This window comes from Streptomyces sp. NPDC033165 (assembly GCF_055577965.1).
In genome coordinates this window covers 204,597-319,939 of the sequence record NZ_JBVIPK010000004.1, presented here as the reverse complement: position 1 = coordinate 319,939, position 115,343 = coordinate 204,597, and the positions used below count along the sequence as shown (strand labels likewise).

Annotated in this window: 86 protein-coding genes and 9 pseudogenes (1 of these 95 only partly in view); 41 read left to right on the top strand and 54 right to left on the bottom strand. The window is 71.1% G+C overall.

Annotated elements, in window-relative coordinates; genetic code table 11:
- On the bottom strand, positions 1-686 hold the beginning of the coding sequence (acnA, locus tag ACZ5WC_RS12570; protein ID WP_468540773.1) for an aconitate hydratase AcnA. 2,029 nt of this gene lie to the left of the window's left edge; 686 of the gene's 2,715 nt are visible here — the first part of the coding sequence; the start codon lies at positions 684-686; its stop codon lies off the left edge, out of view.
- Between the two features lie 380 nt (positions 687-1,066).
- Positions 1,067-1,966, bottom strand: a complete 900-nt coding sequence (locus tag ACZ5WC_RS12565) for a S41 family peptidase (protein ID WP_468540772.1) — start codon at positions 1,964-1,966, stop codon at positions 1,067-1,069.
- 57 nt (positions 1,967-2,023) lie between these two features.
- Here ACZ5WC_RS12565 and ACZ5WC_RS12560 point away from each other — a divergent pair, with 57 nt between their 5' ends.
- Positions 2,024-2,569 carry an ArsR/SmtB family transcription factor gene (locus ACZ5WC_RS12560; protein WP_468540771.1) on the top strand — a complete coding sequence of 182 codons (546 nt, stop codon included), beginning with the start codon at positions 2,024-2,026 and terminating at the stop codon, positions 2,567-2,569.
- Between the two features lie 29 nt (positions 2,570-2,598).
- Here the strand turns inward: ACZ5WC_RS12560 and ACZ5WC_RS12555 are convergent.
- Positions 2,599-3,528: pseudogene (locus tag ACZ5WC_RS12555) on the bottom strand (IS982 family transposase).
- Between the two features lie 86 nt (positions 3,529-3,614).
- A complete protein-coding gene (locus tag ACZ5WC_RS12550) occupies positions 3,615-4,553 on the bottom strand; it encodes a helix-turn-helix domain-containing protein (protein ID WP_468540770.1) in 939 nt (312 codons plus the stop codon).
- Positions 4,554-4,998: 445 nt separating this feature from the next.
- Here ACZ5WC_RS12550 and ACZ5WC_RS12545 point away from each other — a divergent pair, with 445 nt between their 5' ends.
- The 4 genes and pseudogenes from ACZ5WC_RS12545 to ACZ5WC_RS12530 form a co-directional block, all read left to right on the top strand.
- Positions 4,999-5,571, top strand: coding sequence for an LOG family protein (locus tag ACZ5WC_RS12545; protein ID WP_468540769.1), 573 nt, complete (start codon positions 4,999-5,001; stop codon positions 5,569-5,571).
- A gap of 185 nt (positions 5,572-5,756) precedes the next feature.
- A complete protein-coding gene (locus ACZ5WC_RS12540) occupies positions 5,757-6,377 on the top strand; it encodes a dihydrofolate reductase family protein (protein ID WP_468540768.1) in 621 nt (206 codons plus the stop codon).
- 467 nt (positions 6,378-6,844) lie between these two features.
- On the top strand, positions 6,845-8,374 hold the full coding sequence (locus ACZ5WC_RS12535; RefSeq protein ID WP_468540767.1) for a helix-turn-helix domain-containing protein: 1,530 nt from the start codon (positions 6,845-6,847) through the stop codon (positions 8,372-8,374).
- A gap of 159 nt (positions 8,375-8,533) precedes the next feature.
- Positions 8,534-8,677: pseudogene (locus ACZ5WC_RS12530) on the top strand (IS256 family transposase); the annotation flags it as partial.
- A 225-nt stretch (positions 8,678-8,902) separates the two neighbouring features.
- Here the strand turns inward: ACZ5WC_RS12530 and ACZ5WC_RS12525 are convergent.
- The 9 genes from ACZ5WC_RS12525 to ACZ5WC_RS12485 form a co-directional block, all read right to left on the bottom strand.
- Positions 8,903-9,322 carry an NUDIX hydrolase gene (locus tag ACZ5WC_RS12525; protein WP_468540766.1) on the bottom strand — a complete coding sequence of 140 codons (420 nt, stop codon included), beginning with the start codon at positions 9,320-9,322 and terminating at the stop codon, positions 8,903-8,905.
- Between the two features lie 12 nt (positions 9,323-9,334).
- Positions 9,335-10,027: a uracil phosphoribosyltransferase gene (gene upp / locus ACZ5WC_RS12520; protein ID WP_468540765.1), complete on the bottom strand. Its 693-nt coding sequence runs from the start codon at positions 10,025-10,027 to the stop codon at positions 9,335-9,337.
- A gap of 38 nt (positions 10,028-10,065) precedes the next feature.
- Positions 10,066-11,274: a questin oxidase family protein gene (locus tag ACZ5WC_RS12515; protein WP_468540764.1), complete on the bottom strand. Its 1,209-nt coding sequence runs from the start codon at positions 11,272-11,274 to the stop codon at positions 10,066-10,068.
- Positions 11,271-11,810 (bottom strand): DMT family transporter, encoded by a 540-nt coding sequence (locus tag ACZ5WC_RS12510; RefSeq protein ID WP_468540763.1) that lies wholly within the window; start codon positions 11,808-11,810, stop codon positions 11,271-11,273. Before ACZ5WC_RS12510 ends, ACZ5WC_RS12515 begins: the two co-directional genes overlap by 4 nt.
- Positions 11,807-12,295 carry a DMT family transporter gene (locus ACZ5WC_RS12505; protein WP_468540762.1) on the bottom strand — a complete coding sequence of 163 codons (489 nt, stop codon included), beginning with the start codon at positions 12,293-12,295 and terminating at the stop codon, positions 11,807-11,809. Before ACZ5WC_RS12505 ends, ACZ5WC_RS12510 begins: the two co-directional genes overlap by 4 nt.
- 24 nt (positions 12,296-12,319) lie before the next feature.
- On the bottom strand, positions 12,320-13,051 hold the full coding sequence (locus ACZ5WC_RS12500) for an HAD family hydrolase (protein WP_468540761.1): 732 nt from the start codon (positions 13,049-13,051) through the stop codon (positions 12,320-12,322).
- A complete protein-coding gene (locus ACZ5WC_RS12495; protein ID WP_468540760.1) occupies positions 13,048-13,992 on the bottom strand; it encodes a pseudouridine-5'-phosphate glycosidase in 945 nt (314 codons plus the stop codon). The genes ACZ5WC_RS12500 and ACZ5WC_RS12495 overlap by 4 nt, the downstream gene beginning before the upstream one ends.
- Before the next feature lie 25 nt (positions 13,993-14,017).
- Positions 14,018-18,127 carry an amino acid adenylation domain-containing protein gene (locus ACZ5WC_RS12490; RefSeq protein ID WP_468540976.1) on the bottom strand — a complete coding sequence of 1,370 codons (4,110 nt, stop codon included), beginning with the start codon at positions 18,125-18,127 and terminating at the stop codon, positions 14,018-14,020.
- An 896-nt stretch (positions 18,128-19,023) separates the two neighbouring features.
- Positions 19,024-19,989 (bottom strand): transposase, encoded by a 966-nt coding sequence (locus tag ACZ5WC_RS12485; RefSeq protein WP_468540759.1) that lies wholly within the window; start codon positions 19,987-19,989, stop codon positions 19,024-19,026.
- Here ACZ5WC_RS12485 and ACZ5WC_RS12480 point away from each other — a divergent pair.
- A complete protein-coding gene (locus ACZ5WC_RS12480) occupies positions 19,980-21,425 on the top strand; it encodes an alpha/beta hydrolase family protein (protein WP_468540758.1) in 1,446 nt (481 codons plus the stop codon). The genes ACZ5WC_RS12485 and ACZ5WC_RS12480 overlap by 10 nt on opposite strands.
- Before the next feature lie 1,402 nt (positions 21,426-22,827).
- Here the strand turns inward: ACZ5WC_RS12480 and ACZ5WC_RS12475 are convergent.
- Positions 22,828-23,217, bottom strand: a complete 390-nt coding sequence (locus ACZ5WC_RS12475; protein ID WP_468540757.1) for a hypothetical protein — start codon at positions 23,215-23,217, stop codon at positions 22,828-22,830.
- Positions 23,217-26,774 carry an ALF repeat-containing protein gene (locus tag ACZ5WC_RS12470; RefSeq protein WP_468540756.1) on the bottom strand — a complete coding sequence of 1,186 codons (3,558 nt, stop codon included), beginning with the start codon at positions 26,772-26,774 and terminating at the stop codon, positions 23,217-23,219. Before ACZ5WC_RS12470 ends, ACZ5WC_RS12475 begins: the two co-directional genes overlap by 1 nt.
- Positions 26,775-27,364: 590 nt before the next feature.
- Here ACZ5WC_RS12470 and ACZ5WC_RS12465 point away from each other — a divergent pair.
- Both ACZ5WC_RS12465 and ACZ5WC_RS12460 read left to right on the top strand, forming a co-directional pair.
- Positions 27,365-27,730 carry a hypothetical protein gene (locus ACZ5WC_RS12465; RefSeq protein WP_468540755.1) on the top strand — a complete coding sequence of 122 codons (366 nt, stop codon included), beginning with the start codon at positions 27,365-27,367 and terminating at the stop codon, positions 27,728-27,730.
- 719 nt (positions 27,731-28,449) lie between these two features.
- Positions 28,450-28,590: pseudogene (locus tag ACZ5WC_RS12460) on the top strand (IS110 family transposase); the annotation flags it as partial.
- A gap of 28 nt (positions 28,591-28,618) precedes the next feature.
- On the opposite strand, the pseudogene ACZ5WC_RS12455 reads toward ACZ5WC_RS12460, so the two are convergent.
- Positions 28,619-28,813 (bottom strand): annotated as a pseudogene (locus ACZ5WC_RS12455) (dihydrofolate reductase family protein); the annotation flags it as partial.
- 121 nt (positions 28,814-28,934) lie between these two features.
- Between ACZ5WC_RS12455 and ACZ5WC_RS12450 the strand changes: the two are divergent.
- Together ACZ5WC_RS12450 and ACZ5WC_RS12445 are read left to right on the top strand one after the other, a co-directional pair.
- Positions 28,935-29,469 (top strand): annotated as a pseudogene (locus ACZ5WC_RS12450) (hypothetical protein).
- Between the two features lie 1,035 nt (positions 29,470-30,504).
- Positions 30,505-30,873, top strand: a complete 369-nt coding sequence (locus ACZ5WC_RS12445) for a hypothetical protein (protein ID WP_468540754.1) — start codon at positions 30,505-30,507, stop codon at positions 30,871-30,873.
- A gap of 1,425 nt (positions 30,874-32,298) precedes the next feature.
- Here ACZ5WC_RS12445 and ACZ5WC_RS12440 read toward each other — a convergent pair.
- The 5 genes and pseudogenes from ACZ5WC_RS12440 to ACZ5WC_RS12420 form a co-directional block, all read right to left on the bottom strand.
- Entirely contained in the window at positions 32,299-33,576 is a 1,278-nt protein-coding gene (locus ACZ5WC_RS12440) for a VanZ family protein (protein WP_468540753.1), read from the bottom strand.
- Between the two features lie 476 nt (positions 33,577-34,052).
- A pseudogene (locus tag ACZ5WC_RS12435) lies at positions 34,053-34,334 on the bottom strand (DDE-type integrase/transposase/recombinase); the annotation flags it as partial.
- 338 nt (positions 34,335-34,672) lie between these two features.
- On the bottom strand, positions 34,673-35,248 hold the full coding sequence (locus tag ACZ5WC_RS12430) for an AMIN-like domain-containing (lipo)protein (protein ID WP_468540752.1): 576 nt from the start codon (positions 35,246-35,248) through the stop codon (positions 34,673-34,675).
- 307 nt (positions 35,249-35,555) lie between these two features.
- The gene (locus tag ACZ5WC_RS12425) at positions 35,556-36,005 is read right to left on the bottom strand and encodes a spore-associated protein (RefSeq protein WP_468540751.1); all 450 of its coding nucleotides are present in this window, start codon (positions 36,003-36,005) and stop codon (positions 35,556-35,558) included.
- Between the two features lie 542 nt (positions 36,006-36,547).
- The gene (locus ACZ5WC_RS12420) at positions 36,548-37,531 is read right to left on the bottom strand and encodes a helix-turn-helix transcriptional regulator (protein WP_468540750.1); all 984 of its coding nucleotides are present in this window, start codon (positions 37,529-37,531) and stop codon (positions 36,548-36,550) included.
- A gap of 225 nt (positions 37,532-37,756) precedes the next feature.
- Between ACZ5WC_RS12420 and ACZ5WC_RS12415 the strand changes: the two genes are divergently transcribed.
- Positions 37,757-39,169: an aminopeptidase P family protein gene (locus tag ACZ5WC_RS12415; RefSeq protein WP_468540749.1), complete on the top strand. Its 1,413-nt coding sequence runs from the start codon at positions 37,757-37,759 to the stop codon at positions 39,167-39,169.
- A gap of 141 nt (positions 39,170-39,310) precedes the next feature.
- Here the strand turns inward: ACZ5WC_RS12415 and ACZ5WC_RS12410 are convergent.
- Both ACZ5WC_RS12410 and ACZ5WC_RS12405 read right to left on the bottom strand, forming a co-directional pair.
- A pseudogene (locus tag ACZ5WC_RS12410) lies at positions 39,311-40,736 on the bottom strand (IS1182 family transposase).
- A 185-nt stretch (positions 40,737-40,921) separates the two neighbouring features.
- Positions 40,922-41,563, bottom strand: a complete 642-nt coding sequence (locus ACZ5WC_RS12405; protein WP_318199019.1) for a flavin reductase family protein — start codon at positions 41,561-41,563, stop codon at positions 40,922-40,924.
- Between the two features lie 67 nt (positions 41,564-41,630).
- Between ACZ5WC_RS12405 and ACZ5WC_RS12400 the strand changes: the two genes are divergently transcribed.
- The 17 genes and pseudogenes from ACZ5WC_RS12400 (at position 41,631) to ACZ5WC_RS12320 (ending at position 64,711) form a co-directional block, all read left to right on the top strand.
- The gene (locus tag ACZ5WC_RS12400; protein WP_468540748.1) at positions 41,631-42,353 is read left to right on the top strand and encodes an ArsR/SmtB family transcription factor; all 723 of its coding nucleotides are present in this window, start codon (positions 41,631-41,633) and stop codon (positions 42,351-42,353) included.
- Positions 42,354-43,011: 658 nt separating this feature from the next.
- On the top strand, positions 43,012-43,539 hold the full coding sequence (locus ACZ5WC_RS12395; protein ID WP_468540747.1) for a hypothetical protein: 528 nt from the start codon (positions 43,012-43,014) through the stop codon (positions 43,537-43,539).
- 485 nt (positions 43,540-44,024) lie between these two features.
- Positions 44,025-46,172 carry a hypothetical protein gene (locus tag ACZ5WC_RS12390; RefSeq protein ID WP_468540746.1) on the top strand — a complete coding sequence of 716 codons (2,148 nt, stop codon included), beginning with the start codon at positions 44,025-44,027 and terminating at the stop codon, positions 46,170-46,172.
- 101 nt (positions 46,173-46,273) lie between these two features.
- Positions 46,274-47,797 (top strand): GT4 family glycosyltransferase PelF, encoded by a 1,524-nt coding sequence (gene pelF, locus ACZ5WC_RS12385; protein ID WP_468540745.1) that lies wholly within the window; start codon positions 46,274-46,276, stop codon positions 47,795-47,797.
- On the top strand, positions 47,794-49,200 hold the full coding sequence (locus tag ACZ5WC_RS12380) for a hypothetical protein (protein ID WP_468540744.1): 1,407 nt from the start codon (positions 47,794-47,796) through the stop codon (positions 49,198-49,200). The genes pelF and ACZ5WC_RS12380 overlap by 4 nt, the downstream gene beginning before the upstream one ends.
- A gap of 58 nt (positions 49,201-49,258) precedes the next feature.
- Positions 49,259-50,260, top strand: coding sequence for an SDR family NAD(P)-dependent oxidoreductase (locus ACZ5WC_RS12375; protein ID WP_468540743.1), 1,002 nt, complete (start codon positions 49,259-49,261; stop codon positions 50,258-50,260).
- 32 nt (positions 50,261-50,292) lie between these two features.
- Positions 50,293-51,006, top strand: coding sequence for a nucleotidyltransferase family protein (locus ACZ5WC_RS12370; RefSeq protein WP_468540742.1), 714 nt, complete (start codon positions 50,293-50,295; stop codon positions 51,004-51,006).
- A 5-nt stretch (positions 51,007-51,011) separates the two neighbouring features.
- A complete protein-coding gene (locus ACZ5WC_RS12365) occupies positions 51,012-51,938 on the top strand; it encodes an NAD-dependent epimerase/dehydratase family protein (protein WP_468540741.1) in 927 nt (308 codons plus the stop codon).
- A complete protein-coding gene (locus ACZ5WC_RS12360) occupies positions 51,935-52,597 on the top strand; it encodes a spherulation-specific family 4 protein (protein ID WP_468540740.1) in 663 nt (220 codons plus the stop codon). Before ACZ5WC_RS12365 ends, ACZ5WC_RS12360 begins: the two co-directional genes overlap by 4 nt.
- On the top strand, positions 52,594-53,421 hold the full coding sequence (locus ACZ5WC_RS12355; protein WP_468540739.1) for an endo alpha-1,4 polygalactosaminidase: 828 nt from the start codon (positions 52,594-52,596) through the stop codon (positions 53,419-53,421). The genes ACZ5WC_RS12360 and ACZ5WC_RS12355 overlap by 4 nt, the downstream gene beginning before the upstream one ends.
- Positions 53,422-53,709: 288 nt before the next feature.
- Entirely contained in the window at positions 53,710-55,179 is a 1,470-nt protein-coding gene (locus ACZ5WC_RS12350; RefSeq protein ID WP_468540738.1) for an aldehyde dehydrogenase family protein, read from the top strand.
- Positions 55,180-55,251: 72 nt separating this feature from the next.
- Positions 55,252-55,538, top strand: a pseudogene (locus ACZ5WC_RS12345) (amino acid permease); the annotation flags it as partial.
- A 14-nt stretch (positions 55,539-55,552) separates the two neighbouring features.
- A complete protein-coding gene (locus ACZ5WC_RS12340; RefSeq protein WP_468540737.1) occupies positions 55,553-57,127 on the top strand; it encodes a GMC family oxidoreductase in 1,575 nt (524 codons plus the stop codon).
- 124 nt (positions 57,128-57,251) lie between these two features.
- A complete protein-coding gene (locus tag ACZ5WC_RS12335) occupies positions 57,252-59,768 on the top strand; it encodes an ATP-binding SpoIIE family protein phosphatase (RefSeq protein ID WP_468540736.1) in 2,517 nt (838 codons plus the stop codon).
- Between the two features lie 197 nt (positions 59,769-59,965).
- Positions 59,966-60,505: a hypothetical protein gene (locus tag ACZ5WC_RS12330; protein ID WP_468540735.1), complete on the top strand. Its 540-nt coding sequence runs from the start codon at positions 59,966-59,968 to the stop codon at positions 60,503-60,505.
- Positions 60,506-60,578: 73 nt separating this feature from the next.
- On the top strand, positions 60,579-62,825 hold the full coding sequence (locus ACZ5WC_RS12325; protein ID WP_468540734.1) for a hypothetical protein: 2,247 nt from the start codon (positions 60,579-60,581) through the stop codon (positions 62,823-62,825).
- Between the two features lie 335 nt (positions 62,826-63,160).
- Positions 63,161-64,711, top strand: a complete 1,551-nt coding sequence (locus ACZ5WC_RS12320) for a sugar transferase (RefSeq protein ID WP_468540733.1) — start codon at positions 63,161-63,163, stop codon at positions 64,709-64,711.
- 58 nt (positions 64,712-64,769) lie between these two features.
- On the opposite strand, the gene ACZ5WC_RS12315 is transcribed toward ACZ5WC_RS12320, so the two are convergent.
- On the bottom strand, positions 64,770-65,753 hold the full coding sequence (locus ACZ5WC_RS12315) for a GDP-L-fucose synthase family protein (RefSeq protein ID WP_468540732.1): 984 nt from the start codon (positions 65,751-65,753) through the stop codon (positions 64,770-64,772).
- A gap of 115 nt (positions 65,754-65,868) precedes the next feature.
- Here ACZ5WC_RS12315 and gmd point away from each other — a divergent pair, with 115 nt between their 5' ends.
- Genes gmd through ACZ5WC_RS12290 form a run of 5 tightly spaced genes read left to right on the top strand, consistent with a single transcriptional unit; the run spans position 65,869 to position 73,478 of the window.
- Positions 65,869-66,882 carry a GDP-mannose 4,6-dehydratase gene (gene gmd, locus ACZ5WC_RS12310; protein ID WP_468540731.1) on the top strand — a complete coding sequence of 338 codons (1,014 nt, stop codon included), beginning with the start codon at positions 65,869-65,871 and terminating at the stop codon, positions 66,880-66,882.
- On the top strand, positions 66,879-69,659 hold the full coding sequence (locus tag ACZ5WC_RS12305) for a DNRLRE domain-containing protein (RefSeq protein ID WP_468540730.1): 2,781 nt from the start codon (positions 66,879-66,881) through the stop codon (positions 69,657-69,659). The genes gmd and ACZ5WC_RS12305 overlap by 4 nt, the downstream gene beginning before the upstream one ends.
- Positions 69,660-69,700: 41 nt before the next feature.
- Complete coding sequence (locus ACZ5WC_RS12300) at positions 69,701-71,911, top strand: LamG domain-containing protein (protein WP_468540729.1); 2,211 nt, start codon at positions 69,701-69,703, stop codon at positions 71,909-71,911.
- Positions 71,911-72,642: a hypothetical protein gene (locus ACZ5WC_RS12295; protein WP_468540728.1), complete on the top strand. Its 732-nt coding sequence runs from the start codon at positions 71,911-71,913 to the stop codon at positions 72,640-72,642. Before ACZ5WC_RS12300 ends, ACZ5WC_RS12295 begins: the two co-directional genes overlap by 1 nt.
- Complete coding sequence (locus ACZ5WC_RS12290; protein ID WP_468540727.1) at positions 72,639-73,478, top strand: glycosyltransferase family 2 protein; 840 nt, start codon at positions 72,639-72,641, stop codon at positions 73,476-73,478. The genes ACZ5WC_RS12295 and ACZ5WC_RS12290 overlap by 4 nt, the downstream gene beginning before the upstream one ends.
- A gap of 12 nt (positions 73,479-73,490) precedes the next feature.
- Here the strand turns inward: ACZ5WC_RS12290 and ACZ5WC_RS12285 are convergent, their stop codons facing one another.
- Positions 73,491-74,654 (bottom strand): glycosyltransferase, encoded by a 1,164-nt coding sequence (locus ACZ5WC_RS12285; protein ID WP_468540726.1) that lies wholly within the window; start codon positions 74,652-74,654, stop codon positions 73,491-73,493.
- Positions 74,655-74,759: 105 nt separating this feature from the next.
- On the opposite strand from ACZ5WC_RS12285, the gene ACZ5WC_RS12280 reads away from it, so the two are divergent.
- Positions 74,760-76,274 carry a hypothetical protein gene (locus ACZ5WC_RS12280; RefSeq protein ID WP_468540725.1) on the top strand — a complete coding sequence of 505 codons (1,515 nt, stop codon included), beginning with the start codon at positions 74,760-74,762 and terminating at the stop codon, positions 76,272-76,274.
- On the opposite strand, the gene ACZ5WC_RS12275 is transcribed toward ACZ5WC_RS12280, so the two are convergent.
- The 3 genes from ACZ5WC_RS12275 to ACZ5WC_RS12265 are packed head-to-tail and all read right to left on the bottom strand — an operon-like array spanning position 76,243 to position 80,437.
- A complete protein-coding gene (locus ACZ5WC_RS12275; protein WP_468540724.1) occupies positions 76,243-77,487 on the bottom strand; it encodes an MATE family efflux transporter in 1,245 nt (414 codons plus the stop codon). The two genes, ACZ5WC_RS12280 and ACZ5WC_RS12275, sit on opposite strands and share 32 nt — an antisense overlap.
- Positions 77,484-79,178, bottom strand: a complete 1,695-nt coding sequence (locus tag ACZ5WC_RS12270) for a P-loop NTPase family protein (protein ID WP_468540723.1) — start codon at positions 79,176-79,178, stop codon at positions 77,484-77,486. Before ACZ5WC_RS12270 ends, ACZ5WC_RS12275 begins: the two co-directional genes overlap by 4 nt.
- Complete coding sequence (locus ACZ5WC_RS12265; RefSeq protein WP_468540722.1) at positions 79,175-80,437, bottom strand: glycosyltransferase; 1,263 nt, start codon at positions 80,435-80,437, stop codon at positions 79,175-79,177. The genes ACZ5WC_RS12270 and ACZ5WC_RS12265 overlap by 4 nt, the downstream gene beginning before the upstream one ends.
- 151 nt (positions 80,438-80,588) lie before the next feature.
- Between ACZ5WC_RS12265 and ACZ5WC_RS12260 the strand changes: the two genes are divergently transcribed.
- Positions 80,589-81,038: an FAD synthase family protein gene (locus ACZ5WC_RS12260; protein WP_096629485.1), complete on the top strand. Its 450-nt coding sequence runs from the start codon at positions 80,589-80,591 to the stop codon at positions 81,036-81,038.
- Here the strand turns inward: ACZ5WC_RS12260 and ACZ5WC_RS12255 are convergent.
- The 10 genes from ACZ5WC_RS12255 to ACZ5WC_RS12210 all read right to left on the bottom strand — a co-directional run bounded on the left by ACZ5WC_RS12255 (position 81,007) and on the right by ACZ5WC_RS12210 (position 90,450).
- A complete protein-coding gene (locus ACZ5WC_RS12255) occupies positions 81,007-81,744 on the bottom strand; it encodes a CDP-alcohol phosphatidyltransferase family protein (RefSeq protein ID WP_468540721.1) in 738 nt (245 codons plus the stop codon). The two genes, ACZ5WC_RS12260 and ACZ5WC_RS12255, sit on opposite strands and share 32 nt — an antisense overlap.
- A gap of 49 nt (positions 81,745-81,793) precedes the next feature.
- Positions 81,794-82,147: a monovalent cation/H(+) antiporter subunit G gene (gene mnhG / locus ACZ5WC_RS12250; RefSeq protein ID WP_468540720.1), complete on the bottom strand. Its 354-nt coding sequence runs from the start codon at positions 82,145-82,147 to the stop codon at positions 81,794-81,796.
- The gene (locus tag ACZ5WC_RS12245) at positions 82,144-82,479 is read right to left on the bottom strand and encodes an MrpF/PhaF family protein (protein WP_468540719.1); all 336 of its coding nucleotides are present in this window, start codon (positions 82,477-82,479) and stop codon (positions 82,144-82,146) included. Before ACZ5WC_RS12245 ends, mnhG begins: the two co-directional genes overlap by 4 nt.
- Positions 82,476-83,069, bottom strand: coding sequence for a Na+/H+ antiporter subunit E (locus ACZ5WC_RS12240; RefSeq protein WP_468540718.1), 594 nt, complete (start codon positions 83,067-83,069; stop codon positions 82,476-82,478). The genes ACZ5WC_RS12245 and ACZ5WC_RS12240 overlap by 4 nt, the downstream gene beginning before the upstream one ends.
- Complete coding sequence (locus ACZ5WC_RS12235; RefSeq protein ID WP_468540717.1) at positions 83,066-84,718, bottom strand: Na+/H+ antiporter subunit D; 1,653 nt, start codon at positions 84,716-84,718, stop codon at positions 83,066-83,068. Before ACZ5WC_RS12235 ends, ACZ5WC_RS12240 begins: the two co-directional genes overlap by 4 nt.
- Positions 84,715-85,332 carry a Na(+)/H(+) antiporter subunit C gene (locus tag ACZ5WC_RS12230; RefSeq protein WP_468540716.1) on the bottom strand — a complete coding sequence of 206 codons (618 nt, stop codon included), beginning with the start codon at positions 85,330-85,332 and terminating at the stop codon, positions 84,715-84,717. The genes ACZ5WC_RS12235 and ACZ5WC_RS12230 overlap by 4 nt, the downstream gene beginning before the upstream one ends.
- Positions 85,329-88,229, bottom strand: a complete 2,901-nt coding sequence (locus ACZ5WC_RS12225) for a Na+/H+ antiporter subunit A (protein WP_468540715.1) — start codon at positions 88,227-88,229, stop codon at positions 85,329-85,331. Before ACZ5WC_RS12225 ends, ACZ5WC_RS12230 begins: the two co-directional genes overlap by 4 nt.
- Positions 88,230-88,340: 111 nt before the next feature.
- Complete coding sequence (locus ACZ5WC_RS12220) at positions 88,341-88,805, bottom strand: (4Fe-4S)-binding protein (RefSeq protein ID WP_468540714.1); 465 nt, start codon at positions 88,803-88,805, stop codon at positions 88,341-88,343.
- 92 nt (positions 88,806-88,897) lie between these two features.
- Entirely contained in the window at positions 88,898-89,299 is a 402-nt protein-coding gene (locus ACZ5WC_RS12215) for a RidA family protein (RefSeq protein WP_096629472.1), read from the bottom strand.
- Entirely contained in the window at positions 89,296-90,450 is a 1,155-nt protein-coding gene (locus tag ACZ5WC_RS12210; RefSeq protein WP_468540713.1) for an acyl-CoA dehydrogenase family protein, read from the bottom strand. The genes ACZ5WC_RS12215 and ACZ5WC_RS12210 overlap by 4 nt, the downstream gene beginning before the upstream one ends.
- Before the next feature lie 158 nt (positions 90,451-90,608).
- On the opposite strand from ACZ5WC_RS12210, the gene ACZ5WC_RS12205 reads away from it, so the two are divergent.
- From ACZ5WC_RS12205 to ACZ5WC_RS12195, 3 genes and pseudogenes are all read left to right on the top strand, one after another.
- The gene (locus ACZ5WC_RS12205; RefSeq protein WP_468540712.1) at positions 90,609-92,270 is read left to right on the top strand and encodes an AMP-binding protein; all 1,662 of its coding nucleotides are present in this window, start codon (positions 90,609-90,611) and stop codon (positions 92,268-92,270) included.
- Between the two features lie 65 nt (positions 92,271-92,335).
- The gene (locus tag ACZ5WC_RS12200) at positions 92,336-93,157 is read left to right on the top strand and encodes a PaaX family transcriptional regulator (protein ID WP_468540711.1); all 822 of its coding nucleotides are present in this window, start codon (positions 92,336-92,338) and stop codon (positions 93,155-93,157) included.
- 175 nt (positions 93,158-93,332) lie between these two features.
- Positions 93,333-93,773, top strand: a pseudogene (locus tag ACZ5WC_RS12195) (hypothetical protein); the annotation flags it as partial.
- A 1-nt stretch (position 93,774) separates the two neighbouring features.
- Here the strand turns inward: ACZ5WC_RS12195 and ACZ5WC_RS12190 are convergent.
- Complete coding sequence (locus ACZ5WC_RS12190; RefSeq protein ID WP_468540975.1) at positions 93,775-96,045, bottom strand: bifunctional salicylyl-CoA 5-hydroxylase/oxidoreductase; 2,271 nt, start codon at positions 96,043-96,045, stop codon at positions 93,775-93,777.
- A gap of 65 nt (positions 96,046-96,110) precedes the next feature.
- Entirely contained in the window at positions 96,111-96,938 is an 828-nt protein-coding gene (locus tag ACZ5WC_RS12185; RefSeq protein WP_468540710.1) for an enoyl-CoA hydratase family protein, read from the bottom strand.
- A 254-nt stretch (positions 96,939-97,192) separates the two neighbouring features.
- On the opposite strand from ACZ5WC_RS12185, the gene ACZ5WC_RS12180 reads away from it, so the two are divergent.
- The gene (locus ACZ5WC_RS12180) at positions 97,193-97,642 is read left to right on the top strand and encodes an ATP-binding protein (protein ID WP_468540709.1); all 450 of its coding nucleotides are present in this window, start codon (positions 97,193-97,195) and stop codon (positions 97,640-97,642) included.
- Here the strand turns inward: ACZ5WC_RS12180 and ACZ5WC_RS12175 are convergent.
- From ACZ5WC_RS12175 to ACZ5WC_RS12125, 11 genes are all read right to left on the bottom strand, one after another.
- Positions 97,593-99,032 (bottom strand): amino acid permease, encoded by a 1,440-nt coding sequence (locus ACZ5WC_RS12175; protein ID WP_468540708.1) that lies wholly within the window; start codon positions 99,030-99,032, stop codon positions 97,593-97,595. The two genes, ACZ5WC_RS12180 and ACZ5WC_RS12175, sit on opposite strands and share 50 nt — an antisense overlap.
- 228 nt (positions 99,033-99,260) lie before the next feature.
- On the bottom strand, positions 99,261-100,265 hold the full coding sequence (gene argF, locus ACZ5WC_RS12170; protein ID WP_468540707.1) for an ornithine carbamoyltransferase: 1,005 nt from the start codon (positions 100,263-100,265) through the stop codon (positions 99,261-99,263).
- Between the two features lie 130 nt (positions 100,266-100,395).
- Positions 100,396-101,652 (bottom strand): arginine deiminase, encoded by a 1,257-nt coding sequence (locus ACZ5WC_RS12165; protein WP_468540706.1) that lies wholly within the window; start codon positions 101,650-101,652, stop codon positions 100,396-100,398.
- Between the two features lie 76 nt (positions 101,653-101,728).
- Positions 101,729-104,359 (bottom strand): polynucleotide kinase-phosphatase, encoded by a 2,631-nt coding sequence (locus ACZ5WC_RS12160; protein WP_468540705.1) that lies wholly within the window; start codon positions 104,357-104,359, stop codon positions 101,729-101,731.
- On the bottom strand, positions 104,356-105,831 hold the full coding sequence (locus tag ACZ5WC_RS12155) for a 3' terminal RNA ribose 2'-O-methyltransferase Hen1 (RefSeq protein WP_468540974.1): 1,476 nt from the start codon (positions 105,829-105,831) through the stop codon (positions 104,356-104,358). Before ACZ5WC_RS12155 ends, ACZ5WC_RS12160 begins: the two co-directional genes overlap by 4 nt.
- 44 nt (positions 105,832-105,875) lie before the next feature.
- Positions 105,876-106,811 (bottom strand): homocysteine S-methyltransferase, encoded by a 936-nt coding sequence (gene mmuM, locus ACZ5WC_RS12150; protein WP_468540704.1) that lies wholly within the window; start codon positions 106,809-106,811, stop codon positions 105,876-105,878.
- A gap of 78 nt (positions 106,812-106,889) precedes the next feature.
- Positions 106,890-107,813 (bottom strand): LLM class F420-dependent oxidoreductase, encoded by a 924-nt coding sequence (locus ACZ5WC_RS12145; RefSeq protein ID WP_468540703.1) that lies wholly within the window; start codon positions 107,811-107,813, stop codon positions 106,890-106,892.
- Between the two features lie 72 nt (positions 107,814-107,885).
- A complete protein-coding gene (locus ACZ5WC_RS12140; protein WP_468540702.1) occupies positions 107,886-108,386 on the bottom strand; it encodes a DUF6099 family protein in 501 nt (166 codons plus the stop codon).
- A 124-nt stretch (positions 108,387-108,510) separates the two neighbouring features.
- Complete coding sequence (locus ACZ5WC_RS12135) at positions 108,511-108,951, bottom strand: nucleotide pyrophosphohydrolase (protein WP_468540701.1); 441 nt, start codon at positions 108,949-108,951, stop codon at positions 108,511-108,513.
- A gap of 92 nt (positions 108,952-109,043) precedes the next feature.
- A complete protein-coding gene (locus ACZ5WC_RS12130; RefSeq protein ID WP_468540700.1) occupies positions 109,044-109,448 on the bottom strand; it encodes a cell division protein SepF in 405 nt (134 codons plus the stop codon).
- Positions 109,449-109,735: 287 nt separating this feature from the next.
- Positions 109,736-110,533 (bottom strand): DeoR/GlpR family DNA-binding transcription regulator, encoded by a 798-nt coding sequence (locus ACZ5WC_RS12125; RefSeq protein ID WP_468540699.1) that lies wholly within the window; start codon positions 110,531-110,533, stop codon positions 109,736-109,738.
- 280 nt (positions 110,534-110,813) lie between these two features.
- Here ACZ5WC_RS12125 and ACZ5WC_RS12120 point away from each other — a divergent pair, with 280 nt between their 5' ends.
- A complete protein-coding gene (locus ACZ5WC_RS12120; RefSeq protein WP_468540698.1) occupies positions 110,814-111,704 on the top strand; it encodes an SIS domain-containing protein in 891 nt (296 codons plus the stop codon).
- Between the two features lie 67 nt (positions 111,705-111,771).
- Positions 111,772-112,434, top strand: a complete 663-nt coding sequence (locus tag ACZ5WC_RS12115; RefSeq protein ID WP_468540697.1) for a DedA family protein — start codon at positions 111,772-111,774, stop codon at positions 112,432-112,434.
- A 144-nt stretch (positions 112,435-112,578) separates the two neighbouring features.
- Here the strand turns inward: ACZ5WC_RS12115 and ACZ5WC_RS12110 are convergent, their stop codons facing one another.
- The 3 genes from ACZ5WC_RS12110 to ACZ5WC_RS12100 all read right to left on the bottom strand — a co-directional run bounded on the left by ACZ5WC_RS12110 (position 112,579) and on the right by ACZ5WC_RS12100 (position 115,237).
- Complete coding sequence (locus tag ACZ5WC_RS12110; RefSeq protein ID WP_468540696.1) at positions 112,579-113,136, bottom strand: hypothetical protein; 558 nt, start codon at positions 113,134-113,136, stop codon at positions 112,579-112,581.
- Between the two features lie 65 nt (positions 113,137-113,201).
- The gene (locus ACZ5WC_RS12105) at positions 113,202-114,278 is read right to left on the bottom strand and encodes a FecCD family ABC transporter permease (RefSeq protein WP_468540695.1); all 1,077 of its coding nucleotides are present in this window, start codon (positions 114,276-114,278) and stop codon (positions 113,202-113,204) included.
- On the bottom strand, positions 114,275-115,237 hold the full coding sequence (locus tag ACZ5WC_RS12100) for a FecCD family ABC transporter permease (protein ID WP_468540973.1): 963 nt from the start codon (positions 115,235-115,237) through the stop codon (positions 114,275-114,277). Before ACZ5WC_RS12100 ends, ACZ5WC_RS12105 begins: the two co-directional genes overlap by 4 nt.
- Between the last annotated feature and the right edge of the window lie 106 nt (positions 115,238-115,343).

Here is a 115,343-nt window from a genome sequence, read left to right as displayed (position 1 = left end):
AGCATCGCGGCCTCGGCCTCGATGCCGCCGACGCCCCAGCCGAGCACACCGAGGCCGTTGACCATGGTGGTGTGCGAGTCCGTGCCGACGAGGGTGTCGGGGTAGGCCTGGCCGTTACGGACCATGACGGTGCGGGCCAGGTGCTCGATGTTCACCTGGTGGACGATGCCGGTGCCCGGGGGGACGACCTTGAACTCGTCGAAGGCGGTCTGGCCCCAGCGCAGGAACTGGTAGCGCTCCTTGTTCCGGCCGTACTCCAGCTCGACGTTCTGGCCGAAGGCTTCCTTGGTGCCGAACTTGTCGGCGATGACGGAGTGGTCGATGACCAGCTCGGCCGGGGCCAGCGGGTTGATCTTCGCCGGGTCTCCGCCCAGCGCCTTCACGGCCTCACGCATGGTGGCGAGGTCCACGACACACGGCACGCCGGTGAAGTCCTGCATGATCACGCGGGCCGGCGTGAACTGGATCTCCTGGCTGGGCTGAGCCTGGGAGTCCCAGCCGCCGATGGCCCGGATGTGGTCGGCGGTGATGTTCGCGCCGTCCTCGGTGCGGAGCAGGTTCTCCAGCAGAACCTTCAGGCTGTACGGGAGGCGCGCGGAGCCCTCTACCTTGTCCAGCTTGAAGATCTCGTACGACTCGTCGCCCACGCGCAGCGTGCTGCGGGCGTCGAAGCTGTTCGCCGACACGACAGTCTCCTTCTTCAATGTGCGCGTATCTCCGCGCCGCGCCTCATTGGCAGTCGGCGCCGCGTTTTGCCGTCTACGGCCCCGACCATCCGCTAAGGTAAGGCTTAGTTAGGTAACCCTTACCGGGCGGCGGCTGTGGTGCACCTCGGCAGATATCTCGATGTCGAGATAACTCTAGTACATAGCCGCCGCTCGGTCATGCCCAGGTGCCCTTTGTCCCCTGTCATCCAATCCAGGCGATGGACCAGCGAACCTGGTTGCGCAGGGTGAGCGCGCCGGGGGCGGCGGCCGGGGACGGGGGGGGCTCCGCCCGCGGGATCAGCCACCGGCGTGGGCGGGAGGAGGCGCTGCGCGCAGTGCTGCCGATGAGCTGGACCGGGTCAGCCTGCCAGTCGGGCCAGAGCCAGGGCGCGGTCGAGGGAGTCAGCAGCGGCGCAAGGGACGTCCGGCTGCACACCGACGCCCTCCCAGTTCGTACTGGAGACGGGGTTGACGGCACGGCCGACCGGGACGGTGGCTTCCAGGTGCGGGTGCACGGTCCAGCCCTGGCACGGATGCGCGCCGCCGCGGGTGGGCTCGCCGACCACTACGGCGCGGCCGAGCTGCTGGAGGTCGTACGCCAGCTCCTCGGCGGCGGAGAAGGTGGTGCCGCTGCACAGCACGTACAACGGCCTGCTGCCGCCGAAGCGCGCGCCGGGAACGTGGGGCAGGCTCCAGGACTGCTCGCCGCGCTCGCCGCCGCGCCAGTACATGGTGTTGAGGTGGGTGCGCTCGTCGAGCAGGTAGCTGCAGACGAAGGCGACGGTGTCCGGGTCGCCGCCCCGGTTGGCACGCAGGTCCACGATCAGCGCCTGGGCGCGGGAGGCGAGGGTGAGCGCGGCGCTCAGCGGTTCGGCGGCCCACTCCAGCGGAAACAGCATCGGCGCCAGCTCCACCACGGCGACCCCTCCGTCGAGCAACCGCACCTGGGGCGCACCGCCGAGAGAGGAGTCGAAGTCCCGGCGCATGGCGTCCCGGGTGGCAGCCCCCCTCTGCGGGGACACCGGGTCGGCGTGGTGCTTCAGTCTCAGGTGACGGTCGCCGTTGACGGACTGAAGGTCCGCAGTGACCAGGCGGGCGAGCTCCTCGGCGCCGTCGACGTCGTAGGCACCCTCCGAGAGGCGCCGTTGCAGCAGGTCGGCCAGTTGCTCGGCTATCTCGGGGAAAACGTAGTGCTCGGTCAGCAGCCGGGCCGTCTCGTCGATGACAGGGGTCGGCACAAGCTTCGTCGGAGTCGTCATGGCAGGGAGTAGAGCACCACCCTTGCGAAAACGTCAAAAGATTTAGACACTTTCGGTATGCGTGATCAGCCTCCCTATCCGCCGCCTCCTGAGGACGTCCTGGAGATCGGTGCGCCCGAACAGTTCGCGGCGCTCTCCCACCCCTTGCGTCAGCGGTTGCTCTTCGCCCTGGGCCACCGGCCTGCCACCACCAGCCAGCTTGCGGCGCAGCTCGACGCGAAGAAGGGCAACGTGGCCCATCACCTCAAAGTGCTCCGCGAGGCCGGGCTGGTCCACATCGCCGAGACCCGCCAGGTCCGCGGCGGCACCGAGCAGTACTACCAGCGCACGGCCCGGCAGATGATCGTCGCCGAACCCCGAGCGGCGGGCACCGCCGCGATGCTCGCCGCAGTCGCCCAGGAGCTGGACCTCTCTCCCACCGAGACCCACCTGACACTGCGCCACCTGCGTCTCGATCCCGCGAAGGCAAGAGAACTCGGCGAGGCACTCGCCAAACTGGTCGACGAGACCGAGGAAGATGCAGAGGACCAGCCCGTGCACGGTGTGCTGATGGCGCTCTATCAGCAGGCCCTGCCGACCGGCACCACCACCAGTTCCGCCTAGGTGGATGATTCCAGGGGGTGTCGTTGCGGTCAGTGATCGTAGGCCGTGAGTGATCGCTTGATTCTTCGGCGGCGCGGGGCTGTCCAGTTTGGTCGTTGTGCCAGATCGCCGCTGTGAGTGCGCGGATCCGGCACAAGACCCGGGCCGACGCCCTGCCGGGCTCTTGCCGCCGTGCCGTTCCGGGTTGAGCTGCGCCTTCAAGGTCTGATTGATCGGCCCGATCACCTGCCGCCGCGGTTCGAAAAGGTGTGACCCGGCCGGATCGGCTTCCCCCTTGCGGGCCGGCCGGGTCAGCTTCAGGTGACGCTCGGCAAGGCCGTGCTCGAACTCGCGGCCGAAGTAGTTCCTGTCCCCGATGATCGTCTGCCGGGGTGAGCGGCGAGGACGTCTGGCGCGGTATCGAGCATGTCGCGCAGCGCTTCGCGCTCGTCCGCCTTGGCTCCGGTGAGGGCGAAGGGGACCGGCAGTCCGCCGAGCGTGCACACCAGGTGCAGACGCGGTCCCCAGAAGTATCGCGAGTGTGATGCGCAGTAGCCGTACTGGGCCCAGCCTGCCAGGTCCGAGCGTTTGGCCGTCTCTCGGGGGAGCACCCGCAACCGACCGGTGTGGAGTCGACCAGCCACACATCGTCGCTCCGCGGTGAGGTATCGCGGGTCACGATCCGGATCATGCTGGTGAGCAGTGAGAACGCGGCGCGCAGCCGCTGGTTGCAGCCGGACTGCTGGGGCACGTAGGGAAACAGGTGGCCGAAGTCCCGCCCGACGCGGCGAAGCCAGCGCCGCTCAGAGGTGGGTACGAGCAGCGCTGGCATGACCGCGAGCGTGATCAGCTCGGCGTGGGTGAGCTTGGGCGTGATCACGACGGCAGGCCGCCACGGTGCCAGTCCACGGCGAAGCCTTCAACTCGTCGTCAATCCGGGCATAGAGTGCCGTTGTGAGGGTGTCCAGGTCGTTGGTCACACATCGACGTTGGACGACCTGGTCTCATGTCCGCAGGTGATCCCTTGGACTCGTTCAGGGATCCGGGTCGGTGCCCACTGCGGTGACTATGCGGCGCGGTCATTTCGCAGGGCCTGGGTGAGCCAGGGGTACACCGGGATCAGGTTTGGTACTACCTGCCAGCCGTTGACGATCCACACCAGCTGCCAGTACCGGTCCACCCGGGGATCGTGCGCCTCTTCGAACTGCTGCGCCATCCAGTCCCGGAATTCCGTGTCAGGGGTGCGCGCGAACACCTCGGCGAAGCGGTGCACGAGGTCGTCGATGACGGGTGCGGCTCTGTCGCTGCGCGGCTCGATGCCCGACTTCCTGGCCTCAGCCACCTTCTGACGGGTGAACTGCATCAGCTCCTCGCCGGCATCGCGCTCGATGTCGAGCGGGCGCCCGGCGGCCTGGCGTACGGCCGTCCGGCGCATCCGGGCACGGAAGTCCTCGTCGCTGACCAGCTCGGCGAGTTCCACCCACGCGGCGACCTGCTCGCTGGTCGGATCGTCGGGGAGGTCGGGAGTTGCAGCGCGAACCATGGCCACCGCGCCCGGGTCGGCATCCACTGTGCCGAAGGTGCCATCCATGAAATCGTCGATCAAACGTCGGCGTTCCTCGCCGGACAACTGCGTGAGCCTGTGCATGAGCTTGGTCTCCTCGGGACTGGACCCGCGGCTGGCCACGACTCGCAGAACGCTCCGACGCAGTTGCAGCATCCGGATCTGGACGTCCATGGCGTCGGCGTGCGCCGCGGCGACGTCCGCCACCGAGAGCTCGCGGTCCAGCACCCGTTGAATCGTGGGCAGGTCCATGCCCAGCTCGCGCAGTGTGCGCAGGAGTTCCAGACGAAGCAGTGCGTCGAGGTCGTAGAGCCGATAACCGGCGGGACTACGGGTGGTCGGCGCTACCACCCCCGAATCGGAGTAGAACCGGATGGTCCTCACAGGCAAGCCGGTCCGCCGGGAGAGCTCCCCGATCGAGTAGAGGGTCGTAACGTCCATGTCCCCCACTCTGCTGTCTCCAGTCACTGGAGACTCAAGGCCATTTCCCAGCCGGGCCCCGCCCCAGACGTCCACCGAGGCGCTGAAGCGTGCGTCGCGTGCTCTCCGCTGACCTCCAAGACCTCCAAAATGAAACGGGCACGCCTCGCACGTGCTGGGCGGGCGACGGCAGCGACATGCGACACCGGTCGCCCGCGGCCAACGGCTACGAGCCCTTGGACTCAATCATCTAGCGGCACCAACCTCACGCGACAGCACCCCCTGCCTCACCCGAGACGGACCGCACCCATGGACATCCAGCCCGGTCGCCCCAGCTCAGCGGCAGCCACCCCCGACCAGCGCGCAGTCGCCCCAGGTCAGCGCGCTGCACGTGGCTGTCTTCGATCTCGATGGGCACAAGCGTGGTAGACCGGACCGTCCACCGCAGCCGTACCCGGGAGTCCGTATGCGCCGCCTCGCCGTCTTCCTCGCCTCGTCCGACGGGCACGACCCCGCCCATGCCGAGCTGGCCGCGCACGTGGGCGGCGACCTGGCACGGCGCGGGATCGGGCTCGTCTACGGCGGCGGCAGCACCGGACTCATGGGCATCCTCGCGGACTCCGCGATGAAGGCGGGCGGCGAGGTGATCGGCGTCATGCCCCGCAGCATGATCGAGCGGGAGTGGGCGCGCGAGGAGGTCACGGAGCTGGTGATCTGCGACTCGATGCACGAGCGCAAGGCCATCATGGCCGACCGCGCCGACGCCTTCGTCGCGCTGCCCGGCGGGCTGGGGACCCTGGAGGAGATCTTCGAGGTGTGGTCCTGGCGTCAGCTCGGCCTGCACGCCAAGCCCGTCGGCTTCCTCGACGCCGGGGGCTTCTGGACACCCCTGATCGGCGCCCTGCACGGCCTCACCGACGCGGGTTTCCTCGCCGCTTCCACCCTGGAGGACCTCGCCGTCGCCCCCGACCTGCCCGGCCTGCTCGAAGCGCTGGAGGAACGGCTGCGCCGCGCGCCGAGGCCCGCTGCCGGGGCCTGAGACTCTGAGGCCCCGGCCCCCTGAGGCCCTGAGTGTCCGGGCCGGGGGTTCGGTGCGAGGCTCACAGCAGTGCGGCTCACGACGGCCCGATGAGTTCGGGGGCTCGGAGCGGTCTACCCCATGGTGAACGCGTCGGGCGGTTCACCGCCGAGGCGACGGCAGGTCGCCACCAGGAGGGCGGCACAGTGACCGGATGTTCGGGCAGGGTGACCTGCGAGCTCTCGATCTCCCTCGACGGGTACTCGGCCGGGCTCGGCCAGAGCGAGGAGCGCCCGTTCGGCGACGACGCCGGCGACGGCTGGGGCGACCGGCTGCACTCCTGGATGTTCGAGACCCCGGAGCAGCGGCAGGCCGCGCTCGACCGGCTGACGACGGTCGGTGCCTTCGTCATGGGGCGCAATATGTTCGGCCCCGTACGCGGCGCGTGGGACCGGCCGTGGAAGGGCTGGTGGGGCGACAACCCGCCGTACCACGCACCGGTCTTCGTCCTGACCCACCACCCGCGCGATCCGCAGCCGATGGAGGGCGGAACCACGTTCCACTTCGTCACCGACGGCATCGAATCCGCTCTGCGGCGAGCTCGCGAGGCGGCCGGGGACCGTGATGTGTCGATCCACGGCGGTGCTACCACCATCAACCAGTACCTCGCCGCCGGCCTGATCGATGAGTTGCGGCTGCACATCCTGCCGTTCACCCTCGGCGCCGGCACACGGCTGTTCGACGGCGTGCCGTCGCTGGACCTTGAGCAGGTGGAGACGCACCCCGGGAACGCGGTCACCCATGTGACGTACCGCGTGCTGCCCTGAGGTCGCCGCGAACCCGGGAGGACGGCCCGGCTACCCCCCCCGTCGACGGGAGGGGCGACGAGAAGAGCGCCGATCGCCCGACGACTCCACCCGACGGTATCTTCGCGATCGCGATGCCCCTGCCGGTCCCTCCACCTCAGGGCTGAACCGGATCCGGACGAGGACGAGTTCACCTGGGCGGCGCGCCGGGAGCCGCCGGATCTCGACACCCGTCGCGGCCATGAGGTGCCGGGCGGGGGTGATTGGGATGAAACCATCCCTGACCTACTGGAAACAACCCATAGCCCGCCGCCACGGCTGAACGGGGCGCTCCAGCCCCGTACGGATGCGCAGCCCGCGCCACGTGCGCGCACCCGGGGGAGCATGGGCCGCGAGTAGGGGGGCGCTCGCGGGACCAGTGCACGGACGTCACTCGAACAGCACACCCCCGCAGCCGCCTCATCTCATATCTGAGATAACCTGCCGCCATGTCAGACGACTACCTCGTACGCATCGGCAAGCTCATCCGTGACGCCCGTCAGCACCGGGGCTGGACACAGACGCAGCTGGCCGAAGCGCTCGGCACGAGCCAGAGCGCCGTCAACCGCATCGAGCGCGGCAACCAGAACATCAGCCTTGAGATGATCGCCCGCATCGGTGAAGCCCTCGACAGCGAGATCGTGTCGCTCGGCTACGCCGGGCCCATGCATCTGCGGGTCGTCGGCGGCCGTCGGCTCTCCGGCGCCATCGACGTCAAGACCAGCAAGAACGCCTGTGTCGCGCTGCTGTGCGCCTCGCTCCTCAACAAGGGCCGCACGGTCCTGCGCCGGGTCGCCAGGATCGAGGAGGTGTTCCGGCTCCTGGAGGTGCTCAACTCCATCGGGGTGCGCACCCGCTGGGTCAACGACGGTGTGGACCTGGAGATCGTGCCGCCCGCGGAGCTGGACATGGCGGCGATCGACGCCGACGCCGCACGCCGCACCCGCTCGATCATCATGTTCCTGGGCCCGCTGCTGCACCGGATGGAGCAGTTCACCCTGCCGTACGCGGGCGGCTGCGACCTCGGCACCCGCACGATCGAGCCGCACATGATCGCGCTGCGCCGGTTCGGCCTGGAGATCGCCGCCACGGAAGGGCTCTACCACGCGCAGGTCGACCGCACCGTCACCCCGGGCCGCCCCATCGTGCTGACCGAGCGCGGCGACACCGTGACCGAGAACGCGCTGCTGGCCGCCGCCCGCCACGACGGGACGACCGTCATCCGCAACGCCTCCTCCAACTACATGGTCCAGGATCTGTGCTTCTTCCTGGAGGCGCTGGGCGTACGGGTCGACGGGGTCGGCACGACGACGCTGACCGTGCACGGGGTCCCGCAGATCGACGTGGACGTGGACTACTCCCCCTCCGAGGACCCGGTCGAGGCGATGAGCCTGCTGGCCGCCGCCGTGGTGACCGAGTCCGAACTCACCATCCGCCGGGTGCCGATCGAGTTCCTGGAGATCGAGCTCGCGGTCCTGGAGGAGATGGGCGTCGACTGCGACCGCACCCCGGAGTACGCGGCCGACAACGCCCGCACCCGGCTGGTGGACCTGACCGTCCGGCCCTCCAAGCTGGAGGCGCCGATCGACAAGATCCACCCGATGCCGTTCCCGGGCCTCAACATCGACAACGTCCCGTTCTTCGCGGCCATCGCGGCCGCCGCGCACGGGCAGACGCTGATCCACGACTGGGTCTACGACAACCGCGCGATCTACCTCACCGACCTCAACCGCCTCGGCGGCCGCCTCCAGCTGCTCGACCCGCACCGGGTCCTGGTCGAGGGCCCCACCCGCTGGCGCGCCGCCGAGATGATGTGCCCGCCCGCCCTGCGGCCCGCCGTGGTGGTGCTGCTGGCGATGATGGCGGCGGAAGGCACCTCCGTACTCCGCAACGTCTATGTCATCAACCGCGGTTACGAGGAGCTGGCGGAGCGGCTCAACTCGGTGGGCGCGCAGATCGAGATCTTCCGGGATATTTGATACGAGGATGCCGCCGCACCCCCTCTGACCTGCTAGTTAGCGGGTCAAGGAGGGGTGCGGCGGCATCTCTGGGACTTCTCTGGGACTTCTTCTGGGACTTTGGGCCCACTGTGGGCTACGGACCGCGCTCCACGGGCTCCAACGAGCAGGCCGCCCTGAAAGTGCGTCTACATGGCGATCATGTCCCTCAGGTCCCTCGACCCCACCGGCAAGGGCCAAGCCCGCTGGACCCTGCACTGGAAGACGGCCCTGAACGCCTTCGACATCACCTTCGACGGCCGGCTCTCCGCAGCCCGCCAGTAACCCCAACCACCCCCGATACACCGTTCGATTGACAGACCCCGACGCCAAAAGCTCGCCAGAAGGCTCCAGTATCCGACCGCCGCCCCGACGACCAGCAGCCCTATCCCCAACGACAACCAGAAACGGACACCAACTCACGAACCGCCCTCTCAGTGCGCGTCGTGGTAAAGGGAGTCCCTGTTCGACTAGCGGGGATCCGTGGGAGCGACGCCGCCGCGCAGTTCTTCAGACGAACACCACTCGTTGGGCCGCAAGCCGGGCCATGACCGCCCGGGCGGCCACGCTCAGGCGTTCCCGGTCGCCCTCGCCGTACCCGAGCCAGGCGACCTCGGCGATCTCACCGTGCGGTGCCGGTACGCCCACGTGCTCGGCGCTGTGGCAGGCCATCCGCACCACCGTGCCCGGCCCCCCGCCGTGGGCCGGCGCCTCTACCACGAACTGGAGCGCTACGCTCTCCGGCAGCAGTTCGACGCCCAGTTCCTCGCGCACCTCGCGGACCAGCGCGTCCCGGACGCTCTCGCCCGGCTCCGGCTTGCCGCCGGGGAGGTAGAAGGCGTCCCGGCCGTGGGTGCGTGCGACCAGGAGGCGGCCGCTGTCCAGGCACAGCCACGCCGCCTTCTCGATCACCTTGGGGACGGAGTCCATCGCTGATCGCCCTCAGATGTCCGTGCCGAAGAAGCGGTCACCGAAGTCGCCGATGCCCGGGACCATGTACGCGTCCTCGTTGAGGCGCTCCTCGATGGACGACGTCACGATGCGCACCTTCGGGAAGCGCCGCGTGACCGCCTCGATGCCCTCGGGCACGGTGATGAGGTTGACGAACACGATGTTCTCCTCGGCCACGCCCTGTTCCAGCAGCAGTTGGATGGTGGCGACGGCCGTGCCGCCCGTCGCGAGCATCGGCTCCAGCAGGAGCACGTGGCAGTCGGCGATGTCGCCCGGGAGCTTCGTCCAGTAGTGCCGGGGGAGCTTGGTCTCCGGGTCCCGCTGCATCAGGATCTTACCGATGCGCAGGGACGGGCATACGGCGCGCAGCTGCCCCTCCATGCTCTCGCCGGCCCGCACGACCGAGACGCCGCACACCTGGCGGGACGGGCGCAGCCCCTCGTACGTGGCGCCGACCGGCGTGGTGACGTCGTCCTTGTCGTACGGGACGAACTCCAGGGCCGCCTCCACCAGCAGCCGCACGACCCGTTCGGCGGCGAAGACGAAGTCCTCGCGGCGGGCCTGGCGGTTCCGCATGACGGTGTGGAGGGCACGCAGCTGGTTGGTCTGCGGCAGCAGGTGCACGAGTGCGGTCGGATCGGCGGTGGCCGTGGCGGTCGTGGTTGCGGGGGTCGTGCTCACCATGTCGTGTTGGTCCTTTCGGTGGTCGCTCGGGTTTCGGGTCACTCGTTCGGCGGTTCTTCGAAGGACGGCGGCAGCGGCGGCGTGTCCGTGAACTGGCCCGCGGCCGTCCGGTAGACCGAGAGCCCGCCCGTGCGCTCCCACATCCGGCGCATGACGTGGACGAGTTTGGGGTTGTGCTCTTCCTCCTCCTCGAAGGAACGGGCGGCGATGAGCTCCCAGTCCATGCGGCGCAGCCCGTCCGGTCCGGCGTCGACGGCGCTCTGGAACAGCGCGTGCAGGGCGGCGAGTTTGGCCCGCTTCGGCACTTGGGCCTGGGCGAGGACGACGCCCAGCATCCCGGTCCAGTAGCAGGCGATGACGTCGCGGCGCTGTTCCTCCGGGAGGTGCTCGGCGATCTGCTCCATCGCGTACAGGGACGTGATGAGGTGCAGCAGGACGAAGTCGCCCGGCCGGGCCAGGTAGAGCAGCGTGACCGCGTAGTACAGCTGCTCCCAGGTGGCCGCGGTGTCCGGTGCGTCCAGCCAGGCGGGAGCGTCGTACATGAGCGGGTGTCCGACGTCGAGCATGCGGGCATTGCGGAACTGGAGTCCGGAGCGTACGAGTTCGGGGTGGACGCCTTCCGGAGCACCCGATTCCGGCACGGTGCCGACGTCCTGCGCCCAGGTGCGCAGCGCCTCGCGGTCGGCGTCCCAGGCGGCGGCGACGCGCAGCAGGGAGTCCATGGGGGTGGCGTCCTCGGGGCGCCGGTGCGCGGCCTGGTCGCGCCGTATGCGGTCGGGGTGGCTCGGCACGGACGCGAACGCCATGTACGCGAGGCCCTCCACCGCCATGCAGCGGCTCTCGGCGTCCAGCGCCCAGCCGAGGTGGATGGCAGCGTGCGTGAAGGCGCCGACCCAGCCCGGGACCAGGTCGGGGCTGTAGCGGCGCAGCACCTCCGTCATGCCCAGTTCGGCCACCTTGCGGTCGAAGTACGTGTAGTACGAGGCGAAGCCGATGCGGCGGCCCAGAAAGTCCCGCCAGTTGTCGTCCGTTATGTCGAACGTGGAGGGGCGGGCCGGTTCGAGGCCGTGGCCGTACGTGGTCAGTCGTGCGTAGTTCTCGTAGTAGTCCTGGATGCGCTCCGGGGACATACCGAGGCGGGCCAGGGCGACCACGGCGTGCTTGACGTGGTTGCTGAGGTGGCCGTTGAATTCGATGTGGTGGCTGCGGTCGTTCAGCAGCTTCTTGACCACGGGCGAGTCGATCACTTCGCCTGCTCCTTGTGCTTGTCGTCGTCTTGGTCGCCCTTGGCGTCGGCGTCCTTGTTCCTGGGGTCTTCGCTCGTGGGGTCGTTGTTCTCGGCGTCCTCGTTCCTGGCTTCACGCGACGTCTGCGCGACCCGGGACAGGTAGACGCCCAGCAGTACGAGAACCACCCCGAGCCAGCGCGGAGGGCCGGGCGTGACGCTCTTGATCTGCCAGTCGATGAGGACGGCGGTGATCATCTGGCCGCTGATCACCAGCAGTGCCGCGTTCATCGCGCCGAGCCGGGGGAACACGTAACTGCTCACGACCACGAACAGCGCCCCGACCACACCTCCGATGTACGCGACGAGCGGCGGCTTCGCCCCGAACTCCCACTGGCTGAGTACGGCCAGGACAGTGGTGAGGAAGAGGAACCCCACCAGGTGGTTCCACAGCGAGGCCCGGAACGGGCCGATGACAGTGCTGAGGCGACCGTTGATGGCGCGGCTCGCCACGATGAACGCGCCGTTGAGCAGTGCCAGCAGGATGGAGAGGATCACTGGGCGCCTCCGAAGAGGATCAGCGCGCTGCCCGTGAGGACGCAGAGCGCCACGAGGGCGTCCATGGGGACGATGCGCCGTTTCGGCGTCCGGAACAGCCCGAAGTGGTCGGACACGAGGCCGAAGAGGATCTGGCCCACGAGCATGAAGGCGATCGTCCCGGACAGCGACAGGCTCCCGTTGACGGTGATCGCGCCCAGCATGACCGTGAAGGCGCCGGGAATACCGCCCAGGTAGAACCAGAGCGGCTGCTTCGTCGGCGCCGCCGGTTCCACCTCACCGCCCCGCTCCGCGCGGCGCAGCCTGATTCCCGACGTGGTCAGCAGCACGAGCAGCAACGCCACGACGGCTCCCACCCCGTGGGCCACCCACGACGCGTAGGCCGGCGCCGTGTGTTTCGCCAGCAGGCTGTTGTAGTGGAGCATCGTCGCGAGCAGCACACCGCCCGCGATGCCCAGGAGCCAGTCCTTCGACCGTCCGATCACTTCGCCGCCTTTCGGTTCGCTTCGTCAGCCGTCGTTTCCGTAGGCGGCCATGATGTGTGCGACGGCGTCGTCGAAGGTGTCCGCCAGCCACGTCGGTTCGGCCGTCGACAGTTCGGCCGGGCCGTGGATGCCGTATGTCACGGCGATAGAGCGCATCCCGCACGCCTGTGCCATCAGCAGGTCGTGCGTCGTGTCACCGACCATCACCGCCCGCTCGGCCGGTACGCCGCCCAGCTCGCGCAGCACCCTGTGGCCCGAGTCGGGGTGCGGCTTGGGCCGCTCGACCTGGTCCGCGCCGAGCACGACCTCGAAGAGGTCCCGGATTCCGGCGGCCCGAAGCAACGCGTCCGCGCTGGCGTAGAACTTGCTGGTGGCGACGGCCAGGGCGAGCCCGCGGTCGCGCAGCGCGGCGAGGCCGTCCGGTACGCCGGGGAACAGCAGCTCCACCGCTCGCGGCAGCACGATCTCGCGGAACGCCTCCTGGTAGCGGCGTACGCCCTCCGCCACGCGCGCGTCGTCGGGCGCGACGCCCAGCAGCTTGGCGAACGCCTGCTCCAGGGGGAGCCCGATGGTCGCCCGGATCTCGGCCGGGGCGGGCGCGGGCGCGGTGCCCAGGGCGGCGAAGACGGCGGTGAACGACTCCACGATGCCGCGCGGGGTGTCGACGAGCGTGCCGTCGAGGTCGAACAGCGCCGCGGGGCGGGAGGCGGAGAGGGGCTGGGCCGTTCGTGTGTCACCTGAGACATCGGCGCTCATCGGACCTCCTCCGCCTGTGCGGCAGCCGCCCGCACGCCCGCGTGGGCCACGGCCAGCCGGCCGGCCAGCTCCGCCGTGCTGATCAGCACGGACATGTTGGCCTGGGCGGAGCGGCCGTCGGTCACCCGGTCCACCGCCCGCATCAGGTACTTCGTGATGGCGTTGCCGGTGATGCCGTCGCGCTCGGCCGTGACCGTCGCCTCGGCGATCGCCGCGTCCACATCCGCGCTGTCGATCGCGTCCTCCTCCTCGATCGGCATGGCGACGAGGAACCCGCCCGGGTTGCCGAGCGCCCAGTGCGTGTCGATGGCGCGGGCGATCAGCTCCTCGTCGTCCAGCCGGTGGGGGCTGCGGAAGCCGCTCGTACGGCAGTAGAAGGCCGGGAAGTCGTCGAAGCGGTACGAGGTGACCGGGACGCAGTGGGTCTCCAGGAATTCCAGGGTCAGTCCCAGGTCCAGGATGCTCTTGGCACCCGCACAGACCACCGCGACCTTCGAGCGGGTGAACTGGATCAGGTCCGACGAGATGTCCATGGTGGTCTCGGCGCCCCGGTGGACCCCGCCGATCCCGGCGGACGCGAAGAACGGGATGCCCGCGAGCTCGGCGGCGACCAGCGACGAGGCCACGGTCGTGGCGCCCATCCCGCCCCCGGCCAGCGCGAGCGACAGGTCCCGGCTGCTGACCTTGGGGATACCGGGCGTGGACGCGAACCGCTCGATGTCTTCGTCGGTCATACCGACGAGGATGCGGCCGCCCTCGACGCCGATCGTGGCGGGCACCGCGCCGCCCGCCCGTACGGCGGCCTCGACCTTGCGGGCCGTGGCGGCGTTGTGCGGGTAGGGCAGGCCGTGTGTGATGACGTTGGACTCCAGCGCGACGACCGGAGCACCGGTGTCGAGCGCCTGGGCGACCTCGTCGCTGAACGCGAGGGGAATCGTCATGATGTCCTGGATCTCCTTGAATGGCTCAGTACGTGGGGGTCTTGCGGAGCAGCTCGGCCCGCTCGACGATCTCGGGGAGGTAGACCTGCTCGTTCCACGCGTCCTGCTCGACCGCTTCGAGCGCGATGGAGATGACGCCCTCGTCGCACTGGAAGGCGGAGCGCACGGCCTTCGTCACGGCGGCGACGAGTTCGGACTCCTGTTCCTCGTTCAGTGCTACGGGGAAGTGCTTGATGTTGACGTGCGGCAAGGTGAACTCCTTCTTGCGTGTGTTCTCCTGGTCCCGGAGGCGGCGCCGGATCACATGGACCAGCTCGTCGACTCCCGGGTCGCGCAGCAGCGCGTAGTGGTCGGCGTCGAGGGTGACGACGGCCGGTTCGCGGACCGCGTAGCCGCGGGCGCTCTCGATGAACGAGTTGTCGTCGCCGCGCGCCTTGAAGAGCGTCACCGGCGCGGCGATCCGCCGACCCCTCAGCTCCGGGAAGGTGTAGGTGAACTCGTACGTCAGGCGGACGATCCGTACGATTCGCCGCACCAGTTCGCCGTCCAGCCCCGGGAAGGCTCCGGCCACGAAGGCCGCGAAGCTCTCGTCGTCCGTCGCCGTGCGCAGGCACTCCTCCAGCAGCGGCCCGCTGATCCGCCCCGCGAATACGGAGAACAGGATCGTGACGAACGCCCGGTTGCGATAGGAGGGTTCATGGCCGTGTACGGCGGCGGCGTCCGCCCGCACCTCGGGCGCGCCCGGGGCGATCAGGAACAGGTTCTCGACCCGCTCCCCCGCCTGCTCCAGTTGGTGCGCGGCCTCGAAGGCGACGCGGGCGCCGAAGGAGTAGCCCCAGAGCGTGTACGGGCCCGAGGGCTGGACCTGCCGGATGGCGTGCACGTCGCGCTCGGCCATCTCGCGGATCGTCGCGTACGGCGTCTCGCCCTCGTTGATGCCGTACGCCTGGATGCCGACGAACGGCCGTCCCAGGCCCAGGCGGTCGCCGAGCAGCCGCAGGTTCATGGGGTACCCGCCGAGGCCGGGCCAGCAGAACACGGGCGCCGCCCCGTCGGCCTCGTCCTCCCCGTCCCGCAGCTTCACCAGCCGCGCGACGTCCTGGTCGGTGCCCTCCTGCGCGCCGCCGCCGGCGACGCGCAGCGCGAGCTGCTCGACGGTGGGCGCGTCGAACAGCGCCTGGAGGGGGAGGGAGCCGCCCAGCTCCCGGTTCACGCGGTTCACGAGCGCGACCGCCATGAGCGAGTTCCCGCCGCTGGCGAAGAAGTCGTCCTGGACGGAGACGGTATCGCGCTTCATCACCTTCATCCAGATGTCGCCGATCCGCTTCTCGGTCCGCGTCCTCGGCGGGACGAAGGGGCAGTCGGAGCCGGTCACGTCCGTCGCCTCGGAGTTCGCCAGCGCCCGGACGTCGATCTTGCCGTTGGCGGTGAGCGGCAGGGCGTCGAGGACGACGACCCGGTTGGGCACCATGTAGTCCGGCAGGAAGGTCACCAGGTCGTCGCGGATCATCTCCGCGGGCCCCCGCATGTGGACGGTGTCCTCCTTCATGCCCTCGCTGTGCCACTGCTCCTCGCTCACACGCCCGCCGACGAAGAAGTACGAGGGCCTCCCCGCCACCGGGAGCAGGGCGGCCATCCGCTTGGCCGCGGGCAGGTCCTCGCCGGTCTCCGAGCTGTAGCCGGACGACATGAACCCGAGGTCGAGGCGGTTCATCTGGAGGCGCTGGAGCTTGCGCCCCAGGTCGAGGTAGCCGAGCCAGCCCCGCTCCGCCGCTCCGAACACGGTGATGCCGAAGCTAGCGCGTTCGTACACGGCCTGGTTGATGGCGATGACGTCCCTCTTGCGTACGAGGTCGTCGGCGACCCGCTCCAGGGCACCGCCGCCTCCCGCGGAGCCGTGGCGATACCGGTACTGGCCTCCGGGCAGCCCGGGCACACGCCCCGGGTGCGCCTGGACGTACACGTCGAGCGCGGCCGCGTCGCGGTCGCCCTGTCCGGCGGGCACCACCTCGAAGCCGCCGAGGTAGTGGTCCTCGTCCGCGCAGTCGAGCCGTTCCTTCGTCCCGGGGGTGAAGTCCAGCTCGCGTAACGCCAGTCCGTGGTGGGGCAGCACCTCGTCGAACAGCCCCACCATGTGTCCGGCCTCGATCTGGAGGACCTCGCGGATGTTGTTCTTGTAGACAGGTTCGATGGCGCTGGTCCGCCCGAGGAAGTGCAGCCGCACCCTGGGCGCCGCGGAGCCGGCAAGGGGGCCCATCAGGACGAGCCGGTGCTCCAGCGGGTGGTAGTAGTACAGCCCGTCGGGCACCTCGGCGGGACCGCCGGCCAGCTCGAAGTAGAGCTGCGTGGCGTTGAGCGCGCCCGGCGAGGCGTACCCGTACTTCGGCAGGAGCCGCTCCTCGCTGAGGAACCGGCCGAAGTAGCGCAGGATCTCCCCGAGCTCGCCGAAACCGAGCCCGGCGGGCTCACGCGGCGAGCGCGCGGCAGCACGGTCCTCCCGGTCCTCGTCGAGCAGCCGCAGGATGTCGTCCTCCGTGACGTCGCCGCCTTCGAAGAACCGGTATGTCTTGCGCGCGAACACGCGGCGCCGCTGCTCCGGCGTGGGCTCCGCACCGGGCAGCGCGACCGACGCGCGGGCCGCCACGTCATCCGCGTCCCGGCAGCCGACGGCCGCCAGCTGGGCCCTGACCTGGAGCTTGCTCGCCTTCGACTGGTGGTGCGTGCCGTGCCGGCCCTGGTCCATCAGCGCGGCTTCCCGGGGGCTCAGCTCGACGCAGGCGACGAGGTTCTGGAAACCGGTGCGCGGGTCGTCCTTGACGATCACGGCCGCGTTCCTGACCCAGTCGTGGGACTCGACGGCCAGCCGGATCTCGTCCAGCTCGACGCGGAAGCCCCGCAGCTTCACCTGGCTGTCCGCCCGGCCGGCGAACTGCACGCTCCCGTCGGCGTTCCCGTACGCGAGGTCCCCGGTCCGGTACAGCCGCCCGCGCTCGGGGTCGTCGACGAACCGTTCCGCCGTGAGGTCCGGCCGGTGGAGGTAGCCCCGGGCCAGCTGGACGCCTCCGATGTACAGTTCGCCGATCTCGCCGGCCGCGACCGGCGACCGCGACGGGTCGAGGATGTGGAAGCGCATGCCGTCGACCGGGAAGCCGATCGGCACGGACTGCGGCCCTGACTCCATGTCCGCCCGCTCCACGCGGTACGAGGAGGCGTTGATCGTGCACTCGGTCGGACCGTAGAGGTTCACGAGCGAGCAGCCCGGCAGGGTGTCGAGCAGCAGCGTCGCCAGGTTCCTGGACAGCGCCTCGCCGCCGCTGAAGAGCTGTGTGAGGGAGGTGCAGCGACCGAACTCCTCGGTGTCGAGGAGCGCCTGAAGCAGCGTCGGCACGCACTGCAGGGTGGTCACGCCATACGCGTCGACGGTCCGCATCAGCCCTTCGGGGTCGCGGTGGATGCCGGGGGCGCCCATGACGACGCGGCTGCCGCAGGCAGGGGCGAGGATCTCCCACTGCGCGGCGTCGAAACTGGCGGGCGTCTTCTGCAGGACGATTCTGTTCTGGTCGAGTCCGTGCACCGTCCGTAACCAGTTCATCTGGTGGACGATCGCGCGGTGTTCGACCATGACGCCTTTGGGCTTTCCGGTACTGCCCGAGGTGTAAATGACATACGCCGGATCACCTTCCGCCGGCAGCCCGAGGTCAGATTCCCGCCACGCCTTTCCGGTATCCCCCGCCGCCGAATTCAGCACATCCCGCAGCGTGACGACCGTGGTTCCGGGGGGAGCGATTCTCTCCAGTCGTTCCCGCAGCCGTTCCTGCGTGAAGACCACGCGGACCCGGGCGTCCTCGACCATGTACCGGAGACGTTCTTCCGGATAGTCCGGTGACAGCGGAAGATAAGCTCCGCCGGCTGCGAGAATTCCCCACACGCCTGTCATGAGATCAAGTGAAGGCTCGACGAAAAGACCGACGCAGTCGCCCCGCCCCACCCCGAGCCCGCGCAGGTACGCGGCGGCTTCCGCGCTGTACCGGCCGAGCTCCCGAAACGTCAGCCGCTCCGGGCCGCACTCCACCGCCGTCCTGTCGGGATGCCACCTGACCTGGGCTCTCAACAGGTCGGTCAGGCTCTCCCCCATGTCACCGCCGCCGGTTATGTGCGGCAGGTCCCCGCTTCCCTCGACAGCCGAATTCACCATGTACGCCCCCGATCGAATACATCAGATACGCGTGGCGCCGGCCCGCGGCGGCATCGTCGCCACCCGAAATCCCGCCCACGCCTGTGTGACCGACGGGCCCTTCCGCCCGTTCGGCTCATACGACTTCCGTCGGTGATGTCCGGAAGGCACAGGAGCACAGCCTGCACATCTGTGAAGGAATCCCCGCACCGCTCACCGGTTGGGTCCGCTTCCACGTGTGCCGGGGCGCGCCTCTTCGAACCACACCCGTCTTGGGCATCGCCTTCCCCCGCTGTCCTTCCTGGCCGCCGAACGGCCCGGAACTTCCCCCGTGAATAGAGACCCCTGCGCAGGACAGGTATCCGCTCAGGCATCCGCATGGCTGGTCTGCGACGCGGAGCAATCGAGACGTTATGCCGTGGCCATAGGTGGGTCAACAGGCGCCAGGAGGATGACCTAAAAGGTCGCCTCCCGGCCACGTGGCACATGCCACAGGAACTGCACAGAGGCCGGAAGGCCCACCGATTCCCGCTCGCCCGCCGCGCCCCGCTGACCGGATCCACACAGTCGATATCCGGACACCACGGCGTGGCGACTTCCACTGACCCGCCTCGGCGTTTGCCCGGATCATCCGGAGGGAGTGTCATGAATCAGGCTCTAACCTCGGCGTTTCAGTTGGAGCTGCGGGCGGCCGAGCGAGATTGTTTGAGGCCGTGTCGGGCGGTGGGCATGGTGACGGCCCGTCGTGGGGTCGGGTTCTGCGAGGTCCTTGGGTCGAGGTGGGCAGGGACGGCGGGTCAGCCGGCGGGACGGGGTAGTGCGGCCAGGCGGTGAAACGCGGCCGCGGGTTCATGTCGTCAGGGCCAGGTCGCGGATATGCGAAGGCGGAGGCGGCGTCCGCCCCGGGTGATCCGGGCGCCGACGCGCAGGAGCCGGTAGCGGAGTCTCTTGGGTTCGGCAGTGGCAAGTTCGCCGTCCAGCAGGAGGACTCGGATCCAGGCAAGGAGGTCGTTCGCCGCGAGGCTGAGTTCGAGCCGGGCGGCGTTGACGTCGAAGCGGCGGGAGGGGAAGCGGCCGAATCCGGTGGTCTTGCCACGCCGGATGTGGTCCTCAACGGTGGCGTGCTGGCGGTGGCGGACCTCCAGGAACTGGGCCGGGCCGGAACTGATGGGGGTGTCGGTGAGGAACACCTGGTGCCGCATGCCCTCGTCCTGGTCGAACAGTGAGAGCTGGGCTCCGGGGTGGGGAAGTCCGCGGCGGACGATGATGCGGGTGCCGTCCGGGTGGCCGGTCATGCCCGTCAGCTGGGCGACCTCGGCGGTCTCGCGCAGGGTGCCGTCCTGGTCGAGAGCGGGATGCCGGACCTGCTCGGGCAGGGCCCGGATCGCGCGGCGGACTGGTTCGGTGACCGCGTATCCCACCGAGAAGAAGGTGCGGATTCCCCGTGTTCGCAGGTCCCGCACGTGGGTGGGGAATGGCTTCGCGGACCCGGCGCTGTCGGTGCGGACGAGGATGTCGGTGCCGTGCCGGTGGGCATCGGGGATCTGCGCGAGAGCGTCGTTGAGAGTCGCGATGTGATCCGCGGCCGTGTGGCAGGTGATCAGCGTGGCGTCGATGTCCAGGACGAGGCCGGGCAGTTCCCGCCCGCCGGCTTTCGCCGCCGGTATTGCCGCAGCGTGTCTCGGACGCCTGCAGCCAGGCCACGGCGTACCCCTACAGGTTGCCCTTTGGCACCGTCGTATGAGCCTGAGGTCGCACTCGGTCGCGACGTCAGACTGATGTGGCGGGCTGCCGTCGCCCGGAGGATGACGGCATGACCGCAACGCTCACCGAGTTCCCGATGTCCGTACCGGAAGTCCTCACCGTGCTCGGCGCGGCGGCCCTCGTACTGGCCCGCTGGCTTCCTGGCCGTTTCCGGGGCCCATCCGCGTTCGCAGGGGGAGCACTGCTCGTGGGGTCGGTGACGGTCCTCGTCGTCGCGGGGCTGCGATGGCAGATGGTTCCGGTGGTGGCCGCGTCGGCTGTCGCGGCGCCGTTCGCGCTCGCGCCGCTGTTCCGGCGGCGTACCGGGAGGGCCCCGTGGCGGGCCCCGTGGTGGCTGGCTCTGCCGGGGTCCGTGGTGTGCGCCGCCCTGATCGGGGCGGGCCCGGTATCCGCGTGGGCTCTGCCCGTACCGGAGTTCCCTGAGCCGTCAGGGCGCTTTCCGGTCGGTACCCAGGTTCTGGAGTGGTCCACGCGCGCTGACGGGGCCGGCCGGGACGGCGAGAGTCGCACGCTGGTGACGCAGCTGTGGTATCCCGCCGGGCAGAGCGCCCCGGATGCGCGGCGGATGCCGTACCTCGGGCGTACCGAGGCCGAGTCGCGCACGGTGTCCTCGGCGCTGGCCGATTACGTGGGGGCCCCCGGCTTCCTGCTCGATGGTCTGCCGCGTGCCCGCGGCCATGCTGTTGCCGACGCACCGGTGGCCCGGGAGGGCGGACGTTTCCCGGTGGTGGTGTTCTCGCCGGGGCTGGGCGGTGTGCGCACGCAGAACACTGCCTGGGCGGAGGAACTGGCAAGCCACGGCTACGTGGTGGCCGCGGTGGACCACCCGTACGACTCCGCTGCCGTCGTCCTCGCGGACGGCCGGACGCTGCGCACGCGGATATCCGCCACCGGCGACCCGGCGAAGGACGCCGCACTGGCGGAGGGCTGGACCCACACGCGCGCCGCGGACCTGCGCACAGTGCTCACCCGACTGACGCGTATCGCCCGGCACGACACCGGTGGACCGCTGGCCGGGCGCCTCGACACCAGCCGGGTGGCGGCGGCCGGGCATTCCCTGGGGGGCGCAGCTGCTTTGCAAGCGGCCCGCCAGGACCGCCGGTTCGGCGCGGTCATCGATCTGGACGGCTTCCCGCACGGCCCTGTCGACGGGCGCCTCGGGCAACCTGTACTGGCGCTGACCCAGGAGATCGGCCCCGGGGCCGACCCTGACTACCTGCCCCGGCTCACCCGCGTACTGGAACTCGGTTCCGCGACGAACTACCGGCTGACCATCCCCGGTGCCGCGCACCTCACCTTCACGGACGCCCCGCTCTATCTGCCGCCGGTACCCGGGGTCGTCGGCTCCCTGGGCCGCACGGGGGGACATCGCATCACCGCCGCCGCCTCACTGTCCTTCCTGGACGCCACGCTCCGGCGCGCCCCGGTCGACCTGCCCACAGCGCTCGCAGTCCACGGGGACGTGACCGTCCACCGACCGGAGGGCACCGGCTGAGGCCGGGCGTCACCCGCGCGTCGCCCGGGGCCACCCCCAGCGGCCCCCTCAGGGCAGGACCGTGGCCGGAGCAACGGTCACGGCAGCCGCCATGGTGATGACCGTGACGAACGTGGTAGCCGCGTGCCGGATGGTCGTAGGGCGGCAGCATAGGCGGCGGCCAGCAGGTCGATCCCGACAAAACCAGCGCGGTGACGAGCAGAGCAACAGCGACGACCAGGGGGATCTCCCGTTGGACAGTGGGGTGTTGACATGGCTGGACGGATGAGGACAACTCCGGCGCGGCCATGCATCTTCCTTGACGCCGAGCCCTGGAAGGCCGTCGACACCAAGGAGGTCAAGGTGCAGACCGCCGAGAAGGCCGCCCCAGACCTGGGAGGCCGACGCCTGCCGCGACGGCGTCGTCGGGCCGTCAGGAGCCTGGCAGGCGCTCGGTCAGTCCTGGAGCTCCCAGCTCTGCACGGCGTAGAACGAAGGCTTCGCGGGCCGTGTCCGGGACTACCGCTCATGCCGCGGAGGAACGTGGCCGGCCGCCAGCGCACATGCCCGCCGCACTTCCCTGCGTCGAGTAGAACCGAAAGGGCGCCCCGGCAGCCACTGGGGCCCTCTGGGGCTCTTTCCGGGATTCCGGCTTCATCAACCGGCACGAGCATGAATCGACCGAAAGACCATGGGCGCAGGCAGGCCGGCAGCCAAAGACCCCTCATCGCGGCAGGTCACAGCGCTGGCTGGTCCCTTCCGGGACATCTGACGGGTGGGGTGTCGTGCCCCTCCAGGGCAAAGGGCACGACACCTCGACATGCCAGCTGACCTGCGAATACTTACCTTCACGACCCTTCGCTGATCACTGTTGCTCTTCAGCACCTTGTGCAACGCGCGTGCAAGATGATCTTGAATGATTGACGGCGCATCAGGGAAACCTGAGCGCCCATCATTCTTCACAGAGGGTTGTCGCCGAAGCGGCCTCGTAGCGCCCCCGTGTCGGTTGCGTCGCGGCACACAGATCTTGACAGGCACCCCTTCCTCGACGGGTCGGCCGAGTTCCTCGATCCGCGCAGTCAGCTGTGTGATCCACTCCCGTTCCGCTGCGGTCAGAGAACTGACAAGGCCCGGCTCAGAGACACCTCCTCGATCCAGATCCTTTGGGAACGGACACGGATCCTCCGCCTCGCCGGGCACTGGCCCTGGACCGACGCGATCAGAGGCGCCCTTCTACGGCTCGCGGCCCTGCCGAACCCCGGCCGCCCAGCAGGGTCCCGTCCCTACGAGCAACACTGGCCCCGACCGGAACTGTGGAACCGGCGCCCTCGCGACAGCCGGGCCACCGACCTGCCCGTGATCAGCCCGGACGACCGAAACGGCCCGCCGGAGAATCCGACGGACCGTCACGAAAACGTCGAGGCTAGGTGCTCTTGGTGAGCACCAGGGACCACGACCCATCCGGAGTGCTGAACGCTATCTTCCCTCCGCCGCGCGCGTAGAGGTGGACACCGGAGACCTCACCGACGCCGCGCTCGTCGATGTCCAGGTAGACGAAGTCGTCGGAGAGGGTGCCGTTGTCGACGAAGTCCCATTTGCCGTGGAAATCGTCGGGGTCGGCGTGCTCGCCCGTCGACAGATGAGTGGCGGTGAATGTGCCGTCGGAATCAAGCCTGATCTCGCCGCCGGTCTCCTCGTTGCGGTACAGGCCGGGCAGCTGCTCGGGGTCGACCTGAGCCATGCAGCCTGCGGCGAGTACCGCGACAGCGGCCAGGGCGGCGGCGAACCAACGTCCGCTTGTCAGCTTGCCCACTACGGTCCCAGCGTCACGTTGAACTCGACAGTCACGGTCATGGTCGACCCTGGTCCTGAGTCGCCGCTGACCCAGTCGATCAAACCATTGATGGCCTTACCGGCGGACTCTTTGTACCAGTCTTGGTACCCGATGACAGGCGGGCGGGTTGCGGACTCCGCGCTCTGCTCGCTGTACGCCGTGTAACGCCACACCACGCTGCCGTCCGCGTTCTTCCGGATGGGGGTCATCCGGATCTGCTGTGAGCCCATGAACGCGTATGCGTGGTTTCCGGTGTACCCGGTCAGGAGTCCGTCTGCTGGTTGCGTGGCCCCCATGTCTCTGAGCCACTTCAGGCCCTGGACGCCGGCGAGACTGTAGTCGTACATGTACGTGTGGCCCATCTCGTAGTCCCCGGACCGCACCCGATCAGCAAAGTAGTTGAGGGTCTTGTCGGTCCAGGGATGCGAGCGGTAGAGGCTGGTGAACTCGTCGTTCGGGCCGAAACACTGGGACCGATCGCCGCCCCCCGTGAGCCAGCTCCACCCCAGCTCAAACGGCGTAGCGCCGTTTCCGGACGGGATGGGCTTACCGAACGGCGTCAGACAGCTCTCGGCTCCGGGCGGAAGTTCGCCGTCGTCGTCGCCGATGGGAACGCTCGCATTGTCGATGGCGTTCTGGATCGCCTGGCGCACCGCGGCCTGGATCACAAGAACGTAGGCCTGGGTTGCGGCCTGCGCGGCGGAGACTGCGTCCTTGCCGGCTTCGATTGCCTGCTTGCGGGCTGTCGTTGCCGCGACCGCGGCGTCCGTGGCGTAGCTCGCGGCGGTCTCAGCGGACCGCACGGCTCGCGTCGCGGCCTGGCGTGCCACGCGGCTTGCCTTGAGTGCCGCGGCGGCTGCGTTGCTCGCGGTCCGGGCGGACTTCGCCGCTTCGGCCGCGGACCGCTCGGCGGCATCGGCGTTGTCACGTGCTTCCTGTGCAGACTTCGCTGCATCCTTGGCATACCCCTTGGCGAGGTTGGCCCACTCAGTCGCTTTGTCAGCGGCCTGGCGTGCAATGGCGGCAGCCTCGGAGGCACGGGCCGCGTCCTCCTGCGCATTCGCCGCGATCTTGGCCGCGCGTGCGATCGACGCACGGACCGCGCTGATGTGCGTGGCGCGATCGTGGTCGATCCGCGCGAAGTCGTACTGAGTGGTTGCGATGAACTGGCGGAGCATGAAGGTGTCGCCCTCGAGCGCGATCTGCGCCGCCGCCTTGGTGTAAGGGCCTCCGCTTGCGAGGAGCGTCGACGCGGCCACCTGGTCGTCCTCGCGTACGGCCGCCTCGCGGCCGACCCACAGGAAGGTGTGCACGGCCTCGGCGGTCCCCGCGTCCAGTGCGGCCGATGCCTCGCTTCGCACCCTCGTGCCGCTGTTGGGGTCGGCCAGGATCCTGGCAACCTCGACCCGGTTGTCATCAGCGGCTGCCTCGACCGCTCCGGTCTCCAGGAACGCCTTGATCTTGGCGGGGTCTTCGGTCTTCAGAGCCGCCGCGGCCGCCGTGGCCACGGCCTGCGTCGACATTGCGGCGAGCGCCGCGACGTTCTCGACGTTGTCCTGCTGCAGCGCGAGGATGCGGTCGGTGTCGATCCAGTTCACGACGTCCTGGTCCGAACCGGCCAGCGCGTACTCTGCTGCCTGACGGGTCCAGGTCCCCGGGCCTTCCAAGAGGCGGACCGCCGCCTTGCGACCGGCCGCCGCGGCCTGCTCGACGGTTCCGTTCCGCAGTGCTGATTCCGCAGCGCTGATGAGTGCCCGGAGCTCTTCGGAGAGGCGTGCTTCCTGGGTCCGCTCCCGGTTGAACCGTTCGAGCTCGTTCGACTCCGCTTGCGCCGCGAGCCGTGCCTGCTCGATCGCCTCACTGGTCTCCTCGGCCAGACTCTCGGCCTCGGCCTGGCGGGCCGCCTGTTCGACATCCCGCGCCTTGACGACCGCGGCGGCGGCGGCATTCGCCGCCTCGACAGCGGCGTTGGCGGCCAGCGTGGACCGGTTGGCGTAGTCGACCGACTCACCGGCGTGGGCGGCCGCTTCCTTGGCCGCGGCCGCGGCCTTCTCGGCGTGATCGGCGGCGCTGTTGGCCGCGTCACGCGCCGTGCGGGCAGCGGCGGCCGCCTGCCCGGCCAGCTTCCGCGCCCTGCCCGCCGCCTGGGTCGCCCTGGCCGCGGCGGCATCCGCCTCGGCGGCGGCCCGCTTCGCGGCATTGGCCTCGGACTGGGCTGCTCCAGAGGCCACGGCTGCGTCGGCCGCCGCGCCGGCGGCCGCGGCCGCGTTGACCGCCGCGCTGTGGGCGGCGTCGCCCGCCCGCACCGCCGCGTCGCCGGCCAAGGCCGCGAGGTCTGCCTTGGCGGCCACCGTGCGTACGAATTTCACCAGCTTCAGCGCGATGTCCGCCGCAGCGCTGGCCGCGCCCGCCATCGCCCTGTCCTTGGAAGCGGCGATCGCCGCACGATACGCGTTCGCCGCAGCACGTCCCGCCGCTGCCGCTGCCGCCGCAGCGGCATTGGCTGCAGCCACCGAACGCTGTGCGGCGGACTGCGCCGTCCGTGAGGCCGACACCGCGGTCGACGCGGCCGCGGCCGCGCCCTTGGCCGCCTGCGCGGCCTTCCCTGCCGCCTTGGCCGAGCGTGCGACATCCTTCTCGGCGGCCAAGGCCTCGGCCTTGGCCTCCATTGCCGAGGCTTTCGCCTTCTCGGAAGCATTGACTGCCTGATGGGACAGCTCGACAGCCTCGTCGGTCATCAGACCGGCGCGGCGCCCTTCCTTCTCCACGACGTCGACCAGCTGCTGGATCGTGGCCGCTTCCTCGTCGCGTGCCCGGGCGATGTACTGCCCCGTCTCCAGGAACCACCGGATGGCCCTGGCCGATCCGTCGTCCAGGGCCCGACTCGCGTACTCACTCACCTGTGGTGACGCTGAGGCGAGAATGGTCGCCACCTGCACACGATCGTCCTCCTCCTGTGCGGTGTACCGCCCGTCACTGAGGAAGGCGCGCAACGCGAAGGAGGAATCAGTGTCCAGTGCGGCGGATCCCGCACGCTTCACAGCCCTGGAACCACGGGCCTGGACCGTACCTACGGCCACCCTGAGATCCTCGTCCACTGCGGTCCGGAAACCGCCCTGGAGGAGGGTCTCGACCGCTGCGTCCCCGCTGGACAACGCCGCACCAATGGCGCTGCGCGTCGCCGGGCCCGCTGTGACCAGGGACTCCGCGAGCGCGAACCTGTTGTCCTCGGCCCAGGCCACAGGTGCCTTCTGGTCGAGGAACTCGGTTATATCCGCGGCGGAGCCCGTCAGCGCAGCGGCCGCCGCGGTGCGGACGGCCCGGCGTCCCGACCTGTACGCCCAGACCACCTTGCCGCGGTCGGTATCCGGAAGACCGGCCCCCTCAGGCACCGCCGCCGTGACACCGGAACCGCTTGCCGCGTACGCATTGCGCATGCCGAACGCACCAGCGGACAGCACACTGCCGGCCGCCACCCCTGTGAAGATGGCCAGCGTCTGACGCCTGCTGAACACTCGCCGTGAATGCTGCGGCATCACGACTCCTTTCCACTCTGACTGTTTCCATCCGGCCTGCACTCGCCCCGATGGTGCGACAGAGTGCCGCGCACCTGCCGTGTCGCCCAGATAGGTCCACAAATAACTCGTCGGCACTGCAGCGGCGCTGAGGCAGCATGATTCCAACATCCATTTGATCACACGTCAATTGGCGAACAATATGGAGTACTTCAATCCGGTTTCACCCGTTGCCGCCATTCCGATTTCGCAGGGAATGACCTCGGCCGTTCATGGCGGATCGTCAGGCCGTGCCTGACCTGCACCAGGCCGCCCAACGTGCAACTTCATACATTCCAGGGAGATTTGCGAGGAGGGGTGGACAAAGATCAACTAGCAGGCTTTGATTGCGACGCCGAGGAGGCTCCCGGAGCGCGTGCGGGGCTCCCCTCGGGCACACTTTCAGCCGTGCCGTCCGGCATTAGGTCACGTGGAGGAGAACACCTGTGAAGTTCATTACTCGACTCGTTGCGACGGCCTGTGCCGCCGCGACCGGCGCCACCGTCTGGGCAGTCGGCGCGCACCAGGAGGTCGCATCCGCGAATGTTGCGAGCGAAGCTCCGCCGGTTGCCGTGGAGGACTTTAACTACCCCGGGGCCGACAAGATCCTGGCCGAGAAGGGCATCGTCCTGAAGCGCGGCGACGGCCACATCATCTACGCCGACTGCGCGAGCGAGAGCGGCCTCCTGGAGATCCTCGCGCGAGACAAGGGGAAGATCTGCTTCCGGGTCACCGGCAACTCCGGCTGGCTGACCCTGGAGATTCCCTCCGTCTACTTGATCAAGGGCAGCACCGAGCACGAGGCGCAGGTCGACATGACGGTCGACGCCGAGGAGAAGTCCTTCGATGTGGCCAAGGGGCAGTGGACCCCGGTGGGCGAGAGCGCCGACGAACAGGGTCGCGAGCACATGCTCATCGAGATCAGGACGTCCAAGTAACGACCCGCGCCCACCATCGAACCGGGCCTGATGCCGGGCCATCGGAAGGGCGCACATGTGTCCACACCTCCCAGATGCCAAGGGCATTGCGAAGTGCCGAGGTGGGCGGTTGCGTGCTGAGCACGGGACATGACGGCTTGTCCATCACTGTCGGCACCGATCCTGGACGCAGAACAGGCATGGCCGCTGGTGAACCTGTGGGTGTCCAGTCCGTTCGAGCACCGAGCGAGTCCATGCCTGCGCACTCATCTTCCCGCCTCCCGTCATGCTTCCGGTAACTGGGGGACGCCTCCGACTCGACTCCGCTGGAGACAGCAGCTGACCTGCGGAGTTATCTGGCTGCGGTGCCTGACCAGCGGGCCCGTCGCGGCATCCGTCATCCATGGACGGCCCTGCTCACCGCTTCGGCCGCCGCCGCCCCGGCCGACGCCGGCTCGATCGCGGCAGTCGGTGAGTAGGGCGCCGATGGACCACAGCGTGTCCTGGCCCTGCTCGGGTTCCGTCCCGACCCGCTGACCGGCCTGATCCGCCCGACCCGCGCCACGACCATCCGCCTCGTCCTGGCCACCGCGGACGGCGACGCCCTCGACCGTGCCATCGGCGACTTCCTCCAGGAACGCAAGTCCCCGACCCCGGAACGGAAGGTCGTCGCCGTCGACGGCAAGACGCGCCGCGGCTCCCACACTGCCGCCCTGCACGACCACGCATCCCGCACCTAATACGACACATGCCGGGCCCGCGGCAAACCCCATACCCAGGCCCTACCCCCTCTCGCCCGGCATCGCATCAGCGTCCTGTTCGCCATGCTCCGCGACGGCACCTTCTACGAACCAGGCGTTCCCGAAGGAGCCGTCGCATGACCAGCTCCGGCTTGACGAAAGGCATGAAGGCACCCCCGGGATCGGTGCGCCTTGGCCGGCTCGCCGTGGCGCCGGCCCAGGCGAACAGCCTCGCCGGGTCGACTGCGTGGCCGAACGGACTCTCAAGGCTCTGCCCCTCACCGGCACCGATCCCGTCACGCGAGACGCTGAAGTTCTGGGCTCTCAGCAGCTGAGCCGCATGCTCCTCCTGTGTTGCCGGCAACGGTGGTAAGAAGTTGTTGTCCTTCTGGACTTGGGGGCGGCGTTTTCGCTGGTCAGGAGTAGGGACGGTGATTCGGCGGGAGTCGTGACCTGTCGTGTCGTCGCTCCCCGGGAGGCTGCGGATGCCGTCGGTTGTCGGACTGCTGGAACAGCACGAACTCGCAGCTTGCTGCCGGGTGGACGGGCTGCGTGAGGAGGCCGACCGCATCCAGGCCGAACTGGCCGTGGCCGAGCTGGAGTGGCAGGAGTGGGTGATCGCCCGCAGGCAGGTCGATGCGGGTGATGGCTCCGGACGGCGGCAGTCCCGCCGGCACGGAGGACGTCCCGGATCCGGGTGCTGCGGGTGGGTCGGCGCCCCGGGACGCGGCGAAGTCGCAGGTGCCGGTGTGGCGTGAAGGGCTGGCCTGGTCGGTGCTGTCGGTGGACTACCAGCGCATTCTGCAAGCTCTCCCGGACCGGGACCGGGACCGGCTCCGTCAAGGGCCGCTGACCTGGCAGGAGATGGCCGTGATGTTCGGTCTGGACGCGGTGCCGGCCAAGGTGGAGGCACTGCGGTCCAAGGCGAAACGCCTGGTCGCGCGCGGCTGGCTGGCCGAACTCGCGCCGGGCCGGTTCATGCTCGCGAAGGCCGCGGCCGCGCGAGGCGGCGGGTCATGAGCAGGGTCATCGACCAGTAGATCATCGCCTCGGCGCTGGTGGTGCGGCGTTCGTACCCGTTCGACACACACCCCTCAAGATCGGAACGACAACAGCTACCAAACCGTGGCCCACGGCGTCAGCCTGAGTTGGGTCACTGCAATCGGTTGCCGTGGTCATTGCGGCCTTCGGGCGGTGGAAGTCCTGGGGATCGTGCCAACTGACGCCCGACGCGTCGCCGCGACTCACGACCCGGATCACCAAACTGGCCGTACAGTGCCAGCTCCCGTACCCGCCCGCCATCGACCACCTCGGCATCACCCTGCGTACCGCTGCGCCCGGACTGTGCCTCGTCCCGGACAACTCCCGACGTGCGGAGGGGGATCCGGCACGCCGTTGGGTCAGGACCAGCGGGCTCACTTGGCTGGGACGGCGCTGCGCGAGACCGCTCTGGGTTCTGACGAGCAGGGGCGCCCGGCTCCGTTTCCCTCCCCATACAGACGAACAGGCGTCTTCACCGATTCAGGCCGGGTGTCCACCGCCTGGGTTTCCAGCCATGCCTCCACCTCCGGCCAGCGATAGCGCAAATAGCAGCCTACCTTGTGGGCTCGCGGACCCTGGTGTCGGTGATTCCACATGTAGACCGTGTTCAGTGGCACGCCCAGGAAGTCGCTAGTTTCCTAGCGCTCATCAACGGACAGCGGCTACCCGCACCACGGGCGGCTCCTGCCCTACGGTCGGTGGTTTGACGCATGGGTACTCCGAACAGCTCGGAGCGGTCTGGGAAGAACCACGTGAGTGGTAGTCCGCTGGGGTGGCATACGGAACAGTTGCACGGAATTCCAGCCGAACCAAACAGAAGAATTTTCGGCGTAATTCCTATGACTCTCCCGACCTCTCGGAAGACGCCAGCGAGGGCTCGGCGAATCACCTGGATCAACACCTCATCAACCCATGATGTGGTGAGTGGGCACGCGATCTCGCCGCCGATTATGCCCCTGATACGGGGACCCGCAACAAGACCTCAAGGTCCGCCGAAGAACAGGAGTTGAACCCATGCCGTACGACCGCTGGCACAAGTCGCGCCCGAAAGCCGGAGAGTCGGCCTGCCGGGAGCACGGCAAGGTTCCGACGGCGGATCACGGGGTCGGAAAGCGGTGGCAGGCCCGTTGGCGCAACCGGGAAGGGATCCAGCAGACGGAGCTGTTCCGCACCGAGGCCGAAGTCCGCAGGCACGAGACCAAGATGCTGTCCGGGGTGAACGACGGGTCGTACATCGATCCCCGCGCAGGAGAAGTCAGGGTCTCTGAACTCGCCCTCACATGGCTCAAGGGGAACGGACACAAGAATCCGCGCGCGTACGCCGCCACAAGGAGCGGGTTCAGCTGCACATCATCCCTACCGCCGTCGGAAAGATGCGAGTGAAGGACGTGAAGCCGTCGTCACTGCTGAACTGGCTGCACGATCGCCGGCGACTGCTCGAAAGTTCCACGCTGCGCCTGGTCTTCGACAACCTTCGGGCCACATTCGACCTGGCGGTGGACGACGGTCTGATAGCCAAGAATCCGTGCCTGGCCAAATCGGTACAGGATGCCAAGCCGAAGCGAGGGGACGGCGGCCGGGCAGAACTGAGCCTGTCCTGGGAGGACACTGAGAAGATCCGTGCCGAACTTCCCGGCACTCGTCAACTGCAGTCGCGGCCTGGGCCTTCGCCAAGGAGAGATATTCGGCCTGTCGCCGGAAGGCATCGACTGGAGGCATCCGGACGGCCCGATGGTGCACGTACAACGGCAGGTAGTCCACGATGGCTCGTTCTTGGCGTACGCCCTTCCCGAAGGGGGAGACGACGATGACCCGAAGGACCGCTGGGTCGAACTGGTTCAACTCCTACCGCTGGAAGCCCGCCTTGGCAGCAGTCGGCCTCATCAAGCCCCTTGACCCCGACGCGAAGGGACGGCGCTGGGAGAAGTCCCGCGACAAGATGACGCATGCCCTCCGACACCTGTACGCGTCGATGACGATCAACGGCGGGGTAGACGTGTACACACTCGCGGACCGGCTCAGACACGCCGATCCCGCGTTCACTCTCCGTAAGCACGTGCACCGGGTCACGGGGGCCTGGCCCAAGAGCGTTTGCGCAAGATGCACAACACTGCAGCACACCATCTGAACTGCGAATACTTACCTTCATGACCCTTCACTGGTCACTGTTGCTTTTCAGTACCTTGCGCAACGCGTATGCAAGATGATCTTGCATGACTGACGGTTCGTCAGTCATGCCTGAGTGCCCGTCAGCCTTCACTGAGGGTCGCCCCCGAAGTTGCCTCGCGACGTCCGATGTCGGTCGTGTCACGTTGACCGCGTCCGGTCGGCCATCGGCACCCGCCAACACGGTCGCCCAGCGGTGCCCGCCGTGCGATTCTTGGCGTTGCTCCCCGCCGTTCTCCGTGGGGGTCTCGTTCGAGTCATGGGGCGATAGCCGCCGACTACGAGTCGATCCGTCAGGCTGAAGTGAACCGCCCCGGGTTCGGCAGAGATCTCAGTTGTGGTTGTGACCTGGGGTTTCGTCGTTGCCAGGTAGTAGTCGGCCTCGTACTCGACGGGTGGGACGTGGCCTGTCTCACCGCGCAGGCGCCGGTGGTAGTACCAGTCGACCCACTCGGCCGTGGCCAGCTCGACCTGGGAGGGTCTTCCAGGGCCGCTGCGGCTTGATCAACTCGGTTTCGAACAGGCCGATCGTGCTCGGCGAACGCCTCCCCGGCTCCGGAGGCTACGCCGTCGTCGTCGCCGCACCGTAGACGGCCACCTCCACCTGCCTCGCCCGCGCGGTCTCGGCCGATGGCCGGGGCCTCACGCCGAGTGTTCCGGATCATGCCCGGTGCCGTGCTCCACGCTGCCCGCTCGACGACTCGGGTCTGGGACGGGGGCGGGAATCTCTGGACTCCCGGTCGGAAGAGGTGCCTGTGCGGGGGCGTGCGAGGACATGTCCGGGGTGGGGTGGTTGACGATGTCGAACCAGCGCTCGTACCAGGCGCGCCCGTCGCGCCGGAGCAGGACGACCAGCGGCGGGGAACCCCAGACGACCACGGCCGCGAGCAGGGCCGCGTACGGCAGGAGGGCACCGGCCGGCTCGGGGAGGGTGGAGGTGCGCGTGTGGTGGGCGATGGCCAGCCAGGCCAGGGCGAGGGGTGAGTACCGGGTCCAGGCGCGTGCAGTGATCCGCCAGATCCCCGGCCTGCGGCCGTCGGGCCGGGCCAGGCGCAGGAGTACGGCGCGTTTGCCCGGGGTGGTGGCGAAGACGACCGGCAGGAGCCAGAACCACACGAGCCCCAGGGCGGCGCCTGCCGGGAGGGCGTAGCGGCGGCCGGTGGGCCAGTCGGTGGCCAGGGCCAGGAGACCGGTGGTCAGGGTCCAGACGACGAGCCAGCCGGCGAGGTCGGTGAGGAAGGCCAGGGCGCGGCGGGTGAGGGTGACGCGCTGCCCGTAGCGGGTGCGCTCACGATCGGGGTCGTTGGCGGGCAGCAGACGGGCCAGGGGGCCGGCGATCAGCCAGCCGACGACGGCGCCGGCGGTGTTGAGACTCAGGTCGTCGACGTTGAACTGCCGGTAGGGGCAGGCGTAGACGAACCACAGACCCGTGTACTGGGTGGTCTCGAAGAACAGCGAGGTGGCCAAGGCCACGACCGTTGCGGGGAGCAGCCTCTGTCGGAAGTAATAGCGCAGGTAGACGCCCAGGGGAAGCAGGAGTATGGCGTTGAGGAGCGTGGTCCACGTGGAACCGAGTCCGGCCAGGGTACTCACGGACCAGTCGCCGCCTGCGGCGGAGGCGATACGCGTGTGGAAGGCGAACGGCTGAAGCTGCGGACTCTCCGCGTACCGGATCGTGGCGCAGTGCGCGTCGGTGTCCGCGGGCAGCGGCATCACGGTCTGCAGCACCGCGGCCAGAAGGTAGAACACGAAGCTGTAGAAGACCAGCACCGGCCAGCCACCGGCCCGCCCCCGACGGCGATAGCCGTGGATCGCCGCAGGAGCCAGGATCAGAGCGGCGATGAGAGGGAACAGCGTGAGTGCGGCCTCGACGGGCAGCAGGTAGGTCCGGAACACAGCAGGCGCCTTCCACAGCGCCATGCGCCGCGATCACAGGAAGCAGAGGGCCGGAAGCAGAGGGTCGGAAGCAGAGCTGAGCGGGTCCGGCGGGCACCCCCGGCATGAGGGCGGCATCCCGCAACTGCTCAGGTTATGCGCCCCCGGAGCACAGCGGGTGCGAAGCCCTGAAAGCCTCGGACGGCTGGCCAGTTGGCCAGGACCCGGCTGCCAACATCAGGCAATGCTCCCCGGAACCCCGTGCCCCGTTCAGTCGGCAGCCGGGATGCGGCAGATGCCGTTCTCCGGGCAGGTAGCCGGGTCGGTTGCGGAAGCGGTGCGGGTCAGCTCGCACAGAGTCGTCGAGGCGGGCAGCCGCCAGCGCCCACGACGGACCGGCCAACCGAACGGCCCTGGCTACCTCCGTTGATCAAGTGCCGCTGGACCGGGGCTCGGACGCCCATTCGCATGAGGACGCACATCGTCTGATGACGATAGTCCGGTCCGCAGGGCGGTGTACGTTCGACCGACGGCATGACTTCGCGGCGGGCCGCGCCGTAGGAGCGGAGCTTGTCGGTCACGATCACCCGGGGCGCCGACCTGGTCCCTTTCAGTAGTCTCTTGAAGAACCTGCTGACCGCGGCCTTGTCCCGCCAGTCTTGGACCAGGATGTCAAGCACGTTCCTGTCGGCGTCGACCGCCCGCCACAGGTACTTCTGCGCGCCGTTGATCTTGATGAAGACCTCGCCCGGATGCCACGTGTCGCCGGGCCGTGGCTGCCAACGTGCCCGCCGCCGCGCCGCCACCACCGGCGTGGCTGCCGGCGGGCGCGTTGACGGGCGCGGAGCTGCCAGCGGGCGCGTTGGCGGACGCGGAGCTGCCAGCGGGCGCGTTGGCGGACGCGGAGCTGCCAGCGGGAGCGGACGGCGTCATTGCTGGCAGTGGGAGATGACCTCCTGCGGGTACCGGTGGCCCCGGTACGACGGCGGCACGGACGGCACGAGCGGCCCTCTCCGGACACGACCAACCCGAAGATCCCACCCGATCAGCCAACGTGACAGTGCCCTTGCGCGGACAGGGGCGGGTTCCCGGCGGTCGCGATGCCGGGAACCCGCCCCCTTCGGGTTGCTCTGGTGGCTAGCTAGCTCGTCCAGCTGTGAGCCACGTCGACCACGACGCGGTCCTCCAACTGGATCACGCGGAACGGCAGTCGGGCACGCACGCCGACACCGACCTGTGTCTCGCCTTCGAAAGTGCTGCCGAACCGTGTGTCCCGGAAGGTGCTGTACCCCCTGATGTTCACACCGGGCAGGGCCTCACCGGCCTTGCCCGGGTAGGTCCACGCGCCGGCCTCCACGTCGTAGCTCCACCCGCCGACACGGATATCGAGGATCGCTCCGCCGTCGACCGGTATGTACTCCCCTGCGGGGTGCGCGTAGAGCCGGTCTACGTACTGGACCCGGTAGTCGATCTGATCGCCGCCGCCGGGCACGTCGAACACGATGCGGTCATAGCACTCATGCTGTCCGGTCCTGATGTTCTCCAGGTGATCGACCCCCATGGTCGAACCGCCCTTGGCACCGCTGCCCCAGCCCGTCGGACAAGCCGCAACCGCGCGCGCTCCCTCCGACGGGGCCGCGCTCGCGGTGCCCGCCGTCATTCCCAGCGTGGCACCCGCCAGTACGAGCACCGCCACTGTCGCTCCGATACGCCGCATCCTTCTTCCCCTTCGATCGCGCCTGGTCGTGGTTGATCGCATGTGATGCCGAGGGTGGTCAGTGGACGCCAGGTTCGAGCTGCCTCGGTTGTTCGTGATCCGCTCGACTGCAACGTGCCTTCGCGGCAGTGCCCCGCGCGGGAACGTGTCGCTCCATGGCACCGGAGAGACTTTGAAGCACCACCGCCGTGTCCTCCGTCTCGCCCTGCCAGGATCCAGCCGGGTCCTGGCAGGGCAGGCAGACGCGCTGCGGGATTACGGTGCGTGGGTTGCAGGCACCCCGCCCCTCACGACCGGGACAGGCTGGTCAGCGGATGGTGGTGACCCTGTGCTCCTTCAGGGAGGCGCAGTTGGACCCGGTCACCCGCACATGCACGTTGGCGATGCGGCCGCCCCAGTCGACGCAGTGGCCCTTGCCGTAGACGGAGACCGGGCCGGCGTACGACGTGAACAGCCCTTCGTCCTCGGCGTACTCGGTGGTGTCGTCGACGTAGATCCATGCGCCCGTCTCCAGCGCGGTGCCCGGGTTGGAGCGGATGGTCGTGACGCAGTTCTTACCGCTGGTCGGGTTGTACGTCAGGTAGACCGTGCCGTACGAGCCGACAGGAGCCGAGTTGACGGTCTGGTAGCCGCTCCCGCAGACCTCCTGCGGTGTGGTGTTCGGCGCGGCCGAGGCTGGGACCGCCAGAGCAGTCACACCCCCAGCAGCCAGAGCCACCACCGCGGTACCGGCCAGAACAGAACGAATGAAACGCATGCATCTCCCTCGTAGTCCTTCGGAACCCTGCACTCTCGAGAGATATGACACCCACCCCACCCGAATAGTTGTACACCCCCACAAGATCCCAAGAGGACTGCGTGCTGTGGCGCAGCAGGCGGCATCTCACCCCACTTCCGACCCCGACGCCGCCTCCTCACCGCCCCCGACCACCGCTCAGCCCCACCACGCTGAGACACAACCCCAGCCGACCACTTCGCCGACCTGGAGGACTCCGCCCTGGCCCACCGGCCCTCGGGCACGTTTACCGCGAAAGCCGCCCGGCTCACACAGGCGCCACCGCCTACAACCTCACCCGCGCCGCGGCCCCGGTCCCGGTCCCGCCGTCAGTTTGTCCCACGCCCGCGCGTAGCCCAGCGCGGGGAACAGGGCCAGAGGGGGCAGGAACTACACCTCTTCCACGAAAACACCGGCGGCGGGCGCGGGGGCGACAACGAACAGGTCGCCCACAACAGCGCGCTCGCGCACACCCATCTGTGGCAGCGGCTCACGGGAGCGGAGGCGTCGACCACTCCTCGGACTCACAGCCACCCCGACCGCTGTGCCTGCAGCGCCAGCTGGAACCGGCTCGTAGCCCCGAGCCGGGCCATCAGGACCTGCACCCTACGGAAGAGCGTACGACGGCTGACGCCGATCTCCCGGGCGATCACATCGTCACTCGCGCCGGCCGCGAGCAGGCGGAGCAGACGGCGGTCGGCGGGCAGCAGTCCCGCGGGCCGGGCCGAACGGCCGTGGAACGGCAGCGCGTTCTGCCAGGACTGCTCGAACAGCGCCACGAGCGCGGAGAGCAGGCCGCACGGCTGCACGACCAGCATCGTGTTGTACACATCCGTCTCCTTGATCGACAGGGCGACCAGGGCGTACGCGTCGTCGATGATCACGAGCTTGACCGGCACCGACGGAAGGACCCGCGCCTGCTCGCCGGCCTCGATGCACGGCTCGATCGAATTCTCCAGCTGCCCTGGATGCTCCAGGGACTCCCGCGAGTACACGACCCGCTGGGTCACTCCGCGCGCGAGCGTGGCCAGTGCGTCGTCCATGGCGCCCGCGAGGGGAAAGTACGGCGGTGAGTCGAACTGCCGGATCTGCTCCCGGGCGCTCGTCCACGCCTGACGCATCCGGAGCCCGATGGCGTCACCGGTCACGACCTCCACCAGAGGATCGTGATACCCGGCGAGCCGCTGCCGCCGGAACGACTCGAACGCGCCCCCGACGGTGATCCGGGACTCGTCGAGTTCGGCCGCCCGGCGCCGCCCGAGGATCTCCAGGCCCGCGGCCGGCGGCACCGGCGCCACGACGGCGGAACCCTCCTCCGCGGTGCTCGCCAGACCGCAGTCGACCAGCTCGCGGTACGCCTCCGCCAGCGCCTCGTCCCCGAGCCCGGCCGCGGCACCGATCGAACTCAGCGGCGCTGGCCCGCACTCCAGGAGCGTTCGGTAGATCCGGGCGCCCTCCCGACTTATGCCCAGATACCGGAGTGCCTCGCCGAGTTTCTCATCCGCCATACACCGATTATCGACGTCCTCGATTCGGGGGCCGCCGGGTCCCGCCCGCTCGTGTGCCGTGACGGGCCTGAGAGCCGAACTCCGCCTGGCCGCCACGCCAGATACCGGCGTGGCTGATCCGTGCCACTGGCGGACTTCGGCAACCGGCGCCCACGTCGCGGAGTACCTTCCGGTGGCCGCCGGCCCGCGGCGGTCGTGGAACTCATCCGGAAGAAGGTGCAGGACGTGGCGAAGGGTCGCAAGAACAGCCTCTACCGAGGCGTCTCCGAGGAGCTCTCCACCCTGATGAGGTCGGGGTGGGCGGACACCGAGCGGCACGGGCTGCAGCCCGACGAGCAGGCCCCGTACGCAGCCCGCCGCCGAGCCGTGCTCTCCGCGCGCTTCCCCGGCGAGCGCCTCGTGATCCCCTCCGGCAACCTCAAGACCCGCTCCAACGACGACACGTACCCCTTCCGCCCGTACACGGGATACGTGCACATGACCGGCGACCAGGCACGCGACGGCGCCCTCGTGCTCGAACCCCGCGCGGGCGGCGGCCACGACGCCTACTGCTACCGGCTGCCGCGCGACAGCCGCGCCGACGACGAGTTCTGGATCGGCTGCACGGCCGAGCTCTGGATGGGCCGGCGCCGCTCGCTCGCGGAGGCCGAGGTCGTTCTCGGGCTGCCCTGTCGCGACGTACGCACGGCGGTCGACGACCTGGCTGCCGCCACCGGCGTCCCCACCCGGATCGTCCGTGGCATCGACCCGGCCCTTGAGGCCGCGGTCACCACGGACCAGGAGCGCGACGACGAGCTGGAGGAGGCGCTCTCCGAACTCCGGCTCATCAAGGACGCGTGGGAGATCGGCGAGATGCGCAAGGCTGTCGACTCGACCGTCCGCGGGTTCACCGACTGCGTCGGCGAGCTGTCGCGGGCCGTCGCGTCCTCCGAGCGGTGGATCGAGGGCACCTTCTTCCGCCGGGCGCGCCTGGAGGGCAATGCTGTCGGATACGGCTCCATCTGCGCCGCCGGTGACCATGCCACGATCATGCACTGGACGGAGAACGACGGCCCGGTCCGGCCCGGCGAGCTGCTGCTGCTCGACGCCGGCGTGGAGACCCGCTCCCTCTACACCGCCGACGTCACTCGCACACTCCCGATCGGCGGCACGTTCGCCCCGTTCCAGCGCCAGGTGTACGACGCGGTGTACGAGGCGCAGGAGGCCGGCATGGCCGCGGTCACGCCGGGTGCACCGTACCGCGACTTCCACGAGGCGTCCCAGCGTCACCTGACGGCGCGACTCGTCGAGTGGGGCTTCATCAAGGGCCCCGTCGACCGTGCGTACGCCCTGGGTCTGCAGCGTCGCTTCACGATGGCCGGCACCGGGCACATGCTCGGCCTGGACGTCCACGACTGCGCGCAGGCCCGCTCGGGGGAGTACGTCGACGGCATCCTCGCGCCGGGCATGGTGCTCACGGTCGAGCCGGGACTGTACTTCCAGCCTGACGACCTGACCGTGCCGCAGGAGTGGCGAGGCATCGGCGTCCGGATCGAGGACGACCTGGTCGTCACGGAGGACGGCCACGAGAACCTGTCGGCGGGCCTCCCCCGCTCCTCGGCCGAGGTCGAATCCTGGATGGCCCGCGTCGCGGGCTAGGAGCCCGGGTCAGTAACGGGCGAATGGCCGGGTTGTCAGGGTCGGCGGGATCGGCCACGGTTGCCCGCCCGGCGGCCTGCTGACCTGAGCCCGGGGCCTCCTGGGCCCCCGGATGGTTCGGAGGGGGCCTGGGCGGTCCGGTCACCCGGTCGCTGCGGCGAGTCCGGTGGTTGCGGTGTGTCGGAAGATCTTGAGGAGGTTGTGGCAGGCGGCCGGTAGTCGCCACTCTCCTCGGGCGCCGTCTTCGCCGCGGAGCATGAGCCTGCGGCCGTTTGGGCAGGTCATGATCTGTCCGAAGACGGGTTCGACGATGGCCTCGCGGCGGCTGTATGCGTTGCGGCCGGGTTTGGTCCGCAGCTTGCGGGCCATGCGTTCCTTCAAGGTGGCGTTCTTGGGGATGCGTCCGCTTGGTGCGGTCGGGGCCTGCTCGTCGTGGGCGAGTCTGCCGGTTGCCATGAACGTGGCGGTACCGCAGGTGAGTTGGCGCTCTTCTGCGGCTTCGAGATTCGTCTCGGAGCAGTATCCGGCGTCGACCAGTGCCCGCCTCGGGTGGATACCGGTGTTCGCCGCGCACTGGTCGAGCATCGTGGTGTAGTTCAGGGCGTCCGAGGCGTTCGTGGTCACGTTGGCGGCGGTGATGATCTGGTGGGCCTCGTCGACGACGGCCTGGGCGTTGTAGGCCTGGATGCAGGCGCCGGCGCCGTTCTTCATGATCCGGGAGTCGGGGTCGGTGAAGTTGGCCTGTGCCTTCGGTTTGGGACGGGCCTTCGCTGCGGCCTTGTGCCCGGCCTCGGTGACGGCCGGCTCGTCGTCGGCGCCGCCGCGTTCTTGACGGCGGCATTCCTTCTCCTCGGCGTGCACGCGTGCTTTGTCGGCGGCCTCGGCCTCGATCTGGGCGCGGGCGGCCTGCATCCGCCGCGAGGCGCTTCTCGTGGCGGTCCAGCTCGGCGGGCAGGTCGGTCTCCTTCCCGTCGATGCCGAAGAGCCGGTCCTTGGCCTCGCCGCTCGATTCGGCGTCGGCCAGCAACGCGGCGGCCATCGCTACCAGTTCGGCGGTCTCGGCCTCGACGCGTTCCTCCTTGTCGACCAGTCGGCCGTAGCTCATCGCCTTGTGCCTGGAGGCGCTTGCCTGGAGCTTCGCGCTGTCCAGGGCGACGCGGCCCGTCTTGGCCATGCCCAGCTTCTGGGCCAGGTGCAGGGACTGGGTGAACAGGTCGGCGAGTGCGTCCAGGTGGCGGCGGAAGCGGGAGACGGAGCGGAAGTCCGGGGCATGGCCGGCGGCCAGGAACCGGAACGCGACGTCGTCGGCGCACTTGCGCTCGATCGCCCGGGAGGATCGGACGCCGGTGGTGCAGCCGTAGATCAGCAGGCGCACCATCAGGCGCGGATCGTAGGGCGGGAAGCCGCGCTTCTCGGTGTGGCCGGCCAGGATCGGCCCCAGATCGAGCGCGTCATCGACCAGGTCGGCGGCGAACCGGGCCGGGTGCCCTTCGGGCAGCCAGTCGTCCAGCGACGGCGGCAGCAGCAGCGCCTGATGCGGGTCGAACGCCCGGAACCGCTTGTCCACCGCCGCCGGACCACCCCGCGGCTGCTGCTTCTCGACCGGCGCGACCTCGAACAGCCCTCCCCCACCACGCATACTGGCATTACTCAGCATGAATGCCCGCGCACCGAGGGTGAGCCCCCGGGTGATGGTCGGCGCTCAATCTCCTCGCTTGTCCCATGGCTCTTCGCGGTGGACCACTGGCTCAGTCAGGCTGTCTGGGAGCGGAAGCTGTGGCCCAGTTCGGGGCCGAGTCCGTAGTAGTGGCGAAAGTTGTAGATCAGCGGGCTCCACGCGGCCGGGTCGATGTGCTGGGAACCGGAAACGACGATCCGGGGATCAGCGTGCACCTTGAGCACACGGGCTTCGACGATGAGGAACTCTCCAGAGACATCGGGTTGGGCCCGGGCAACGCGGGCTTCCAACTGCATCGGGCATTCGGCGACGCGAGGCGGCCGAACCAGCTCGGAGGGCTGAGGCCGCAAGCCGGCGGCGGCGAACTTGTCCGGCTCGAAACGGAAGGAACCACGTTTGCCCACGGGTACCGGGGTGCGCCCGGTCAGCGGCGCCAATCGTTCTACCGCCGGCCACTGTGTGGGCGCGGGGAGGTTGACCACCAGATCACGGCGGCTGCGGAGATTATGTGCGGTCTGTCCATCAGCGCCAAGACCGAGGACGATCACGTGGCCCAGAGCCCAGGCCGAGGACATCGGCGCAAGATTGAAGGAGCCGTTCTCGTTCTCTGTGGAGAGCAGCACGACCGGCGTTCCGAAGTACAGGATGCTCGGCGTGACGGTCACGTGTTCGGAGGACAGGTCGGTGGGCGCGCTGCTGGGCGTAGCGGTGTTCATGGGGTCGACCGTAGACCTGCGATCCTTCGGCGGCCGCCGAAGGATCGCAGGGAGACAATGGACAGCGATGAACAGCCATGACGCTCACGTCGAGGGCCCTGACCTGGCCGCCCTGGCCGCACTGCTGGCCGACGGCACCCGGGCCAGCTTCTGCCTGGCCCTTCTGGACGGCCGTGCATGGACCGCGATCGAGTTGGCGCGCCATGCCGGAGTGGCCGCCTCGACGGCGACCGGGCACTTGAACCTCCTGGTCAGCGGAGGACTGCTCACACAGGAGCGCCAAGGCCGCCATCGCTACGTTCGCCTGGCCGACCCCGACACGGCCGAACTGATCGAGAAGCTTGCCTCGATGGCGCCTCGACGCGCCGATCCGCCCCGCTCGCTGCCCGCTGCCAACCGCAGCCGGGCGCTGGCCCGCGCCCGCACGTGCTACGACCATCTCGCCGGCGCTCTCGGGGTCGCGATCACCGAGGCGATGACCGATCGGGGGCTGCTGGACTGGGAGCAGGGGCTGACTCTCACCAGCGACGGGACCGCCTGGCTTGCTGAACTCGGCATCGCACAACCGCCCGCCACGCGACGCCCGCAGGTTCGCTCGTGCCTGGACTGGACAGAACGCCGCCCCCACCTGGCTGGCGCCGTCGGCGCCGCCCTGTGCCGTCACACCTTCGACGCTGGCTGGATCACTCGGATCGGCACAAGCCGCGCCGTCGCTCTCACCGACACCGGCAAGCGCGCGCTCAAGGACCACCTCGGTCTGGTTGACGAGACGCAGACTCCGGTCAGGTGAACACCAGCCCCCTGGGCCGGACACTACGGCCACCCACGTTTCAGGCGACACAGCCAGTCTTCCGTTACTGCCCCACGCTCCCGGTACTGCCCCACGCTCCCGGCCTCGCGCTTTCAGGGCGAGGCCGGGGCTGACGCCTCCCGTGCACAGGTCTCGCCCCGGTCCGCACCGCACTCGCGGGGAGGGAGGCGACGATGCCGGTCAGAACGTTCGGGCCGATGGCGCAGATCCCCCGGAACGAATCCGCCAGGATAGTGCGGTGGAGACCAGAGTGCGGTGGACACCAGAGTGCAGTGGAGACCCGGATGACGAGCGGCGCGCCGATGAACGCGGCCAGGGGCAAGCCCGCCCGGGAAGGCCCTGGATGTGGTGCCCGAAAGCGGGTGCGGCGGGTGCCGGTCCACACCGCGGCACGGGTTGCGAGCCCTCGGAATTCGCCATTGGCCTCGCGACCCGTGTCATCCGGCAGGGCAACGCGCGGCGACTCTCCGTATCCGCACAACATCATGGCGTTGTCGTGCGGGAACAGCCCTCCGCACCACCGCGCGAAGACGGCTGCACAAGACCTTCACCATCCAATCGCTTTCAGCCGCACCGTGCCCGCGGTGCGGCTCAGGGTGCAGACGGTGCGCGTGGACCGCGCCTACTCTCCCGGGCCATGAGATCCACTCACACGAGACGCCTCGGTCTCGCCACGATCATCGCCCTCGCCCTCGCGCTCTTCGGCCTGGCACCCTCCGCGAGCGCCGCCGACCCGGCGCCGGCCGAACTGTCGTTCACGACCGACGCCGCCACCACCACGCCCGGCGGTGAGGTGAACCTGTCGATGACGATCAAGAACAATCAGACGTACGACATCTGGTTCATCTACCAGTCCATCGACCCGACCTGGCTGACCACCCAGCGCCCCGACCTCAAGTACAGCTTCGTCGGCTGCAGCCTGGCGACGGACGCCGGGGCCGTCCCGTGTTCCGGCACCGGGCCGGCGAACCTCGGCGGCAACTACGGCACCACCATCCCGCCCGGCCAGAGCCGTACGGTCACCCTGGCCTTGCAGGTCGCCGCCGACTCCGGCTGCAACGGCAACATCGGCTTCTACTCCTACTTCTACGCGGAGTTCAGCGACAGCAGCAGCGTCAGCGGCGGCCCGGTCTACACACCCGAGACCCGCGTGCTGTGCGCGTGATCGCACCCCCGCTCCCCCCGAGGGACGCACACTCCCGCTGAGCGCGACCTCATGGACGAAGACGGTGGCCGGCCCCTGCTCCACACCGGCCGCCGTCGGCATGCCACCCCAGGAGTGACTTGATCCAGCTCCACAGCGACCGGAATTCTGGTCTGGCCCATCGATGTTTCTCGCCCTCGACATCCCGTGGCCCGCAGCCCGCCGCTCGCCTTCCGCAGCAGCACACGAGCCTGCGAGCGACTCCCACGGCCAGGACCGGAGGCTCCGCAGCCACCGAAGACGACCATCTTGTCGGATTGATCGTCACATATGCTTTTCCGTCAAGTTCCCCAGCGGCCACATAAAAACTCCACACAGACCTCACCATGTGACTCGACGGATGCGTCGACGACCGGCGCCTCAGAGAGGCAGCGGCGTGGTCTTGGGGTGGGGCAGGCTCTGACAGGAGCCCGACCTCCCCCACCCTGGGGAGGGATTTCCACCGCATGAAGCGGACCATTCGCACCACCGCGCTCATAGTGGGCACACTGATGGCAGCGATCGGATTACCGGCTGCCACCGCCCAGGCGGGCGATCCGGCACCGCGCGTCGATCTGCGCGTGCTCGTCGTGAGCGACGGGGGGCCGTCCACCGACGCCATCGCCGCCGAACTGGAGAACGCCGGAACGCCGTACACCGAAGTCGAACTGGAGGACGCCGACCGGCCCGTGATCGACGCGGGCTTCCTCGCCGACACCGTCGACGGCCGACCGCGCGCGAAGTACCAGGCCGTCGTCCTGCCCAACGACAACCCGTTCCCGACGGGCTCCGCCGAGATGGCGGCCATCGTGGCCTACGAGCGGGCGTACTCGATTCCACAGGTCGACGCCTACACCTACGCGCGTCCACAGGTAGGGCTCAACGCAGCGGTCGGCACGGGTTACGCCGGCAGCATCGACGGGGTGCGCGCCGAGGTGACGCAGGCCGGCAAGGCCGGGCCCTTCGGCTACCTGGAGGGCACTGTCCCCTTCGAGGACAACTCCCCCACCGTGAGCGAGTCCTACGCCTACCTCTCGACGCCGGCAGCGGGTGCCGACTTCACCCCTTACGTCCAGGCCGCCATCCCGGGCAGACCGACGATGGGCTCCCTGGTGGGCGAGTACCGGCACGACGGGCGGCGTCAGCTTGTCGTCACCTTCGTCTACAACCGGTACCAGCAGCAGTACCGGCTGCTGGCCAGGGGCATCGTGGAGTGGATGACCGGTGGGGTGCACCTCGGCGCCGACCGCAACTACTTCGCGGTCCACGTCGACGACGTCTTCGCCGCTGACGACCGCTGGGACACCGTGCTCAACTGCACGCCCGGAGACGTGGACTGCCAGCCGGGCGAGGGCACTCCGAACCCGATACGCATGGTCCCGGCCGACGTCGATCACGCCACCGCCTGGCAGAACGGCCGGGACTTCACACTCGACTTCGCCTACAACGCCTCCGGCACCGTCGACCACCGCGAGGACAACGGCGGTCAGGACGCCCTCGCCGACAAGCTCCTGGCCGACCGCGACCAGTTCCGCTGGATCAACCACACCTACACCCACGCCTTCCTGGGCTGTGTGCAGGACACAGGCGTGGTGCCGTGGAAGTGCGCGACGAACGCGGACGGATCCACCCGGTGGGTCGGCCGGAACGCGATCGCCGACGAGATCGCGACCAACGAGGCGTGGGGCGCGGCAGCCGGACTCCCTCTCAGGCGCGAGGAGTTGGTCACCGGCGAGCACTCCGGTCTGAAGATCACCCCTCAGCAGCCGGAGGACAACCCCAACCTGGGACTCGCCCTCACCGACACGGGCATCGAGTGGCTGGGCTCGGACAACTCCCGGGACCCCGTGCAGCGCCGGGTCGGCACCGCCACGACCATCTCCCGCTACCCGATGAACGTCTTCTACAACGCCGGGCGGGAAGCCGAACAGGTCGACGAGTACAACTGGATCTACACCGGCCGCGCCCAGGGCGGCAGCGGGATCTGCGAGGACAACCCTGCCACCTCCACCTGCCTGGCCGCGCCGCTGGACATCGCCACCGGCTACACCGAGCACATCGTCCCGCTGGAGACCCGGATCGCACTGGGGCACGTCCTCTCCAACGACCCCAAGCCCCACTTCATCCACCAGTCGAACCTCGCCGAGGACCGCATCGCCTATCCGGTGCTCGACGGTGTGCTCGGCGCCTACGACGACCTGTTCACCGCCGACACCCCCGTGGTGAATCTCCGCATGAAGGACATCGGCGTCGAGATGCAGCGCCGGGCAGCCTGGCGGGCCGCCATCGACGCGGGCCAGGTCACCGCCTACCGGATCGGCGACAGTGTGACCGTGCATGCGCCCGGGGGTGTGGCGATCGCGGCCACCATGCCCGCCGGTACCCGGCACGGCGGCACCGGCTTCGGGGCTCCCTACGCGGGCAAGGTCTCCGGCTGGGGCTCGGCCGAAGGCCTGCCCTACACCCTGGACCTGCCCATGTCCGCGGGTACGGCGGCCGCGGCGGACACGCCGTACGAAGCACCCGCCGTGACCGGCGCACCGACGGGCGCCGCCCCCCGGACCGAGATGCCCTCCGGCGTGGTGGAGCGGGTCCCCCACGGCGCGGAACGCTGACAGGCGTACGCCCCTGCTGTCCCGGTCGCCGGTGCGGCGGCCGGGGCGGGCCCGCGCCCCCCGGGCCCGACAACCTCACTTCCCGGCCGTGGAGCAGATCGATGTACTTTCCCCACGGCGCGCGACACTCCGGCGCGTCGCGCGTCACCCTGCTCACCGAAGGCACCTACCCGCACAGTCATGGTGGCGTGAGCGTCTGGTGCGACCAACTCGTCATCGGCATGCCGGACATCGCGTTCGACGTGATCGCCGTCACCGGAACCGGCCGCGAGCCGGTCGTCTGGGACGTTCCGGACCACGTCGGCCGCATCGTCTCCGTCCCCATGTGGGGCCCCGCCCCCGAGGGGCGGGCGCCGCGCGGGAACCACCGCCGGCGGCTCGCCGAGTCCTACGAGCGGTTCGTGACCGCGCTGCTCGACCCGCGCGCAGAGGACGGCTTCGGCCCGGGCCTGTACGCGCTGGCGCGGGCCGCCGAGGACGGCAGGCTCAGCCCGTTCCTGCGCGGGGACCAGGCCATCGGCATTCTGACGGCCGTCTGGAACCGGTCCGGACTCGCGGTGCGCGAGGCCCGGCCGACCCTGCAGGACGCGGTGACCGCGACCGCGCTGCTGGAGCACGCCCTGCGGCCGCTGGCCGCGCCGTACCCGGAGGCGGGAGTGGCGCACGCGGTCAGCGGAGGCGTGGCGGTCCTACCGGGCCTCGCCGCGCTGGAACGGCACGGTGTGCCGCTGCTGCTCACCGAGCACGGCGTGTATCTGCGCGAGCGCTACCTCGGATACCGCACCGCTCCCTACCGGTGGCCGGTGAAGGCGCTCGTACTGGGCTTCTTCCGGCTGCTGGCGGAGGAGACGTACCGGCGGGCCGCCCTGATCACCCCGGGCAACCGCTACAACCGGCTCTGGGAGGAGCACGGAGGCGCCGCGCCCGATTCGATCCGGACCGTCTACAACGGCGTTGACCCCGCCGCGTTTCCGCCCGCCGGCCCGGAACCTGCCGACCCCGTGCTCAGCTGGGCCGGCCGTGTCGACCCGATCAAGGACCTGGAGACCCTGATCCGCGCCTTCGCCCTCGTACGGGCGCGGATGCCGACCGCGCGGCTGCGCCTGTTCGGCGGCACGCCGCGCGGCGGGGAGGCCTACCGGGACCGGTGCGAGGCACTGGCCGCGGAGCTGGGCCATGCCGCCGCGGTCACCTTCGAGGGCCGGGTCGAGGACATCAGGGACGCCTACGCGGCGGGGAACGTCGTGATGCTCTCCAGTATCAGCGAGGGCTTCCCCTTCACCCTGATCGAAGCCATGTCGTGCGGGCGGGCGACCGTCTCCACGGACGTGGGCGGCGTCCGGGAGGCAGTAGGAGACACCGGTCTCGTCGTGCCGCCCCGTGATCCGGCCGCGATGGCCGCCGCGGCACTGGAGTTGCTGGCCGACGCCGAGCGGCGCCGGAGGATGGGCGAGGGGGCCCGGCTCAGGGTGATCGAGCAGTTCACCCTCCGGCAGACCATCGACACCTTCCGTTCCATCTACCAGGAGCTGTCCGGTTCCGGCGGCCGGAGAGCGCCCTCGGCCGTGGAGGAACACGTGCCGACGACGGTGGGCAGGTCACCGGTGAGGAGCGCGGCCGGATGAGTGGACCCATGCCGCTGGAACCGGGCGGCGCGGAACAGGACACGCTGGCACTGCGCCTCGCCGACGACCGCACCCTCGCCCTGCGCCTCGCCGGCCCCTACCCGCCTGCCCCGGTCCTGCCCGGCCACGGGGCGCGAGCCGACGCGGTGGACGGACTGGCCGCCGCACTGGCCGAACGTATCGCGCCCGCGGTCCACCCCTATGAGGTCGCCGCGCTACTGGAATCCGAGGGCCTCACCGGTGACGTGATCCGGGAGAAGTACGGGCACACCGACCTGTTCTCGCTGGCGACGGCGTTGTACCGGCGCGTACCGCGGACGTTCCCCGAGCCGCCCCGCCCCACCGACCCTTGGCGACCTGACCATCTGCGCTGCGCCTTGCGAGGGCTGCTGTTCGCGCTCCCCGGCCTCGCGTACGCACTCGCCGGGCGGCTGCTGCCTCCTGACGGCGCGGTGCGGGCTCTGGTGGTGGCCGGGCTCATCTCCTGGGCCTGGAACCAGGCACTGGGCCACCGGGCCTACCTGCGCCTGGCGGCCGGGCGGCTGGAGGCGGGCCGCACCCTGGCGAAGGGGGCACCGCTGGGGGCTGCCACGGCCGTCACCGCCGGTGCCGCTCTCTCGGGGTCGGCCGTGACGGCCCTGGCCGTCACGGCCCAGTCGGCATACCTCGCGGCGGCCGGTGTGCTGCTCGTGCTGGGCCGCGAACGGCTGCTGCTGGCGGTCCTCGTGCCGGTCACCGCCTGCGGGACGTCGCTGCTGTGGTGGGAACCCGGGAACGTGCTCCGCGCCGGGCTGCCGCTGCTGTCACTCCTCGGTGCTGTCGCCGCGGCCGCCTGGGCGTTGCGCGCCACCCGCGCGGTCCCGGCCGCGCCCGGCACCGCGCGTCCGGGGCTGTGGCCGTCCCTGCCGTACGGCCTGTTCGGACTGGCCGCCGGATCACTCGTGTTCCTGGCGGGCCGGGACCATCCCTGGGCCGTGATCGTGCTGACCCTGAGCATGGGGCCGGCCGAGTGGCTGCTGTACCGCTACCGCGGACTGTCGGTGGCGGCCCTGCGGTCCACCAGGACGCTCGGCGGGTTCCGGGCCCGCTCCGCAGCCGTTCTCGCCGGCTGCCTGCTGGTGTACCTCGGCCCTCTCCTACCGGCGGCGCTGCTCGTGGACGCCGAGCCCGCCACCCTGCTGCTGCTCGCCGCAACTCTGTGGATTTCCCTGCTGCTTCAGGCGTTCGGCACCGCCTGGCCGCCGGCCGCCGTGGGTCTGACCGCGGCGGCGTTCTCCGGCGCGGGGATGCTGACCGGCGTCCCGCCGGGCACCGCGGCGCTGCCGCTGAGCTGCGGTGCTGCCGTGCTCTGTCTCACCGCCGTGACCCTACGGCGGCTGGGCCGACCCACCGCACACGGCTGACGGGACTCCACCGACCGACCACCGACCACCGACCACCGACCACCGGAAGGAATCCACCTTGAACGCCCCATCGCTCGCCGCCGTCACCGGAGCCGAGGGCTTCATCGGTTCCCACCTCACCGAGGCGCTCGTCGCCGCCGGGCACCGGGTGAGGGCCATGGCGCAGTACAACTCCTTCTCCTCGTACGGCTGGCTCGAAACCCTCCCCCCCGCCGTCCTGGACCAGGTCGAGATCGTCCTCGGCGACGTCCGGGACCCGGGTTCGGTCCGCCATCTCGTCGAAGGGGCCGACAGCGTCTACCACTTGGCCGCGCTCATCGCCATCCCCTACTCCTACCGGGCACCCCACAGCTACGTGGACACCAACGTCACCGGCACGCTGAACGTGCTGGAGGCGGTACGGGCCGCGGGCACACCGCGGTTGGTGCACACCTCTACCAGCGAGACCTACGGCACCGCGCAGACCGTGCCGATCACCGAGGACCACCCCATCAACACCCAGTCCCCCTACGCGGCTTCGAAGGCGGGCGGGGACCGGCTGGCCGACAGCTATCACGCCAGCTTCGACACCCCGGTGGTGACGCTGCGGCCGTTCAACACCTTCGGGCCGCGGCAGTCCATGCGGGCCGTGATCCCTACCGTCATCGGCCAGGTAGCGGCCGGGGAACGGACCATCACCCTCGGCGACCTGCGTCCCACCCGGGACTTCACCTTCGTCAAGGACACCGCGCAGGCGTTCCTGGCGGTGGGCTCCGCGCCCGCCGAGCGGGTCGTGGGCCGCACTTTCAACGCCGGTACGGGCGGCGAGATCTCCGTCGGCGACCTGGTCGCCCTCATCGGCAAGGTGATGGACACCGCGCTCGACGTCCGCGAGGACACGCAGCGGCTGCGGCCCGCGAACTCCGAGGTCATGCGGCTGGTCGCGGATGCCGGGCGACTGCGCGCGGCGACCGGCTGGAGCCCGGCGCACAGCCTGGAGGAGGGCCTCGCGCAGACGGTGGAGTTCTTCCGCGAGCCGGACAACCTCGCCCGCTACAAGACCGGCATCTACAACATCTGACCGCACCCGGCACTTCGAGCAAGGGGAAGACCATGTACGCAGTGATCATGGCCGGTGGCAAGGGTGTCCGGCTGCGGCCCTACACAACCACCCTGCCCAAGCCGCTGGTGCCCATCGGAGACCAGCACGCCATCCTCGAAATCGTCCTGCGCCAGCTCGCCTCGGCCGGCTTCACCGGCTGCACCATCGCCATCGGCCATCTCGGCGAGATCATCCGGGCCTACGTCGGCGACGGCTCCCAGTGGGGCCTGCGAGTCGACTACTCCACCGAGGAATCCCCGCTGGGGACCATGGGGCCGCTCCTGACGATGCGTGAACGGCTTCCGGAGCACTTCCTGGTGATGAACGGGGACATCCTCACCGACCTCGACTACGCCGACGTCCTCCACAGCCACCAGAGCTCCGGAGCACCTCTGACCATCGCCACGTACGCGCGCCAGGTGTGCATCGACTTCGGTGTACTGACCACCGACGCGGGCAAGGTCGTCGGCTTCACGGAGAAGCCGAGCCTGGACTACCGCGTTTCCATGGGGGTGTACGGGTTGACCCGGGCCACGCTCGACGGGTACACCGCCGGGCTGCCGCTGGGCTTCGACGAGTTGGTGCTGGACCTGCTGGGTTCCGGCAACCCGCCGCTCGCCTACGACTTCGACGGCTACTGGCTGGACATCGGCCGTCCCGACGACTACGACCGGGCCAACGCGGAGTTCACCAGCCGCAAGTCCCTGCTGCTCAAGGGGGCCTGAGCGGTATGCGCGTTCTCGTCCTTGGCTCCACCGGTTACCTGGGGGCCCACGTCGCCGAGCGGCTCGGTGCTCTCAAGGGCACGCGGGTCCTCACCGGCGGGCGGTCCCCCGCCGCCGACGTTCCCGTCGACCTCGCCACCGACTCCCTCGACCGGCTCGCGAAGACCCTGGCGTCGGCGGCGCCGGACGCCGTGGTCAACTGCGCCGGGGCGACCGGCGGGAACCCGGTGACGCTGGCGGAAGCCAACGCCCGGGGGCCCGCCGTCCTGTGCGAGGCCATGGTTCTGGCCTGCCCCTCGGCCCGGCTGGTCCACCTCGGTTCGGCCGCCGAGTACGGCCCGGGCACCGGCAGGGTCCCGACGGCGGAGTCTGCGGCCACCCGCCCGCTCAGCGCCTACGGGGCCACGAAACTGGCCGGCACGGCCACCGTCTCGACCTCCGCTCTGGACGCACTCGTCCTCCGGGTCGGTAATCCGGTGGGGCCCGGGGCGCCACCCGGCGGACTGCCCGGCCGGGTCACCCGGCTCCTGCGCGAGGCGGGTTCGGACACGGACGCGGTGCTCCGCCTCGGGGACCTGTCGGCGTACCGCGACTTCGTCGACGCACGTGACGTGGCGCGGGCGGTGGAGCGGGCGGTGACCGCGCCCGGGCCGTTGCCGCGCGTGCTCAACATCGGCGGCGGCGACGCCGTACCGGTGCGCGACCTGGTGCATACCCTCGCGGAGATCGCGGGCTTCGGCGGACGCATCGAGGAACAGGGCGCCGGCTCCGCCCGCTCGGATCAGGTGTCCTGGCAGTGTTCCGACATCTCTGCCGCCGGGACAGCCCTTGGCTGGCGTCCCTCGTATGTGCTGCGGGAGTCTCTGACCGCACTGTGGTCCGCCGGTGCCCACCCCCCGGCCCCGCGCGGGGAAGGCGAACCGTCATCGTGAGCCTTCTGATCCCGCTGTACGTCCACCCGGCTGTGGACCCAGCCGCCTGGCACCGGCTCATTGAAGCGGCCGACCGTACCTACGCGGTCGTGCTCAATCCCGCGGACGGGCCGGGCGGCGCGGCCGATCCCGCCTTCGTCTCCGTGGCGGGCGCGCTGCGCGGAGCGGGTGCCCGCGTGCTCGGCTATGTGGACACCGACTACGGCACCCGGCCTGCCGTCGATGTCACCGCCGATGCCGCCCGGCACCGGGAGTGGTACGCCACCGACGGCTGTTTCCTGGACCGGGTGAGCGCCGCCGGGGACGCGCTGTCCGCTTACCGGAAGCTGGTACGCGCGCTGCGCCGGCAGGGCGCGTCGCCCGTGGTCCTCAACCCGGGCGTGCACCCGGCTCCCGGCTACGCCAGGATCGCCGATCTCCTCGTCACGTTCGAGGGTCCCTGGTCCACCTATGTGTCGGCGTTCAGCAGACCCGACTGGACGACGCGCTGTCCGCCCGACCGCTTCTGTCACCTGGTGTACGGCGTGCCCGAGGCACTGGCCCCGCTGGCCGTGCGCACCGCCAACGAGCGTGGCGCCGCGGTGTCGGGCCCGGTGACCGGGAAGCCGCCCAACCCGTGGGCCCGGCTGACACCGGTGCTGTCCGGAGCGGGGCGGTGAAACCCGGAGCCCGGCCGTGGGCCACCCTGCTGGCTGTGCTGACGGTCGCGGTGACCACCCTGCTGTCCGGTTGTTCCGATACGGGCGGCAGCCGGGACACCGCGTCGGGCGGACCGGGCAAGAGCAGGTGGCAGCCTCGTCCGGGGCTGGCCTGGCAGTGGCAGCTCGACGGGAAAGTCGACGCCTCGGCTGCCGACGTGCCGGTCTATGACATCGACGGCTTCGAGAACGACGCCGAGGACGTCGCCCGGCTCCACCGCGCCGGCCGCAAGGTGATCTGCTACATCAACGTGGGCGCCTGGGAGGACTACCGGCCCGACAAGGACGCGTTCCCCCGCTCGGTGCTGGGCGGGCCGAACGGCTGGGACGGTGAGCGCTGGCTCGACATCCGGCGGATCTCCCTGCTTCGGCCGATCATGGAACGGCGGTTCGACATGTGCCGGAGGAAGGGATTCGACGCGGTGGAGCCCGACCTCGTGGAGGGGTACGCCGACGACACGGGCTTCCCGCTCACCGCGCAGGACCAGCTGCGCTACAACCGCATGATCGCTCGCATCGCCCACGAACGCGGCCTGGCTGTGGGCCTGAAGAATGATCTCTCGCAGATCCCGCAGCTGGTGGGCGCCTTCGACTTCGCGGTCAACGAGCAGTGCGCGCAGTACGGCGAGTGCGCGAAGCTCACACCGTTCATCGAGGCGGGCAAGGCCGTCTTCCATGTCGAGTACACCGAGCCGACCGACCGCTTCTGCCCCGAGTCCCGCAGGCTGGGCCTCTCCTCCATGCGGAAGAAGTGGGAGCTGGGGACCTGGCGCAGGGCCTGCTGAGCAGCGAGGCCGGGTCCGGAGGGGTTCGGGCCACCGCCCCCCGGGCCGCCCACGGCACCTCCGTGATCCGACCGGTGTCCCCACCGGTACCCCGGTCGGATCAGCCCCCAGCACCAGAGCGCTGAGTCCCGCCCGGGGAGCTGGGTGCCGGGGCGGGTTCGTCGGTTCGGCCGCGCTCGTGCTGCGCGCCCGGGCCGCCGCGCCTACCGTCGGTCATGGATCGCCACCGGGATGCCGCAGGGACGGCGTACGGCCGGGCGACCGGTCCAGCCGCACTTGGAGGAGCCCATGCCGGAGCTGTTCATCGACGGGCAGTGGACCGCTGCCCTCGACGGGCGGACGCGGGAGATCCGCTGTCCCGCCGACGGGAGTCTGGTGGCCGTCGTGGACGAGGGCGGGGCGCGGGACGCCGACGCGGCCGTTCGCGCGGCCCGGCGGGCGTTCGACGACGGGCCCTGGCCGGGGACACCGGCCGGCGAGCGGGGGCGGCTGCTGCTGCGGGTCGCGGAGCTGCTGGAGCGGGACAAGGACGTCTTCGCGCGGGCCGAGTCGCTGGACACGGGGAAGCGGCTGGTCGAGAGCGCGTACGACATGGACGACATCGCGAACTGCTTCCGGTACTTCGGCAACCTCGTCGCGGCCGGGGACGGGGGCCGGGTCGTGGAGACCGGGGTCGCGGACGTCGACAGCCGGATCGTGCACGAACCCGTCGGGGTGTGCGCGCTCATCACCCCGTGGAACTATCCGCTGCTCCAGACCGCCTGGAAGGTCGCTCCGGCGCTCGGGGCCGGTAACACGTTTGTGCTGAAGCCGAGCGAGCTGACTCCGCACACCGCCGTTCTGCTCATGGGGCTGCTGGCCGAGGCCGGGCTGCCGGACGGGGCCGCGAATCTGTTGCTCGGGGCGGGGGGCGTGGTGGGCGCGCCGCTCACCGAGGACCCCCGGGTGGACATGGTGTCGTTCACCGGCGGGCTCGTGACCGGGCGGAGCATCATGGCGGCCGCCGCGCCCACCGTGAAGAAGGTGGCCCTGGAGCTGGGCGGCAAGAACCCCAACATCGTCTTCGCCGACGCCGACTTCGACACCGCCGTCGACTACGCGCTGATGGCGGTGTTCCTGCACTCCGGCCAGGTCTGTTCCGCCGGGGCCCGGCTCCTGGTGCAGGACGAGCTGCACGACCGGTTCGTGGACGAGCTGGTGGCGCGGGCCCGGCGGATCAGGCTCGGCGGGCCCTTCGACGAGGACGCCCGCAGCGGTCCGCTGATCTCCGCCGAGCACCGCGACAAGGTCGAGGCGTACGTGGCGGAAGGTGTGGCCGAGGGCGCGGTGGTGCGCTGCGGGGGTGCGCGGCCCGACGATCCGGCGTTGGCGAACGGCTTCTACTACCCGCCGACCGTGCTGGACGAGTGCACGGCCGGGATGTCCGTGGTGCGGGACGAGTCGTTCGGGCCGGTGCTCACCGTGGAGCGGTTCCGGGACGAGGAGGAGGCTCTGCGGCTGGCCAACGACACCGTGTACGGGCTGGCGGGGGCTGTTTGGACGCGGGACGGCGAGCGCGCCCACCGGGTGGCGTCCCGGCTGCGGGCGGGCACCGTGTGGATCAACGACTTCCACCCCTACGTACCGCAGGCGGAGTGGGGCGGCATGAAGCAGTCCGGTTTCGGCCGGGAACTGGGGCCCGCCGGGCTAGCCGAGTACCAGGAGGCCAAGCACATCTGGCGCAATGTCGCGGCGGCTCCCCAGCGATGGTTCGAGTGAGCGGCACCGAGGTCACCGGTCTGCGTCCCGGCTGTGCGGGCCGCCCCGGTCCGCGGCCGCACGGCACCGGGGAAGCCGCGCGAGGGCGTGCTCCCGGCGGGACGGTGGGGGCCGCCGGTCGACCGGCTCGCGGTGCTGTGGGGCACGGCGATGTCCCTCGACCGGGCCTGGCCGCGCGCCGAGGACCGCGACGCGCCGGGTCCGCGGTACGGATAGCCGCGGTGGGGCGTTCCTGTTCAACGGGGTCGTCGCGCTCGGCGGCTCCGCCCACCGCTGGTCCGTCCGGCGGCACCGCACGGGTGCTCGCCGAGCACCGCTTCGAGGCGGAGCCGCCCGCCGCTCCCCCGCCGACCCTCTGAACCCTGGAGACGCGATGCCCGAAGAGAACTCTGTGCCCACGTACGACTACGTCGTGGTCGGCGGCGGTACGGCCGGAGCCGTCGTCGCCGCCCGGCTCACCGAGGACCCCGCCGTCACCGTCTGCGTCCTGGAGGCGGGGCCCTCCGACGTCGGGGACGACAACGTCCTGCGGCTGGAGCAGTGGATGGCGCTGCTGGAGTCGGGTTACGACTGGGACTACCCGGTGGAACCGCAGGAGAACGGCAACAGCTTCATGCGGCACGCCCGTGCCAAGGTGCTCGGCGGCTGCTCCTCGCACAACTCGTGCATCGCCTTCTGGGCCCCGGCCGAGGACCTCGACGAGTGGGGCGCGCTGGGCTGTACGGGGTGGAGCGCGGCGGACTGCTTCCCCCTTTACCGACGGCTGGAGACGAACGACGCGCCCGGCGACCACCACGGGCGCTCCGGTCCCGTCACCATCCGTACCGTGCCGCCCCGCGACCCGTGCGGGGCGGCCCTGCTGGAGGCCTGTGCGGCGGCGGGCATCCCCACCGTCCCCTTCAACACGGGCAGCACGGTGATCCGGGGTGCGCACTGGTTCCAGATCAACGCCCGGGAGGACGGCACCCGCTCCTCCGCCTCGGTCTCGTATCTGCATCCGGTGCTGGGGAAGCGTCCCAACCTGGACGTACGCACAGGGCTCCAGGCGAAGCGGCTGCTGTTCGAGGGCGACCGGTGCGCCGGCGTTGAGTACCTGGAGCCCGACACCGTGCACAGCGGGGCGGTGCACGCCCGACGCGAGGTGGTCGTCGCCTGCGGCGCGATCGACTCCCCGAAGCTGCTGATGCTGTCCGGCATCGGCCCGGCCGGGCATCTGCGGGAGACCGGGGTGGACGTGCGGGTGGACTCCCCCGGTGTCGGCTCACACCTCCAGGACCATCCGGAGGGCGTGATCATGTGGGAGGCGAAGCGGCCCATGGTCACCACCTCGACCCAGTGGTGGGAGATCGGCATCTTCGCGGATACCGAGGAGGGTCTGGACCGGCCGGACCTGATGTTCCACTACGGCTCGGTGCCCTTCGACATGAACACCTACCGGCGCGGCTACCCGACCTCGGACAACGCGTTCTGTCTGACCCCCAACGTCACCCGCGCCCGGTCCAGGGGCACGGTCCGGCTGCGGACCCGGGACTTCCGCGACAAGCCCCGGGTCGATCCCCGCTACTTCACCGACGAGCACGACGTACGGGTCATGACCCACGGGCTGCGGCTGGCGCGGGACATCGTCGGGCGGCCGCCGATGGCCGACTGGGCGGGCGCCGAGCTGGCCCCGGGCCCGGGTGCGACCACGGACGCCGAGCTGCTCGACTACATCCGTGAGACCCACAACACCGTCTACCACCCGGCCGGGACCGTACGGATGGGCCCGGCGGACGACCGGGAGTCACCACTCGACCCTCGGCTGCGGGTCAAGGGGGTCACGGGGCTGCGGGTGGCCGACGCGTCCGTCATGCCGGTCCTGTCGACGGTCAATCCGTGCATCACCACGATGATGATCGGCGAGAAGTGCGCCGACCTGATCAAGGCCGACGCCGCCGGGACGGGGTGAGCGGCACCCCGGGCACAGATTCGCACACGTACTCGAATCATAGGGCGTCCTCCCGCCGGGCGCGGTTGTGCCGGTCCCGGGCAGGGCGGATTCTGAAGGTAATGAACCAGGCCGGTGTGGTGCGGTGAGCGCAGCGAACACGGCGGAGAGCGCCGATTTCCGTGGCCCCCTGGACATCACCAGGGCGGCCACGGTGGTTCTGGACGCCGAGGACACCGTCATCGGCTGGAGCCCCGCGGCAGCCGAGCTGCTCGGGCACCGGCCGTCCGACGCCCTGGGGCGGCCGCTCAGCGCCTTCCTGTCGGCGCGGCCGGTCGAGGGGCCCCCGGTACCCGACGTACCGGGCCCGCCTCCCCTCACGGGGAACGACTTCCATGTGGCGCGCACCCGGGACGGCCGTGAGCTGCTGGTGGCCACCGCGACCTGCCCCCTGCCGGGCGCCCCCGGCGGCCCCGGCACCCCGGACCGGGTCCTGGTGGCGGCGGAGGTCGGGGAGCTGCGGCACTGGGAATCGCGGCTGGCCCTGCTCCAGGGGCTGGCGACGCAGTCGCCCGTGGGCCTGGCCATCTACGACACCGATCTACGGCTGACCTGGAGCAACACCGCGTACGAGCGGGAGATCGGGCAGCCGCTCGACACCTACCGGGGCAAGCGGGCCGACGAGCTGTACTCCGGGGGCTCCTTCGTGACCCCGGGCTACCCGCAGACCCTCGACGCCGTCATGCACCACGTCCTGGCCACCGGAGAGCCGATCCTCGATCTGCACTTCCGGGGACAGCCGCCCAGCGACCCGGGCAGGGACCACCTGTGGTCCTGCTCCTACTACCGGCTGGAGGACTCCCACGGGCATGTCTTCGGTGTGTGCGAGGACGCGTTCGACATCTCCGACCGCTACCGGGCGCAGGAGCGGCTGACCCTCCTCGTCGAGGCCGGACGCAGCATCGGCACCGTCCTGGACGTGGTGACCACCGCCGAGGAGGTCGCGGAGGTCGCGGTGCCGGACTTCGCCCGGGCGGTACGGGTCGACGTGACGCGCGCCGCGGTGACCGGCGAGACGGCGGCCGCCGGGAGCACGGCGGACATGGCCCTGCTGCGGGTCGCCGAACGGTCGGCCACGGGCCCGGCGGCCCCGGACCCGGGCCGTTCGGCCACGGCGGAGGGGAGCGCGGACGTCACGGACCCCGCCGACCCCCGGCACCGGTACCCGCCCGTCGCCTATCCGCCCGGATCGCCCCAGAACCGCAGCCTGTCCTCCGGCGGGCTCGTCCTCGACGAGAGCACCCTGGTCGTCCCGCTCCGGGCCGGCGGCGGCATCCTGGGGCTCGTCACCTTCGACCGGGCCGTACAAGCCGACGCCCCGGGCCATGCGCCCGCCCCGGCGACCACCTTCGACGGCGGCGAGGTCGCGCTGGCCGACGAGCTGGCGGCCCGGGCGGCCGTCTGCATCGACAACGCCCGCCGCTACACCCGCGAGCGCACCGCCTCGCTCGCCCTCCAGCGGCAGCTGCTCCCCCACCATCTGCCGCCGCGGTCCGCCGTGGAGACCGCCTACCGCTATCTGCCCGCCGACGACGTGACCGGGGTCGGCGGGGACTGGTTCGACGTGATCCCGCTGTCCGGGACCCGGGTCGGCCTGGTGGTCGGGGACGTGGTCGGACACGGCCTCCAGGCCGCCGCCACCATGGGCCGGCTGCGCACCTCCGTACGGGCCTTCGCCCAGCTGGACATGGCCCCCGACGAGCTGCTGACCCGGCTGGACGACCTCGTGGGGCAGCCCGCCGAGGAGCAGTACGACGCGTACGGGACGGCCACGGATGCCACCGGCGCCGCAGGCGGGACGGCTTCCCACGCGTACGACGACGTGACGACCGGGGCGACCTGCCTGTACGCGGTCTACGACCCGGTCTCCCGGCACTGCGTCATGGCCCGGGCCGGGCACCTGCCTCCGGCGATCGTGGACCCCGGGGGCCGGGTGTCCTTCCCGGACCTGCCCGCCGGGCCGCCGCTGGGCCTGGGCGGCCTGCCGTTCGAGTCCATGGAGATCTACCTACCGGTGGGCAGTCTTCTCGCGCTGTTCACCGACGGGCTGGTCGAGGCCCGGGACCACGACATCAGCCGGGGCCTCGACGCGCTCGGCCGGGTGCTGGCCGACCCCTCGGCCTCGCTGGACGACCTGTGCGACCGGGCGGTCGCCGAGCTGGTGCCCGGCGGTACGAGCGCCGACGACACGGCCCTGCTCCTGGTCCGTACCCGCGAACTGGCCGAGGGGCGGGTGGCCGAATGGGAGCTGTCGGCGGAGCCGGTGTCGGTGGGCCGGGCCCGCGAACTGGCCACCGGGCAGCTGGAGGCCTGGGGCCTGGCGGAGCTGTCGTTCTCGACCGAACTGGTCGTCAGCGAACTGGTCACCAACGCGGTCCGGTACGCGGGCGGGCCGCTGCGGCTGCGCCTCATCCGCGACCGCACCCTGCTGTGCGAGGTCGCGGACACCGGTCACACCTCGCCGCACCTGCGGCACAGTGCGGAGGACGACGAGGGCGGACGCGGCCTGTTCATCGTCGCGCAGCTCGTCCAGCGGTGGGGCACGCGGTACACCCGGACCGGAAAAACCATCTGGACCGAGCAGGCCCTTCCCCTTCTGTGACCTCTCAACTCCGGTGACCTTCCCACCCCGCCGGCTCACCAACCCCCTTGATTCCCAGCTTTGTTGACCTTCACAGTCCAGCGACACCCCGACGCTGTTGACATCCCGACAGACATCGACTTAGGTATGCCTTACCTAAGTCGACTGGGTGTCCGTGGTTCTTTCTGGTCAACAATGTTGAGAAAGGTGCTCATCGAATGAGTGCTGTCCCCTCCACCCGTACCGTCGCCCGCGCAGGCCTCGCCGCCTTCGCCGCAGCCGCGCTGGCGCTGACCTTCGCCTCCCCGGCCGCCGCCGCGACCGGTACCCGCACGATCACCGACGGGGGCACGACCTACGACCTGTCGCTCACGGCCCCGGACACCGCGGCCGCCTCGGGCGCCAACGTCACCGTCTCCGGCAGCGGTTACAACACCGGCCAGGGCGTCTACGTGAGCCTGTGCGTGGTGGACGGGGCGCAGGGCGCCGGCAAGCCCTCGCCGTGTCTCGGCGGCCAGGACGAGTCCGGCACCACCGGCGCCTCGCACTGGGTGTCCAACCTGGGCGGCGGCATCCTGCCCAACAGCTCGACCTTCGGCGCGGGCGGCTCCTTCAGCGTCCGGATACACGTCAAGGCCGATCTCGGCGGCGGCAACGTCTGCGGCGACACCGTCGAGTGCGCCATCGTGACCCGCGCCGACCACACCGACACCAACGACCGCAAGTACGACGTCCACACCCCGATCGACTTCGTGTAACACCCCCGGCCATACGCCCGGCCCCGGAGGTTCGCTCCGGGGCCGGGCTCACCGCGTTGTGACGAGGAATCACATGACATCCACTCCGGGCACCGCTCCGGGCACCCCGCCGAACGTCCGCCGCAGACCGGTGCGGCGTCCGGCCGGCACGGCCGCCGTCGCCGCCCTGCTGCTGGCGGCGATCCCCGCGGGCGCGGCGGTCGGCGCCGACGCCGGCACCCCCAGGAGCGCCACCGGCCCGCAGGGGCAGAAGTTCTCCGTCTCGGCCACCACCGGTCTCGACCCGGCCGGGCAGAAGGTCCGGGTCACCGGCGAGGGGTACGGCCTCACCACCGGCATCTACGTCGCCCTGTGCAAGGACAACGGCGACAACCGGGTCCCCTCCCCCTGCCTCGGCGGCGCGGACATGAGCGGCGGCTCCAGGACCTCGCAGTGGATCGTGCCCCCGGGCGATCCCTACGAGGGTGAGCTCGCCCAGCCCTTCGGCCCCGGCGGCACCTTCGACGTGGAGATCGAGATCACGGCGACGGGCGACGGTCTCGACTGCGCCGAGGTGCCCTGCTCCGTGGTCACCCGCGCCGACCACCGCGCCGGCGGCGACCGCACGCAGGACGTACGCGTACCCGTGACCTTCGCGGGCCAGGAGCCCGGCGAGGGGGGCGAGGGCGTGGACGTGCCGCCGGGCACCGTCTCGTACCGGGCCGCCGCCGACTTCACCTCGGCGGGCAAGCCGCTGGACCTGCTGCTGCACCCCGACTCCGAGAAGCTGTACGTCGGTGCGGACAACCTGCCCGACACGGCGAGCGCCGACGAGCGCGGGCTGTACGTGCTGGACCCTGAGGACGGGACGGCCGAGAGCTGGATCAGCCAGGCCCCCGGCCCGACCGGGGGGCTGCGCGCCTCGGCGGCGGCCCGGATCTCCGGCCCCCTGCCGGGCGACGGCGTCGTCTACAACTACCCGCTGCGGGGCGTCGGGAGCGCCGAAGCGGGCGACTCCGCCGCCTCGGGCGTCTGGCTCTCCGGGTCCACGATCACGGACATCGCCCCCGGTACGGCTCCGGGCACGGTGCTGGTCGCCCAGGGGGCGAAGCTCTCCGAGGTCGAGACGGCGACCGGCACGGCCGTCCGGAGCCTCACCCTGCCGGGCGGCACCCGGTTCGCCGCCGACCCCGACCGGGGTGCGCTGTGGTACAGCGACTTCGCGGCCGGGAAGCTGCACCGCGTCAGCCTCGCGTCGTTCACGGTGACCGGCTCCTTCGACCTGCCCGGCGCGAACGGCTTCGCCGGATTCACCGAGACGGACCCGGCGACCGGTGCGGTGTGGGTCGGGGTCGACCGGTCCGTGCTGGTCTTCGACGCCTCGGGCACGCTGGTGAAGACGATCGCCGGCAAGGACCTGGCCCGGGGCGCGGCCTTCGACGCGGAGAGCGGGCGCGCCTTCGTCGTCTGGCAGGACGGCGGGGACCTCTCCGACCCGGCCGACGACAACAACGGCACGCTGACCGTGTACGACAGCGCGGACCACACCGCCGCCGCTGAGGACGTGTCGCTGCCCGGCAACCACTCCCAGCTCGGCGCGGCCTCGCTCGCCGTCGCACCCGGCGGCGCGACGGTCTTCGTGACCAGTCCCGCCGAGGGGAAGATCACCAAGCTGGTCCGGCAGGTCTCGCCCCTGGTGACCCAGGCACCCGCCGACCGGTCGGCGCAGGACGGGGACGAGGTGTCCCTCACCGCCATCGCGCAGGGCACACCGGAGCCCACGGTCCGCTGGCAGGTCAGCACCGACGGCTCGCAGACCTGGCAGGACGTCGAGGGCGCGGCCGAGCCGGTTCTCGCGTTCACCGCCAGGACCGCCCAGGACGGCTACCGCTACCGCGCCGAGTTCCGCAACGACGTGGGCACCACGCGTACCGCTCCCGTGACGCTCACCGTCACGGCGGCCACCGGCGACGGTGGCACCGAAGGCGCGTCCGGGGGCGACAGCGGCGCCCCCGGCGACACCGGCGACACCACGAACGGCGGTGCCGGCGAGAATAGTGACGGTGCGTCAGGTGGCAGCGTGGCCGGCGGAGGCAGTGGTACGCCGTCCGGCGGCGGAGATGCCGGCGGCTCCGGCTCCGGGGGTGCCGTCGGCGGGGCCGGTGGCACGGTCGGCGGTGGCCTCGGCGGCAACACCGGCACGGCGGCCGCGTCCGGCGGCGGCAGCCTGGCCGCCACCGGGCTCACTGTGATGTCGGCAACTCTCGCAGCAGTGGGCCTCATTGGGGCAGGTCTGTTGGTCCACCGGCGCACAAGGAGGCGCATGACCGGCGCGTTCTGATCTCGCAGCTGTTCCCCCCTCCCCGCCCGGCCCGCGGCGGGGGCACCGAACCCCCTGCCCGGGCACGCCTCCCGCCAGGGGGTTCGTGTGCTCCCGGGGGTACGGCACAAGCGCTTACCCATCTGGCGCCCCCTCAACATCCTTACGTGTCAAGCGACATCGGACGGCTACGGTGAAACGGAAGCCTTGAAACCGAGCCGTCTGAACTTCACGAGAACTCCAGCGAAATGGCACGTGTGTGGATATCGTGCACCGGGCGAGGCCGCATCCGTCAGTCCATGGGATCGACGGATGCGTCCCGTTTGCGGGGGTGCCCGACTGTGACTGGGGGGTTCATGGGGCATGTCGAAATACCGGAGACAGACATATCCGGGCCGGTGGGGCTCCGGGGCGCGCCGCGTCCCCGCACCGCCGCCTCCCGGAACCGCACGGCGGCCCTGGAACAGCTGTGGAGGGCCCCGACAGCACAGCGCGACCCGGCCGACCGGGCTCCGGCCCGGCGGTGGCCGGGGCACGGCCCGACGCTCGCCGCGCTGACGGATCTGCTGGGCCTGGCCGGGCCGGCCTGGCTGCTGCTGCGGGCGGGCGACCAGCCCCGTCCGCTGGCGGCCGCCGCCGTGGCCGGGCTGGTGTGGACGGGACTGCGCGGCGCGCGCGGACGGTACGCCGAACCGCCGCGGACCACGCCGGGGGGTGCGCTGGGCACGATAGGCGACTGGCTGCTGCTCATCGGGGTGCTGGCCGTGCTGCACACGGCGGCGGGGAGTCCGGTGGACCCGGCGACGGCCGTCGTGGCCGTCGCGCCGGGGCTGCTGGTCGCCACCGCGGCGGCGGGACTGCGGCACTGGCCGCGCACCGCACGGCGCGGCCAAAGGGCCCGCAGGGTGCTGCTGGTCGGCGAGGCGTCGGGCCTGGACCGGGCGGCAGAGCTGCTCAACTCCCGTACGGACCACGGCTATCAGCTGGTCGCCGCGATCCCGGTGGGCGCGGAAGCGCCGCGGCACGACGGTGTGCACGTACCGGGGCATCTCGCGTCCCGCCGGGCCGACGACGACGTGATGACGGTGCTCGGCGGGGCCTACGCGCACGCCGCGGACCTGGTGCTGGTGGCTCCCGGGCCCCAGCTGACCGGTGACCGGCTGCGGCGGCTCGGCTGGGGGCTCCACGACGGGGGCGTCGCCCTGTGCGTGCTCTCCGAGCTCTCCGGGGTCGCACCGGAGCGGGTACGCCCCGACACCCTGGCCGGTCTCACCCTGCTGCACGTGGCACCGCCGTTGCGCGGTGGTCCGCAGGCGGTGGCCAAGGCGGTGCTGGACCGCACGGGGGCCCTGTTCGGGCTCGTGTTCCTGGCTCCGCTGTTACTGGCCGTGGCACTGGGCGTACGGCTGTCCTCGCGGGGTCCGGTCTTCCACCGGCAGGTCCGGCAGGGGCAGCACAACCGGCCGTTCACCATGTGGAAGTTCCGGACGATGGTGGCGGACGCGGAGCACCGCAAGGCCCAGCTCGCCGCGGCCAACGAGGTCGACGGTCCGCTCTTCAAGATGCGCAGCGACCCTCGGGTGACCCGGATCGGCCGGGCGCTGCGCCGGACGTCGGTCGATGAACTCCCGCAACTGGTCAATGTGTTGATGGGCCATATGTCACTGGTGGGCCCGCGCCCGCCGCTGCCCGAGGAGGCCTCGCGCTACGACGAGCGGGAGTGCCGCCGGCTAGCCGTGAAACCGGGCCTCACCGGACTGTGGCAGGTCAGCGGGCGCTCGGACCTGTCCTGGCAGGAGACCGTCTCGCTGGACCTCTGGTACGTGGACAACTGGTCAGTGGCCACGGACATGGGGCTCCTCGCCCGTACGGTGCGCGCCGTCACCGACGGCCGCGGAGCCTACTGAGGACGGTGTGCGGATGCGAGGAGCCCCGGTTCACCGCCGCACATGCGGCGGTGAACGGTCAGACAGTGGGCGGGAGTTGCCCGAGCCACCAGGCGTAGGTACGGGCGATGCCGTCACGCAGCGGAATCCGCGGCGCGAAGCCGAGGGAGGTCAGCCGGGTCACGTCGAGCAGCTTGCGGGGCGTCCCGTCGGGCTTCGAGATGTCCCAGCCGATCTTCCCCCGGTAGCCCGTCACCTCGGCGACGGTCTCGGCGAGTTCACGGATGGTGAGGTCCTCGCCGCAGCCGATGTTGACGGGTTCGTCGCCGTCGTAGGCCTCCAGGAGGCGTACGCAGGCGGCGGCGAGGTCGTCGACATGGAGGAACTCGCGGCGCGGGGAGCCCGAGCCCCACAGGGTCACCTCGCTCGCCCCGTCCCGCTGCGCCTCGTGGAAGCGGCGGATCAGCGCGGGCAGGACGTGCGAGGTCTCCAGGTCGAAGTTGTCGCCGGGTCCGTAGAGATTGGTGGGCATGGCGCTGATGTAGGAGGCGCCGTACTGCCGCCGGTAGGACTGGACCTGGACGATCCCGGCGATCTTGGCGAGGGCGTACGCCTCGTTGGTGGGCTCCAGCTCGCCGGTGAGCAGCGACTCCTCGCGGATCGGCTGGGGGGCGAGCCGGGGATAGATGCACGACGAGCCGAGGAAGAGCAGCCGCTTCGTCCCGGCCGCGTGCGCACCGGCGATCACGCTGAGCTGGATGCGCAGGTTGTCCTCCAGGAACTGCACCGGGTAGGTGCTGTTGGCCATGATCCCGCCGACCTTGGCGGCGGCCAGCACCACGGCGTCCGGGCAGACCTCCTTCAGATACGCCTCGGTCCGCGCGGCATCGCGCAGATCGAGGAGGCCCCGGCCACGGGTGAGCACCTCGTGGCCGTCCTCGGCCAGGCGGCGGGCCACCGCCGAGCCGACCAGGCCGCGGTGTCCCGCGACGAATACGCGGGAGCCGGGGCGCAGTAGGGGGCGGGCGGATTCCTGCGGTGGGACGGGGAGTTCGGTCGTCATGGCTCGGATTGTGCCAGCAGAAGGGGACTGCGGTGATGGTTTGCCGCAGAACGTCCCAATTCCGATATGTCGGTGAACCGTTCGCCGCTCAGGCGATCGCAGAGAAGGGGGAATCGTGGCGAAGACCGCGCTCATCACCGGAGTGACCGGGCAGGACGGCTCGTACCTGGCCGAGCTGCTGCTCGACAAGGGCTACACGGTGCACGGGCTCATACGTCGCTCCTCAAGCTTCAACACCGAGCGGATCGACCACATCTACCAGGGCCCCGAGGAGCCGGAGCGCTCCTTCGTCCTGCACCACGCCGATCTGTCGGACGGGGTCGCGCTGGTGAACCTGTTGCGCGACATCCAGCCCGACGAGGTCTACAACCTGGGCGCGCAGTCGCATGTGCGGGTGTCCTTCGACGCTCCGCTGTACACCGGTGACGTCACCGGGCTCGGCACCATCCGGCTCCTTGAGGCGGTCCGGGCCAGCGGCATCCAGACCCGGATCTACCAGGCCTCCTCCTCCGAGATGTTCGGCGCCAGCCCGCCGCCGCAGAACGAGAAGACCGCGTTCCACCCGCGCAGCCCGTACAGCGTGGCAAAGGTCTACTCGTACTGGGCGACGGTCAACTACCGCGAGGCGTACGGCATGTTCGCGGTGAACGGGATTCTGTTCAACCACGAGTCGCCGCGCCGGGGCGAGACCTTCGTGACCCGCAAGATCACCCGTGGCGTCGCCCGGATCAAGGCGGGGCTCCAGGACCGGCTGCACCTGGGCAACCTGGACGCGGTCCGGGACTGGGGGTACGCCCCGGAGTACGTGGACGCCATGTGGCGGATGCTCCAGTGCGACACCCCCGACGACTACGTGGTCGCCACGGGCGAGGGGGTCAGCGTCCGGCAGTTCCTGGAGTTCGCCTTCGAGCACGCCGGCCTCGACTGGCGCGAGCACGTCCGCTACGACCCGAAGTACGAACGGCCCAGCGAGGTCGACGCGTTGATCGGCGACGCGTCCAAGGCCGAGGCGCTGCTGGGCTGGAAGCCCGAGGTGAGGTCGCGGGAGCTGGCCCGGATCATGGTCGAGGCGGACATCCGTCAGCTGGACGACCAGCTGACCGGGGCCGCCGTTCGGGTGGACAGATGAGGGCGCCGGGCGGTCGCGGGCGCACGGCGCCCGTCGTCGCCCTCGCGCTGGCCGCCGGGGTGCTCGCCCCGGTGGCCGCCGCTCCCCCGGCGGCCGCGCTGACCGAACCGGTCGGCTTCACCGCCGACCATCTGCCCACGTACCAGACCAACGGCATCGTGTGGTCGCTGGCGGAGGCGCACGGGGTCGTCTACGCCGGCGGCACGTTCTCCTCCGTCCGCCCGGCGGGCACCCCGTCGGGCGGCGGCTCCGCACCCGCCGTCAACTTCGCGGCGTTCGACGCGGCGACCGGGGCGCCGACCGGCTGCGCGCTCTCCTTCACCCGGACCAGCGGCACCGCGACCGTACGGGCGCTCGCCGTCTCCCCGGACAAGTCGACGCTGTACGTGGGCGGTTACTTCAACGCGGTCAACGGGACGGGCGCCAACGGCCTGGCCGCCGTCGACACCGCCACCTGTACCCGGCGGGCCGGGTTCTCGCCGAACTTCTCGGCGACGGTCCGCGCGCTGGACGTCGCGGCCGACGGCACGGTCTACGCGGGCGGGGACTTCCAGTCCGTCAACGGGCAGACGCGGCGGTTCTTCGGCGCGGTGACCCCGGCTGGTGCGGTGACCGGGTGGAATCCGGACGCGGACGACCCGGGCCGGACGCTGAAGGTGACGCCGGACGGGGCCTCGGTGCTGCTCGGCGGCGACTTCTTCACCGTGGGCGGCGCCGACTCCCATGCGATCGCGGTGACCAGCGCCACCACCGGGGCGCTCACCCGCGCGTATCCCGACGGCTTCATCCCCTCCACCGCCGTCATCAAGGACATCGTCACGGACTCCGCGTCGGGCGGCTGGTACGCCGCCGGTGAGGGCCGCGGCGGCCGCTCCTTCGACGGCCGCCTCGCGATGGAGCTGGACGGCTTCGACCAGCGCTGGCGGGACACCTGTCAGGGGGCGACCCAGGCTCTGAGGGTCTACAGGTCGGTGCTCTACGCCGCCAGCCACGTCCACGACTGCTCGACGATGGGCGGCTTCCCCAACCAGACTCGCAAGCACCTCACCGCGCAGGGCGTCGACGACCCGGCGCTGCTGGGCTGGCTGCCGGACACGAACGACGGGATCGGGGAGCCGGTCGGGCCGCGCGCGCTGACGATCGCCTCGCGCGACGGCCGTGACTTCCTCTGGGTGGGCGGGGAGTTCACCACGGTCAACGGGGTACCGCAGCAGGCGCTCACCCGGTTCGCCAACACGCCGGACACCGGTGCGCCGAGCGTGCCCGCGGCCAGTGTGTCCGCGCCCCGGGCCGGTGAGGTGCGGGTGAGCTGGCGGACCTCTCTGGACCTGGACGACAGCCTGCTGACGTACCGGGTGTACCGCGACGGGGGCTCGTCCCCGGTGCACACCACGACCGGCTCGTCGCTCTTCTTCAGCCGCCCCCAGCTCAGCTTCACCGACCGGGACGTGGCGGCCGGACAGACGTACTCCTACCGGATCACGGCGACCGACGGCGCGGGCAACACCAGCGTGCTCTCCCCGGCCGCCTCGGTGACCGCCGCCTCCTGGTCCTCCCCGTACCAGGAACGGGTGCTGGCCGACGGCGCCGATCTGTACTGGCGCTACGACGAACCCGGCGGGGCGTTCGCCGCGGACGCCTCGGACAGCGGCAACGGCGGCGTGTACGTGAACGCCCCGACCCACCGCAGCACGCCCCCGGCCGTCGCGGGCTCGGCGGCGCTCGCGCTGAACGGCAGCGACGAGTACGTGTACAGCGACCGGCTGCACCACTACACTTCCCCCACCCCGTACTCCATCGAGACGTGGTTCCGTACGACGTCGACGAACGGCGGGCGGCTCGTCGGTTTCGGCAACAACATCGGTACGGCACAAGGCCGGACGAGCTCGATCTCCGACAAGCTTCTCTACCTCACGGACAACGGGCGGCTGGCCTTCGGCGTCCAGGTGGGCAGCACCGACAGCCGACCCACTCTCATCAGTTCGGCCGGATACCACGACGGCCAGTGGCACCACGCCGTCGCCACCCAGGGGCCCGGCGGGATGACGCTCTACATCGACGGGGTGCGGGTCGCCTCCAACACGACGGCGGGCAACCGCTCGTACAACGGGTACTGGCGGGTCGGCGGGGACGCGATGCACAACGCCTGGCCGAACCGCCCGTCCAGCACGTACTTCGCCGGTCAGGTCGACGAGACGGCGATCTACCGCTCGGCGCTGACCCCGGCCCAGGTGGCCGCCCATCACGAGCTGGCCCAGACCCCCGCCCCGCCCGGCGACACCACGGTGAGCGTCCTGCCCGACGAGGACGCGTACGTCAACAGCGTGGCGGCCAACACGAACTACGACCACCAGCAGTTGGCCTCGCGGGGGACGACCGCCTATCTGAGCTATCTGCGCTTCACCCTGCCCGACGCCCCGGCCGAGCAGGTTCTCAAAGCGGCCCGCCTCCGGTTCCGTACGTCCTCGGACCCGACGGCGGGCTCCACCGACAGCCACAGCGTGGTGCCGGTCACCGGCGCCTGGACCGAGTCGGCGGTCACCTACAACTCCCGGCCGGCGCTCGCCGCGACCGCGCTGGGGACCATCACCGGCGCAACCGCCGTCTCCACCGACTACGCGGTGGAGCTCACCGCGCCGGCACTGGGCGGGGCCCTGGGCTCCTCCTACTCACTCGCCCTGACCAGCAGCGGGACGGACAGTCTGCGCATCTGGTCGAGCGAGGCAGGATCCGCGGCCTCCCGGCCGCAGCTCGTTCTCACCTTCGGAGCTGAATGATGAACGGAAGTACGGGGCAGAGAAACGGGGGGCGGGCCCGTATGCGGGCCGCCACCGCCGCTCTCGGCCTGCTGGCCGGAGCCCTGTCCGCGACCGCGGTCGGGGAGTCCCCGGCGGCGGCACTGACACCACCGGTCGCGATCACCGCGGACGACCTCACCACCTGGCAGACCAACGGCATCGTCTGGGCGATGGCCGCCGGCGACGGCGTCGTGTACGCGGGCGGCACCTTCTCCACCCTGCGGCCCCCCACGGCCGCGCCCGGCACCGGCGAACAGCCCGCGGTGAACTTCGCGGCGTTCGATGCGGCGACCGGGGCCCCCACCGACTGCTCGCTGTCGTTCACGGTCTCTTCCGGGACCGCCACCGTCCGGTCCCTGGCGCTGTCCCCGGACGGTGAAACCCTCTACGCGGGTGGTCAGTTCGGTGCGGTGAACGGGGTCGGGGTGAGCAACATCGCGGCGGTCGACACCGAGACCTGCACCGTCCGCGACGACTTCAAGATCGCCGTGACGGCTACCGTGCGAGCGCTCGCCGTCACCGGCGACACGGTCTATCTCGGCGGCGACTTCAACAGCGTCGGCGGCCAGACCAGGAACAAGTTCGCCGCCGTGACCACGGCCGGGGCCTCGCTGCTGCCCTTCACGGCGAACGCGGACGAGGTGGCCCGCGCCGTCGAGGTGACCCCGGACGGGCAGAACGTACTGCTCGGCGGGGACTTCTTCCGGATCAACGGCACCAGCACGCACGCCCTGGCCGTGGTGGACGCCACCACCGGGCAACTCACCAAGTCCTACCCGGGGTTCATCCACGACCGGTCCACCGTCCAGGACATCACCACCGACGCCACCGGCTTCTACACCGCCAACGAGGGCAGCGGCGGAGGGGTGTTCGACGGCCGCATCGCCCTGAACCTGAGCGACTTCCAGCAGCGCTGGCGGGACACCTGCCTCGGCGCGACCCAGTCGGTGCTGGTGCACTCCGGGGTGCTCTACAGCGGCAGCCACGCCCACGACTGCGCCAGCATGGGCGCGTTCCCGGACCAGCCGCGCAAGCATCTGCTGGCCCAGTCGGTCGACGACCCGAAGCTGCTGCCGTGGTTCCCGGACACCAACGACGGCATCGGGGAGCCGGTCGGTCCCCGCGTGATGGCGCAGACGAGCAGCGGCGACCGCCACTACATGTGGGTGGGCGGCGAGTTCACCACGGTCAACAGAAAGCCCCAGCAGGGCCTGACCCGGTTCGCGGACGGACCGGACACCGGGGCGCCCTGGGTGCCCAACGTCAGCCTGTCGACGTTGACTCCGGGGCAGATCGACGTGAACTGGCAGACCAGCTTCGACACCGACGACGGTGAGCTGACCTACCGGATCTACAAGAACGGCTCCGACACCCCGGTCCACACCACGACCGGCTACTCCGTCTTCTGGGACCGGCCGCAGCTGACCTGGACGGACACCGACGTCGCCCCGGGCGAGACCCACTCGTACCGGATCACCGCCAGCGACGGCATCAACACCAGTGCCAAGTCCCCGCCGCACTCCGCCACCGTGGCGAGCACCACGGAGGCCTATGCCGACCGGGTCCGGGCGGACGGGGCGAGCCTCTACTGGCGCTACGACGAGGGCATCTCCACCTTCGCGCACGACAGCAGCCGCAACCTGAACAACGGGTTCATGCGCAACGCCCCCGCCTACCGGCAGACCCCGGCGGCCGTGGCCGGGCCCTCGACGGCGATCGGGCTCAACGGCACCGACGAGTACCTCTACAGCAACCGGCAGCACCCGCAGCCGACCCGGTTCACCATCGAGACCTGGATCAAGACCACCACCAACCGGGGTGGGAAGATCATCGGCTTCGGCAATCTGACCCAGCAGAACAGCACCCGTCACGACAAGCACGTCTACATGCGCAACGACGGGCGGCTCACGTTCGGCGTGTACAGGGGCGGCACCCGGACCATCACCACCCCGGGAACGTACAACGACGGCCAGTGGCACCACATCGTCGCCACCCAGGGCCCCGGCGGCATGGCGCTGTACGTCGACGGGCAGCGGCGCACGTCGAACTTCCTGTACACCGCCAACGAGGACTACCCCGGCTACTGGCGGGTCGGCGGGGACAACCTGTCGGGCTGGCCCAGTCGGCCCAGCAGCAACTTCTTCGCCGGCCAGATCGACGAGACCGCCATCTATCCGACCGCGCTGAGCGCTTCCCAGATCAGCGCGCACTACGCCCTGAGGAACGGCTGATGAGGAATCCGTTCCTGGCCGGCGCCGCCGTCGTCATGATGGCGGCGACGCTGGCGGCCTGCGGCTCGTCCGCGGACGGGAACGACCCGGAGGCCGCGGGCGCCGAGCGCCCCGCGGCCTCCGGGCCAGCCGCCCCCGGCCCCTCCGCCACCACACCCGCCCCACCCGCCCCGCCCTCCGCCGAGGAGCCGGCAACCACCGTGCCGTCCGCTCCGGCCGCCACGGCCCAGGGCCCCAAGACACCCGCCGACGAGCTCACCCCGGCCACCGGGACGTTCACCAGGAAGCAGAAGGAGTATCTGGAAGACCGGGTGCCCAAAGGCATGGACCCGGCCGCCGTGCTCCAGACCGGGCAGGAGACCTGCGACAAGCTGCGCTACCTGGTCAAGGTCGACCGGGACACCGCCATCGGCACGATCGTGACCGACGAGATCCCGGGTGCGGCGGACGCGGTCGCCGGGCTCTGCCCCCAGCACCAGGACCTGGTGGACGAGGCGGCGGTCGGCTACCCGGACGGCACGCACACCGGGAAGAAGCTCCGTCCGGGCGTCTACCGCTCGGCGTCCCCCACCCCGAACTGCTCCTGGCAGATCGCCGGGGCCGGGGGCAGCGAACTGTCCTCGGGCACCTCCGGCACCGGCGCCTCCCGCAAGATCACGATCCCGGAGTCCGCCCGTACGTTCACCTCCACAGGCTGCTATGCCTGGCTGCTCGAAGGAGCCAAGGGATGACCGCAGGTAAGACGAAGCTCCCGATCGCGGTGGCGATCCCCACCAAGAACGAGGGACTGAACATCGCCGAAGCGGTGAAGTCGGTGCTCGGCCACTTCGAGGCGGTCGTGGTGGTGGACTCCCACAGCACCGACGACACCGTGAAGATCGCCGAGGAGTGCGGGGCCGAGGTGGTCACGTACACCTGGGACGGGGGCCACCCCCGGAAGAAGCAGTGGTGCCTGGAGAACGTCCGCACCGACCTGGACTGGATTCTGCTGCTCGACGGGGACGAGCGGCTCAGCCCGGGGCTGCTGGCCGAACTGCGCCAGACCTTCCGGAACCCGGCGGCGCCGAAGCCCGCCGCGTACGACATCCCCCTCGGCTACTGGTTCTCGGGGAAGCGGCTGCGCCACGGATACACCATCCGCAAGCGGTCGTTGACCAACCGGACCCGCTGCCACTACCCGGAGGTCGGGGACCTGGACGCGCCGGGGATCGGGGAGGTGGAGGGCCACTACCAGCCGGTCGCGGCGAGCGTGGGGACGCTGAAGCACCCGATCGAGCACCAGGACCTCGACCCGGTCACCGCCTGGTTCGAGCGGCACAACCGCTACTCGGACTGGGAGGCGTGGCTGGAGCACCACCCCGAGGTCAAGGAGCAGGTACGTCAGGTCAAGTCGCGCCAGGGGCAGTTGTTCCACAAGGCACCGTTCAAACCGGTGGTGTCGTTCGCGTACATGTACCTCTACCGGCGGGGCTTCCTGGACGGCCGGGCAGGGTTCGACTTCGCGCTGGCGATGAGCTTCTACCGCTGGCAGATCGCACTCAAGTCCCGTGAGAAGCCAGTACGTTGACGATTCGGCCCATCACCCTCGCCTCCGGCGGACCACGTCCTCGTAGGTCCGCCGGAGGGTGGTGGTGACCACCTCGATGGTGAAGCGGTCGTTGACCAGCTCCCAGGCGGCCTTGCCCGCCTGCTCGGCGGCCTCCGGCTCCAGCAGCTCCAGGACGGCGTCGGCGACCTTGCGCGCGTTGGCGGCGTCCGCGCCGACCCGGCTGTCGATGACCCGTCCCGCGCCCGCCTCGGCCACATCGGGACCCAGGCCGCAGGTGCGGGTGATGACGACCGGGGTGCCGACCGACATCGCCTCCAGGACGGAGACCCCGAGCGGCTCCTCGATGGAGGGGAGGACGTACACATCGGCCTCGCGTCCGGCGGCGAGCACCTCCTCGTGGCCCAGCGGCCCGACATGGTCCAGGGAGCCGGCAACACCCAACTTGTCCGCCAGCGCGAGGGTTTCGGGAAGGGCCCCGGTGTCGGGCCCGGCCAGCACGAAGCGGGCGTCCGGGTGGCGGGCGAGGACGTGCGGCATAGCGGCGACGAAGTCCTCGGGCCGCTTGCGCTCCTGGATGCGGGCGAGGAAGAGCACGGTGGGCGGGCGGCCGGGGGCGCGGGCGGGCTTGCGCTCCTGCGGGCGCACCCCGTTGACCAGCCGTACCGTACGGCTGAGTGGGACGGGGGCGGCGACGGCGTTCACATCGAGCCGTTCCATCTCGGTCAGATGCAGGACGGCGTCCGCCTCCCGCAGCACCTTGCGGACTCCGAGCAGATCGGTGAGCTGGGCGACGCGCTTCTCGGTCGGGTCGACCATGCCGTGGGTCTGAACGACCAGGGGGGTACGGGTCGCAAGGGCGATCAGCGCGGCGGGCAGGGTCACCAGGTCCCGCATGAGGTGGACGTGGACGAGATCCGCGCCGCGCATCATGCGACGGGCGGTGCGCAGCAGGGCGGCGGAGGTGATGCCGCTGACCTCGAACATCGGGAGCAGATGCCGGGCCTGGAAGAGGTGGACCGGAACTCCCTCCACATGGCTGGGCAGTTCACCGTCCGGGAAGCCGTCGCCGAGGGCCATGATGCGGGCGTCGTCACCGGCGGACCGCTGGACCTTGGACAGGTTGAGCGCCACCCGGGTCGGACCGCCGAACGCGTGGTCCGGGGTGTGGAGCGTGACGACGTGCAGGATTTTCACCAGGGTTCCCCTCAACCTCGGCCGACTGTTCACAGCGTAGTCATTGCGTCCCTCCAAGTGGGTTGATTCGTTAGAGTGTTCAGCGGTCCACGGAACGGGGGGCGGATGACGTCCGTGCACACGCCGGCGCGTACGCCGGAGCCTTCGCCGACGCGTCCGGCGGACCTCGAACCGCCCGTCCGGCCGATCGCCTGGGCCATGCTCTCGCGGGCGCTGGCGGTCCCGCTGATTCTGGGTCTGGTCTGCTTCCTGCCCGCGGTGATCGCCGCGCAGCCCGGCAGCGGGGTGCGGGACACGGCGTACTGGCTCCAGCTGGTGCTGACCTGCTACGCGGGGGCCCGGCTGGCGACGATGATCCTCTCCACCCGGCGGCGGCTGCTCCAGGGCGTCTTCTGGATGTTCGTCTACATCGCGATGGGCGTGGCGCCGTTCGCGCAGGTGGTGATCGGCCAGACGCCGACGCCGATGGTGGGGCCGCGCTCGGACCTGGTGACGGCGATCGCGATGATCCTGGTGGGATGTGCGGCCTTCGACCTGGGGGCGCTGCTGGCCTCGCGGCGGCCGCTGCGCCGCCGTACGCCGACCGCGCGAGGGACGGGCGGGCCCGCCGTGGCGCATCCGGTGCGGCTGCGGCTGCTCGTCCTGCTCGCGTTCGCGGCCAGCGGGTACTACGTGCTGAAGCTGGGTGGGCCCGCGGTGTTCTTCTCCAGCAGGCAGGAGATCAGCGAGACGGTGGCGGCGAGCGGGGTGGCCTCGGGCGAGTCGAACGTGGGCTCGGCGTTCCTGAAGGGCTTCGGCACGGTCCCGGCGCTGCTGGCACTGCTCTTCTACACCCGCCGCCTGGTGACCTCCCGGCGGGCCCGGAGGACGCCGTCGACGGTGCTGGTGTGGGTGGCGCTGGCGGCGCTCAATCTGGTGGTGAACAACCCTATCTCCAACGCGCGTTACTGGTTCCTGACGGTGCTGGTGTCGTTGCTGTTCACGGCGTTCCCGCGCAGTGCGGCGATGTACCGCTCGGTGCTCGCGGCGGGCGTGGTGGGGGCGCTGGTGCTGTTCCCGTACGCGGACAAGTTCCGCTACGACGAGGAGGGGCAGCGGACGGTGCAGTCCGCCTCGGCTTTCGAGCCGCTGGCCACCAAGGACTACGACCAGACGGTGATGTTCGCCAACACCATCTCCTGGGTGGACACCCGGGGCCACACCTATGGCCGTCAACTGGCGGGCTCCGCGCTGTTCTTCGTGCCCCGGGCGGTGTGGAGCGGAAAGCCGGAGGACACCGGGGTCCGGGTCGGGCAGTGGATGGGGATGCGCATGACCAATCTCTCGGCCCCGCTGTGGACCGAACTCTGGGTCGACCTCGGCCCGGCCGGAATGGCCGGCGGCCTGGCGCTGGTCGGCTACGCGGCGGCCCGCACGGACCGCCGCTACGCCCTCGCGGTCACCCGGGCGGGCCCGGGCTCCGGCAGCGTGCTGGCCATCGCGGCCCCGCTGATCGCCGGGTACACCTTCATCCTGCTGCGCGGCCCCCTGCTCCAGGCGGTGGGCAAGCTCGCCATCGCGGCGCTCTGTCTGGCGCTGATCACCACGTTCAGGGAGCAACGGGCAGCTCGTCGGCGCTGACGGGCTCCTGGGGCGCGGCCTTCCTTCGGCGCAGCCGGGCCACCCTGATCCAGGTAGCGGTGGCCTTGCAGAGCGAGCCCAGGAAGAGGCCCCAGGCGGCGCCCGGGACGCCGCCGATGACGTAACCGCCCGCGAGGAACGCCACGGCGGTGAGCGAGAAGACGATCTGGATGGGGAGCGTGGTGCGCGGGTCGAGCATGCGCAGGGCGAGCAGGCCGCAGGTGCCGACGGCCATCGCCGCGTACTGGCTGCCGGTCGCGGGGAGCAGTGCGGCGGCAACGGGCCAGGTGTCGCCGAGGAGTTGGCGTCCCGCGCTGTCGGGCAGCAGGGCGAGGACCGTGGCCCAGAGCGCGGCCGTGGTGGCAAGGGCGGCGGCGAGCGCGGCGGTGGCCCGGACCCGGCGGCGTTCGTCGGCGACGCGGCCGAGGATCGGGGGGCCGAAGGAGGTGGCGGAGGTGAACAGCACGTTCAGCGGCCCGAAGAGGGTGGTCGCCCCGCGCAGCGCCCCGACCAGGAGGGGGTTGCCGACCGCACCGAGGCCGAGGACGGACAGCTGGCTGGTGGCGTTGCCCACGCCGAACTCGACGGTGAAGCGCTGCCCGAGGTGGCCGCGCCGCAGCATCGGGCGCAGTGCCGTCGGGGCCCCGGCGGTGGCGCGGTGGAGCAGGGCGGCGGAGAGCAGCAGGGCGGGCAGGGCGGACAGGCCCCAGACCGCGATCAGCCGGGCCGGGGCCGCCCCGTAGTCCGGTACGGAGAGGGCCCCGAGTACGCAGACCAGCCGCAACAGGTCCGAGATCAGGGCGAGGTGGGGCTGCTGGAGGGTGGAGAAGGCGTAGCGGGCGGCGTCCTGGCCCAGCACCACGGGCAGGACGGGGCCGAGCATCAGCAGGGCGCGGGCCGTGTCGCCGGGGACGAGGGCGCAGACGGCGGCCAGGAGAGCGCCGAGCACGGCGGCGGCGAGCACGGTGAAGGTCACGGCCGAGCGGCAGGCGCCCCGGGTCTCCTCGCCCGCGCCGCGTTTGAGGACGAGGGGCTGCCCGGTGTACGCCCCCGAGACGCCGAGCAGCACCGTGAAGACCAGGTAGACCGCGGAGAAGCGGGCGAAGTCGGCGACGGTGGAGAGCCGGGCGGCGGCCACCAGCACGAGGATGTTGGTGAGCGCCGCCACGCCCTGGTCCGCGACCGAGCAGAGGACGGCCGTGCGGGCTCTCACCGCCGCGCCGCCGGGAGCGTCAGGGAGCGCAGGCCGAGGGTCTCGGTCGGATCGCCGGTGATCTCGGGGGCGTCCGGCTCGGCGGTGGGCGTGGGTCCGCCGCCACCGCCTCTTCCCCTGCGCCGGGTGGACTTCGCTCGCCGCTCCGCGCGGCGCAGCCGCCCCCGGGGCGGGTGGAGCAGGGAACCGAGGACGGAGCCCCCGGAGGCGACGATGATCTCGCGGATGCGTTCCAGGTCGCTGCGGTGCACCTCGCGCGGGTCGCACACGATCATGACGCCCGCCACCCGGTCGACGAGGGCGACCGCGTCCGCGTAGGAGAGGACGGGCGGGGCGAGCACGATGACGACGGTGCCGGGGCGGTCGGCCTCGGCGACGATGCGGCCGACGGGCGGGGAGGTGAGGGCGCGCGGGACGTTGTCGACGGTGGTGCCGGGGATCAGGGTGAAGGCCCCGGAGCCGGGGACGTCCACGCCCGAGCGGCCGCCGGTGGGCCAGCTGCCGTCGCCCTCCTCGGCGGCCCAGCGCGGCGGGCGCGCCTGGTGGGCGGCGGAGCCCAGGTCCCGGGCGAGGGAGGGGGTGCGCAGATCGGCCTCGACCAGCAGGACGTCGCGGCCCATCTCGGCGAAGGCGGCGGCGAGGTTGGCCGCGGCCGCGGCGGCCGCCGCGTTGTCGCCGCGCGGGGCGGTGACGAGCAGGCGGCGGCTCTCGGCGAACGACGGGTCGTAGGCGAGCCGGAAGGCGACCGCGCGGTACTCCTCGGCGAGCCGGGAACCGCTGCGGCCGATGGCGAGCAGTCCGTCCGTGGCGGCGCGCTCCCGGGGCAGGGTGCCGAGCAGCGGGGCGCCGAGCGAGTGGACCAGCTCGCGGGTCGAGCGTACGGCGGGGTCGAAGACGAGGCGCACCCAGGACAGCAGCAGCCCCAGCGCCAGACCGACGACACCGCCGAGCCCCAGCAGCAGGGGCAGGCCGGCCCCGGTGGGCGAGGTCGGGGCGACGGGCTTCTTGTTGAGATAGCCGGGGGTGGTGTCCAGGGCCTTGAGCTCGGAGATCTTCCGGCTCAGTTCGGAGATGGAGACGATGATGTTGGCGCGGGCACTGGTCACGTCGTCGGCGGCGCCCGCGCCGATCTGCTTCTCCAGCACGTCGCGCTTCTCCTCCAGCGGGCCGAGCTGGGCCCGGTAGCCGTCGGACATGTTCTTGATGCTGTCCTCGGTGCGCGCCTTGCGATGGGCGAGATACGCGGCTGCCAGGGCTTCGGCGCGGGCGCGGGACTGCTCGGGGGTGGCACCGGTGTAGGAGAAGCGGAGGGTGAGGGTGTTGGGCGGGTTGGTGACCTGGAGTCCGTCCAGCAGCTTGCGGGCGGTGACGTCGTCGCCCGCCTTGAGGAGGGTGCTCGCGGCCAGGGTGCCGACGGTGTCGCTGACGGCGGTCTGGCGCTCGGAGCCGATGTTGATGCCCTTGTCGGCGGAGGCTCCCGCGGCGAAGGGGTCGGAGATCGCGGAACGGACGAGCACCTCGCCGGTGGCGGTGTAGGTCTCCTCGCCGCCGAGCGCGAGATACCCCCCGCCGAGCAGCCCGACGGCGACTCCGGCGGCCAGCAGGCTTCGGTAGCGGAGGAGTTGGCGGAACTGGTCGCGCAGGAGCGCCGGCTCGTCCTGGTCGTCCGGGACCCGGTTCACGGCTGTCATCGGCGAGGGCCTCCTTGTCCGTCCCGCAGGACCTCGACGAGTAGTTCGTCGAAGCGTGCGAGGCCCGCCTCCCGGCTCAGGTGGCGTGCCACATACCGCGGCCCCTCGGCTCCGAGGGCGTCGGCGGCGGCCGGGTCGGCGGCGAACTTCCGTACGGCTTCCAGGAGGGCGGCGGGGTCCTCGGGGGCGACGAGGACCCCGGCCCCGGAGCGGCGGACCTCGTCGGCGGTGCCGCCCTCGTCGGCGACGGAGGCGAGCACGGGGCGTCCGGAGACGAAGTAGGAGGTGAGCTTGGAGGGGACGCTCATGTCGAGGACCGAGGCCCGCTGGGTGACCGCGAGGACATCGGCGGCGGCGAGGACGTCGGGGAACTCCTCGGCGCTCGCGGGCTCCAGGAACTCCACGTTGGGCAGTCCCTCGGCGCGGGCGCGCAGGGCGTCGCGCTGGTTGCCGTCGCCCATCAGGACGACACGGATGTCCGGGGCCAGTCGGGCGGTGTCGATGAGCACCTCCAGGCCCTGCTTGAGACCCATGTTGCCGGAGTGCAGCAGGACGGGGGTGGCGGCGGCCCAGCCGAACCGGGCCCGGGTGGCGGCCCGGTCGGCGGTGGGGCCGTGCACATGGGTCCAGTTGGGGACGAGGCGGATACGGCCGGGGTCCACGCCGAGGGCGGTGACCCCGGGGACGAAGCTCTCGTGGATGACGCCGACGAGGGCGGCCCCGCGCAACGCGTACCGCTCGGCGGCCGCGGCGGCGGCGGCCGCCCGGCCCCCGCCCCGGATGCCGCTCTGCGCGGCGGCGGCGCCCATCAGGTCCTGGACGACGGGGAGGTAGGGCACGCGGTGGCGGTGGGCCAGGCGGGCCCCGATGACGCCGCCCGCCAGGCTGGGCATCTGGGCGATTACGGCGTCGGGGCGTCCCGGCGGCGGGGCGGTGAGCCCGGTGGCCAGGATACTCGCCTCGAACGCGGCTCGGCGCAGGGCGGTCTGACGGGACGGCACATAGTGCCTGCGCCGGTGCACGCCGACGCCGCCGCGTATCTCCACGGTCCGCCACACGCCCCGGTAGCCCTCCTCCAGCTGCCAGGCGGGGTAGTGCGGCATGCCGGTCAGCGCCCTGACCCGGGCGCCCGACGCGGCCCAGTGCTCGGCCAGTTGGGTCGCGTACGGACCGATGCCCGTGACCTCCGGGGCGTAGTTGGTCGACACCACCAGAAGGCGGCGGTCCCGAAACGGCCCGCGCCTGGCTCCATCGCTCATCGGACGATCGCCTTCCCCCCATGACAGCCGCTGTCCCCACCGAGGAACAGCCCCTGTCGAGCTTATCCGTTCACGGCTTGCTCAAGTGTTCTTCACAGTAAGGTCGTTGGAACATCACCGGATCACGTTCACCGTGGGGGGAGAGATACGGATGGTGCAGCACAGGGTGGGTTACGCGCCCGGGGTGTACGACCTGTTCCATGTCGGCCACCTGAACATCCTGCGGCATGCCCGCAGTCAGTGCGACTACCTGGTCGCGGGGGTCGTCTCGGACGAGATGGCCGCCCTCGCCAAGGGCCACCGGCCCGTGATCCCGTTGCGCGAACGACTGGAGATCGTCCGCAGCGTGCGGTTCGTGGACGCCGCGTTCGTGGAGACCGTGCCGGACAAGGTCGAGACCTGGCAGCAGGTCCGGTTCGACGTGATCTTCAAGGGCGACGACTGGCGGGGCACGGACAAGGGCCTGAAGCTGGAGCGCGACTTCGCCGAAGTGGGAGTGGAGGTCGTCTACTTCCCGTACACCGTGCACACGTCCAGCACCCAGCTGCGCCGGGCGCTGGACGTGCTCGTCAGCCCGCCCGGAGCGCTTTCAGCTCCCTGAACCACTTGGCCAGGAAGGCCGCGAGGAACAGGGTGTGCACCACCGCCAGCACGGCGTACCCGGCGCGGAAGGCTCCGGGTGCGCCGAGCAGGAGGAACACCAGGCAGAACACCCCGTAGTCGGCGGGCAGCAGCGCCACGGCCCGCCCCCGGGAGACCGGCGCCGCCGCCGGTGCCGCCCAGGCCGGCCCGCGGGCGCTCGCCGCCGCCTTGCCGAGCTGTTCGCGCAGCAGCCCCGCGCAGAAGGTGAGCACGGCGGCCAGCTGGAAGCCCAGCGGCAGCAACAGCCATGTGTCAGAAGGGAGTTCACCGAACCGGTAGAACGAGATCAGGACCGCGGTGTGGACGAGGAGCAGCTTCCCGCAGTCCACGACATGGTCCAGCCACTCCCCGTCGGGCCCGCCCTTGCCGGTGAGCCGGGCGAGCTGCCCGTCGGCGGAGTCGAAGGCGAAGCCGACCGCGAGGGCCGCGTAGACGGCGACCGCGAGCGTCCACGACGGCTCGACGAGCGCGACCGCGGCCAGGGCGGAGTAGGTGAACAGGGCGCTGATCACCGTGACTTGATTGGGTGCCAGTCCCATGCGGTATGCCCCGGCCGCCAGCACCCGTCCGGCCGGGCGGTTCACGTACCGCGAGTAGAGCGAGACGCCCTTGGCGCTCTTCTGTGCGCCGCGCAGTTCGCGCAGCACCGTGCCCGTGCTTCCCATACGCCCCCCAGCGTCCGGCATGTGCCCGCATCATTGCATGCGGGCCCGGTCATTTCCCGTCGGTGAGCTGTTCGTCCAGTTCGTCGAAGAGCAGCTCGCTGTGTTCGATCTGGCCGGTGCGGTACGCGGATCGGGCCACCAGGTGCGAGGCGACCGGGCCGGTGAGCATCTGGAAGAAGGCGATCAGGGCGAGGGTGGCGAGGTCCATGCCGCCGCGCAGCCGCAGGGCGACCCCGGCCAGCACCAGGATCATGCCGAGGGTCTGGGGTTTGGTCGCCGCGTGGCTGCGGGAGAGGACGTCGGGGAGCCGGATCATGCCGATCACCCCGAGCAGGCAGATCGCGGCGCCGACGAGGAGCACCACGGCGCCTGCCGTGTCGGCGATCTGGGGCCAGGGACTCACTGCGGGCCCTCCTGGGTGCCGTCGGGGTGCGGTGGGCGCGGCGCGTTCCGGGGCCGGTCGCGTACGGCGATGAAGCGGGCGATGCCCACCGATCCGGTGAACCCGAGGAACGCCAGCACCAGCATGATCGGGAAGTAGAAATGGTCCCGGGCGAAGGCGGACTTGGCGCCCAGCCCGGCGATGATCAGGGCGGCGCAGACGTCCAGCGAGATCGCCCGGTCGAGCATGGAGGGGCCGCGCCAGATCCGGGCCAGCAGCAGGGTCCCGGCGACGACGATCAGCACGACGGCGGTGGTCAGCAGGATCCGGTCGATCTGTTCGGGTGCGCTCATGGTCCGGGCCTCCCGGGGGCGGGCTGGGGCGGTGGCGGGGGTTCGGCGACCCGGGCGATCTCGTCGGGGGTGCCGAAGGCCCGTACGGTCAGTTCCTCCAGACGCCACACCTTGCGCCGCGCCGCTTCGAGCTCCTCGGGCAGATCGGCGTCCAGGACGTGCAGGAAGACGGTGGCGGTCGCCCGGCGCACTTCGATGATGGAGCCGCCGGGGACGTTGGAGACGGCGACGGCGGTGGCAGCGAGCATCAGGTCGCTGCGGCAGCGCAGCGGTACGCCGATGACGGCGGCCCGGTGCGGGAGGCCGACGAAGACCTGCCGGGTGACCTTCACGCCGGAGGTGTACATGTCGTGGAAGAGATATCCGGCCAGGCACACGATCCCCCAGAGGTGGAGCCGCAGCCCGAGGTCGACCCGGGGCAGCGGGAAGGCGAGGCAGACGGCGACCGCGACGACCAGGCCGGTCAGCACGTTGGCCCAGGTGAGGGTGGACCAGAGCAGCACCCAGATCACGGTGAGCCAGGCGATCAGAGGCAGGTCCAGGACCCGCTTGCGGCGCTCGCCGAACGAGAACCGCAGGATGCGTCTCACCGGCTCAGCACCTCCTGGACATAGGGGGTCCGCTGGAGGAGTTCGGCGGCCGTGCGGTCGGTGTAGGCGGTCAGCGGGGCGGCGAGGACCGTGAAGGAGAGGCCGAGCGCGATGGTCGCCGCGGTGGCCGCGGTCATCGGGCGGGGCAGCCGGCTGGTCGTGGTCACGGCCCGGCCGTGCAGTGTCGCGGCGACGGCCCGGCCCGCCGGGCGGTGCGCGGGGGTGACGCCCTCGTCGCCGGTGCCGGGGATGTGGTCGGGGCCCTCGTCGGTGTCCTCGTCGCTGTCGTCACCGGACTCCAGGACCGTACCGGCGGCGGCCAGGCCGGGCGGGGCGGCCCGCCAGAAGGCCAGGTTCCACACCTTGGCGACCACGTACAGCGTCAGGAGGCTGGTGACCGCGGAGCCGGCGACCAGGACCCAGGCCCAGCCGCCGCCGTCGGCCACTCCGGCGCGCATCAGGCCGAGCTTGCCGATGAAGCCGGACAGCGGGGGGACGCCCGCGAGGTTCATCGCGGGTACGAAGAACAGCAGCGCGAGCATCGGGGCGGCCCTGGCCAGTCCGCCGAGCCGGGTCAGCTCGGTGGTGCCACCGCGGCGTTCGATGAGCCCGGCGACCAGGAACAGGGTCGTCTGGACGGTGATGTGGTGGGCGACGTACACGATGGCTCCGCCGTACGCCTCCTGGGTGGCGAGGCCGATCCCGAAGACCATGTAGCCGATGTGGCTGATCAGGGTGAAGGAGAGGAGTCGTTTCAGGTCGGTCTGGGCGACCGCGCCGAGGATGCCGATCACCATGGAGGCCAGTGCGATGGCCATCAGGAGGTCGCCGAGGCGGCTGCCGGGGAAGAGCAGCGTCTCGGTGCGCATCATGCAGTAGACGCCGACCTTGGTGAGCAGACCGGCGAAGACGGCGGTGACGGGGGCGGGGGCGGTCGGATAGGAGTCGGGGAGCCACGCGGCGAGCGGGAAGACGGCCGCCTTGATCGCGAAGACGGTCAGCAGCATCGCCTGGATCAGGGTCTGTACGCCGACGGGGAGTTCGGACAGCCGCACCGCGAGCTGCGCGAAGTTCACGGTTCCGGCGGCCGCGTACGTCATGGCGATGGCGGTGAGGAAGAGCATCGAGGAGAACAGCGAGATGATCACGTACGTGGAGCCCGCCCGCATCCGGGGTCCGGTGCCGCCGAGGGTGAGCAGGACGAAGCTGGCGACGAGCATGATCTCGAAGCCGACGTAGAGGTTGACGAGGTCGCCCGCGAGGAAGGTGCAGGAGACCCCGGCCACGAGGATCAGATAGGCGGGGTGGAAGACGGCGAGCGGGGTCTCCTTGTCCCGGTCGGTCATGCCCTGGCCGAGGGAGTAGATCAGCACGCAGAGCGTGACGGCCGAGGAGACGGTGAGCATCAGTCCGGAGAGCCGGTCGGCGACCAGGGTGATGCCGAGCGGCGGGGCGAAGTCGCCGAGGTGGACGGAGAGCGGGCCCCGGCTGTCGGCGGCGATCATCAGGATCGCCGAGAGCGCCGTGACGGCGCTGAGCACGGCGACGCTGATGAAGCGCTGGAAGCGTTTGAGGCGGGTGCCGAAGGCGAGGCTGAGGCCGGTGGCGCACAGCGGCAGCAGCACCGGCAGCGGGACGAGCGCGTTCATCCGGTGGCTCCTCGGTCGCGGGGGTAGCGGTCGTCGGCCTTGGCGTCCCCGCCGCGTTCGCCGTCCTCGGGGTCGGTGCCCAGCACGTCGTTCCAGAGGTCTCCGGAGGCGTCGCGGCCGCGGGCCTGGCGGGCCCGGTCGGCGCGCAGCCGGTCACGGAGTCTGCGGCGCTCCTCTCGGTAGCGTTCGCGTTCCTCCGCGGTGGGCTCGGCCCCCGAACGGAACTGCTCGCGCAGCTGGTTGCGCTCCCCCATCACCTCGGCGCGCAGCACGATGCGCCGGTCCTCCAGGTCGTCGTGGACCTCGTCGGTTCCGGTGATCTGGTGGCTGCGGTAGGCCATGGCCAGCAGGAACGCGGTGGTGGCCAGAGTGATGACGATGGCGGTGAGGGCGATGGCCTGGGGCAGTGGGTCGGTGATCCGGTTGAAGGCGACCCCGTACAGCAGGGGAGCGGCGCCCGCCCGGCCGGTCGAGGAGAGCACGAGCAGGTTGATGCCGTTGCTCACGACGACGGCGCCGAGCAGGATGCGAGTCAGCGGGCGGGTGAGCATGAGGATGCCGCCGACGGCGCAGAGTACGACGGCGGTGGCGAGGAGCGAGGCGCTGACGATCATCGCGGGGGGCCTCCCTCGGGGGCGCTCTCGGGGGTGAGGACGCCTGCCGCGCGTTCGATCTGCCGGTCGACCTTGGCGCCGAGGGCCCGCACGATGTCCAGGACCACGCCGAGGACCAGCAGGTAGACGCCGAAGTCGAAGAGGACCGAGGTGCTCAGGTGGTAGTCGCCGAAGACCGGCAGGTGCCCGTAGTAGGTGAAGGAGTGCAGGACGGTGCCTTCCAGGAGTCCGAGGAGGCCCACCCCGGTGGAGATGAAGAGACCGAGGCCGGTGAAGAGGCCGGGTTGCAGGGGGGCCGCCTCGGCGAGTTCGAAACGGCCGCCCGCCAGGTAGCGGGTGATCAGGCCGACGCCGGCGACGAGTCCGGCGACGAACCCGCCGCCGGGCAGGCTCTCGGCGCAGAACAGCAGGTAGACGGAGAGCACCAGGATCGGGTGGAACAGCAGCCGGGCCACCACTTCGAAGACGATCGAGCGGTGTTCGGGGGCGAGGGTGGACCCGGCGGCGAGCCAGCTGCGCTCGGGGGCCGCGTCGTCGCCCCGCGGCAGCCGGGAGGAGTGGTGGGCGGACAGGGACCAGGCGGTGCGGCCCCGCAACTCCTCCTGGGCCATGGTGCCCTCGCTGCGGCGGTGCAGGTAGATGAGGCTGGTGACACCGATCGCGGCAGCGGCGAGCACGGCGGACTCCCCCATGGTGTCCCAGGCCCGCAGGTCGACGAGGATGGTGGCGACGACGTCCTTGAGCCCGTGGTCGGCGACCTCCTGGACCATGGCGGAGCCGGCCGGTTCGGCGGTGCGGGCGGCGGCGGCGACCCACATCCCGACGCCGACGGTGGCCGCCGCGGCGAGGGCCACCGGTACGCGGGCGGCCCGCCGCCAGGTGCTCACGGACTCCTGGAAGTGGACCGGCATCCGGCGCAGCACCAGCACGAAGACGATCATCGCGACCGTCTCGACGCAGAACTGGGTCAGCGCCAGGTCGGGCGCCCCCTGGACGACGAAGAGCAGGGCGGTGCCGTAGCCGGTCAGGCCCGCCAGGACCACGGCCTTCATACGCCGCCGCACGGTCAGGCAGAGCAGGGCGGCGGCGCAGGTCAGGGCGGCGACGGCACCCTGGATCGGGGTGTCCCAGACCCGGGGGCGCACGGCGCCCTGCCAGGGGGTGTCGACGATGAGGACGGCGAGCTGTCCGGCGAGCATGACCAGCAGGGTGGTGGCGAGGTACACGGAGAGCGAGCCGCGCTGGACGAAGCCGGTGACCTGGAGGGCGAGACGTTCCTGCCCGAGCAGCAGATGGCCGAAGACGCTGTCGGCGGTGGGCCAGGCGATCCGCCGGGAGAGCCGGGCGACGGTGGTGCGGCCGAGGAAGAGCAGGGCGCCCGCGACCGAGGCGGCGGCCGACAGCAGCAGGGCGGGGCCGAACCCGTGCCAGAGGGCGAGGTGGTACGGCTCCGGGTCGGCCGGCAACGTATCGGCGTAGGCGCTCAGCAGCCGGTCGGTCCAGCCGACGCCGGGGCCGAGTACCAGGCCGAGGACGGCGAGCAGGGCGGGCGGGGCGAGGAAGGCCGGGCCCACGCCGTGGACGGGGGTGTCGGGGACCCCGGGCTTGCGGGCGAAGGCTCCCCAGACGAACCGCAGGGTGTACGCGGTGGTCAGCGCGGAGCCCGCGACGACGACGGCCAGCGCCCACCGGTCGGCGGTGGAACCGTGCAGCAGCGCCTCGAACGCGGCCTCCTTCGCGGCGAAGCCGAGGAGCGGCGGCAGGGCGGCCATGGAGGCGGCGGACAGCACCGCGACCCCGGCGACGTACGGCAGGGAGCGCCCGACTCCGGAGAGTCTACGCAGGTCACGGGTGCCGGCGGCGTGGTCGATGATGCCGGTGACGAGGAACAGCGGGGCCTTGAAGAGGGCGTGTCCGAGGATCATCGCGACGGCGGCGAGCGCGACGTCGCGGTTGCCGGTCCCGGCCAGCAGGGTGAGGAAGCCGAGCTGGCTGACGGTTCCGTAGGCGAGGACCAGTTTGAGGTCGTTCAGGCGCAGCGCCCGCCAGCCGCCGAGCAGCATGGTCGCGCCGCCGAGCACGATGACGACGGGTTTCCAGACGGGGACGTCGGCGAAGGCGGGGGCGAGCCGGGCGACCAGGTAGACCCCGGCCTTGACCATCGCCGCGGCGTGCAGATAGGCGCTGACGGGGGTCGGGGCGGCCATGGCGTTCGGCAGCCACATGGAGAACGGCCAGATCGCGGACTTGGACAGGGCCCCGCACAGCACCAGGACGATGGCGATGGACACGGCGAGTGTCGTCTCGGGCGGATCGGAGACGATCGCGGAGATGCGGTACGTACCGGCGGCCTGACCGAGGATCAGGAAGCCGACGAGCATGGCGAGCCCGCCGAACGTGGTGACCACGAGCGCCTGGAGGGCGGAGCGGCGGCTGTGCCGGTGTTCGCTGCCGTGCCCGATCAGCAGGTAGGAGAAGACCGTGGTCAGCTCCCAGAACACGTACAGCGTGATCAGGTCGTCGGCGAGGACGAGGGCGAGCATCGCGCCCGCGAAGGCGAGCAGGTTCCCGGCGAAGCGGCCCAGTCGCGGGGTGTCGTCGGTGAAGTAGGAGGCGCAGTAGAGCAGGACGAGCGCGCCGATCCCGGCGGCGAGCAGCACCATCAGCTCGGCCAGCGCGTCCAGGCGCAGCCCGAGGGAGACGTCGTAGTCCGGGATCCACTGCCAGGACCAGGTGACCGCGTCCCCGGAGGCGGCGGTGTTCCAGCGGGTGAAGGCCCACACGGTGGCGGCCGCCGGAGGCAGGGCGAGCACGACGAAGGCCCGCCGGCCGATCCGGTGCACCAGCGGGCCCGCGCAGGCCGCCAGCGCGAAGTGGGCGACGATGAGCGCGATCACAACGGGGTGTCCGGATCGGACGGCGAAACATCCGGAATAAAGGGCACTAAATACAGATATATCCCGAAGACCGATTCACCCGACCGGCGCGCCGCGCACGCGGGACTCGTCTCAGCCGTGTCCGGCGCAGGGTCCGCTGTGGTCGCAGTACGGAGTGTTCCCGGTGGCGCCGCAGCCGCAGAGCATGACCCGGGTCTCGTGGTGCGGACCGTGCGGGGTGGCGACTTCGAGGTCTCCGCGCAGGTGCAGCACTCCGTCGGCGTGGAGCGATACGTGGGTGGGGACGTCGGGGACCTCGTCCGGCATGCCGTCGGTGCGGTGGTACTGGAGGGCCCCGCTCGGGCAGCGCTGGATGACGTCGGCGACCTCGTCGGCGGGGGCGTTGTCGGGGAGGATCCAGGGCCGGCGGCCGACCTCGAAGACGGCGGGCAGCCCGCGCACGCACTCGGCGGCGTGCAGGCAGCGGCGCGCGTCGAAGCCGACGACGATGCCCTCGCCGTCGTAGGACCGGGCGGCGGGGTGCGGGGGCGGGGTCGACCGACTGGGCACGGCTGACTCTCCTGGGCGGCTCGGCATCCTGGCCCCTCAAGCCTCGCGCCGACGCCCCCGGGCCGCGACTCGGGGGCACCCGGCGCACGAGAGGATCGGCGCTCGGCGCGCGAGGGAGCTCACGGCAGGACCGCGACCCCGTCGATCTCGACCATGGCCTGCTCGTCCCAGAGCCGGGCCACGCCGATGACGGCCATCGCCGGGTAGTCGCGCCCCGCGAGCCGGCGCCAGATCCGGCCCAGCTCGGGGGCGTGGGACCGGTAGTCGGCGATGTCGGTGGCGTAGACGGTGACCCGGGCCAGGTCGGCGGGGGCGCCGCCGGCCGCGTGGAGGGCGGTGAGCAGATTGCCCAGGGCGGTGGCGAACTGGTCGGGCAGGGTGGCTCCGACGACCTTGCCGTCCGGGTCGAGCGCGGTCTGCCCGGCGAGGAAGACGAGTTGGCCGCCGGTGGCGACGACGGCGTGCGAGAAGCCGGTGGGCGGGGAGAGTTCGGCCGGGTTGATCCGGTGGGACGGACTCATACGGACGGCTCCTGGTTCGGGGAGGCGGCTTGCTGTGCCGCGGTCGCGTACAGCTCCTTGGCGATGATGGCGCGCTGCACCTCGCTGGCGCCCTCGTAGATCCGGGGCGCCCGGACCTCGCGGTAGAGGTGTTCGAGCAGATGGCCCCGGCGCAGGGCACGGGCGCCGTGCAGCTGGACGGCGGTGTCGACGACGTACTGCGCGGTCTCCGTGGCGTACAGCTTGGCCATGGCCGCGCGGCGCGGGACCCCGCTCTCCCCCGCGTCGTACGCGGCCGCCGCCGCGTACACCAGGAGGCGGGCGGCCTCGGTACGGGTGGCCATCTCGGCGACCTGGTGCGAGACGGCCTGGAGGTCGCTCAGGGGGCCGCCGAACGCGGTGCGGTGGGCGGTGTGCTCCAGGGTCGCGTCGAGGGCGGCGCGGGCCATGCCCACGGCGAAGGCGCCGACGCTGGGGCGGAACAGGTTGAGGGTGTTCATGGCGACCCGGAAGCCCCGGTCGGGTTCGCCGAGGACGTCGTCGGCGGTGACCGGTACTCCGTCGAACTCCAGGGTGCCGATGGGGTGCGGGGAGAGCATGTCGAGGGCGGAGCCGGTGAGCCCTGGGCGGTCGGAGGGGACCAGGAACGCCGTGATGCCCCGGGAGCCCGCGCCGGGGGTCGTCCGGGCGAAGACCACGGCGAAGTCGGCCTCCGGGGCGTTGGAGATCCAGCACTTCTCGCCGGTGAGCCGCCAGCCGCCGGGGGCGGGCCCGGCGGCCAGGCTCAGCGCCGCCGCGTCGGACCCGGCGCCCGGCTCGCTCAGCGCGAACGCGGCGACGGCGCGTCCGGCCCGGACCTCGGGGAGCCAGCGCTCGCGGTGGGCGGGGGTGCCCGCCTGGACGATCGGGGTGGTGCCGAGCCCCTGGAGGGCGAGGGCGGTCTCGGCCTCGGTGCAGCCCCGGGCCAGGGACTCACGCAGCAGGCACAGGTCGAGCGCCCCGGAACCGAACATCCGGCCGAGCAGCCCCTGCTCGCCGAGCGCGGCCAGCAGCGGCCGGTTGACGCGCCCGGGCTCGCCCTTCTCCGCCAGCGGGCGCAGCTCCTGTGCGGCGAGGGTGCGCAGCTCTTCGCACCATGCGGTTTGTTCGGGTTCGAGGGAGAATGCCGTCATGGCGGCGCCTCTCTTGTCGCGTCTGCCTTGTCTCGTCCCTGCACTTTTCGCGTCATTGCCTTGTCGCGTCACGCCTTGTCGCGTCGCGCCCTATCGCGGACCGTTGACTACCGTCACCCAAACGATACGCTCCAGAGGCGACAAGGGGGCGATCCTTCATGGAGCCGAATTCCTCGCCGAACACGCCCACAGCCGCCGAAGGCGCGTCCGTACGCGTCGCCGGCGCGCATACCGACACGTTCACCCGCGACCATCTGCCGCCGCCCGAGCAGTGGCCGAAGCTGCTCCTGGACGACCCCCGGCTGCGTTACCCCGAACGGCTGAACTGCGGGTACGAGCTGCTGGACCGCACCGTGGCGGAGCGGGGAGCGGACCGCCCCGCGCTGCGTTCGGATGACGGGAGCGTCTGGAGCTACGGCGAGCTGCGGGAGACGGTGGACCGCATCGCGCATGTGCTGACCGAGGACCTGGGGATCGCGCCGGGCAACCGGGTGCTGCTGCGCGGGCCCACCACGCCCTGGCTGGCCGCCTGCTGGCTGGCCGTCATGAAGGCGGGCGCCGTCGCCGTTACCGTACTGGCGCAGGCCCGCGCCACGGAGCTGGCCACCGTCTGCTCGCTGGCCCGGACCGGTCACGCGCTGTGCGACGCCCGCGCGGAGAAGGACCTGATCGAGGCGGGCGTCGAGGGGCTGCGGATCACCCTGTTCGGCGGGGACGCGCCCGATGACCTGACCCGGCTGGCGGCCGCGCACTCCGGCTCCGGCCCCTACCGGGCGGTGGACACAGCGGCCGACGAGGTGGCGCTGATCGCGTTCACCTCGGGGACGACCGGCCGCCCCAAGGGCTGTATGCATCTGCACCGGGATGTGCTGGCCATCGCCGACACCTTCTCCCGCGAGGTGCTGCGCCCGCGGCCCGACGACGTGTTCGCGGGCAGCCCGCCGCTGGGCTTCACCTTCGGCCTGGGCGGGCTGCTGGTGTTCCCGCTGCGGGCCGGGGCGTCCACACTGCTGCTGGAGCAGGCGGGGCCGCGGCAACTGCTGCCCGCGCTGGCGCGGCACCGGGTCTCGGTCCTGTTCACCGCGCCGACCGCCTACCGCACGATGCTCGGCCAGTTGGACGGCCACGACCTCTCGGCGCTGCGGCGCTGCGTCTCGGCCGGGGAGAACCTGCCCGCGGCGACCTGGCAGGCCTGGTACGAGGCGACCGGGCTGCGCATCATCAACGGCATCGGGGCCACCGAGCTGCTGCACATCTTCATCTCGGCCGCGGACGACGCCATCCGCCCCGGCACCGTCGGCGTCCCCGTGCCGGGCTGGGAGGCCCGGGTGGTGGACGAGCACGGCGAGGAGCTGCCCGACGGCGAGGCGGGGCTGCTCGCCGTGCGCGGCCCGGTCGGCTGCCGCTACCTCGCCGACCCGCGCCAGGCGGAGTACGTCCGGCACGGCTGGAACCTGACCGGTGACACGTTCGTCCGCGAACCGGACGGCTACTTCCGTTACGTGGCCCGCGCCGACGACATGATCATCTCCTCCGGGTACAACATCGCGGGGCCCGAGGTGGAGGACGCCCTGCTGCGCCATCCGGCGGTCGCGGAGGCCGCCGTGGTGGGCCGGACGGACGAACTGCGCGGCGAGATCGTGGTGGCGCACGTGGTGCTGACGGAGGGCTCGGAGCAGACGGCGGACTCGCTGCGCGCCCATATGAAGGCCAACCTGGCCCCGCACAAGTGCCCGCGCGCGTTCGTCTTCCACACCGCCCTCCCACGCACCGCGACCGGCAAGCTCCAGCGGTTCCTGCTCCGGGAAGACACGGCATAGCGCCTGCCGTTCGGACCGTCCCGGGCCCGCGGGCTGACCCGAACGACAGGCCCTAGAGTGATCACGTGGCCGAGCTGCGCACCCCCCGTTCCCTGATCGTCACGCTGTACGGCGCCTACGGTCGTCCCTCCGACGACGCCCCGTTCGCGGTGGCCGAGCTGATCCGTCTGCTGCACGCCGTGGGCGTCGACGCCCCCTCCGTACGCTCCTGCGTCTCGCGGCTGAAGCGGCGCGGGCTGCTGGTCGCGGCCCGCGCGGCGGACGGCTCGGCGGGCTACGCCCTGTCACCGGACGCCCGCCAGCTGCTGGACGACGGCGACCGCCGCATCTACCGGCGCCCCGCGCCCCGGCTCGCCGACGGCTGGGTCCTCGCGGTGTTCTCGGTGCCCGAGGCGGAACGCAGCAAGCGGCATGTGCTGCGCTCGCGGCTGGCGCGGCTGGGCTTCGGCACTGCGGCGCCCGGCGTGTGGATCGCCCCCGCCGGCCTCTACGAGGAGACGCGCCACACACTGGAGCGCCTCGAACTGGCCCCGTACGTCGACCTGTTCCGCGGCCACCACCTCGGCTTCACGCCGACCCGCGAGTCGGTGGCCCGCTGGTGGGACCTGGACGCGGTGGCCCGCCTCCACCACGACTTCCTGGAACTGCACGAACCAGTCCTGCGGGACTGGGAGTCGACCGCACCCCCCGACACCGCACCCCGCCCCCAGGCCGCCTACCGGGACTACATCCTGGCCCTGGACTCCTGGCGCCGACTCCCCTACGCCGACCCGGGCCTCCCCCCGGAACTCCTCCCGGCCGACTGGCCGGGCGCCCGCTCGGCAGAGGTGTTCGGCCGCCTGCACGACCGCTTGCGGGACGCCGGGGAGCGCTTCGTCCGGGGGTGAGGCCTCCCGGCCGAAATCCGGGTGCTCCGGCCCCGGCCCGGCGGGCAGGATGAGGCATGGCACGGACCTTCACCGACGGCGTCGGGGCGGGAATGCGGCGGGGGCCGTGCTCCGTACGCCGCCGCATCGGGTACGAACCGGTGGCCGGCCGGCTGGTGTCGCGGAGGGGAGCCTGATGACGGAGGCGGGTGCGGTCGCGCCCGGGCCGTTGTGGCTCGTCGCCGCGAACGTAGTGCGGCGGCGGCGGTACGGGGACGGTGAGCAGGAGCTGCGGCCGGGGACCACGTCGTACCGGGGCGGGTCGAAGGTGGACGTCGTGGACACCTGTCCGGGTATGGGGCACGAGCAGCTGACCACCGTCGGGCGCGGTCGGCACACCGGTGCGTACCTCACCGTCGACATGGCGACCCGCGATCCGCACACGTTCCGGCCTGCCGCCATCCACAGTCCGGCGGTGCTGCGGCGCGTGTCGGCGGTGGGCGTCGACGGGGCGTGGGCCACCCGGGAGTACGCGGAGGAGCGGGCCGCCCTGCTCGGCGCTCTGGCCGTGCGGTACCGGCAGGAGCACTGGGGCGGTGTGCCCCACCCCGTCCCGTGCCGCTGCCACGAGTGCCTGGTCATCCCAGGGCGAGCCGGGGCTTCGGGGCGTCCGTCCGGCCAGTGGGCGGGGGGCGGCTGCCCGCGCCGTACGGGAGGGGCCAGGGCGCGCCCGGTCCGGTGTAGCCCTGTTCGGCCGCCGCGTGGAGGGTCCAGTGCGGGTCGTAGAGGTGGGGGCGGGCCAGGGCGCAGAGGTCGGCGCGGCCCGCCAGGAGCAAGGAGTTGACGTCGTCCCAGGAGGAGATGGCGCCGACCGCGATGACCGGGATGCCGACGGTGTTGCGGATCCGGTCGGCGTACGGGGTCTGGTACGAGCGGCCGAACTCGGGGCTCTCGTCGGGGACGACCTGGCCGGTGGAGACGTCGATGGCGTCGGCCCCGTGGGCGGCGAAGGCGCGGGCGATCTCCACGGCGTCCTCCGCTTCCGTGCCGCCCTCGGCCCAGTCGGTGGCGGAGATCCGGACGGTCATCGGCCGTTCCTCGGGCCAGACTTCGCGGATCGCGCCGAAGACTTCCAGGGGGTAGCGGAGGCGGTTCTCCAGCGGGCCGCCGTAGGCGTCGGTGCGGTGGTTGGTGAGCGGAGAGAGGAAGCCGGAGAGCAAGTAGCCGTGCGCGCAGTGGAGTTCGAGGAGGTCGAAACCGGCGGCGGCCGCGCGGCGGGCCGCCTGCGTGAACTGCTCGCGTACGGCGGCCAGTCCGGCGCCGTCCAGCTCCTGCGGGACCTGGTTGACGCCCGGTCGGTACGGGAGCGGGGAGGCCGCCGACAGGGGCCAGTTGCCGTGCTCCAGCGGCTGGTCGATGCCCTCCCACATCAGCTTCGTGGAGCCCTTGCGGCCGGAGTGGCCGAGCTGGACTCCGATGGCCGCGCCGGGGGCGGAGGTGTGGACGAAGTCGGTGATCCGACGCCAGGCGGTGGCCTGTTCGTCGGTCCACAGGCCGGCGCAGCCGGGGGTGATCCGCCCCTCGGGACTGACGCAGACCATCTCGGTCATGGTGATTCCGGCCCCGCCGAGCGTTCGGGCGCCGAGGTGGACGAGGTGGAAGTCACCGGGGAGCCCGTCGGTGGCCGAGTACATGTCCATCGGTGAGACGACGACCCGGTTGCGCAGTTCGAGGCCGCGCAGCCTGAACGGGGTGAACATCGGCGGGGTGCCGGGCGGGCAGCCGAACTCCTCCTCGACCACGGCGGTGAAGGAGGCGTCGCGCAGCCGCAGGTTGTCGTGGGTGACCCGGCGACTGCGGGTGAGGAGGTTGAACGCGAAGCGGCGGGGCGGCTGGTCGACGTAGGCGGCCAGCTCCTCGAACCAGCGCAGGCTGGCGGCGGCCGCCCGCTGGGTGGAGGCGACGACCGGGCGGCGCTCGGTCTCGTACGCCGTCAGCGCGGAGGGCAGGTCCGGCTGTTCCTCGATGCAGGCGACCAGCGCGAGGGCGTCCTCGACGGCGAGCTTGGTGCCGGAGCCGATGGAGAAGTGCGCGGTGTGCGCGGCGTCCCCGATGAGCACCGTGTTCCCGTGCGACCAGCGTGAGTTGGCGACCGTGCGGAAGGTGAGCCAGCTGGACCTGTTGCCGCGCAGGGGCCTGCCGTCCAGTGCTTCGGTGAAGAACTTGGCGCAGCGGGTGGTGGATTCGTCCGGGTCGCAGGTGTCGAGTCCGGCGGCGCGCCACACCTCCTCGCACATCTCGACGATGACGGTGGAGGCGTCGGCGGCGTACGGGTAGCCATGCAACTGCATGACCCCGTACGGGGTTTCGGCGATCTCGAAGCGGAAGGCGTCGAGCGCGAAGTCGGCGGCGAGCCAGATGTAGCGGTTGCGGTGCTCGGTGAGGGACGGCCCGAAGGCTTCGGGATGCGCCTCGCGGGTGGCGCTGTGCACCCCGTCGGCGGCGATGACCAGGTCGTGGTGGACGGCCAGTTCGGCGGCGGGCGGGGCCTCGGTACGGAAGCGGAGTCCGACGCCGAGTGCGGCGCAGCGCTCGTGCAGGATCTCCAGGAGCCGGCGGCGGCCGAGGGCGGCGAAGCCGTGGCCGCCGGAGGTGTGGGTGCGGCCGCGGTGGACGATGTCGATGGTGTCCCAGCGGACGAACTCAGCTCTCAGCGCCCGGTAGGCCTCGGGGTCGGCGTGCTCGATGCCGCCGAGCGTCTCGTCGGAGAGCACGACGCCGAAGCCGAAGGTGTCGTCGGGGGCGTTGCGCTCGTACACGGTGATCTCGCGGGCCGGGTCGAGCCGCTTGAGGAGGGCCGCGGCGTAGAGTCCGCCGGGGCCGCCGCCGATGACCGCGATCCGCCGCACGGGCGAGCCGTGGCCGGAGGCCGTCGCGACCGGGCGCCGGGCGCCTTCGGGGGCGTCCGCCACGACTACTTCCCCTGCCACTTCGGGGGCCGCTTCTCGGTGAAGGCCGCGTGGAACTCCGCGTAGTCCTCGCCGTGCATCAGCAGCGCCTGGGTGTTGGCGTCCAGCTCGACGGAGGCGGCCAGCGGCATGTCCAGTTCCGCGGTGAGCAGCGCCTTGGTCTGGGCGAGGGCGAGGGCGGGGCCGTCGGCGAGGCGGCGGGCCAGCTCGGCGGCGCGCTCGTCGGCCTTCCCCTCCTCCGCCAGTTCGCTGATCAGCCCGATCCGCTCCGCCTCCGGGGCCCGGACGGTGTCGCCGAGCATCAGCAGCCGGGTCGCGTGGCCGAGGCCGACGACCCGGGGCAGCAGATAGGCCGCGCCCATGTCGCCGCCGGAGAGGCCGACCCGGGTGAACAGGAAGGCGAACCGGGCCGACGGGTCGGCGACCCGGAAGTCGGCGGCGAGCGCCAGCACGGCTCCGGCGCCGGCGGCGACCCCGTGGACGGCGGCGACGACCGGGAAGGGGCACTCCCGCAGGGCCCGGACGACCTGCCCGGTCATCCGGTTGAAGTCCAGGAGCTGTGCGGTGTCCATCGTCAGGGTGGCGCCGATGATCTCGTCGACGTCCCCTCCGGAGCAGAAGCCGCGTCCCTCGCCCGCGAGGACGAGGGCGCGCACCGAGCGTTCCCGGGAGAGTTCGGCGAGGAGGTCGCGCAGATCCGCGTACGCGCCGAAGGTGAGCGCGTTGAGTTTCTCGGGGCGGGCGAATGTGACGGTGGCCACACCGTCGTCCCGGGTCAGCCGGAGGTGACGCCACTCCTCGGCGTTCGGAGCCGAGCTGGGAAACGGGCTCATGGAGGGGTCCCCTTCAGCGATCGGGCGGCTGCCGGCCGTGGGCGGGTCGCGTTCCGTCTCCGAAGTTATCACTCGTACGTGACCTCCGTCACGAGGTCGCAATACAGCATCCGTGAGACTGTTGTGGCGAAAGTCCCCTTTGCTCCGGCCGACCGCCCCTATGGCTGCGCCGGAGCGCTTCGTAAGGTTGAAACCAGGAAGTCTCGACACGAGAACTGCGTGAACCCGAGAAGTCGCCCGAACGGAACCCTGCCGTGCCGCCCGATGTCCCCGTCCCCGCCTCCTGGCGTATCGCCCTGCCGCACTCCACGGCAGCCGTGCCGATCGCCCGCGCCCTCGTCCGCACGGCGCTGTCCGACATCGACGCCCCGGCCGACTGCGACACCGCCGAACTGCTGACCGCCGAGCTGGTGGCCAACGCGGTCGAGCACACGCGGGGCGGCGAACCGATCGAGCTGGTCGTGGAGCTGCTGCCCACCGGCTGCCAGGTCGAGGTGCACGACCGCGACCCCGCTCCGCCGGGCGACCTCTCCCGCACGGGGCCCGGGCACGAGGTCGATCCCTGGCAGGAGCACGGCCGCGGCCTGCTGCTGATCCGGACCCTCAGCTCCGCCTGCGGTCACCGCACCACGGAGCACGGCAAGGCCGTGTGGTTCACGCTTCCGGCGATACCGGCGCAGCCGGGTCCTTCGCCGGGGAGCTGACCAGCCGGGAGCGCTTGCGGCCGTACACGGTGTACAGCAGCGATCCGGCGGCCAGGAAGACCGCGAACTGGACCCAGGTCGTCCAGCCGGTCCCGTACATCAGATACAGGCAGAACACGACGCCCAGCAGCGGGCTCACCGGGTAGAGCGGCACCCGGAAGGTCCGCTTCAGCTCGGGGTGGCGGCGCCGCAGCACCACGACCGCGACATTGACGGCGACCATCGTGGCGAGCGTGCCGATCGTCGTCAGGTTCACGACGACGTCGAGCGAGGAGAAGGCCGCCGGGACCGCGAAAACGCAGGCCACGATCCAGGTGTTGGCGACCGGGGTGTGGGTCTTGGGCGAGACCTTCTCGAAGACGCGCGGGATCAGCCCGTCGCGGGACATCGACATCAGGATGCGGGTCTGCCCGTACATCACGGCAAGCACCACCGAGGCGATGGCGACGACCGCGCCGAAGGCGATGATGCCGCCGCCGACCGCGGAGTCGGTGACCTGGTTGACCACGATCGAGAGCGCCGCGGGCTTGTCGGCGACCGCGTCCGAGCCGATCGCGCCGATGGCGGAGAGCGCCACCGCGCAGTAGAGCAGGGTGACGACGCCGATGCAGATCAGAATGGCTATCGGGATGTTCCGCCGGGGGTTCTTGACCTCTTCGCCCGCGGTGGTGATGGCGTCGAAGCCGATGTAGGAGAAGAACGCCAGCGAGGCGCCCGCGGTGATCCCGCCGAGCCCGTGGCCCGCGAACGGCATGAGGTTGCCGTCCTCGAACGCGCTGAAGGCCACGGCGCAGAACGCCAGCAGGATGCCGATCTTGAGGACCGCCATGGCGGCGGTCGCGGTCGCGCTCTCCCGGATGCCGCGCACCAGCAGGGTGGCGGCCATGGCGATGACGATGATCGCCGGGAGGTTGATCGCGCCGCCGTCGCCGGGCCCGGAGGACAGGGCGGCGGGCAGTTCCCAGCCGATGACGCTGTTCAGCAGCTCGTTGACGTACTGGCTCCAGCCCACCGCCACGGCCGAGACCGAGACGCCGTACTCCAGCAGGAGGCACCAGCCGACAAGGAAGGCGGTGCGCTCGCCGAGCGCCGCGTAGGCGAAGGAGTACGAGCTTCCGGAGACCGGGATCGCGCTGCCCAGCTCCGCGAAGGAGAGGGCGGTGAAGATGCAGGTGATCGCGGCGAGGACGAACGAGATCACGACGGCGGGCCCGGCCTCGGCGACGCTGTCGGACAGCCCGACGAAGATGCCGGTGCCGACGATGGCGCCGACCCCGAAGCAGACGAGCTGGAAGAGGCCCATCGTCCGCTTGAGGCCGTGGCCCTCCAGATCGCCGCCGGACTCGGCGATGAGCTGTTCGGGACTCTTGCGGCGCAGACCGGGGCTCATACGGACGTTCTCATCTCTGGTGGTGCACGGGGTGGTGCGAGGTGGGGGGACGTTTCCCGTGCGCGTACGAGGACCCTGGGCCCGGTCCGCACATGGGAAGGGGGTCCGGGCGTGCGAGCCCGAACCCCACCAGAGGCGACATCGTAACCACCGCCGCGCATGTTCACCCAATCGGGTGTATGAGCATGCGAACGCCTACCCCGTACCCGTACCCGCGCCCGTGCGGGGCTACTTCCCGGCCAGCGTCGCCACCAGGACCGCCTTGATCGTGTGCATCCGGTTCTCCGCCTCGTCGAAGACGACCGAGTGCGCGGACTCGAAGACCTCGTCGCTGACCTCCAGCTCGGTCAGCCCGTACGCGGCGTGGACGTCCCGGCCGACCTGGGTGCCGAGATCGTGGAAGGCGGGCAGGCAGTGCAGGAACTTCACGTCGGGGTTGCCCGTGGCGCGCAGGACGTCCATCGTCACGGCGTACGGCGCGAGCGCGGCGATGCGCTCGGCCCACGCCTCCTTGGGCTCCCCCATCGAGACCCAGACGTCGGTGGCGACGAAGTCGGCGCCGCGCACGCCCTGGGCGACATCGTCGGTGAGGGTGATCGTCGCACCACTGGCCTCGGCGAGCGCGCGGGCCCGCGCCACGACGGACGCGTCCGGCCAGTACTCCTCGGGGGCCACGATCCGCAGGTCCAGGCCGAGCAGGGCACCGGTGACCAGGTAGGAGTTGCCCATGTTGAAGCGGGCGTCGCCGAGGTAGGCGAGGGTCATCTCCGCGACGGGCCGGTCACTGTGCTCGGTCATCGTGAGGACGTCGCCGAGCATCTGGGTGGGATGCCAGTCGTCGGTGAGCCCGTTGAAGACCGGGACCCCGCCGTACTCGGCCAGCTCCTCGACGACCCGCTGACTGTCACCTCGGTACTCGATCCCGTCGAACATCCGGCCGAGCACCCGGGCGGTGTCCTTCACGGACTCCTTATGGCCCATCTGCGAGCCGGAGGGGTCGAGGCAGGTGGTGGAGGCGCCCTGGTCGGCAGCGGCCACCTCGAACGCGCAGCGTGTACGGGTCGACGTCTTCTCGAAGATCAGCGCGATGTTCTTCCCGCGCAGCCGCTGGACCTCGACCCCGGCCTTCTTGGCGGCCTTGAGCTCGGCGGCCAGCGAGACCAGGCCGAGGAACTCCTCGGAGGTGAAGTCCAGCTCCTTGAGGAAGTGGCGGCCGGTGAGGTCTATGGCCATGATGACTGCTCCTGGTCGGGCGGCTGACGGCTACAGCTGAAACGAGACAACGCTGGAAGTCTATACGATCAACCGCATCTCTATTCAGCCCCTTGTGCGAGCGGCTGCGCCCAGTCCCCTGTGCGGGCGCCTACGCAGTCCCCTCAGCGGGTCCCCCGACGGGGTCCCGCACCACCGGGCAGCTCATACAGCGCGGCCCGCCCCTGCCCCGGCCCAGCTCGCTCCCCCGGATCTCGATGACCTCAATGCCCTGCTTGCGCAGATAGGTGTTGGTGGTGGCGTTGCGCTCGTACGCGACGACGACGCCCGGCTCGACCGCGAGGACGTTGCAGCCGTCGTCCCACTGCTCGCGCTCCGCCGCGTGCACGTCCTGGGTGGCGGTGAGCACCCGGATGGAGTCGAGCCCGAGGGCGGCGGCGATGGCCCGGTGCATGTGCTCGGGCGGATGGTCGGTGACCTTCAGCTCGCGGGGTCCGCTGCCGGGCTCGATGGTGTACGAGCGGAGCATCCCGAGACCGGCGTACTGGGTGAACGTGTCGCCGTCGACCATCGTCATCACCGTGTCCAGGTGCATGAACGCCCGGGTCTTCGGCATGTCGAGCGCCACGATCGTGCGCGCGGAACCGGCGTCGAACAGCCCCCGGGCCAGCATCTCCACCGCCTGCGGGGTGGTGCGCTCGCTCATCCCGATCAGCACCGCCCCCTGCCCGATGACCAGGACGTCACCGCCCTCGATGGTGGAGGGGTAGTCGTCCTGCCCTTCCGACCAGTGGTGGAAGACCCCGGCCTCCGGGCCGGTGAACAGCGGGTGGTGACGGTAGATCGCCTCGAAGTGGACGGTCTCGCGCTGCCGGGCCGGCCAGCGCATCGCGTTGATGGAGACCCCGTCGTAGATCCAGGCGGAGGTGTCACGGGTGAAGAGGTGGTTGGGCAGCGGGCCCAGCAGGAAGTCGTCCAGGTCCATGACATGGAAGCGGACCGAGGTCGGTTCACTATGCCGCTCCAGATACTCCCGCTTGGTCATCCCGCCCACCAGCGCCTCCGCGAGCTCCGCCGAGGACAACTCCTCGAAGGCCGCCCGCAGATGCTCGGTGGCGAGCGGGCCGTAGGCCTTCTCGTCGAAGACCCGGTCCAGCACGAGCCGTCGGGCGACCGGGATGTCGAGCGACTCGCGCAGCAGATCGCCGAAGAAGTGCACCGCGACACCCCGGTCGCGCAGGACGTCCGCGAACCCGTCGTGCTCCTCCCGGGCGCGCCGCACCCACAGGACGTCGTCGAACAGGAGCGCGTCCTTGTTCCTGGGCGTGAGCCGTTTCAGCTCCAGATCGGGGCGGTGCAGTATGACGCGGCGCAGCCGCCCGGCTTCGGAGTCGACATGGAATCCCATGCCTTCATCCTCACCGGGCGGAGCACCGTTCACCCCGCGAATCGCCCACGGGTTGTCCGGGACCGGCAACCGGGGGTCAGAGCCGGGGGTCCACCGGCTCCGACTCCAGGGCCAGGACGGCGAACACCGCCTCGTGGACCCGCCACAGCGGCTCGCCGTCCGCCAGCCGGTCCAGGCCCTCCAGGCCGAGGGCGTACTCCCGCAGCGCCAGCGAACGCTTGTGGCCGAGGAACCGGGAGCGCAGCCGCTCCAGATTCTCCGGGCGGGTGTACTCGGGGCCGTAGATGATGCGGAGATACTCCCGGCCGCGCACCTTGATGCCCGGCTGGACGAGACGGCCCTTGCCGTCGCGGACGAGCGCGGCGAGCGGCTTGACGACCATGCCCTCGCCGCCGCGCCCGGTCATCTCCAGCCACCAGTCGACGCCCGCGCGCACGGAGGCCTCGTCCCCGGTGTCGACGACGAGCCGCCGGGTGACCTGGAGCAGCCCGGTCGGGTCGTGCTCGACCAGCCGGTCCAGCCAGGCGAGCTGTTCGTCGTGCGGCACGGCGGCCAGGGAGCGGCCCTGGACGGCGAGGATCTGGAACGGGGCGAGACGCACCCCGTCCAGGCCCTCGGTGGGCCAGCAGTAGCGCCGGTACGCCTCGGTGAACGCGGCCGCGTCCCGGGCGCGGGCGCGCTGCTGTCCGGCGAGGCCCGCCACCTCGACGCCCCGGGCGGCCGCCTGCTCCAGGGCGGCGACCGCGGGCGGGAGGACCGCACCGGAAGCAGCGCCGACGGCGGCGTACTGCGAGCGCAGAAGGCCCTGGGCCTTCAGCGACCACGGCATCAGCTCGGCGTCCAGGAGCACCCAGTCGGTGTCCCACTCCTCCCAGAGCCCGGCGGCGGTGAGCGCTGTGCGCAAACGGCCCAGGACGCTTTCGGTGAGTGTGGTGTCGTCGAGGAACGGCCGGCCGGTGCGGGTGTAGAGCGCCCCGGTGGGGCCCTCCGTCCCGAAGCGTGCGGTCGCGGCTGCCGCGTCCTTGCAGACCAGGGCCACGGCCCGGGACCCCATGTGCTTCTCCTCGCACACGACCCGGCCGACGCCGTCCTTGGCGTACTGCGCGAACGCCTCGGCCGGGTGCTCCAGGAAGCCGTCCTCCCGCGAGGTGGCGGTGGGGGCCATGGTGGGCGGGAGGTAGGGGAGCAGCTGCGGGTCCACGGCGAACCGGCTCATGACTTCGAGCGCGGCGGCCGCGTTCTCCTCGCGCACGGCGACGCGGCCCATGTGCCGGGTCTCCACGATGCGGCGGCCCTGTACGTCGCCGAGATCCAGCGGCCTGCCCTCCCGGCCCCCGGGCGCCTCGGTCACCAGTGGCTTGACGGGCTCGTACCAGACCTTCTCGGCCGGTACGTCGACCAGTTCACGTTCCGGCCAGCGCAGCGCGGTCATCTTCCCGCCGAAGACGACACCGGTGTCCAGGCAGATGGTGTTGTTGATCCAGGAGGTCGCGGGCACCGGGGTGTGACCGTAGACCACGGCGGCGCGGCCCCGGTAGTCCTCGGCCCACGGGTAGCGCACGGGCAGCCCGAACTCGTCGGTCTCCCCGGTGGTGTCCCCGTACAGCGCGTGCGAGCGGACTCGGCCGGAGGTTCGGCCGTGGTACTTCTCGGGCAGGCCCGCGTGGCAGACCACCAGTTTTCCCTCGTCCAGGACGTAGTGGCTGACCAGCCCGTCGATGAACTCGCGCACCTGTCCCCGGAACTCGGGGTGTTCGGCGTCCTCGCGCTCCAGCTGCTCGACGGTCTCGGCCAGCCCGTACGTGAGCTGGACCTTGCGGCCCGCGAGGTATCGGCCGAGCTTGTTCTCGTGGTTGCCCGGGACGCACAGGGCGTTGCCCGCCGAGACCATGGACATGACGCGGCGCAGCACGCCCGGGCTGTCGGGGCCCCGGTCGACGAGGTCACCGACGAAGACGGCGGTGCGGCCCTCGGGGTGGGCGCCGTCCACGTAGCCGAGCTTGCCGAGGAGGGTGTCCAGCTCGGAGCGGCAGCCGTGGATGTCGCCGATGATGTCGAACGGGCCGGTGAGGTGGCGGAGGTCGTTGTAGCGGCGCTCCAGGACCACTTCAGCGCTCGAAGCCTCCTCCTCGCTGCGCAGGACGTGCACCTTGCGGAAACCCTCGCGCTCCAGGCCGCGCAGGGAGCGCCGCAGCTCGCGGCGGTGCCGCTGGATGACGTGGCGCGGCATTCCGGCACGGTCGGGGCGGGTCGCGTTGCGGGCGATGCAGACCTCTTCGGGGAGGTCGAGGACGATGGCGATGGGCAGGACGTCGTGCTTCCTGGCCAGCTGGACGAGCTGCTTGCGGCTCTCGGACTGGACGCTGGTGGCGTCGATGACAGTGAGCCGCCCGGCCTCCAGGCGCTTGCCCGCGATGTAGTGCAGCACGTCGAAGGCGTCGCGGCTGGCGCTCTGGTCGTTCTCGTCGTCGGCGACCAGGCCCCGGCAGAAGTCGGAGGAGATGACCTCGGTCGGCTTGAAGTGCTTGCGGGCGAACGTGGACTTGCCCGATCCGCTGGCGCCGATGAGGACGACGAGGGAGAGGTCGGTCACCGGCAGGGTGCGCGGGGCGCTGCCGCCGGTCGTGCGGATGGTGTCAGTGCTGTTGTCGTCGGTGCTGTTGCTGTTGCTGTTGCTGTTGCTGTTGTCGATGCTGTTGTTGTTCATGCGGCCTTCGCCTCCTTCGTCTTCTCGGTCGCCGTGGTCCGGGTGAACACGGCCATCTGGGTCGGCGGCCCCACCTCGGGGTCGTCGGGGCCGACGGGCACGTACCGGACGGTGTATCCGTGCCGTCCGGCGACCTGCTCCGCCCAGTCGCGGAACTCCGCCCGGGTCCATTCGAAGCGGTGGTCACCGTGCCGTGCGTGCCCCGCCGGGAGGGTCTCCCAGCGGACGTTGTACTCGACGTTCGGCGTGGTCACGAGCACCGTCCCCGGGCGGGCCGCGCCGAAGACCGCGTACTCCAGGGCGGGCAGCCGGGGCAGGTCCAGGTGCTCGACGACCTCGCTGAGCACGGCCGCGTCATAGCCGCCCAGCCGCTTGTCCGTGTAGGTGAGGGAGCCCTGCCGCAGGATGACCCGGTCCGCCTGGCGCTCCCCCATCCGCTCCAGCTTCAGCCGGCGCGAGGCGATCGTGAGAGCGCGCATCGAGACGTCGACGCCGACAATCTCGGTGAAGCGCACATCCTTCAGGAGCGCCTGCACCAACTGGCCCTGACCGCAGCCGAGATCGAGGACCCGGCTCGCCCCGGCGGCACGCAGCGCGTCGAGGATGGCGGTACGCCGCTGTTCGGCGAGCGGGACCGGCTTCTCCTCGGTGTCGGTGCCCTCGTCCACCGCGTTGTCGATGCTCTCCACTTCGAGGTCGTCCGACTCGGCGAGCCGGACCAGCTCCAGGGCCTGGTCGGCCTGGCGGGTGAGCCCCCAGCGGTGGGAGAGATAGCGCCGGGTGATCAGCGGCCGCTCGGGGTGGTCCGCCAGCCAGCCCTCTCCGGCCCGCAGCAGCTTGTCCACCTCGTCGGGCGCGACCCAGTAGTGCTTGGCGTCGTCCAGCACAGGCAGCAGGACGTACAGCTGGCGCAGCGCGTCGGCGAGCCGCAACTCACCCTCCAGCACCAACCGTACGTAGCGCGAGTCGCCCCACTCGGGGAACTGCTCGTCCAGCGGCACGGCCACGGCCTCGACCCGCGTCCAGCCGAGCGGCGCGAACAGCTTGTGCACCAGCTCGACGCCACCCCGGGCGGGCAGGGCGGGCACCTCGATCCGCAGCGGCAGGGGCTGCTCGGCCCGCTCGGGCATCGCCCGGCAGACTCCGCCCAGCGCGGACTTGAAGACGGCGGCGAGGGCGACCGACAGCAGCGAGGACGCCGCATAGGGGCGGTCGTTGACATACTGCGCGAGCGCCGCGTCGGGCGCGCCGCCCCGCCCCTTGCCCTTGCCGCGCCGCACCAACGCCACCGGGTCCACCTCCAGCAGGAGTGCGGCCGTGCAGCGCTCGGCGGACGCCTCGGGGTAGAAGACGTGCGCGGGCCCGTGCGAGGTGGAGAACGTCTGCGCCTTGCCGGGATGCTTGTGCAGCAGATAGCCCAGGTCGGTGGCGGGACGTTCAGGGGTGCCGGTCGTACCGATTGTCAGGAACACCTGTCCGAGTATGGTGGTCATCCCCTGCCCCCCACCAGGCATTTTCAGCGCTCCGGTGATGCTGCCAAGCGTCCTGCCAGCTCCGCGATCCGGTCAGGCCCCACCCGGCAGCAGCCTCCGACGAGCCGGGCCCCGGCCCGGGTCCAGGCCCGCACCCGCCCCGGGTCGAAGGTACTGCGCCCGGTCCACCCCCGCCCTGCCGCGTCCCAGCCCTCCCCGCTGTTCGGGTAGACCACGGCGGGCCTGCCCGTGACCGCGACCGCCTGCTCCACGGCCCCCTGCGCCTCCTCCGGCTCACAGCAGTTGACCCCGACCGCCAGCACCCGGTCCCGTCCGGCGGCCACCGCGAACGCCTCCTCCAGCGGCTGCCCGGCCCGGGTCCGGCCGCCCGCCACGCTGTAGGACAGCCAGAACGGCAGACCGGTCTCCTCCGCCACCCGGACGAGCGCCTCGGCCTCGTCCACGTCCGGCACCGTCTCCAGCGCCAGCGCGTCGGGCCCCGCCTCCGCCAGCGCCGCCACCCGAGGGCGGTGGAAGCGCTCCAGCTCCCGCACGCTCAGCCCGTATCGCCCCCGGTACTCGCTGCCGTCGGCGAGCATCGCCCCGTACGGCCCGACCGACGCGGCGACCCACATCCGCCGCCCGGGGCCGGCCCGGCGTGCCGCGTCGGCGGCGCGCCGGGCCAGCTCCACGCTGCGGGCGAGCAGGGCCCCGGCCCCGGCCCGGTCGATGCCGTACCGCCCGAACCCTTCGAAGGTGGCCTGGTAGCTGGCGGTGATGAGCACCTGCGCCCCGGCCCGGAGGTAGGCGAGGTGGGCGGCCTCGATCTGTTCCGGCGCGTCGGCCAGCAGCCGGGCCGACCACAGTGCGTCGGACAGATCGCAGCCCTGCGCCTCCAACTGGTTGGAGAGCCCGCCGTCCAGCAGGACAGGCCCGGCGGCCAGCGCGTCGGCAAGCGCGTGCGTACGGCCGGTGCTCATGGCAGCGCTCCTTCCGGTCGAGGTGAGGTGACGTGAGGTGAGGTGAGATGAGGCGGTGAGGCGGGGGGTGAGGGTACGTCAGGTCAGTTGGGACTGGATCTGCGAGGAGATCAGTTCCAGATGGTCCAGGTCGGCCAGGTCGAGGACCTGGAGGTAGATCCGGGACGAGCCGATCGCGCCGTACCGGCCGATCTTGTCGACGACCTCGGCGGGCGAGCCGGCCAGCCCGTTCGCCTTGAGCTCCTCCACATCACGGCCGATGGCCGCCGCACGCCGGGCGACCTCGGCGTCGTCCTTCCCCGCGCAGACGACCAGCGCATTGGAATACACCAGGTCGTCCGGCGCACGCCCGAACGCCTGCGCCGCGGCCCGGACCCGGCCGAACTGCTTCTCGCTGTCTTCCAGAGAGGCGAACGGGATGTTGAACTCGTCCGCGTACTGCGCGGCGAGGCGCGGGGTACGGGTCGCGCCGTGGCCGCCGATCAGGACGGGCACCTTGGCCTGCGCGGGCTTCGGCAGTGCGGGCGAGTCGGTGAGCTGGTAATACGTACCGTCGTAGGTGAAGGTCCTGCCGGTCTCCGTCGCCCACAGGCCGGTGATGATCGCCAGCTGCTCCTCCAGGCGGCCGAACTTCTCCTTGGGGAAGGGGATGCCGTAGGCCTTGTGCTCCTCCTCGAACCAGCCTGCCCCCAGGCCCAGTTCGACTCGGCCGCCGGACATCTGGTCGACCTGAGCCACCTGGATGGCCAGTACTCCCGGCAGCCGGAACGTGCCGGCGGTCATCAGCGTGCCGAGCCGGATCCGCCGGGTCTCGCGCGCCAGTCCGGCCAGGGTGATCCAGGCGTCGGTCGGCCCGGGCAACCCGTCGCCGGAGCCCATGCGGAGGTAGTGGTCCGAGCGGTAGAAGGCGTCGAAGCCCAGGTCTTCGGTGGCCTTGGCGACGGTCAGCAGCGTGTCGTAGTCGGCCCCTTGCTGGGGCTCGGTGAAGATGCGAAGATCCATGCCCCCATCCTGCCCCTCCGGCGGCCGCTCCCCCTCACCAGCCCCACCGGGCCTCCACGCTTCCTCCCCCTCTCAGGGCCCCGCCGCCGAGGGCGCGGGGCCGCGTATGCCGCCGTACGGGCCGTCGCGCTCCCTCTCCCGCTCTGCCAGCCGTCTCAGCATCCCGTGGACGCGGTCCAGTGATTCGTCGGCCGCGTCCATGGCCTCGATGCACTGCCAGTAGAGGCCGTCCTCCCCCGTGTCGCACGCCACCCCCACGAGGGCGATCCCGGCCTCGCCGAGCAGAAGCGCGAGCCCGGCCAGGGCCGCCCGCACATCCGCGATCCCGGACAGCTGCACGGCCCTGGCGCCGCCGGAGAGCACCCTCGGGTGGTCCAGCGCCGAGCACCCGCTGCCGATCTCGCCGAGGGCCCGCGCCTCGCCTCGTAACTCCATCGGCCCGCCCAGCGCCAGACGACTGCCGACCGCCCGGGCCAGGGCCTGCGCCTGCCAGGCCTCCGCCATCACGTCCAGCGCACCCCGGCTGTCCGCCAGAGCCCGCCGCCCCGTCTCGATGAGTCGTACCGCTTCCATGGCTTTCCCCCGTCCGTACGAAAACCCGCTCACCTCATCCATTACCCACAGTGAGGTAGATGGCACCGTAAGACCAGAGGAATTCGGAAATCTGTGGACACGAAGTCGATTGTGGATAACTCGATCACTCCGAAGAGTGACAATCGCGGGGGGCAGTAGGTCCGGTAGGGCCAGTAGAACCGGTACGACTGGTAGGTCCAGTGGGGCCGGTACGACTGGTAGGTCCAGCAGTTCCGGTACGTCCAGGGGCGGGGAAACGACTCTCGTTCCGCTCGATCTTGGCTGCCAGGGCCGCTGTCACATCGATGCCCAACACCTCGCAGAACTGGAGGAGATAGGCGAGCACATCGGCGACCTCGTCGGTGACCCGGTGGGCCGCTTCGGGGTCTTCCATGATCCCGGCCGACTGTTCGGGCGTCAGCCACTGGAAGATCTCCAGCAGTTCGGAGGCCTCGACGCTCAGCGCAGCCGCCAGGTTCTTCGGGGTGTGGTACTGCTCCCAGTCCCGCGCCGCCGCGAACGCGGCCAGCCGCCGCTGGAGTTCTGCCACATCGGTTTCTGTCACGGCCCCAGGTCTATCACCGGCCACCGACAGCGAAGGAACGTGCGGCCGGGGGCGGCGTTCCGGTCAGCACCGGAGGCCGCCCCGGCTGCCGCCTACGACTGGGCGAGCCCCGCGGGCGTGACCCCCTCGACCTCCATGCCGACCGGCGCGAGCAGGAAGACATTGCGGTCGACGCGGTGCATGCCGCTGCCGAGCCCAAAGACCACACCGCTACTGAAGTCGAGAATCCGCTTCGCCACGTCCGATTCCGCCGCTGTCAGATCGAGCAGCACCGGGACCTGGGCCACCAGATACTCGGCGACCTCGCGGGCGTCCGCGAAGACCTGCACCCGCAGGACGACGAGGCGTCGCTGTTCGACGGCCCGCTCGTCCGGGACGGTGCGGTGGTCGATCCGGGACGGCCACTCGTCGCGACCGCGCAACGGGACGACCTGGGCGAGCCCTTCCCACTGTTCGTCGGTGGCGTCGTATCTGTCATACCTGTCGTACCTGCTCACAGGGCCACCCCGTCCGTACGCCGGTTGGGTTCGCGCCGGCTGCGCTCACTGTTCATCGGGCAATCCTCTCGTCCCTCACCCGTTCGGCGTACCAACGACACGGCGAAGCGGCCATCCACGTCGATCCACGCCTGCCTCGGGCCGTCTCCGGCCGTCTCGGGCTGCCTCCGGCCACCTCCGGCTGTGCTCGGTCCGCCACCGGCCGCACCCGGTCCGCCACCGGTCCGTCTCCGGCCTTCTCCAGCCGTCCCGCGACCCGTCTGACCGTCTCCATCCGTCCGCGGTCGTCAGACTGTAACGACCTGGACCCCCGCCTCGCCGAACCGCTCCCGTGCCTCCGCCGCGATGTTGGAGTCGGTGACCAGCACATCGACCAGACCCAGGTCGCAGACCCGGGCGAAGGCCCTCTTGCCGATCTTCGAGGAGTCGGCCGCGACCACCACCCGCTGGGCCCGCTCCGCGAGGAGCCGGTTGACGCTGGCCTCGCCCTCGTGGTGGACGTACGCGCCACGTTCGATGTCGATGGCGTTCACCCCCAGGACGGCGACGTCGAGCGTGATCTCGTTCATCACGCCGACGGCCAGCGGCCCCGTCAGTTCGTACGACTGCGGCCGCGCCACTCCGCCCGTGACGACCATCTTGATCTGCGGCCGGATGGCCAGCTCACTCGCGATGTTGAGCGCGTTCGTCACCACGGTCAGCGTCGGCTGACCGCCCGCCTGTGCCGGCTCGCCCACGATGTCCTGGCGCACGGCCAGCGCCCTGGCCACCTCGGTCACCGTCGTACCGCCGGTCAGGCCGACCACTTCGCCGACGGCGACCAGTCCGGAGACCGCTCGGCCGATGGCCTGCTTCTCCGGGGCGTGGCGGCCCGTTTTGTAGCGCAGCGCCAGTTCGTAGGAGACCCCGTGCGCGACCGCACCGCCCCTGGTGCGGGTGAGCAGGTGCTGTTCGGCAAGCTGGTCCAGGTCACGGCGGATGGTCGCGGCCGAGACGGCGAGCGCCGCAGCCGCCTCCTCGACGTCCACCCTGCCGTGTTTGCCGACCAGTTCCAGCAGCGCGTCCCACCGGGCGTCCCTGGACAAGAGTCTCTCCTCACCGTCCGGTGTGAGCACCGCGTTTCGCGGGAACGCGGTCGCCGGTGGCCGGACAGCGGCAAGCGTCGCACAGGCCGGGCGGGGGTCCGCCTCCGGCCCGCCCTTCTCCCCTCCCCTCCCGGGGCCTCCTCCGCCCCCTCCCTGGTCCTTCCAGGTTCTTCCAGGCCCTCACCCGCGCCAAGTTTGCTTGTTCTTGCTCGATAAGCGGATGTAACGTGCAGGATTCACCATGAGGGCTTCATCCATCTCCTTTCCGTGGGGTGCAGACGTGTCGTATGCCGAGATCGAGACAGCCAGTCAGCCCGCCTGCTGGCGGCGTGCCGCCGCACTGGCGGACGGCCCCGCAGCGGCCGCCCTGCCCGCCCCGGGCGAGCGGATCGCCGTCGTCGGCTGCGGGACCTCCTTCTACATGGCGCAGTCCTACGCCGCGCTCCGCGAGAGCGCGGGCCAGGGCGAGTCGGACGCCTTCGCCGCCTCGGAGTTCCCGCCCGGCCGCACCTACGACCGGGTCGTCGCGCTGACCCGGTCGGGGACCACGACCGAGGTCCTGGCGCTGCTGAAGCGGCTGCGGGGTACGTCCCGCACGGTGGCCGTCACCGCCGATCCGCGAACACCGGTCGAGGCGGCGGCCGACGAGCTCGTGGTCCTCGACTTCGCCGACGAACGGTCCGTCGTGCAGACCCGGTTCGCCACCTCGGCGCTCACCCTGCTGCGGTCCCACCTCGGCCTGCACTCCGACGACGTGGTCCGCGACGCCGCGAGGGCGCTCGCCGAGCCCCTGCCCGAAGGTCTGCTGGAGAGCACCCAGTTCTCCTTCCTCGGCCGCGGGTGGACGGTCGGCCTGGCCCATGAGGCGGCGCTGAAGATGAAGGAGGCGTCGTTGTCCTGGACGGAGTCCTACCCGGCGATGGAGTACCGCCACGGCCCGATCAGCATCGCCACCGCGACCACCGCGACCTGGATGTTCGGCGAAGCCCCCGAGGGCCTGCCGGAGCAGGTACGGGCGACGGGCGCCCGGTGGGTGGAGAGCGGCGGCCTCGACCCGCTGGCCGAGCTCGTCCGCGTACAGCGGCTGGCGCTCGCCCGGGCGGCGGCACGGGGGCTCGACCCGGATCTGCCGCGTCACCTGACCCGCTCGGTGGTCCTCGACGGGGCTTGAGGGATCATGGGCGGGTAGGACGCGGCTGACCCCCGCGCCCCCGCCCGCCACTCCGGAGAGCCCCCCTATGCACCTCGCACTGTCAGTTGCCGCCGAGGAGCCGCAGGGGGGCATCGCGGGCTGGGCCGCCGGGCTGGTCGAGGCGTTCGGCGGCCCCGGTGCCGGTCTGGCCATCGCCCTGGAGAACCTGTTCCCGCCGCTGCCCAGCGAGATCATCCTGCCGCTGACCGGGTTCGCTGTGTCGCAGGGCGCGCTGAGTCTGGCCTCCGCCCTGTTCTGGACGACGCTCGGCTCGGTCGTCGGAGCGGTGGCGCTGTACGGGATCGGGGCCGTCTTCGGCCGGGAGCGGATGCACGCCCTCTGGGCGAAGCTGCCGCTGGTCAAGGCCTCCGACCTGGTGCGGACGGAGGGGTGGTTCGCCCGGCACGGCACCAAGGCGGTCCTCCTGGGCCGTATGGTGCCCGTCTTCCGGAGCCTGATCTCCGTGCCGGCGGGTGTGGAGCGCATGCCGCTGCCGACCTTCGTCGCACTGACGACGGCGGGCAGTCTGGTGTGGAACACCGTGCTGGTGATGGCCGGTTACCTGCTCGGGGACCAGTGGGCCGCGGTCGGCGCGTACGTCGGTGTCGTGAGCAAGGTCGTGCTGGGGCTGGCCGCGGTCGCCCTGGTCTTCTACATCTCGGTGCGCGTCCGGAGCCGCGGCAGCGGCGGGCGGCACCGCCGCGGATGACGCACGGGGGTGCCGCCCCACGGCCGGTGCGGCGGCCCGCACCGGGCCAGGCCGGGACGGCCCACCTCCACGCTGACGCCCGCCTCCACGCTGACGTCCGCCACGAAGCTGACGTCCGCCTCGAAGCTCAGGACTCCTCCAAACTCAGGACTCCTCGAAGTAGGCGTCCAGGACGGTGTCCAGTTCGGCCGGCCAGGTCTTGAGCTCCGCCCGGCTCGCCGCCTCGACCTCGGCATTGAACCAGCGACGGCTCGACAGGTGGACGGTCACGGTGAACCGGCGGCCGAAGCGGGCCGGGGTGGTCGCCACCGCGCCGATCTCGTCCCAGTCGAACTCGGCCTCCTGGTCGTCCAGCCGGAACCGGACGCCCTCCCGGGCCACCCGGATCGAGCCCCGGCGGTCGCTGACCTCGAAGACCGGGCCCTCCTCGGCCCCGTCCTCTCCTTCTCCCTCTGCCGCTTCTTCTCCCTTTGCCGCCGCTTCCTCGGCCGCCGCTTCCCGTTCTGCTTCCGCTTCGGATTCCGCTTCCTCGGCCGCACCGGCCTCCGGGGCTTCCACCGCGTCGGACGCGCCGTCAGGGGCCGCTTCCGCCTCCGGCTTCCGGATGGCGGCGGGTGCGGCCAGGCCGGGAAGGGGGATGAACGCCGGGTCGGTGCCTGCGGCGAACTCGGGCTTCTCGTTCGAATCTATGCTCTGCTCCACGGCGGGCAGTATGGTCGACGAACCTGTACGTGACCAGTCGGGGCCGTCTCCGGCGGACCGGACCATCAGAGCACGCCCCTGCGCCACTCCCGGATCAGCAGATAGCCGAGATACGCGCCGCCGATCGCCATGGTGTAGATCCCGACCGGCAGGTCGTCGAAGAGCGACAGCTGCTGGGAGCAGAGGTCGGCCAGCACCAGCAGCAGACCGCCGGTCAGGGCCGAGAGCAGCAGGTGCGGCCCGGAGGCGCGGGTGAGGCGTCTGGCGATCTGAGGTGCGGTCAGGGCAATGAAGGCAATGGGGCCGGAGACGCTGACGGCCGCGGCGGAGAGCGCGACGGCGAGGACCACGGCCAGTGTCTTGGCCTTCTTCGGCTCGGAGCCGAGGCCTTCGGCGATGTCGTCGCCCATCTCGCCGATGTCGAGCCGCCCGGAGATCAGCGCGGCCAGCGGCGCGGCCGCCAGCAGGACCAGCCAGATCGTGCCGGCGTCGGTCCAGGAGCGGGCGGTCAAGCTGCCGTTGACGTAGGCGGTGAGGACGGAGGCCTTGTCGCGCTCCAGGGAGTAGACGACGTACTGGGTGATGGCCGAACCCATCGCCGCGACGCCGATCCCGGCGATGACGAGCCGGGCGGGGTTGCGGAAGCCGGTGCCGGTGGAGACGTACACGAGGGTCATCGCGAGGATCGCGCCGATGAGCGCGCCGACGGCGACCGGGACCGTGTCGGGGAACATCAGCGCGCAGGTCGCGGCGCCCGCGCCGGCTCCGGCGGACAGCCCGATGACGTCGGGGCTGCCGAGCGGGTTGCGGGTGACGGACTGGAAGAGCGCGCCGGAGAGGCCGAGGGCCGCGCCGACCCCGATGGCGACAGTGAGGCGGGGGCCGCGCAGCCGGTTGAAGACGAAGCGGTCCTTGCCCTCGGCGTTGCCGAGCAGGGCGGCGGGCAGGTCCGCGAGGTCGACGCCGAGGCGACCCCAGGTCAGGGTGGTGACGGCGGCCGCGAGAAGGAGGACGAAGAGCCCGGCGGCTGCGAGGACCGAGGCCCGGCGCACGGGTATCGCGATGGTGCGCCCGACGACCAGGTAGCCGCGGGGGGCCGGGCGGGTCTTGCGGAGGGGCACGGTCCGGTCGGTGACGATCATGTCGTGCTCCTCATCCTGCGTACGGCAATGAGCAGCGCGGGTGCGCCGATGAACGCGGTGACGACGCCGACCATGAGCTCGGTGGGGCGCATCACGACCCGGCCCACCACGTCCGCCAGGAGCAGGAGGGTGGGGCCCAGCAGGGCGGAGAAGAGGATCTGAACGCGGAATTCGACGCCGACCAGGGCCCGTACGACGTGCGGGACGGCGAGGCCGACGAAGGCGATCGGACCGACGGCGGCGGTCGCCGCGGCGCTGAGCAGGGTGGCGGCGAGCAGCCCGCCGCCCCTGGTGCGTCCCGGGTGCGAGCCGAGGGCGACGGCGGTCGCGTCGCCGAGGGCCAGGGCGTTGAGGCCGGGGCCGAGGGCCAGGGCGAGCAGGAAGCCGACGGCGGCGAAGGGGAGGACGGACCAGAAGACGTCGAAGTCCCGGCCGCCGAGCGCCCCGACGACCCAGTAGCGGTAGCTGTCGAACACCTGCGGCTTGCTGAGGGTCACCGCCTGGATGAACGCCATCAGTACGGCGGTGAGCACCGCTCCGGCGAGCACCAGGCGCACCACGCTCGTCCCCGTACCGGCGGAGCCGATCACATGGACGAGCACTCCGGCCAGCAGGGCTCCGGGCAGCGCCCACCACATGGTGTCGGTGGCGCCGGAGGCCCCGAGCCAGGCCGTCGCGGCGACGATGCTCGCGGAGGCACCGGCGTTGATGCCGAGGAGTCCGGGTTCGGCCAGCGGGTTGCGCGAGACGCCCTGCATGAGGGTGCCCGCGACCGCGAGGCTCAGTCCGGCGAGGATACCGAGGACGGTTCTGGGATACCGGCTCTCGACGATGACGGTGAGGTTCGGGTCGGCGGTGCCCCTCAGGACGTCGAGAACTTCGCCGAACGAGGTGCTGCGGCTGCCGAACATGACGCTTGCGCAGAGCGCGAGTGCCAGCGCGGCGACCGCTGCGAGCAGGAGAAACACCAGTCGAGGGGGGGGGGGGGGGGGGGGGAAGGGGGAGAGGGGGGGGGGGGAGGGGGGGGGGGGGGGGGGGGGGGGGGGGGGTTTTTTTGGTTTGGTG

Bases quoted from the DNA above. Each gene is read 5' to 3' on its own strand.
- ACZ5WC_RS12210 (WP_468540713.1), bottom strand. From the start codon at position 90,450: ATGACGGCATTCTCCCTCGAACCCGAACAAACCGCATGGTGCGAAGAG.
- ACZ5WC_RS12300 (WP_468540729.1), top strand. From the start codon at position 69,701: ATGCGGGCCGCCACCGCCGCTCTCGGCCTGCTGGCCGGAGCCCTGTCC.
- ACZ5WC_RS12105 (WP_468540695.1), bottom strand. From the start codon at position 114,278: ATGATCGTCACCGACCGGACCGTGCCCCTCCGCAAGACCCGCCCGGCC.
- ACZ5WC_RS12165 (WP_468540706.1), bottom strand. From the start codon at position 101,652: ATGGGATTCCATGTCGACTCCGAAGCCGGGCGGCTGCGCCGCGTCATA.
- ACZ5WC_RS12245 (WP_468540719.1), bottom strand. From the start codon at position 82,479: ATGAGCGCACCCGAACAGATCGACCGGATCCTGCTGACCACCGCCGTC.
- ACZ5WC_RS12145 (WP_468540703.1), bottom strand. From the start codon at position 107,813: ATGGATCTTCGCATCTTCACCGAGCCCCAGCAAGGGGCCGACTACGAC.
- ACZ5WC_RS12305 (WP_468540730.1), top strand. From the start codon at position 66,879: ATGAGGGCGCCGGGCGGTCGCGGGCGCACGGCGCCCGTCGTCGCCCTC.
- ACZ5WC_RS12315 (WP_468540732.1), bottom strand. From the start codon at position 65,753: ATGACGACCGAACTCCCCGTCCCACCGCAGGAATCCGCCCGCCCCCTA.
- ACZ5WC_RS12545 (WP_468540769.1), top strand. From the start codon at position 4,999: ATGCGCCGCCTCGCCGTCTTCCTCGCCTCGTCCGACGGGCACGACCCC.
- ACZ5WC_RS12535 (WP_468540767.1), top strand. From the start codon at position 6,845: ATGTCAGACGACTACCTCGTACGCATCGGCAAGCTCATCCGTGACGCC.
- ACZ5WC_RS12350 (WP_468540738.1), top strand. From the start codon at position 53,710: ATGCCGGAGCTGTTCATCGACGGGCAGTGGACCGCTGCCCTCGACGGG.
- ACZ5WC_RS12265 (WP_468540722.1), bottom strand. From the start codon at position 80,437: ATGAGCGATGGAGCCAGGCGCGGGCCGTTTCGGGACCGCCGCCTTCTG.
- ACZ5WC_RS12205 (WP_468540712.1), top strand. From the start codon at position 90,609: ATGGAGCCGAATTCCTCGCCGAACACGCCCACAGCCGCCGAAGGCGCG.
- ACZ5WC_RS12445 (WP_468540754.1), top strand. From the start codon at position 30,505: ATGCCGTACGACCGCTGGCACAAGTCGCGCCCGAAAGCCGGAGAGTCG.
- ACZ5WC_RS12440 (WP_468540753.1), bottom strand. From the start codon at position 33,576: ATGGCGCTGTGGAAGGCGCCTGCTGTGTTCCGGACCTACCTGCTGCCC.
- ACZ5WC_RS12420 (WP_468540750.1), bottom strand. From the start codon at position 37,531: ATGGCGGATGAGAAACTCGGCGAGGCACTCCGGTATCTGGGCATAAGT.
- ACZ5WC_RS12160 (WP_468540705.1), bottom strand. From the start codon at position 104,359: ATGAACAACAACAGCATCGACAACAGCAACAGCAACAGCAACAGCAAC.
- ACZ5WC_RS12175 (WP_468540708.1), bottom strand. From the start codon at position 99,032: ATGAGCCCCGGTCTGCGCCGCAAGAGTCCCGAACAGCTCATCGCCGAG.
- ACZ5WC_RS12290 (WP_468540727.1), top strand. From the start codon at position 72,639: ATGACCGCAGGTAAGACGAAGCTCCCGATCGCGGTGGCGATCCCCACC.
- ACZ5WC_RS12330 (WP_468540735.1), top strand. From the start codon at position 59,966: ATGAGTGCTGTCCCCTCCACCCGTACCGTCGCCCGCGCAGGCCTCGCC.
- ACZ5WC_RS12405 (WP_318199019.1), bottom strand. From the start codon at position 41,563: ATGAACACCGCTACGCCCAGCAGCGCGCCCACCGACCTGTCCTCCGAA.
- ACZ5WC_RS12230 (WP_468540716.1), bottom strand. From the start codon at position 85,332: ATGATCGTCAGCGCCTCGCTCCTCGCCACCGCCGTCGTACTCTGCGCC.
- ACZ5WC_RS12255 (WP_468540721.1), bottom strand. From the start codon at position 81,744: ATGGGAAGCACGGGCACGGTGCTGCGCGAACTGCGCGGCGCACAGAAG.
- ACZ5WC_RS12430 (WP_468540752.1), bottom strand. From the start codon at position 35,248: ATGCGGCGTATCGGAGCGACAGTGGCGGTGCTCGTACTGGCGGGTGCC.
- ACZ5WC_RS12220 (WP_468540714.1), bottom strand. From the start codon at position 88,805: ATGCCGAGCCGCCCAGGAGAGTCAGCCGTGCCCAGTCGGTCGACCCCG.
- ACZ5WC_RS12295 (WP_468540728.1), top strand. From the start codon at position 71,911: ATGAGGAATCCGTTCCTGGCCGGCGCCGCCGTCGTCATGATGGCGGCG.
- ACZ5WC_RS12140 (WP_468540702.1), bottom strand. From the start codon at position 108,386: ATGGAAGCGGTACGACTCATCGAGACGGGGCGGCGGGCTCTGGCGGAC.
- ACZ5WC_RS12260 (WP_096629485.1), top strand. From the start codon at position 80,589: ATGGTGCAGCACAGGGTGGGTTACGCGCCCGGGGTGTACGACCTGTTC.
- upp (WP_468540765.1), bottom strand. From the start codon at position 10,027: ATGGTGAGCACGACCCCCGCAACCACGACCGCCACGGCCACCGCCGAT.
- argF (WP_468540707.1), bottom strand. From the start codon at position 100,265: ATGGCCATAGACCTCACCGGCCGCCACTTCCTCAAGGAGCTGGACTTC.
- mmuM (WP_468540704.1), bottom strand. From the start codon at position 106,811: ATGAGCACCGGCCGTACGCACGCGCTTGCCGACGCGCTGGCCGCCGGG.
- ACZ5WC_RS12380 (WP_468540744.1), top strand. From the start codon at position 47,794: ATGAGTGGACCCATGCCGCTGGAACCGGGCGGCGCGGAACAGGACACG.
- ACZ5WC_RS12325 (WP_468540734.1), top strand. From the start codon at position 60,579: ATGACATCCACTCCGGGCACCGCTCCGGGCACCCCGCCGAACGTCCGC.
- ACZ5WC_RS12425 (WP_468540751.1), bottom strand. From the start codon at position 36,005: ATGCGTTTCATTCGTTCTGTTCTGGCCGGTACCGCGGTGGTGGCTCTG.
- ACZ5WC_RS12470 (WP_468540756.1), bottom strand. From the start codon at position 26,774: ATGCCGCAGCATTCACGGCGAGTGTTCAGCAGGCGTCAGACGCTGGCC.
- ACZ5WC_RS12560 (WP_468540771.1), top strand. From the start codon at position 2,024: ATGCGTGATCAGCCTCCCTATCCGCCGCCTCCTGAGGACGTCCTGGAG.
- pelF (WP_468540745.1), top strand. From the start codon at position 46,274: ATGTACTTTCCCCACGGCGCGCGACACTCCGGCGCGTCGCGCGTCACC.
- ACZ5WC_RS12490 (WP_468540976.1), bottom strand. From the start codon at position 18,127: ATGGGGGAGAGCCTGACCGACCTGTTGAGAGCCCAGGTCAGGTGGCAT.
- ACZ5WC_RS12235 (WP_468540717.1), bottom strand. From the start codon at position 84,718: ATGAACGCGCTCGTCCCGCTGCCGGTGCTGCTGCCGCTGTGCGCCACC.
- ACZ5WC_RS12280 (WP_468540725.1), top strand. From the start codon at position 74,760: ATGACGTCCGTGCACACGCCGGCGCGTACGCCGGAGCCTTCGCCGACG.
- ACZ5WC_RS12550 (WP_468540770.1), bottom strand. From the start codon at position 4,553: ATGGACGTTACGACCCTCTACTCGATCGGGGAGCTCTCCCGGCGGACC.
- ACZ5WC_RS12395 (WP_468540747.1), top strand. From the start codon at position 43,012: ATGAGATCCACTCACACGAGACGCCTCGGTCTCGCCACGATCATCGCC.
- ACZ5WC_RS12500 (WP_468540761.1), bottom strand. From the start codon at position 13,051: ATGAGCGCCGATGTCTCAGGTGACACACGAACGGCCCAGCCCCTCTCC.
- ACZ5WC_RS12400 (WP_468540748.1), top strand. From the start codon at position 41,631: ATGAACAGCCATGACGCTCACGTCGAGGGCCCTGACCTGGCCGCCCTG.
- ACZ5WC_RS12390 (WP_468540746.1), top strand. From the start codon at position 44,025: ATGAAGCGGACCATTCGCACCACCGCGCTCATAGTGGGCACACTGATG.
- ACZ5WC_RS12185 (WP_468540710.1), bottom strand. From the start codon at position 96,938: ATGAGCCCGTTTCCCAGCTCGGCTCCGAACGCCGAGGAGTGGCGTCAC.
- ACZ5WC_RS12480 (WP_468540758.1), top strand. From the start codon at position 19,980: ATGACCGCAACGCTCACCGAGTTCCCGATGTCCGTACCGGAAGTCCTC.
- ACZ5WC_RS12270 (WP_468540723.1), bottom strand. From the start codon at position 79,178: ATGACAGCCGTGAACCGGGTCCCGGACGACCAGGACGAGCCGGCGCTC.
- ACZ5WC_RS12370 (WP_468540742.1), top strand. From the start codon at position 50,293: ATGTACGCAGTGATCATGGCCGGTGGCAAGGGTGTCCGGCTGCGGCCC.
- ACZ5WC_RS12320 (WP_468540733.1), top strand. From the start codon at position 63,161: ATGGGGCATGTCGAAATACCGGAGACAGACATATCCGGGCCGGTGGGG.
- ACZ5WC_RS12340 (WP_468540737.1), top strand. From the start codon at position 55,553: ATGCCCGAAGAGAACTCTGTGCCCACGTACGACTACGTCGTGGTCGGC.
- ACZ5WC_RS12565 (WP_468540772.1), bottom strand. From the start codon at position 1,966: ATGACGACTCCGACGAAGCTTGTGCCGACCCCTGTCATCGACGAGACG.
- ACZ5WC_RS12365 (WP_468540741.1), top strand. From the start codon at position 51,012: ATGCGCGTTCTCGTCCTTGGCTCCACCGGTTACCTGGGGGCCCACGTC.
- ACZ5WC_RS12495 (WP_468540760.1), bottom strand. From the start codon at position 13,992: ATGACGATTCCCCTCGCGTTCAGCGACGAGGTCGCCCAGGCGCTCGAC.
- ACZ5WC_RS12525 (WP_468540766.1), bottom strand. From the start codon at position 9,322: ATGGACTCCGTCCCCAAGGTGATCGAGAAGGCGGCGTGGCTGTGCCTG.
- ACZ5WC_RS12215 (WP_096629472.1), bottom strand. From the start codon at position 89,299: ATGAGTCCGTCCCACCGGATCAACCCGGCCGAACTCTCCCCGCCCACC.
- ACZ5WC_RS12115 (WP_468540697.1), top strand. From the start codon at position 111,772: ATGCACCTCGCACTGTCAGTTGCCGCCGAGGAGCCGCAGGGGGGCATC.